Below are 87,312 nucleotides of genomic sequence, written 5' to 3' on the forward strand. Positions count from 1 at the left end.
AATGAAGTCCTTGCCCAGGATAAAGGCTTGCGCCAGGCCATCTGGTGAAGGTTGCACTGCATAATTGATATTGATGCCCCATTGGTTGCCGTTGCCAAGCAACTGCTCAAAGCGGGGGATATCCTGTGGGGTGGAGATAAGAAGAATGTCATGAATACCTGCCAGCATCAGTGTGGATAGCGGGTAATAAATCATTGGCTTGTCATAGACAGGCAATAATTGCTTGGAAACTGCCTGTGTCACTGGATATAGGCGGGTGCCAGACCCTCCGGCAAGGATAATGCCTTTTCTCATTCGGCTTTCTCACTATAGTGCTGGTTGACCCAATGACGGTATTCACCACTGGTGACATGATGGACCCAGTCCTGATGATGCAGATACCACATGACCGTCTTGCGGATTCCGCTTTCAAATGTTTCAGCAGGCTTCCATCCAAGTTCACGTTCAAGTTTCGACGCGTCAATGGCATAGCGGCGGTCGTGGCCGGGCCGGTCAGTGACAAAGGTGATTTGTTCCTGATAGCTTTTTCCATCGGTGCGAGGTTTTAGCTCATCAAGAATACGGCACAAGGTTTGTACCACTTCCAGATTAGTTTTCTCATTCCAACCGCCGATGTTATAGGTTTCACCGATTCTGCCAGCTTCCAGGACACGCTGTATCGCGTTGCAATGATCAAGCACAAACAGCCAGTCGCGAACCTGCTGGCCATCTCCGTAAATGGGTAGCGGCTTGCCTGCCAGAGCATTGAGCAGGCAAAGCGGGATCAGTTTCTCTGGAAAGTGGTAAGGGCCGTAATTGTTTGAACAGTTGGTCGTTAATACTGGTAGCCCGTAGGTATGGTGATAGGCGCGCACCAGATGGTCGGAAGCTGCTTTTGACGCAGAGTATGGGCTGTTGGGCGCATAAGGAGTTGATTCTGTAAAGGCTGGATCACTGGCGCTCAAGGTGCCGTATACCTCATCTGTGGACACATGAAGGAAGCGGAAGCAGGGGTTTTCCTTTTCTGCAGGATTCGCCTTGATCCGTGCGTTCCAATATGCCCTGGTTTCTTCCAGCAGGTGGAATGTGCCCACCACATTGGTTTGTATGAAGTCTTCGGGGCCATGGATGGAGCGATCTACATGGCTTTCCGCTGCGAAATTGATCACGGCATCGGGCTGATATTTATGCAGCAGGCGGGACACAAGATCACGATCCCCAATATCTCCATGCACAAAGGTATGGTGGGCATGGCCCTCAATGGCGGCCAGGTTCTCAAGATTGCCGGCATAAGTCAGTTTGTCGAGATTGATGACATTGGCTGTACCGGATTGAACCCAGTTGACCACACAATTACTGCCGATAAACCCGGCACCGCCAGTCACAAGGATGATTTTTTGTTGTTGCATTTGTCGAGGTTGCGCCTTGAAATCTTGAATAAGGAAAGAACAAACATTGTTGTGATTCTAAATGATTGTGTCCCAGTTGGAGTTGAAATCATAGCGGTCCTGTGGCAATCGTGTCATATGACTGCATGACATTGCTGCCCAGGCTGTCTGTTGCTATTGCCACGGCATGGTTGTGGTTTAACTCACCTCTATGCGATAATTCCTGACTAATTTCGTGTATTTTGTCGTAAAAAGCCGTCATGCGGCTTTTGTTGTTTATTGGATAGGGATATATGCCAGTTATTCGTTTGCCAGACGGTTCCGAACGCAAGTTTGATGGGCCGGTGACTGTTGCCGATGTCGCCATGAATATTGGTGCTGGCCTTGCTCGTGCTGCCTTGGGTGGCAAGGTCAATGGCAAGGCTGTGGATACTTCGTATGAAATTACCGCAGATGCAGACCTGGCGATTATCACGGACAAGGATGCTGATGGTCTGGAAATCATCCGTCATTCAACTGCTCACTTGTTGGCACAGGCCGTGAAACAGCTGTTCCCGGATGCGCAAGTAACTATCGGGCCTGTCATAGAAAATGGCTTTTTCTATGACTTTTCCTATAAGCGACCTTTTACGCCTGAAGACCTGGAAAAAATAGAAGCGAGGATGCAGGAGCTTGCCAAGCGCGATATTCCTGTCGTGCGTAGCGTGATGGAGCGTGATGAGGCAGTCGCCTATTTCAAGTCCATTGGAGAGCAGTACAAGGCTGAGATCATTGAGTCGATTCCCGTCGACCAGGAAATCTCGCTCTATACCCAGGATGATTTTACTGACCTTTGTCGCGGCACCCATGTGCCATCTACCGGGAAGCTCAAGGCTTTCAAGCTCATGAAGGTAGCGGGGGCCTACTGGCGTGGCGATTCCAATAACGAAATGCTGCAACGTATCTACGGCACAGCCTGGGCCAAGAAAGATGATCTGGAAGCCTATCTGCATATGCTGGAAGAGGCAGAAAAGCGCGACCATCGCAAGCTGGGTCGTCAGCTTGACTTCTTCCATATGCAGGATGAGGCACCAGGCATGGTGTTCTGGCATCCTCGTGGCTGGACTATCTGGCAGGAAGTTGAGCAATACATGCGCAATATGTTCCGGGAGTTCAACTACCAGGAAGTGCGCACCCCCACGATCATGGACCGTACCCTGTGGGAAAAATCAGGGCACTGGCAGAATTACCATGACAATATGTTTACCACGGCTTCAGAAAATCGTGATTACGCGGTCAAGCCCATGAACTGTCCTGGCCATGTGCAGATTTTCAATAACAGTCTGCATAGCTATCGTGACCTGCCATTGCGCTTGGCAGAATTCGGCTCATGCCATCGTAACGAACCTTCTGGTGCATTGCATGGCCTGATGCGCGTACGTGGCTTTACCCAGGATGATGCACATATTTTCTGTACGGAAGACCAGGTCAAGGCTGAAGTCGCCGATTTTATTGTCATGTTGTACAAAGCGTATCAGGACTTTGGGTTTACTGATGTGCTGGTCAAGCTTTCCACTCGCCCCGAAAAGCGCGTTGGCTCTGACGAAAGCTGGGACAAGGCAGAAACATCATTGGCGGCAGCCCTGCGTGAGAACAACCTTGAATTCGAGTTGCAACCAGGTGAGGGAGCATTCTATGGTCCGAAGATCGAGTTCACCTTGAAGGACAGCCTGGGGCGTTTGTGGCAGTGCGGTACCATACAGCTTGATTTCAACCTGCCTGAGCGCCTGGGTGCTGAATATGTGGACGAAGATAATACCCGCAAGCATCCCGTCATGCTGCATCGTGCCATTGTCGGCTCCATGGAACGTTTCATTGGTATCCTGATCGAGAACTTTGCAGGCGCAATGCCAGTCTGGCTGGCGCCATTGCAGGCGATGGTGCTGAATATCAGTGATGGTCAGGCCGAATATGTGGCTTCCGTAGTGGATGAACTGAAGAAAAATGGCTTCCGTGTCGAGTCGGACTTGAGAAATGAGAAGATAACCTATAAAATCCGCGAACATAGCTTGCAGAAGCTCCCATATCTCTTGGTTGCAGGTGAGCGTGAAATGCAGGCAGGTCAAGTGGCCGTGCGTACCCGCAAAGGCGAAGACTTGGGGTCAATGCCAGTCAGTGCTTTTATTGAGCGCTTGAAAAATGACATTGCCAGTAAAGTCTGAAGTGCTTTGTGAGTAGCGCGGTCTATTATTTTGACCGTCAATATAAATAACGGGAGATTTGAGATAGCTCAGGAAAAGGAATTACGGATCAATGGCGATATTACTGCGTCACAGATTCGTTTGGTTGGGGTGGATAACGAGCCATTAGGGATCGTCAGTCTGAATGAGGCATTTGCCAAGGCCGAGGAAGCGGACACTGACTTGGTCGAGATTGCGCCACAGGCAAGTCCGCCTGTGTGTCGCTTGATGGATTACGGCAAATATAAATATGCCGAAAGCAAGCGTCAGCATGAAGCGCGACTCAAGCAGAAGCAGGTACAGATCAAGGAAGTCAAGTTCCGACCAGGTACTGACGAGGGCGATTACCAGGTGAAGTTGCGCAACCTGATCCGCTTCTTGCAGGAAGGCGACAAGGCCAAGGTGACCTTGCGTTTCCGTGGACGTGAAATTACCCATCAGGAGATTGGCCTGGCCTTATTGAAAAGGGTAGAAGCCGATCTGACAGAACATGCAGTGGTGGAGCAGTTTCCCAAGATGGAAGGCCGCCAGATGGTGATGGTGTTGTCACCGCAAAAGAAAGCAAAACCTTAATATCTCCGGATTTTCTGGTTTGTGAGTAGTAGGTAGTAAAGAGGTAGCGACGCGGCTTAAAGGCATGCCCGATCGCTCTTTAATTCAATATCCTTTAGGAGAAAAAAATGCCAAAGATGAAGACCAAGAGCAGCGCCAAAAAGCGCTTCAAGTTCTTGGGAAATGGCAAGGTGAAGCGTACTCATTCTCACCTGCGTCATATCCTGACCAAGAAGACCACCAAGCAGAAGCGTAACCTGCGCGGCACGGCTATTATTTCCGCAACTGACATCAAGCGCGTACGCGCCATGATGCCAACTCAATAAGGAGATAAGAGATGCCTAGAGTAAAACGTGGTGTTATTGCCCGTGCACGTCACAAGAAGGTTCTGAACGCTGCCAAGGGTTATCGTGGTCGTCGCAAGAACGTATACCGCATTGCAAAACAGGCGGTGATGAAGGCTGGTCAATATGCTTACCGTGACCGTCGTCAGAGAAAGCGTCAGTTCCGCGCATTGTGGATTGCACGTATCAATGCTGGCGCCCGCGAGTATGGTTTGACCTACAGCCGTTTCATCAACGGTCTGAAGAAGTCTGCGGTTGAAGTTGACCGCAAGGTGCTGGCCGATCTGGCAGTATTCGACAAACAGGCTTTTGCCAAGTTTGCCGAACTTGCTAAATCCGGTCTCGCCGCTGCTTAAGCAACAGCAATAAGAAAAGGAGGCCTCGTGCCTCCTTTTTTTTCCGGGTTTTTCCACAAGCGGCCATAAGTATTTATCATATATACGCAGGCATGGTCATTTGTGAAAGCATCCGTGAGGGCAAAACCATAACATGCAAAATCTAGAACATATTATCAGCGCTGCGCAGCAGGATTTTTCGACCTGTGGCACGGTCGCTGACCTGGAACAGGCCAAGGCGCGCTATCTTGGCAAGAGCGGCAGCCTGACAGAGGCATTAAAGGGCTTGGGCAAGCTGTCTGCGGAAGAGCGACCTGCAGCGGGCGCAGCCATCAATGTCATCAAGCAACAGGTCGAGTCTGCACTCAAGCAGCGTCGGAATGCGATTCTGCAGGCTGAGCAGGATCGCCAACTGGCCAACGAAACGATTGACGTTACGCTGCCAGGTCGCAACGCCGGAACGGGGGGATTGCATCCCGTGTCATTGACCTTGAGACGGGTTGAGGAGCTGTTTCGTTCCATTGGCTTTGAAGTGGCGGAAGGACCTGAAATCGAGTCCGATTTCTACAACTTCACTGCGCTCAATATTCCGGAAGACCATCCTGCGCGTGCGATGCATGACACATTCTATGTCGATGACAAACATGTGCTGCGCACGCATACTTCGCCAGTGCAGGTGCACTATATGCAGGATAAGGCGCCACCGCTCAAGATCATTGCTCCCGGACGTGTATATCGTGTCGATTCCGATGCGACACACTCTCCCATGTTTCACCAGGTGGAGGGCTTGTGGGTGGATGAACATATCAGTTTTGCCAACCTCAAAGGTATTGTGCAGGATTTCCTGCAGCGGTTTTTCGAGCGCGATGACTTGCAGGTGCGTTTCCGCCCGTCCTTCTTTCCATTTACCGAGCCTTCGGCGGAAATGGACATGAGTTGGAATGGCGGTTGGTTGGAAATAGGGGGCTGTGGCATGGTGCACCCTGAAGTATTCCGTCATGTTGGTATTGATAGCGAAAAATATCGTGGTTTTGCTTTTGGGCTTGGTGTGGAACGACTGACCATGTTGCGCTATGGCGTGAATGACTTGCGTCTGTTTTTTGAAAACGATTTACGTTTTCTCAAGCAATTCTCCTAGCCTTTACTTCTGGACAGATCAACAAAATGCAATTTTCTGAAAACTGGCTGCGCCAATATGTAAACCCTGACCTGGATAGCCAGGAATTGAGCCATGTACTGACCATGGCTGGGCTGGAAGTGGAGGAGCTGCTTCCAGCAGCCGCTGCTTTTACCAAGGTAGTAGTCGCTGAAATTATTAGTACTGAAAAACACCCGGACGCAGACCGTCTGCAAGTATGTAAAGTGGATGTTGGCAGTGGCGAGCCATTGCAGATCGTATGTGGAGCGCCCAATGCGCGCGCCGGGCTAAAAGCGCCTTGTGCGCTGGTCGGTGCCGAACTGCCGGGCTTCAAGATCAAACAGGCCAAGGTACGTGGTGTGGAATCTTTCGGCATGATGTGTTCTGCCAAGGAACTGGGCCTGACCGAAGCGCATGAAGGTATCTTGGAACTGGCGGCTGATGCGCTGGTGGGCCAGGATATCCGCGAGTTGTTTGACCTGGATGACCAACTGTTCACCCTCAAGCTGACGCCCAACCGTACTGATTGCCTGAGCATTACCGGCATTGCGCGGGATGTGACTGCGTTGACCGGGGCACCATTGTCCTTGCCGCAGATTGCACCAGTGGCGGTGACGGCTACCCAACAGCAGAGCGTCAAGGTGAACGATCCAGCAGCCTGTCCACGTTACGCAGGTCGCCTGATTCACGGAGTGAATGCCAAGGCCAGTACCCCAGACTGGATGGTGCGCCGCCTGGAACGCAGCGGTATTCGCAGCATCAGTGCGATTGTGGATATCACTAATTATGTGTTGCTGGAGCAAGGGCAGCCATTGCATGCGTTTGATGCTGATAAGCTCAAGGGCAATATCGAAGTGCGCTATGCCCGCAATGGGGAAACTTTGCGCCTGCTCAACAATACCGATATCACCCTGTCTCAGGATATGTTGCTGATCGCGGATGACAGTGCTCCTCTCGCCTTGGCGGGCATCATGGGCGGGGAAGGCAGCGCAGTTGGTGATGAGACAGCCAACATCTTCCTTGAAAGTGCTTTTTTTGCCCCGGATGTCATTGTCGGCAAGGCACGCCGCCTGAATTTCTCAACAGACTCCTCTTACCGTTTCGAGCGTGGCGTCGATTTTGGCAATACCGTGCAGGCTTTGGAGCGTGCCAGCCAATTGGTGCTGGATATCTGTGGTGGTCAGGCAGGGCCGATTACCGAGGTTCTGCAGCAGTTGCCCCAGCGTAAGCCCGTGCGTTTGCGCCTGGAACGCCTGAATTCCGTGCTGGGGATTGCCCTGGATACTGCATTGGTCAGCACCTTGCTGGAGCGCCTGAATTTCGGGTTCACAGGGGTCGAAGGTGGTTTTGAAGTGACACCACCCAGTTATCGTTTTGATATCGAAATTGAAGAGGACCTGATCGAGGAAATCGCCAGGCTGCATGGATATGACCATATCCCGGCATTGGCGCCGCATGATGAACAGCGCATGCTGCCATCACCAGAAGCCAGCCGGAACAGTAACTGGCTAAGGGATACCCTGGCTGCCAGCGGCTATCAGGAAGTGATCAGCTACAGCTTTGTGGATGAAAGCTGGGAGCGTGATTTCCTGGGTAACGCCAATCCTGTCGTGCTGAAAAACCCGATTGCCAGCCACCTGAGCGTCATGCGTACCAGCCTCTGGGCCGGTCTGATCGAAACCTTGGTTTATAACCTCAACCGCAAGCAGGATCGTGTACGCTTGTTTGAAATCGGTTCAGCGTATCATGCCGGGGAGAATGGTTATGAGGAAGCAGGCCGTATTTCCGGTCTGGTGTATGGTAATGCCGCACCAGAACAATGGGCTACAGACGATCGCGAAGTGGACTTCTTTGATGTCAAGGCAGAAGTGGACCGCTTGACTGCAGGGCGTGCGCAATATGTCGCGGCACAACATCCTGCCTTGCACCCCGGACAGACTGCCAGCATCATCTTGGATGGACAACCGGTAGGCTGGATAGGCAAACTGCATCCAAAATGGCAACAACAGCATCAATTGCCGCGTAGTGCCATGTTATTCGAGCTGGCGCTGGAACCATTATTGCAAGGTAAAGTAGCTGCTTACAAGCAAGTGGGGAAATTCCCTCCCGTACGTCGTGACATTGCAATTGTTGTGGATGAAACCATCACGGTTCAAATGGTGCTGGATACCATGCGATCCAATAAAAATGCATTGATCAGCGACATTGCATTGTTTGACATTTACCAGGGGAAAGGCATTGCAGAGGGGAAGAAAAGCCTTGCATTTCTGGTGCTTATGCAAGATACTCAAAAGACTTTAACCGATGCAGAAGCCGATGCAGTCATGGCCGAGCTACTGGATTTATTGGTTCAGCAGCACGGTGCAGCATTAAGAAATTAGAAAAAGTAGTAGGGAAGGGTTTTGCATGACATTAACAAAAGCTGATTTGGCTGATTTACTGTTTGAACAGGTAGGGTTAAACAAGCGCGAGGCCAAAGATATGGTGGAGGCATTCTTCGAAGAGATTCGTACCGCGTTGGAAGCTGGGGATAGCGTGAAACTCTCGGGGTTTGGCAATTTCGAATTGCGCCAGAAATCAGAGCGTCCAGGCCGCAACCCCAAGACTGGCGAGGAAATTCCGATTACTGCCCGCCGTGTTGTCACTTTTCATGCCAGCCAGAAACTCAAAAGCAAGGTAGAGGAGGCTTATGCTGGAGCAAACACCTAAGGTTCAGCTCCCCCCCATTCCAGCCAAGCGTTATTTTACAATTGGCGAAGTGAGTGATTTGTGCGGAGTGAAACCTCATGTATTGCGGTACTGGGAACAGGAGTTTACCCAGTTGAAACCAGTCAAGCGCAGGGGGAATCGCAGATATTACCAGCACCATGAGGTTCTGCTGATCAGGCGCATACGTGAGCTGTTGTATGAACAAGGGTTCACTATCAGTGGTGCACGCAACCGGTTGGATGAGCATGCTGGAGCTGCTTTCCACGATGAGAATTCCTCAGTGGAAACAGCAACAGTTGAAGCGCAACCGACATCACCAGTAATCGACCTTGTTCAACTACGCTCAGATCTCAGCGAAGTGTTGAATTTATTGACTCCGGGATGAATGCGACTGTGTTTTTTCCTGTTCTAATGTCAGGAATTTCGATATAATCGCTTTCTTGCTTCAACCCCGGTTGAAGCATAGGTTCGGGGCGTAGCGCAGCCTGGTAGCGTACTTGCATGGGGTGCAAGGGGTCGTGTGTTCGAATCACACCGTCCCGACCAATAGAAACAAAGGCTTACAGGATTTTAACTGTAGGCCTTTTTTGTTGGCTCTTACCTACTACATACTTTATGTCGGATATTATGCACTGCGCGAATGTTTCAGTTTTGCGCAGGTGCTACATGTTTGAAGCCAGATTTCCAGGATTGATTGCTCGATAAGGACAGGCTGCGGCGACTATTACAGCCATATATCTGGGGTATAACACCAGTCCAAAGTGTTCTGATCTGTATTTACAAGAATTCTTCTTGTACTCAATGCCTAACTTAATGAATATTAAGAGATGGTATTTCCCTTGATAGTGATTGGTAGATAGCAGGCAGCAGCGAAAACTATAATGTCGCCGCGCTGCGGCAAGCAGTACAAAACTTATACTAGAGAGTATATGATAGAACTATGTAGGGGCGACGTTGTTTGTTTCTATATTCAAAAGTTGCGTTGCAGCACGTTCATTCTGATAACTCTTGGAGGAGTGTAGTAATGAGTCTTGATAGTTTGCAGGGTCTTGGCATTAAGGTTCCATATAAAAGCAAGTATGAAAACTACATTGGTGGGCAATGGGTCGCTCCAGTAGATGGTCAGTATTTTGATAATATCAGTCCGGTGACTGGCAAGGTGTTCTGCCAGGTGCCGCGCTCCAATGAGAAGGATATCAACCTGGCGCTGGATGCCGCGCATGCCGCCAAGGATGCCTGGGGCAAGGCATCGGGCACAGAGCGTGCCAATATCCTGCTCAAGATTGCCGATGTGATGGAGGCCAATCTGGAAACGATTGCCACTGCCGAAACCATAGACAATGGCAAGCCGATTCGTGAAACCATGGCGGCGGATATTCCGCTGGCAATTGACCATTTCCGTTATTTCGCGGGCTGTATTCGTGCGCAGGAAGGTGGTATCAGCGAGATTGACCACAATACCGTCGCTTACCATTTCCATGAGCCGCTGGGTGTCGTCGGTCAGATCATTCCATGGAATTTCCCTATCCTGATGGCGGCATGGAAGCTGGCGCCTGCATTGGCTGCCGGCAACTGTATCGTCATGAAGCCTGCCGAGCAGACCCCGGCCTCCATCCTGGTAGTGATGGAGCTGGTAGGCCACCTGTTGCCGCCCGGTGTCTTGAATATCGTGAATGGTCATGGCGTCGAGGCGGGCAAGGCATTGGCCACCAGCCCGCGCATTGCCAAAATCGCTTTCACTGGTTCCACCTCTGTTGGCCGCCTGATCATGCAATATGCCAGCCAGAGCCTGATTCCCGTCACGCTGGAACTTGGCGGCAAGTCGCCCAATATCTTCTTTGAAGATGTGATGGATAAGGATGACGCTTATTTTGACAAGGCGCTGGAAGGTTTTGCCCTGTTCGCGCTGAACCAGGGCGAGGTCTGTACCTGCCCAAGCCGTGCGCTGATCCAGGAATCCATCTATGAGAAATTTATGGAGCGCGCCGTGAAACGGGTGCAGGCCATCAAGCAGGGCAGTCCGCTGGATTCCACTACCATGATAGGTGCGCAGGCTTCCAGTGAGCAGGTCGAGATCATCATGTCCTACATCAAGCTGGGCCAGGAAGAGGGTGCGCAACTGCTCACTGGCGGCAAGCAGACCAAGCTGGCAGGCGAGTTGGGCGATGGTTATTACATTGAGCCCACCATCTTCAAGGGCCACAACAAGATGCGTATCTTCCAGGAAGAGATTTTCGGCCCGGTATTGGCCGTGACGACCTTCAAGGATGAAAAGGAAGCGCTGGAAATTGCCAATGACACCATGTATGGCCTGGGCGCTGGCGTCTGGTCGCGCGACGGCAGCCGCGCCTATCGCGTGGGCCGTGGTATCCAGGCAGGCCGTGTCTGGACCAATTGCTACCATCTCTACCCTGCGCACGCAGCGTTCGGTGGTTACAAGCAGTCCGGCATTGGTCGCGAGAATCATCGCATGATGCTGGATCACTATCAGCAGACCAAGAACCTGCTGGTCAGCTATAGCCCTGATGCGTTGGGTTTTTTCTAAGCGCCTCTCACCACACTTCTGGCGTTGTGGCTCAACCACTTCGCCGGCTTAGTCCAGCGCCTGGGTTTGCAAGGTCAAATCCAGGCGTTGTTGTTTCAGAACCTCGTTGATAGTAGGAGGGATTATGACTACGAGTCGAATTGATGCGACACCATCAGCCAAGGTATTGATTGACGAATTGCGGGCTAGGCATGGCAACCTGATGTTCCATCAATCGGGTGGATGCTGCGAAGGCAGTGCCCCCATGTGCCTGCAGGAAGGTGAATTCCTGCTGGGCACTTCCGATGTCAAGGTTGGGGTGGTGCATGGAGTGCCGTTTTACATGAACAAGACCCAGTTCGAATACTGGGAGCATACGCATCTGACGCTGGATGCCATTCCCGGACATGGCGGCATGTTCTCGCTGGAGCAGGCCACAGGCAAGCATTTTCTCATCCGTTCGCGCTTGTTCACGGATGCGGAGCTGCAGGACCTGGAGCCTGTGGAGCAGTGTGGGTGATTGGGTGTGCTTGCTGAGCATCAAGCAACTTGTGTGGTGGTAAATACTTGATGAATGAAGTATGCAATATGCTGGAAAGCCGGGTGCGGTGCCAATCAATTCTTTTCCTTAGAGCCTGCACAATGTTTTTGCATCAGGTAGGTTCTTAGCACCGCATGAATGATTCTCTACTGTTGGGTTTCCTGCATGCGAACATGCTGGAGATCATTTCCTTCTCACTGGCTATCGCCATGGTATTGCTCAATATCCGGCAGTCGCCCTGGGCATGGCTGTTCGCGATGGCTTCCGCCGGGTTATACGCCATTGTCTTTTTCCGCACAGGCATTTATGGCGATATGGCGCTGCAGTTTGTTTTCATTGCCGTATCCCTATGGGGGCTTTACCAATGGCTGTTCGGCGGGCCTGGTCATCAGGGCGTCGCTGTCATGCGCCTGTCAGGTCAAGGCTGGGTCATTGTGGCTGCTGCATGGGGCGCTATCTATGCCTTGGTTGCCTGGCTGTTGCATGCTTTCACGGATAGCAATGTGACGCACATCGATGCTTTCCTCACCGCTGGCAGCCTGGTTGCCCAGTTCCTGCTCACGCGCAAGATACTGGAAAACTGGCATATGTGGATGCTGATCGATAGCCTCTATATCGGGCTTTACCTGTATAAGGATCTGCACCTGACGGCCTTGCTCTATGGCCTATTTGTATTGCTTGCCATATCAGGCTTGCGCGTCTGGAAACGATCTTTAGCAGAAAAGATGGCTGCGGCATGAACCACTCTGTATTGCGTATCGCCATTCTCGGTGCGGAATCCACGGGAAAATCCGTGCTGGCCGCTGCGCTTGCCGTGCATTACCAGACGATCTGGGTACCGGAATACCTGCGCGAATTTGTCGAAACACACCAACGCACACCCTATGCCAATGAGCAATACCGGATTGCCTTCACGCAACGCGAGCGCGAGGCAGCAGGCGCATTACGCGCTCATCGCTTATTGTTCTGCGATACTTCGCCGCTGATGACGGCCATCTACAGCGAGCACTACTTCGGGCATGTCGATGACCAGCTTGTGACGCTGGCAGCACGGCATGACTATGCTGCTACTATCGTGACGGCACCCACTATGCCATGGGTGGCGGATGGCTTGCAGCGTGAATCCGATGCAGTGCGGCAGTGTGTCCATGCCCGGTTGATCAGGGCATTACAGGATGCTGGCATTGCCTATCTGCTGGTGGACGGCAATGTACAGCAGCGTGTGGCGGAAGTTGCCCGTTATTTGTCGGTTTGTCTGCCGGATAATGACACATGAAAAAGCCGCAACAAGTGCGGCTTTTGCAACAAGTGCGGCTTTTCTCTGTATTGATCAGAAATCGACTTGTGCCGATAAGCGGAATACGCGTGGCGCGCCCGGAATTAGGTAGCCGCCGAATGCGCTGGATGTGTCGCCCCAATAAAACTTGTTGAACACATTGTCCACGCCGAAACGGAAGGTGGTAGCCGTGTTGCCGAGCTGAGCCAGGTAGCTCGCACCCAGGTTCAACACGTGGTAACCCTCCACTTTTTTATTCAATGCTGCAATCTCGTTGCTTGGGGCGAATATCTTGCTGCTGGAGTAAATCCAGGTGGCGTTCAGCTTCAGGGTCGGCAGGCCCGGCCATATGTATTCGCTATACACCGCAGACTTGAATTTCGGCACGTTACCCACGCGCTTGCCCTCGATGCGTTCATCGCCTGTACCTTCTGCTTTGGCCTGCAAGGTCGTGAAACTGGCACCCAGCATCCAGTCACGCGTGACCCGTCCCCGGGCGGCGAATTCCAGCCCGCGGTTGATTTGCGTGCCATTGACCAGGTACGTCTGCGTGGAGTCTGCATTGTCGTTGACATATTCATTCCTGCGCTTGATCTGGAAGATCGCGGCAGAGAGGTTGATATCCGGGGTGATATCGGCTTTCACACCAAGCTCGATCTGCCTGGATTTGCTGGGGTCCATGATGACCTCGGCATTGGTGGTGCCGGTTGGTGCTTCGCCGCCTGGCTCCAGCCCTTCTGAATATGCACCATACACCGCCAGCGCAGGCTGCAGGTTGTAAAGCAAGGCAATGTTCGGCAGGACAAAATCATCATCCGTGTGACGCGTCATCATTCCAGAGGAGTTGAACTGGTCGCGTTTGAGCTGTACATAGCGGATGCCTGCATGCAGTTTGAGCTGCTCGGTCAGTCTCATGACATCCTGCACGAATATTGCACGTTCCTCATCCTTGCGACGCAAATGCACCGGATTGACGCCAGTGAGTGCGAAGTTGTCGTAGTAGACCGAATCATAGATATTGCTTTCGCCAACATAGTTGAACACGTAGTCGGCAAAATGGTCACGGCGGTTGAGTGTGGAAACGCCAGTCGTCAGGTCGTGGGCAATATCCCCTGTTGTGAAACTGCCTTGCAGCAGCGCCTGGGTAGTGGTGATGGAGCGCTTGTCATTCTTGCGGCGCAAGTCGTACATTGAATAACCACCGTCACTGCAATAACCGACGATCAGGCCCTGCGCCTGGCAGCCGGAAGGCAGGGTCACGGCATCGTCACGGTGCAGGGTGGAGTTGTTGGCCTGCAAGGTGGTGCGCCAATGCTCGTTCAGCTTGTAGTTGAATTTCAGACCGAGGTTGTAACTGTCATCGACGACAGGGCGGCTCCAGGATTGATCGTTGAGCATCTGCTTGGCGCGGATGCCGGTCGGGATGCGCTGTTCCGGCCCGAGTAGCTGGAAGCCAGGCACGGTCAGTTGCGATTTGTGCTGGTAATCGAGATCCACCTGCAACAGTGCGCGTGGGCTCAGTTGGAAATCAAACGCACCTGAAATGAAATTGCGATTACCCGTTGAGCCATCGATATAGGACTTGATGTCTTCCGCTGCGGCATTGATCCGATAACCAAATACGCCATCCTCGGAGCGTCCGCCAACATCCACCGCGCCGTACACGGTACCGCGTTCACGGACTTCGAAAGTCGCGGATCGCACCGGCGTATCGGTGGGGCGCTTGGTCACGTAATTGATCACGCCGCCTGACGAGGCAATCCCTGCCTGCAGGCCCGCCAGGCCTTTCAATACCTCGATGCGCTCCTTGTTTTCCATCGGTACCATGGCCTGGGCCAGGATCACCAGGCCATCCTTGCGATAGTTGGCGCCCTGGTCGAGCACGAATCCGCGGATCGCAAACCAGTCCGCCAGACCTACCGCGTTGTAGGAGTTCTGCACGCTGGCGTCCCACTTCACGGCATCCGTTGCGGAGCGCACGCTGCGATCCTGCATCTGCTCCTGCGTCACTACCGAGATCGAAGCTGGTGTTTCCAGCAGGGAGGTTTCGGAAAAGCCACCGATACTGGCGCTACGCGCAACGCTACTGGTCGGTGCGGAGGTGATGATGAGTTCCGGTAATGCGGTATCGTCAGTATCGGCAAACGCAGCAGGCGTCAATGCACAGGCGGTGGCCAATACGCTGAATTTTTGACGGAAAGAAAAAGCAGACATTGTGAGTTCACTCGCGTTGGGGACAAGCAAACGCGGGAACGGACAAAGAATCTCGAATGGACCTTGAGTGGCTTTGCGCTTTCCTACGCTGGCATTATCCAGGTCAGGTTCAAGGGTATATCTCACCCGAAGATTCGCTCTTCAGGACCCCTAGCGTGGGGCGTATATTAACAAACAATACGTGGAAAAAGCGGAATTCTCTCAAACTTTGTTATCGTGGCCCCGGGTCAGAACCTAGTGGTGATGCAGAAATGTCACCAGATGCAGGGCCGAGTCCGGCCTGGTAAAGGAGAGGGAGCACCAATTTACGGTATGTTTATCTTCTATCCCGGCTCCTGAACCGATACTTCGTGGTAATGCGGGAATATTGCCAGATGTTTGGCATCGCATGACAGCCATTTTTTCTGTGGTATGACACGTCTAACTTCATAGCGAATTGATAAACGCCAATAACGCTTCGCGATCATCGGGCGACATGGCCTGCACGGTTTTTTTTGCCTCTTCAGCTTCACCGCCATGCCAGAGAATGGCTTCCAGGATGGTTCTGGCGCGACCATCATGCAAAAATCCTGTGTTTGGTTCCACTTGTTTTGCCAGGCCGATTCCCCACAAGGCTGGCGTACGCCACTCGCTGCCGCTTGCGGCAAAATCAGGGCGATGGTCGGCAAGGTCCGGCCCCATATCGTGCAGCAGCAGGTCTGTATATGGTGCAATGGTTTGCCGGCTAAGCGCAGGCAATCTGGGAAAATCCCCGGTCCTGAGCTGGGGTTGATGGCACACTGCGCATTGCGCCTGTCGGAATAGTCTTGCGCCCTGCCTGATGTGCGGGTAATCCTGTAATCGCGGGGCCGGCACGGCCAGTGCCAGCTGGTACAGCTCCATTTGATCCAGTTGTTCAGGCCTGATTTCCGGAGCGCCGGAAACAGGCGCCATATGACAGCTTGTTTGCTGATCAGCGCAATTGCCCGCAGGAAACATGGCAGAGTTTAACCCCATGTCATTGGCCAGGGCGCTGGCAGTTTGTTCACGCACGCTATCAACGTTGGCCTTCCAGCCAAAACGGCCAATGACGTGGCGCTGTTGTTCCGCGCTCCATACCATGTTGACCCGACCGCGTATGCTGCCGGGTTTGGCCTGATCCTGTAGTGCCAGTAAAGTCTGGTCGGGAATGGCAGCCAGCAGGCCCATACCGTAAATCGCGGGAGCGATGCGGGCTGAAGTCATGATGTCATCTGGCAGTGGGCCATAAGCCAGTTGGCTGAAGTTCAGGTGAGGTTTTCGCAGGCTGACCTTTTCACCACCGTTCAGTGTGATTGTCTGCTCAGTGTATCCAATCTGGGCACGACCTTCCGCGATGACGCCTGGCGCGCCGAACTCCTGAAGCTGGTCACCATAATAAGGGTGGGGCATGGGTGCCCCGGTCAGGGTGTGACCGGGGACACTCAGGCGTACCAGCATGGCGCGCATGGATTCTTCCGATCCATCCGGCGCAAAACCGCGTCCATTCTTGGCATGGCAGGCAATGCAGGCATTGCGATTATATAAAGGTCCCAACCCGGCAATCTCACGATCCGCCGCTGGGGAGATAATCCAACTTTGTCGCACCAACCCCCTGCCTTGTAGAAATAGCTGTTTGTCTTGAGGGGATAGGGGCGCAATCGCCTGGGAATATGCCTCACGACTCGCAAGCGATGTCGTGACTTGTGCCGTCATTACCGTGTCTGCCCTGGTGGGCACGGCAGACAGCATGCCAATGACGATGAGTAGGAACCGCATAATCAAGGTTGCGATGCGATGTGTGCAGCCTCTTCATAATGTTTCTGCATGAGTTGTTGCCAGTGTGCCAGCGTGGCCTCATCCGGTGCGATAGCGGCCTCGGCAGTGGCTTCATCCACAGGCACAGTGTGCAATGCTTCCAGGGCTTTCAATACTTGTGGAGCCTGGGGTCCGAGTTTCAAGCGTGCTGCCTGGATCTGCTGCGCAGCATATTGCAAGGACTTCAGGTTGAGAGTGATCATGGCATCAAACAAGGCATTGGTCACTTCCTGGCGCGCCAGGCCGCGCTGTGCATCATACGTGAGCGCCGTGTTGTTCTTGAAAGGATCAAAATATCCCGCTGGCTTGGCCTCATATGCTGAAGGACGCACTGGCAGTTTGCGGATATCCGGGTGGAACAGCAGGCGTTGGCCCTGTTCTGATAATACAAACTCGCTGAATGCCCTTGCTCCTTCCGGATTGGCAGCCTGTTTCATGATGCCAAGATGGGCGGGGGAGTAGCCCGTGATAACAGGATAGATAAACTGCAATGCCGCACCATTGGCAATGGCGGAGGCTGTGAAGAAATCAATGGTCAGCCCAGCCAGCAAACGGCCATTTGCCACATCATCACTGACAAAAGTGGCGCCAGAAGTGACGAGTTCGGCGTTGGCGGCAATGTTCTGCAATAAACTCCACCCGGCTTGCCAGCCATATCCCTGCAACAGGATGTCAATCAATGGCGGAGCGTAGCCAACCTTGGATGGCACAGGGAGTGCAACTTTTCCTCGCATATCCGGCTGGGCCAGATCCTCCCAGCTGACAGGCAGGGGCAGGTTGGCAGCTTGCAGGGCGGATGGGTTGATGACAATACCAAACCCGGCAATTTCAGTGGCAATGTGATTGCCTGCACGCAGCGGGAAGCCATTGATATGGGCGGGCAGACCATCGAGATCCAGAGTGAGAGGCTGGAACGCCTGCATTTTTTCAAGCTGGGAAAAATTACGCTGGGCGGGAGTCCAGTAAACGTCCACTGGTTGTCCGGAATCCTTGAGGTAACTCATGGCATCGCGGGATTGACGCCACAAGACTTCCAACTTGTATTGTGGATATTGTTTTTCAAATGCTGCCTCGATTGGCGAGACAACCTCTTGCGGATAACTGGTCATGACAATGACTTTTGTCGTGTCAGCCAGAGACACCTGGCTGACGAGCACCAGCCAGATGATGAGAATTCGGAGTGGCCAGCTCAATGCTGCCTTGATAGTAAGAGAGCGGGCCATTGGGTTCCTATCTAAGATTTAGAACTTGCGGGTGACATTAACAAACATATTGCGGCCTTCCATGTAGAAGCCTTCAGTATATGCATAGTTCTTGTCAAGAATGTTATTGATGCCTGCCTCGGCAAACCAATCTTCATTGACTGCGTACATGGCCTTGATATTACCTGTGGCATAACCCTTGGCGGATAACCAGTAAGAGACGGTTGAATCTTGACGTGAATAACGGGAAGATGCAGCCTCTACACTTGCCAATACCTGCAAGGCACTGTTCACCTGCCATTTGCTGTAGGCGAAAAGCTTCTGGCGCGGGACGTCTGTCAAACGTTGGTCATTACTCAAGTTATCACGGTTGATAAAGGTATAGTTGGCACCAATTTCAAGATTATCTCCGGCAAACCAAGTTGTACCTAATTCTATGCCCTGACTTTGGACCTTGCCAATATTACGAAACTGGAAACATTGGCCACCGCCGGCTGAGCAGGCGGAATTAGGCAGGCTGACAGATTGGATCATATCCCTGGTATCAATGAAGAATACTGAGCCTTGTAATTTCAGCTCCGGCATGACGAATGCAGAAGCGCCAAGCTCGTAATGAGTGGCAATTTCTGTATCCAGATCCGGATTGGCAACAGCGCGGCCGAAACGACCTGAGAAGCGATCTTTCATTGTGGCAAAGCGACTTTTCCTTGCTACTGTGAAGTGGATATCGCTGTCTTCTGTTGGTTTATAGAACAGGCCAGCCTGAGGGTTTAGTGCATGAGCACTACCTTTGGGGAAATCATAGATTTGACCCAGGTTATTCAGGCCTTCTGCTTTCAATGTGTCGCGCACGTCATAACTCACACCGGTGACCAGGCTTAATTTATCTGTGAAGTGATGGGTGTCTTCAATGCCAAAGGAAACTGTACGATCCTCGAATGTCTGTACCGGATCACCCTGGTTATGCTCTTCATGTTTGTCGTGTTTGTAGTGCGCGGCAAACTTCAGGGTATTATGCTGGGCAATATCGAAACCCAGTTCAGCACTTACGCCATAGGTGTTGTCATTGTAAATACTGGTGAACGAGCTGCCTTTGGCCATAGTGGCATAACGGGCATCGTCATAGCTTTCCAGTACATTCTTGAACTTATCATAGAAAGCCCGGACTTTCAGGTAAGCAGTATCGCCGAACGTAGTGCGTGAAATGAAATACAGGCTTTCCTTATCCCACTTCGGCCAATCCCAGTAGTTCGCGTTTCTTCCGCTGTCACTACCAGCATATACAGGACTGCCTTTTGCACCTTGCTGATTGATGTAGTTCAGGCTGTATTCATTGCCTTCGCTTGGGGTAATACCAATTTTCAGGTTGATCTTGCCATCCCTGTTGTATGCACGTTCTCTATCACCGCCATTCTCATATGCATTAGGCTTGTAATCGCTGGACATACGGGAGCGATCATTGTCGATATATGAAGTGTTGGCTTGCCAGTACCACATGTCATATTTACCCCCCATGTTGATATCAGTGGCATAGCCATTGAACTTGAGGTTGCGGTCAGTCTTGATGCCGGCAGTAATGCTGCCTTCAAACTCTTTTGTCGGCTTGCGGCTGACCAAGTTGATTGCACCACCCAGGGTATTTGGGCCATACAAAACGGAGCTGAAGCCCTTGGAAATCTGGATTTTGGACAAATCGAAAGTATTGAAACGGCCCAAGTCTACGTATCCATCATAAGTGACATATACCGGGACTCCATCAACAAACACAGGAACCTGACGTAAATCAAAACCACGCAATTGCACCAGCTGCTCATTGCGCTGGCCGCCTTGTGTCATGCTAACGCCAGGCAGCGTGTTCAGCGCTGTGCCAACAGTCTCGCGATTGAAAAGGCGCAGATCCTCTTGAGTGATCGTGCCATCAGACAGCCTGGTACTTTCCTCCTGCTGGGTAGTCGTGACATTGATCTCGCCCAAGGTGAAAGGAGCGACTTCAGCCCAGGAAGCCTGGGCATTGACAGCCAACGCCGCAATAACTGCGAGCCTTAGTGGTTTATGGTAATTTGACATGTGTCTCCCCGAGTGAGTAAGTGACTGAAATACAAAGGCAGAATTAGATAGGAACGCGCTATATTTGTAAATATACTACGAAGGTAGTAAGGAGGGATTGGGTATGATTCTTTAAATGTTTCAGAATGGTGGGAAATTGGATAAATATATAAAAATCATTTGCTTATGATTTTCCCCCTCAATGCTTATCTGCGTGGGCAGGAGCGCGGGGACTGGTAAAGAAGATAATATGAGGGTGAGATTGTGTTGCGAAATTGCAACAAAAATTAAGGCTGAAGGCAGGGAGAAAGAAAGGGAAGCAGTTGCAGAAAAAACAAAAGGCTTGCAATTTTGCAAGCCTTTTTTGACTGGTGGGGCATGTAGGGGTCGAACCTACGACAAACGGATTAAGAGTCCGCTGCTCTACCAACTGAGCTAATGCCCCAATCGAGAAACGAGATTATGATGTAACTGGAAAAGTGTGTCAACATTGAATTTGATAAATTTATCGAGTAGTTTAACTGACTTTCTCAAAGCCTCTCCGAAGGGCAATTTTATGACAGTGCAATTGATTGCAACCCAGCCTTTTAATGACCAGAAACCGGGAACTTCCGGGCTACGCAAGCGTGTTTCTGTATTTCAGTCACCGCATTATCTTGAAAATTTCGTCCAGAGTATTTTTGACGCAATCACTGCGCCCAACGGCGCAACTCTGGTATTGGGAGGGGATGGGCGCTTCCATAATCAGGAGGCGATCCAGATCATTCTCAAAATGGCAGCAGCCAATGGGTTTGGGAAGGTGTTGGTGGGGCAGCGAGGCATATTGTCTACTCCAGCCGCATCTTGTGTGATTCGCAAGTACCAGACTTACGGCGGCATTATCTTGTCTGCCAGTCATAATCCCGGTGGCCCGCAAGGCGATTTTGGCATCAAGTACAACATGGCGAATGGCGGCCCGGCCCCGGAAAAGGTGACAGAAGATATTTTTGCGCGCAGTAAGGAGATTACGCAATACAGGATCGTGGATGCTCCCGATATCGCGCTGGATGTGCTGGGGGAAACAGACCTGCATGGCATGAAGGTGGAGGTGATAGATTCCGTGGCGGATTACGCCGAGCTGATGGGTTCCTTGTTTGATTTTGCTGCGATCCGGCAGTTGCTGGCGGATGGTTTCCGGATCAAGTTTGATGCCATGCATGCAGTGACCGGCCCTTATGCGCGGGCTATTCTGGTGGATGCGCTGGGCGCCCCGGCTGATGCCATCATGAATGCAGAGCCGCTGCCCGATTTTGGTGGCGGGCATCCTGACCCCAACCTGACCTATGCCCATGACCTGGTTGAGATCATGTATGGCGAGGATGCGCCAGATTTTGGCGCAGCATCGGATGGTGATGGTGATCGCAACATGATTCTGGGTAAACACTTTTTTGTCACACCGTCCGACAGCCTGGCCTTAATTGCTGCGGATGCCCGCCTGGCACCGGGCTATGCACAGGGGATTGCTGGCGTGGCGCGTTCAATGCCAACCAGTGCGGCGGTGGACCGGGTGGCTCAGGAACTGGATATTCCGTGTTTTGAAACACCAACCGGGTGGAAGTTTTTTGGCAATCTGATGGACGCGGGCAAGGTAACTCTGTGTGGTGAGGAAAGTTTTGGCACTGGCTCTAACCATGTTCGTGAAAAAGATGGTTTGTGGGCAGTATTGTTCTGGCTCAATATCCTCGCCATCAAGCGCCAATCTGTGGAAACCATTGTCAAGCGGCACTGGGCAAGGTTTGGGCGCAATGTCTATTCGCGTCATGATTACGAAGAGCTGCCCAGTGATGTTGCCAATGGCTTGATTGATCATGTGCGTGCCAGCTTCGCCAGCCTGACAGGGAAAACGTTCGGTGCGTATACAGTCAAGACCTGCGATGATTTCAGTTATACCGACCCGGTGGATGGCAGTGTCAGTCAGAAGCAGGGTATACGCATATTGTTTGAGGATGGTTCGCGTATCGTATTCCGCTTGTCGGGAACAGGGACAGAAGGGGCAACATTGCGTATCTATTTGGAGGCATTCGAGCCGGACAGGAGTAAGCATGACCTGGATGCCCAGGATGCTCTGGCCGAGATGATTACCATTGCAGATGACATTGCCGGGCTGAAGCAACGCACCGGACGTGAGCAGCCTACGGTCATTACCTGAAATATTTGGCTGTGCCTGTTGCCTGTAGTGTAGGCAACAGGCGTTACTCTTCCTGTACCTGTGTGATGGTCATCTTGCCCTGGAATAGGCGCACATCCATGCGGCCGAGGAAAGACATGCCCAGCAGCACATCTCCATCCAGCCCCGGAGCAATCACTGCAGCGACGTTCCGGGCTTTGACTCCCCCTAGTTGCACAGACTCCAGCCTTGCCATGTAGGCCACGGTATTGCCGTTGGCTGTAGAGGTGCGGATGGCATGGTTGCTGGTGAGCTGCAGGCGGTCTGCCACTTTCTGGGAAATGGCAACTCCTGTGGCACCGGTATCTACCAGTACATTGACTTTCGTGCCATTGATCAATGCTTCGGCCCGGTAATGGCCATCCTGTCCACGTTGCAAGGTCACGCTGGGCGCATCGCCCAGAATACTGAGCTTGTTCGGGTTGATGGCACGGTCAGCCAGATAATAAAGCCCGCCGGCCAATGCCAGCCAGACTATCCACCATAATAAACGCGAGCTGTTCATGCCTGGAACGGCAACCTGATGCCAGGTGCGAATGTGTGGAGGATGTGCCTGAATTCTGCCTGGATACGCTGAAGTGCCTCAAGGTTGTCCGCCTCAAAGCGCAATACAATCACTGGTGTGGTATTGGATGGACGCATGAGGCCAAAACCGTCGCGGTATTCCACACGTAGACCGTCTATAGTCGAGATTTCTTCTGCATCCGTAAATGTTGCATGGGCTTGCAGTGTGCTGATGAGCTGATGCGGCTCACCTTCCTGCATGTGGATATGCAGCTCCGGGGTGCTGATACTGTCTGGCAGATTGTTCAATACAGCAGACGGATCGTCGGCCCGGCTCAGGATTTCCAGCAGGCGCGCGCCTGCATACAGGCCATCGTCAAAACCATACCAGCGCTCCTTGAAGAATATATGACCGCTCATTTCACCGGCGAGGGCTGCGCTGGTTTCCTGCATCTTGGTTTTCATCAGGGAGTGGCCTGTTTTCCACATCAGGGGTTTGCCGCCGTGTTGCTTGATCCATGGCGCAAGATTGCGCGTGGACTTGACATCGTAAATGATGGTGGCATCAGGCGTGCGCTCGAGTACATCTGCAGCAAACAGCAATAGCTGCCGATCCGGATGAATGATGCTGCCATCCTTGGTGATGACACCAAGCCGGTCACCATCGCCATCAAATGCCAGGCCGATTTCCGACTCGCCTGCAGCCAGGTTGTGGATCAGGTCCTGCAGGTTATCTGCAATGGATGGATCGGGGTGGTGGTGGGGGAAATGCCCATCCACTTCGCAGAATAACTCCGTGACCTTGCATCCCAGCGCGCGGAACAGGGTGCCCGCATATGCACCGGCGACACCATTGCCACAATCAAGTGTCAGGCTAAGGGGGCGCTGGAGGTGAATGCCGGAAACAATGCGCTCAAGGTAGGCTGGTGCGATGTCGTGATGACTTTCCGTGCCGTGGCCGTGAGTGAAATCACTACTGCTGATGCGGGTGTAGAGGTGCTGGATGGCTGTGCCGGATAACGTTTCCCCGGCCACGACTATCTTCAGGCCGTTATATTCAGGTGGGTTATGACTGCCTGTCACGACAACGGCTGAATGTGTGCCAAGGTGATGGGCGGCAAAATATCCCATGGGGGTGGTCACCATGCCGAGATTGATGACATTGATGCCACTCTTGCGAATACCTTGTGATAAGGCGCGTGCAAACACAGGGCCTGACAAACGGCCATCGTAGCCAATGCAGATGGCATGCTGCCCACGCTGGCTGGCTTCGCTGCCAATTGCGTGACCAATGGTTTCTACAATTTCCGGCGTCAGTGTCTTATCAACAATGCCGCGGATATCATAGGCCTTGAAAATTTCCCTGGGTACCATCATCCGGGTGTATGCACCGCGTTATTCAGCTTCTGCTATCCAGGCAAGCTGAATTGCTTCCAGAATGCGTTCGCCACATTTATCCGGGGTGTCATCGAAATCCTCCAGCTCCAGAATCCAGTTGTAGAGATCGGTGAAGCGGATGGTTTTGGGGTCGACTTCGGGATGGCGGTCAAAAAGTTCTTCGGCAATATGTTGGCTATCAGTCCATTTCATGATGTATTCCTTTTTGTATGGCGCCGGTTGGACGCAGTAAGATCACTTAAATATTCTTGGCACGTACATATTGGTCGGGCCAGGGCACATCCGTACGTAACTCTCGGGCAGCATGCAGGGGCCAATGTGGGTCGCTCAGCAGCTTGCGCGCCATCATGATGACATCGGCCTGGCCGCTTACCAGGATGTGCTCCGCTTGCAGGGCAGACGTGATCAGACCGACTGCAGCGCTGGCAATGCCGGCTTCGCTGCGGATACGCTGGGCGAATGTTGTCTGGTAGCCGGGACCGGCAGGAATTTTAGCATCCAGTGTCAGCCCGCCGCTTGAGCAATCTATCAGGTCGATCCCGATTTCCTTGAGCCATGTGGAAAACTGGATAGATTGTTCAATATCCCATCCACCTTCAACCCAGTCCGTCGCTGAAATACGTACGAATACAGGTTTTTCCTGCGGCCACAGGGCGCGTAGTTCGCGTGCAATTTGCAAGGGAAGGCGGCAGCGGTTCTCCAGGCTGCCACCATATTCATCGCCCCGGTGGTTGGACAGGGGCGAAAGGAATTCATGCAGCAGGTAACCATGGGCACAATGCAGTTCCAGCACTTCAAACCCTGCCTGTAATGCGCGCAGGGCAGCAGTGCGGAATTGCGCAATGGTGTGCTGGATATCCTCATGGCTCAGTGCTTGAGGTGTGCCATGCGCGTCAGTGAGTGGAATGGCAGATGGTGCCACTGTTTGCCATCCCCCCTGATCTGGTGGGAGGAATTTTCCCTCGCGCCATGGCGCGTCACAAGAGGCCTTGCGGCCTGCATGTGCAAGCTGGATGGCCGGTACGGCATTCTGCTGCCTGATGAAATCAACTATCGGCCTGAGCGCCTGGACGTGCTCGTCTGACCATATTCCCAGGCAGAACGGGGTGATGCGGCCCTCGGGCGCCACTGCGGTGGCTTCCACCATGACCAGTCCTGCACCGCCGACCGCCAGCCCGCCAAGGTGAACCAGGTGCCAGTGATTGGCCAGGCCTTGCTCGGCAGAATATTGACACATGGGGGATACAAAAATACGGTTCTTGATTTCAGTATCGCGGAAGCGGATAGGGGTAAAAAGTCTGGCCATAAGTTCCTGTCTGGATCGGGATGTTATGCGCTGAAAACCGGGATGTTGGCGATAAGGGGACGCCATTCCACTGGGCCTGATTCGTGGACGGAATGGCCATGGCTGTCTACGGCAACGGTCACAGGCATGTCTTCAACCGTGAATTCATAGATGGCTTCCATGCCCAGGTCGGGAAATGCAACCACGCGAGAGGCCTTGATGGCCTGTGAGATCAGGTAGGCTGCGCCGCCAATTGCAATCAGGTAGACAGATTGATGTTGCCTGATGGAATGCACGGTCGCTTCCCCACGCTCAGCTTTTCCTATCATGCCAAGGAGCCCGGTCTTGGTGAGCATGGTGTCGGTAAATCTATCCATGCGTGTGGCAGTCGTCGGGCCGGCGGGACCAATGATTTCATCCCCTACTGGATCGACAGGGCCCACGTAGTAGATGAAGCGGTTGGTGAAGTCCAGGCCATCTGGCATGGGTTCATTACGCGCGATCAAGTCCACAATGCGTTTATGTGCTGCATCACGGCCTGTCAGCAATTTTCCGGACAGCAGGAGTTTTTCACCTGGTTGCCAGCTTTTAACATCATCATGCGTGACCTGATCCAGGTTGACACGGCGCAATGGCGCGCTTGCATCCAGTGTAACCTGGGGCCAGTCTGCAAGCACTGGGACTGGCAAATGTGCGGGGCCACTGCCATCCAGCGTTAAATGCACGTGGCGTGTCGCTGCGCAGTTCGGGATGATGGCAACCGGCAATGAGGTAGCATGGGTGGGAGCTTCCAGGATTTTGACATCCAGTACCGTGGTCAGGCCTCCCAATCCTTGTGCTCCAATGCCCAGGCGGTTCACTTTTTCATAGATTTCCAGGCGTAATTCCTCGGCCCGGTTCGCCGGGCCGCGATCACGCAATTGCTGGATGTCGATCGGGGCGAACAAGGATTGCTTGGCCAGGAGCATGGCTTTTTCCGCAGTGCCGCCGATGCCGATGCCCAGGACTCCGGGGGGGCACCAGCCAGCTCCCATTTCCGGAACGGTTTTGAGTACCCATTCAACGATGTCGTCAGAAGGTTCCAGCATGGCCAGTTTGGATTTGTTCTCTGAACCTCCGCCCTTGGCAGCAATGTGGATTTCCACAGTATTGCCGGGAACCATGTCGACGTGCACGATGGAGGGGGTGTTGTCGCGCGTATTCAGGCGCTTGCCTGCCGGGTCGCGCACAATGGAGGCACGCAGGCGATTGTCGGGGTCCAGGTAGGCGCGGCGCACACCTTCATCCACCATTTCCTGCAGGCTCAACTCCGTCTGCCATTGCACATTCATGCCCACGGAAATGAACGCAACGACAATGCCGGTATCCTGGCACAAAGGGCGTTGGCCCTGGGCGCAGAGATAGGAGTTGATCAGTATCTGTCCAATCGCATCGCGTGCGGCGGGCGACGGTTCACGTTGCCAGGCATCATGCATGGCAGCAAGAAAGTCGGGCGAGTGATAGCAGGCAATATACTGCAATGCCTGGTGGATACTGGTGATGAAGTCTTCTTGGCGTATCAATGCCATATCGCAAAATGACCGGTGGTGTAATGGGAAGAGATTATACTCGCACCACATGGAAAAGACTTCCGACAATCCATGGTGGTGGATGGACGGCATGGATTGCTACAGGTGATGAATCATTTTCACTTGCTTTGAATCTGTTTCAAAGCTATGGCGCAGTGAACATGGTAAAATCCTGCCTATTAATTTTTTACCCGAGATTAAAGAATATGTTTAGCACTGCCAAAAACCTGAGTGTGGTTGATCCTGATCTGTGGAAATACGTGGAAGGTGAGCGCAACCGCCAGGATGAGCATATCGAACTGATTGCCTCTGAAAACTATACCAGCCCGGCAGTGATGCAAGCACAGGGTTCCCAGCTGACCAACAAATATGCCGAAGGTTATCCGGGCAAGCGTTTCTATGGTGGCTGTGAATTCGTTGATGAGATTGAACAGCTGGCGATTGACCGCCTGAAAAAGCTGTTCGGCGCCGAGTATGCCAATGTGCAGCCACACTCCGGTTCACAGGCCAACCAGGCCGTGTATTTCTCCATCCTCAAGCCCGGCGATACCGTCATGGGCATGAACCTGGGCCACGGTGGCCATTTGACGCATGGTTCCCCGGCCAACCTGTCTGGCAAGTTGTTCAATATCGTGCCTTACGGCCTGAACGACAAGGAAGAGATTGATTACGACGAGATGGAGCGTATTGCACTGGAGTGCAAGCCCAAGTTGCTGATCGGTGGTGCTTCTGCCTATGCCCTGCGTTTTGACTGGGCGCGCATGGCCGAAATTGCCAAGAAGGTGGGTGCTTATTTCATGGTGGATATGGCGCATTATGCGGGCTTGATTGCTGCTGGCGTATATCCCAATCCGGTGCCACATGCAGACTTTGTCACCTCCACTACCCACAAGACTTTGCGTGGCCCGCGGGGTGGCTTGATCCTGGCGAAGGCCGAATTTGAGAAGTCTCTCAATTCCAGCGTGTTCCCGAGCCTGCAGGGTGGTCCGCTCATGCATGTGATCGCAGGCAAGGCAGTGGCCTTCCTCGAGGCAGCCCAACCTGAATTCAAGGCATATCAGGAACAAGTGCTCAAGAATGCTGATACCATGGCCAAGACTCTGGCGGCACGTGGTTTGCGCATTATTTCCGGCGGCACTCAGTCTCACGTATTTCTGGTGGATCTCCGCCCCAAGGGGCTGACCGGCAAGGCTGCGGATGCTTTCCTCGGCCAGGCACATATCACGGTGAACAAGAATGCGATCCCGAACGATCCGGAAAGCCCGTTTGTCACTTCCGGCATCCGTATTGGCTCACCTGCCATTACTACTCGCGGTTTCAAGGAAGCAGAAGCGGCAGAGGTTGCCAACCTGATCGCTGATATCCTGGATAATCCGACCGATGAGTCCGTGATTGCGGCGACCAAGGCTAAAGTACACGCCTTGACTGCGCGCTTCCCGGTCTACGGCGCTTAATCCGGGAATATGGGGGAGGTGTGAATTTCCCCCTCTCCATGAAAGCTGAAAAATGAAATGTCCGTTTTGTGGCGACGCAGACACCCAGGTCATTGATTCCCGAGTGAATGATGAGGGCGATTCCATACGGCGCCGCCGTCGTTGCGTTTCCTGTGATAAGCGGTTTACCACCTATGAAACGGCAGAGCTGCATTTGCCGCAGGTCGTCAAGCAAAACGGCAATCGTGCTGAATTCAGCCGAGACAAGCTGCGAGTTTCATTTACTCGTGCTTTGCATAAACGTCCTGTGCCAACGGAATATGTGGATCATGCGCTGGAGCGCATCATGCAGAAAATTCTTGCCAAGGGTGAGCGGGAAATCATTGCCCGTGACCTGGGCGAAATGGTGATGCAGGAGCTCAAGGCCATGGATAAAGTGGCTTATATCCGCTTTGCCTCGGTATATCGCAGTTTCCAGGATGCTGGGGATTTCAGTGATGTAATCCGTGACCTGGATTGAGCGGCCTGGCGTTACCTCTTTGATTTTCTTCTCTGGCAAGGTGAAGTGACCGGGATTCCTTGTCCTGCCTTTCTGCGCAATTCCTGAACATCCTTGTATCTTTCTCCTGCCTGACTTTATCATGGCAGCATCATGAGTAATTCTTCAATTTTTTCTGCAGAAGACCAGTTGTACATGAGTCTTGCATTGCGTGAAGCTGCACGCGGCCTGTATGGCACTATGCCCAATCCTCGGGTTGGGTGTGTCATTGTCAAGAATGGACAGATAGTAGGGCGAGGCGCCCATCTCAAGGCGGGTGAGCCACATGCGGAGGTGCATGCCTTGCGTATGGCTGGCGAGTTGGCGCAGGGGGCGGATGTCTATGTGACGCTGGAGCCTTGTAGCCATTTTGGTCGTACGCCTCCTTGTGCTGATGCATTGCTCAAGGCTGGAGTCAGGCGCGTTGTTGCAGCTATGCAGGACCCTAACCCTCTGGTGGCTGGCAATGGCCTGCAACGATTGGCACAGCATGGCATCAGCGTTGCATCCGGGTTGATGGAGGCAGAAGCCAGAGCACTGAACCAGGGGTTTATCTCACGCATGAGCAGGCAGCGCCCGTGGTTGCGCAGCAAAATCGCCGCCAGTCTGGATGGCAGGACAGGCCTGCATAATGGTGAAAGCAAATGGATCACCGGTTCGCCTGCCCGCCAGCATGTGCAGCAGTGGCGGGCGCAGTCCTGCGCCATTCTGACGGGAGTGGGAACGGTACTGGCCGATGATCCGCTGTTGACAGTGCGCGATGAGCAGTTGCTGACGGCGCGACATGGTGTGCAGCCATACCGCGTGATAGTGGACAGCCGCTTACGTACTCCATGCTCTGCTGCCATACTGCAGACCGAGCGTGTGTTGATTGCACATGCACAGCAACTGCCGCAACAGGAAGCGGCATTGCGTGCTAGCGGGGCCGAATTACTGCATTTGCCAGACCAGGCAGGCACAGTGGATATGGCCGCTTTGCTGCAGGCACTGGCTGAACGTCAGGTCAACGAGGTGCTGGTGGAAGCCGGGGCAGCGTTGAATGGTAGCCTCTTGAGCGCAGGCCTGGTCGACGAATTGCTCCTTTACTACGCTCCAGTGCTGCTGGGGAGTGCAGCGCGCGGAATGTTTGCCATACCTGCTCTGGAAAGCATGCAGCAGAAGCTGCATTTGCAGGTGCTGGAAACACGCCAGGTTGGCAGCGATTGGTTTGTACATGCAAAACCCGTGGTGTAGGCATTATTGCCCATGCTGATTGATACCCATTGCCATCTTGATGCGCCCGAGTTCGATGCAGACAGGGCAGAGATAGCCGAAGCAGCCCGGCAGGCTGGTGTGGGGATGATCGTGGTGCCTGCTGTGGCACGCAGTAATTTTGCCGCCGTGCAGGAGCTGGCCGCGCATTATCCCGGTTGTGCCATGGCATTGGGCATACATCCCTTATTTGTGGATCAGTCTGTGCCAGCAGACCTTGAGGTGTTGGCCAGGGAAATCGAGCAGCACCGCGCAGATGTGGTGGCTATAGGTGAAATTGGCCTGGATTTCTTCATTGAGCACTATGACCGTGAGCGGCAGGAATATTACTTTACTGAACAACTCAAGCTGGCACGTGAATATGATCTGCCGGTGTTAGTGCATGTCAGGCGCTCGGTTGACCAAGTACTGAAATACGTCAGGCGCTTCAAAGTGCGCGGAATTGCCCATGCATTCAATGGCAGCCTGCAGCAGGCCGAGGCATTCATCAAGCTGGGTTTCAAGTTAGGGTTCGGGGGAGCGATGACTTATGAGCGCGCCCTTAAAATCCGACACCTGGCAAAAGTGCTGCCATTGGAGGCCATAGTGCTGGAAACGGATGCCCCGGATATTCCGCCGGCATGGCTGGGACATCATGGACGTAACCGCCCGGATCAACTGGTCAGCATCGCCCGAGTACTAGCTGAAATACGAACAGAAGACGTGGTATCTATAGCGCGAATGACGACTGAGAATGCGCTTGACATTCTGCCTGGACTGAAAACTTATACACATCACCTCAAGTAATACTTTAAATAATGTTAGAAAATGTTAATAATCCAATGACTTAAAATAAGTTATTGATTTTAATTAATTTTTTAATTAATGAATTGTAAAGTACATTTTTTGGGCGATTTAAAAAAGCATTATAAATTGGGAGGTTACATTTTTAAGTCACAGATATTCACAAAGTTATCCACAGAATTTGTGGATAGGAATATTTCTTATTTGAGACAGGTAACATGAAAATCGGCAAGCAATCATGGCGCACGATCTGGGCAGGGCAACCTGCTTCCGGTTCAATGCTTCCGCAACAAGTTTGTATCATTGACCAGACAGGGTTGCCGCATCAATTCAGAGTTGTAGAAATTGATTCCGTACGACAGATGGCAGAAGCAATCCGCAACATGCAGGTACGCGGTGCTCCCTTGATCGGGGCTGCCGCGGCATATGGGATGGCCCTGGCCAGCCTGGAGTCTGACGATGAAAAACATTTGCAGGAATCAGCCAGACTATTGTTGGCCAGCCGCCCTACAGCAGTGAATTTGCGCTGGGCGTTAGAGCGCATGCTGGAGCGTCTCCTGCCGGTGTCGCCACACCTGCGGTGCGAATATGCCTGGCGGGAGGCCGGGTGTATTGCAGATGAGGATGTTGTAATCAACCATGCCATTGGGCAACAGGGGCTGAACCTGCTCCGCGAACTGGCACGTGGAAAATCCAGACGCCTGAATATCCTGACACACTGCAATGCAGGTTGGCTGGCAACGGTGGATTGGGGCACGGCACTTGCGCCTGTGTATGCAGCGTTTGATGCCGGCATGGATGTGCATGTGTGGGTGGATGAGACACGTCCACGCAACCAGGGAGCGAGCCTGACAGCCTGGGAGCTGGCGCAGCACGGAATTCCATTCACCGTGATCTGTGATAATGCCGGCGGCCACCTGATGCAGCATGGACAAGTCGACTGTGTCATTGTTGGTGCGGACCGGGTGACAAGAACAGGGGATGTTTGCAACAAGATTGGCACTTATCTCAAGGCACTGGCTGCTTTTGATAACCAGATACCTTTTTACGTGGCTGTGCCGACACCTACCATAGACTGGCGTATTGAAAGCGGCGTGCGCGACATTCCCATAGAGGAGCGTGATCCGCGGGAGGTGACTACCATCAGCGGCCTGGCAGATGATGGCACAGTCAGGACGCTGAGCCTGACACCTGCAGGTAGCATGGCAGCGAATCCGGCATTTGATGTCACTCCTGCCAGATTGGTCACTGGCATCATTACTGAACATGGGTGTGTTACCCCTAATGACCTGATACGCATACATCAGGAGATGAAGGAATGAAACCTTTGTATGCCCAGTCCCAGTTGCGTGCGATGGAGCAGGCGCACGCACATGATGGCTTGATGGAAAAAGCCGGGGCGGCCGCTGCCCGTCTGGCATCCAGCCTGTTGTTGACAGTGTCCGGTGCCCGCATACTGGTACTTGCCGGGCCGGGGAATAATGGCGGCGATGCCCTGGTGGCGGCACGCTATCTCAGGCAGCAGGGGTATCAGGTAGATGTGGTGTTTACCGGGACGTATGCCAGCTTGCCGCCTGATGCCAGGGCTGCTTATGAAGCCTGGCTTGCCGATGGCGGTGAAATAGCATCTGGGCTGCCCCAAGGCAGGGAGTGGCAACTGATAGTGGATGGATTGTTCGGTATCGGCCTGACACGCGAGCTGGATGCTTTGCATCGTGATCTTGTGCAGCAGGTTAATGCTATGGGAGTGCCGGTGCTGTCACTGGATATTCCTACTGGTATCTGCATGCATACTGGGCGTGTGCTGGGAGCTGCTGTTTGTGCTGCGCATACATTGACTTTCCTCGGACTTAAGCCGGGTCTGTATACGCAGGATGGTCCGGATCACGCTGGGCAGGTGTACCTGGATAATCTTGGACTCAATGCTGCGCCGCCTGCTGCCGGGTTTCTGGTGGATGTGCCTCCGGCCTTGCCTGCCAGGCGCAGGCTGAACAGCCATAAAGGCAGTCATGGTAGTGTGGGAGTGATTGGTGGCGCAGAGCATATGGTTGGGGCTGTCTTGCTGGCGGGTCGTGCTGCATTACGGGCTGGGGCCGGGAGAGTCTATTGTGGATTGCTGGCAGGCTCTGCCCCTGCATTGGATCAAGGGCAGGCGGAGCTCATGCTGCGAGATGCTGCCAGTGTGCCTCAGTTTGCAACTGTCATGGTGGCAGGGCCGGGCATGGGGCAGTCCGACACGGCGGTGTCGCTGCTACATTCCTTGCTTGAACTGTCGCAACTGCTGATATTAGACGCGGATGCCTTGAACTTGCTGGCTGCTCACCCTGAACTGCAGGCGATCCTTCATCAGCGCAAGCCAGGCACCCTCGCAATTACTCCTCATCCAGGTGAAGCCGCGACTTTGCTGCATATCACTACTGCAGAAGTGCAGGCTGACAGGGTCGCGAGTGCGCTCAGGATGGCGCGGGAGTTCGGGGCGATTGTAGTGCTCAAGGGGTGTGGCAGTGTGGTTGCATTGCCGGATGGGCGCTGGTTTATCAATCATAGTGGTAATCCGGGCATGGCAAGTGCAGGTATGGGCGATACGCTGTGTGGCATCATTGCCGCGCTCGCAGCCCAGGAAATGTCGCTGGAAGAGGCTGTATTGCTTGCCGTTTATCTGCATGGAGCTGCTGCAGACAGCCTGGTGGCAAAGGGCGTGGGGCCGGTGGGGATGACGGCTTCTGAGGTTGCAAGCGAAGCGCGTGCGCTACTCAATCAATGGCGATACAGGTGAATGGGGCGAGATTACTTTGTATTGATCAGGCGCACGCCCTGTGCTTGCTGCTTGAATCCTGATTAAAACGTAATGATCAAGATGAGATTACTCCATTTCTCATTTGTCCCCGATAGGCGTTTGCAGTAAAATCTAGTCCCGTCCGCAATGTCCCAAAGTTTTTATTCCATGACCAAATTCGTATTCGTTACCGGCGGGGTTGTTTCCTCTTTAGGTAAAGGCATTGCAGCTGCCAGCTTGGGCGCAATTCTTGAGTCACGTGGCATCAAGGTGACCATGCTCAAGCTTGATCCCTATATCAATGTTGACCCCGGTACCATGAGCCCATTCCAGCATGGTGAGGTATTCGTGACCGATGACGGTGCCGAAACCGATCTTGACCTGGGTCACTACGAGCGCTTCATCAGTGCACGCATGGGCAAGCGCAATAATTTCACTACTGGCCAGATTTATGAAACCGTGATCAAGAAAGAGCGTCGCGGTGAATACCTGGGCAAAACCGTACAAGTCATTCCACACATCACCGACGAGATCAAGGCGCATGTCAAGCGTGGTGCTGAGGGTGCCGATGTTGCCATCGTCGAGGTGGGGGGCACAGTGGGTGACATCGAGTCCCTGCCTTTCCTGGAAGCCATCCGCCAGATGGGTATCGAGGAAGGTCGCAACAACACCTGTTTCATGCATCTGACGCTGTTACCGTGGATTCCCACTGCTGGTGAACTCAAGACCAAGCCTACACAGCATTCCGTCAAGGAACTACGCGAGATCGGTATCCAGCCGGATATCCTGCTCTGCCGTGCGGACCGTGCCATTCCTGAGGATGAAAAGCGCAAGATTGCCTTGTTTACCAATGTGCCGCACGAGGCAGTGATTTCGGTGATAGATGCCGACAGTATCTACAGCATTCCGCGCATGTTGCACGAGCAGATGCTAGACGAGATCGTCTGTCACAAGCTCAATCTGCTTGCGCGCGCGGCAGACCTGTCGAGCTGGAACCGTATTGTCCATACGCTCAAGAACCCAAAACACGAGGTGAATATTGCCTTCGTCGGCAAGTATGTAGACCTGACCGAATCCTATAAGTCCTTGACGGAAGCCCTGATTCACGCGGGCATCCATAATGAATCCAAGGTCAATATCCATTACATTGATTCTGAGGACGTGGAAAAACAGGGCACTGGCGAGCTGGAAAAAATGGATGCCATCCTGGTGCCTGGAGGCTTCGGCAAGCGGGGTACCGAGGGCAAGATCGCCGCTATCCGCTATGCGCGTGAAAGCAGGACGCCATACCTGGGCATCTGCCTGGGCATGCAGTTGGCCGTGATTGAGTTTGCACGCAATGTTGCCAAGCTCAAGGACGCCAACAGTACGGAATTTGATGCCAAGACCCCGCATCCTCTGGTCGGCCTGATTACTGAGTGGAAGGGTGCTGACGGCAAGATGGAACAGCGCAGCGAAGATTCCGATCTCGGCGGCACCATGCGCCTGGGCGCGCAGAAGTGTCCTATTGTGCCGGATACCAAGGCTTTTGCCATTTATGGCGCAGAAGTCAATGAGCGCCACCGTCACCGCTATGAGGTGAATAACAATTATGTTGACCAGTTGGAAAAGGCCGGCCTGGTGATTTCCGCACGCACGCCGACTGAGCAGTTGTGTGAAATGGTGGAATTGCCTGAAACCGTGCATCCATGGTTCCTTGCATGCCAGTTCCACCCTGAGTTCACCTCCAATCCGCGTAGTGGGCATCCATTGTTCAATGCCTATATCGCAGCGGCCCTGGCTAAGAGAAAGGCGTAACCAAATATGCAGCTTTGCGGTTTTGAGGTTGGCATAGACCAGCCCTTGTTCCTGATTGCCGGCACATGCGTGATCGAATCGCAGGAGATGGCAATCGAGACGGCAGGCCAGTTGAAAGAACTCACGACTGCCCTGGGTATCAATTTCATCTATAAATCCTCCTACGACAAAGCCAACCGCAGTTCCAACAAAACGTTCCGTGGTTTCGGCATGGACGAGGGGCTGAAGATACTGGACGAAGTGCGCCGCCAGATTGGTGTACCCATTCTCACCGACGTGCATACTGAAGAACAGGTACTGCACGTGGCAGCCGTGGTGGATGTGTTGCAGACACCGGCTTTCCTTTGCCGCCAGACCGACTTTATTACTGCCTGCGCCAGGTCCGGCAAGCCAGTGAATATCAAGAAGGGTCAGTTCCTGGCGCCTGGTGATATGAGGCAGGTCGTGCAGAAGGCGAAAGAGGCCAATGGCGGTGCAGATACCATCATGGTGTGCGAGCGCGGTGCTTCTTTTGGTTACAATACCTTGGTCTCTGATATGCGCGGGCTTGCCATTATGCGCGAGACGAATTGCCCGGTGGTGTTCGATGCCACGCATTCGGTACAGCAGCCTGGCGGCCAGGGAGACAAGAGTGGCGGCCAGCGCGAATTCGTGCCTGTACTTGCCCGTGCGGCAGTCGCAAGCGGCGTGGCGGGGGTGTTCATGGAAACGCATCCCGATCCTGTCAAGGCTTTGTCTGATGGTCCAAATGCCTGGCCACTGCCCAAAATGAGGGATTTGCTGGAAGTATTGGTCGACCTTGACCGTGTGGTGAAAAAAGCCGGCTTCATCGAACATACAGTGTAGGCTGGAACAAAAAATCCAAATCTAAATTGAGGAAATAAAGCATGAGTGCAATTGTTGATATTATTGCCCGCGAGATCATTGATTCCCGCGGTAATCCTACTGTCGAGGTTGATGTCCTGCTCGAGTCCGGCGTGATCGGCCGCGCAGCTGTACCTTCTGGTGCTTCCACTGGTACCAAAGAAGCGGTTGAGTTGCGTGATGGCGATGCTGCGCGTTACCTTGGGAAAGGTGTATTGCAGGCTGTTGAGAACGTCAACACTGAAATTACCGAAGCCATTATCGGCCTGGACGTGGAAGAGCAGAGCTTCATCGACCAGACCCTGATCGACCTTGATGGTACTGAGAACAAGAGCCGCCTGGGCGCTAACGCGATTCTGGCTGTTTCCATGGCCTGTGCACGTGCTGCTGCTGAAGAGTCCGGCCTGCCGCTGTACCGTTATCTAGGCGGTTCCGGTTTCATGCAATTGCCTACCCCGATGATGAATATCATCAACGGTGGCGCGCACGCCGAGAACAGCGTGGATATGCAGGAATTCATGATTATTCCCGCTGGTTTGCCCACATTCCGTGAAGCGTTGCGTGCTGGTGCCGAAGTATTCCATGCATTGAAGAAAATCCTGCATAACGAAGGCTTGGCGACTACCGTAGGTGATGAAGGCGGCTTTGCCCCTGATCTGCCATCCAACGAAGCTGCGATCCAGTACATCCTGCAGGCGATCACTGCCGCAGGTTACGAGCCGGGTCGCGATATTCTGCTGGGCCTGGATTGCGCCAGCTCCGAATTCTATAAGGATGGCCTCTACCACCTTGAGTCCGAAGGTGTGCAACTGACTTCGGAACAGTTCACCGATTACCTGGCGAACTGGGTGGAGAAGTATCCTATCGTCAGTATCGAGGACGGTATGTCCGAACATGACTGGGATGGCTGGAAACTATTGACTGACCGTATTGGTCAGCAGGTTCAGCTGGTAGGTGATGACCTGTTTGTGACCAATGCCAAGATCCTGCGTGAAGGTATCCAGAAGGGCGTAGGTAACTCAGTGTTGATCAAGGTCAACCAGATCGGCACTTTGACCGAGACTTTCACAACAATCGAAACTGCCAAGCGCGCTGGTTACACTGCTGTGATTTCCCATCGCTCCGGTGAAACTGAAGATACCACGATTGCCGATATCTCCGTAGCGACCAATGCCTTGCAGATCAAGACTGGCTCCCTCTCACGTTCTGAGCGTATTGCCAAGTACAACCAGCTGCTACGCATCGAGGAAGAGCTTGGCGATGCAACCAGTTATGCAGGTAAAGACGCGTTCTATAACCTGAAGTGAAATTCCTGACTCTCATTTTTGTTGCCGTGATTGCCTTGCTGCAGTATCCACTGTGGCTGGGCAAAGGTAGCTGGCTGAGAGTCTGGGACCTTAACCAGAAAATCGTTGCGCAGAAAGATGCCAATATGGCGCTCAAGCAGCGCAACGATACGCTGGATGCAGAAGTGGACGATCTCAAGCAGGGCAATACTGCGATCGAAGAGCGTGCACGCAGTGAGCTGGGCATGGTCAAGCATGACGAAGTGTTTTATCAGGTGATAGATCAAGCACCCATGGCGGCACCAGCGCCAGTGCCTCAAGCACCAGCCGCAAAAAAATAAGGCCTGCCTATTTATCCAGTGGATATGGCAATGGCTGGATAGTCAGCGTTTTCCCCTGCCAGTTTAAGCTGCCAGTTTCCACACTTTCCAATCGTAGTTCAGCCAGGATACTCTGGCCTCCATCCGGATGAGGGGCGCTACGCACTACTTGTCCGGCGGCTGTGCCATTGCTATCGAGAATCTCGTCGCCTGCGGCTGGTGCAATATCACTGGCAATATGGGCCAGGTGCGTACGGCGCTTGACCTTGCCCAGATAGTGCGTGCGTGCCACGATTTCCTGCCCGGTATAGCAGCCTTTCTTGAAGTTGATGCCATCGATCAGGTCGAGATTGACCATCTGTGGCACAAATGCTTCCTGTGTGGCTTTGGCAACTGCCGGAATGCCGGCCTGGATTTCGCGCCAATTCCAGTCTTCATGGTTGGCTGGGGTCAGATGCTGGCTGAGGCTGAGCCAGAGTGCCTCAGCTTGTGCCAACGGGCTGATGATTTCATAGCGCGGCAAAGTGCCGGGCAAGCGGATCAGGCTGATTTCACCTGACTGGGTCATGGCATACTCGGCTTCTGGCACGTTGTCGAAATGGACATTCAATATTGTTTGAGCTTGCTCCCCGGCAACACCAATACGAACATAGAGGTCGCTGACATCGTTGATAACGACTTTGGAGCGTAATACATACATGCGTAAACGCTTGGCAATGGCTTCCAGTAGCTCGCGCTCGAATTGCAGGTACAGTGTATTATCACGAGAAAAAGCAAAAAACAGGGCAAGTAGGCGGCCCTTGGGCGAGCAATAGCCACTGTAATGACTACTGCCTTCCAGTTTTTTCACATCATTGGTGACCTGGCCCTGCAGGAAAGTGACTGCATCTTCTCCTTCCAGGGACAACAGGCCATAGTGTGACAGGTCAGTGATGATGCTGTCTTCCGTCTGTGCAGCATGGGGAAAGCGGATATTGCCATCCTGTATGTTGGCGCCTTGTGTGGAAAGGAATTGATACCACTGACTCATGGGTGATCCTCTGAATGAACGAGATGCAAAAAACCAGCCGTCATTATACAGTGAAGCCAGTTATCCTGATTCTGAGTGTTTCACATTGGTTGGCGGCACTGTTTGTCTGCATGGGGTTGATGGCGGGCCTGGCCGTGGTGATATTGCCCTGGAACTGGTGGGTCAAGGTCTTGTTACTGTGCGTGATCATGATGGCGACTGCCTACCATTTATGGCGGGATGTCTGGCACCGACACCCTCACTCGCCCGTGATACTGGAATTGAATCATGTGGGAGAACTTTGGCTGACGCTGCGCAATGGTACGCGTCAACAGGCCAGCGTACATGGCAGTAGCCTGGTCACAGCCAATTTCACCGTGCTCAACCTGCAGCTGGATAAACGTGTGCCTTGCCTGATTCTGCCGGATGCAGTGGACGCACAGGCATTCAGGCGTTTACGTATTTGGTTGCGCTGGGGAAAGCACACATAAAAAGACCAGGCTTGGCAGGAGCTTGCAAGCACGACTATCTTAAACTGGAGCAACGACGATCCCAATAGGAGCCGAACTGATCCTTTTTGAAATCCTCGACCTCGGACGCTGCATCACCTGGCTCTATCCATACCAACTCGAAACGCTCGGTGCCCTTGTCGAAAACCTTGATGAAGCGCGTCCATTCCGGCTCGTCTGATTTGTTCATCTCGCCACAGAGGTTCAGGCTATCGTCGAACTCCGTCACAATCAGTCCGCGAAACTGGAAATGGTCACGGCTGGATTGCTCTTTCAGAATACCCTGCCTGGCATCCTCCTCGAATACTTGCTTGTCAGCGTAGGGGCTGGCAGATGCCACAGAGGCAAATACCAATAGCCATGTCGACAAAGCCATTGCAAACCACTTCATACTATTTCCTGACCAATGCACAGAAGCTGGATTGTAATGCATTGAAGAGATGAGCTACAGGTGGATCAGTCTGTAGTACACAAACTCGCTAAGTCTCAGAGAGAAGACACTCATGAAAATAATTGAATTACCAGCCACTGCAGCACGATCAATAGTGCAATAAGCAAAAAAGTAAAGACGAGCAATTGAATAAAGACGCGTATGCCTTGTGATTCTTCGTGCTGAAAAGATGGCATGTATAACAGTTGCTTACCTATTATTCTGCAGTCTTATACATGATCCGTACACCTGATGACTGTGGCTCAGCCATGGAAATCCGTGCATTTGGATGATGTATCACTACCAGGCTTTCAGGGTCAAGCCATTGGATACTGACAGAGGGCCCTCCGCCAATACCTGATGGTGCCGCGCCATGATTTGTATCAGCAACAAAGATGTTGCCGGATTCATTGCCCAGTTGGTGCTGCGACGGCATTAACGAGAGCTGTGTGCTGAAACCTGTGGTAGCGCCGCAGTCGCGCTGGAAGACAACGACTTTATATTTTCCATCAGGTGACCATACTTCGGTGAGCAGGTTATTTCCGCACGTAGAGTCCAGCATATACCATGCGAGCACGGAACAAGCCACAGCAGCGACAAGAAAATACTGGAGGAGTTTGAACAATTTGTGTACTGGATAGCGGTTAAATTAAGCAGAATCCTGAAATGTTTCGCTATGGATAAAATTTACTTCAGGATACCCGACTGAACTAACTCATGATGATGACCATTGATTTTCATCGCTAATTCATGCCCTAGGTATCAGAATAACTAGAGTGAGCAGGATCAACCAAAGATAGGCAGCTCATGATTTACCGCCCAGGTCTTTAACTTCAGAGGGGTTCCCGGCAAGAATTTCTTGTTCCATTTTTATTACTTTCTTGTTGTTGGCTGAGGGGTATGGACAATATCAAGGAGTCTGAATCGTATTGGATGCTGGAGCGCTAAGTCAATAAGCTGCTTAATGGCTCAATCTCATCATGCTGCATATGATGATCCACTGCCTGAATTCTGAAGAAAGGATTAGGAAGCACTCAGTCGTGTATGGGCAGTCCAAAGGTAAGCTTGGCTGCAGAATTTCTGGTATCGGGTGAAACCAAATACCTGGTCTAATAGCAGGTAGGGGATAGCTAGTGAATCATTTTGCGATGCAGTATCCGCTTGAGCAGTTTTTTCAGCCGTTGCGGCGTATAGGAGGCAAGCAGTAGGCCGCCTGCGATCAGGGCCAGTATCCAGTCTATGTCCATGGGGGCAAAGTCGCGGCGGCTGGGTTTCATGTGGTTCATGGCAGATTTGACGGCTTCGGGATTATCGCCGTTGACGTAGTTGGCACTGATTTCTTCGCTGAGTTTGATCAGGTACTCTTCATCCATGATGGACAGGTAGCGGTCATTTTCCGTGGTGGCGGTTCCCTTGTCCCGCGTGCCCAGGTTCTGCTGTGAAATCTGAGCGATACCAGGTTGCAGCACAAAATTTTCTGCTGACCAATAGCCCAGCAGTTTGTTGTTTTCATCAAACTTGGGAATCGGCTGGGGTTGTTTGCTGCCTATGCCGACCAGCAGCCACTCGCTGCCAGTCTGGAGATTGGCAAGGTTGAGTGTATTGAATGCGTGCAGGTGGGGCGCTTCTTCACCATCAGTGAAAAATATGGCTTGGGTTGGCTCTGGCATGGTGCGCAGCAAGCGGCTCAGGGAGTCCATGCCTTCGCGCAGGCGGCTGTTGCCTGCCCAGGCCTGACGCCATTCGACATGGGCAATGGTGTCCTGGATGGCAGCATAGTTCTCGCAGACTTCAATCGGGGTATATAAGGTTGCGACACTGAGACCAGCGAAAAAGGCCAGGCTGACCCGGCTGCCACAGGGCATGCTGGCAACCAGGTCATGTGCCAGGTGCTTGGTGTATTCCAGACGCGAGATATCTTCTCCGCGCCAGATCATGCCCTTGGTGTTCATGCTCTGGCTGATGTCGATGACCAGCATGGTGCTGTAAATATTGCGGGGCACTGGAATGGTGGGCTTGAATGCGGCAATACCAAGTAAAAGCAGGGCAATGGCCGGAAGCAGCACATCACGATGCAGGTAGGGTTTGAGTCTGGACAGGAAAGGCATGATGTACTTTATGGCAAGCCGACCGGGATGTTGCCCATGATGAGGCCTGGGGAATCTGACTCCCCTGAACCTGGAGTGGGTGTTGATGGCAGCATGCTCAGGACACGATCGAGGTTGTGCCGGGCATCCCAGAAATGGTAGTCCAGGCGCAGGGATTGTTCATAAGCTGTTCGGGCCTGGGTCAGGAGGTATTCCGTCTCGTCGCGTACTGTCATGTCGCGGCCATTGATTTCCAGGCCCCGCAGGAAAAAGATATTGCCGGTGTTGTATTGCACTGCAGATTTCTGGGCGTTATTGCCTTTGTCCTGCAATTGCCCAAAAAGCTGGGTGGCCTCCTGATAGCGTCCATTCCTGGCCTGCCAATATGCCACGGCAAATTTGGCTTCATAGCTGTCCTGTCGCGTTGATGGGCTCTTGCCAGTGGCAATGGCCTGGTTGAATGCATGAATGCCCTGTATCTGGTAAGCCTGCCATGCTGCTATCCCTGCAGCAGCAAGTGCCAGCAGACTGAATGCCCAGGTAAGTTTCTTGGCGCTTAATGCCATGTTCTGACCTCGATGAATTTTGCCAATAATAGTAATGACAACAGCAATGCCGCTATCGTGTAGCAATAAGGTGAAAAATCACGGCCCGGAATTTCCTCATGATAACGGATGGGCTTTTTTTCCTTGCGGTTGATATCTTCCATGGCCATTGCCAGGGATTGCGGATCCGAAGCTTCATACGCTTGGTAGCCGGTATGCAGCGTCTTGAAAAAATCATTGAGTTCCAGTGCCGGGGGCAGCGGCTTGTCTTCAGGAGGAACGTAGGTAGTATCAAAGATACTGGTGGCACCTGGCTGGCGCAATACAATCCAGTATAGCGTGACATTCATACGGTCCAGCCAGTCCCGGATTTTCTGCTGTGTATTCGCTCCCATGCGCCCGCCGCCATCAGACAGCAGGATGATGGCACGTGAGCCGGAATCCGGTGTCTTGTCGAACTGTGCGAGACCGGTGGTCAGGCCGCTGCCGATATTGGTCTGGAACAGGGCGGCTCCGCCTGCAGCGCGGATGGCGGCGAGGATGGCTTCCCGGTTTTCCGTCAGTGGTAATGCATGCATTGCGGAGTTGCTGAATGTCACCATGCCGAACATGTCATTGCTGCGCTCCTGTACAAAGCGGGTGATCAGGCGCTCCGCGGCTGCTGCTTTTGATTCGCCGGCAATGCCGCTGGATTCTGCACCTTCGAAAGCTTCATCCATGCTGGCACTGCGGTCGATGACCAATACCAGTTGTGCCCCCTGGCCTATGCGCTCTATATATTGTGCATCCGTGGCCGGGCCAGATGCACCCAGCAGCATCATGAGTAATGCCAGCGCTGCGAGTATTTTCAGCAAAATGCCCAGCAGGTCTGACCAGCGGTCACGCGGCAACAGGCCCAGCCATGAATAGCTGCGGCTATGCTGGCGATCCAGCAGCAGGGGAACAAGGCTGAGCGGCAACAATATGAGTAGCCAGGCGTGGGCGAAATTCACTTACTTCATTCCTCGCTCGATATCGCGGCAGCGGCGGCTGAACTGCTTCAGCCATGCATGCGGGTCAGCAGGAATATTCTGCGCCGAACTGTCGAAAAACACACAGCGTGACAACAGGAAAAACCGTGACAGTTCATCAGCAAGCGGCGTGAATGCGGGCTTGACCTGCATGATCTCGTCTGCAGAGAACACACTTCGGCCACAGCTTTTCTTGAATGCTTCATGCAGATTGCTGATCGCGGTTTTCAGGCCGGTATCGTCACGGGTTAATTTCCTGATAGCGCGATAGTTTCTGGCAAATGGACCGCCCATGCGCGGCAACCAGGCATGGGTGCCCAGTATGTATAACAGTCCCAGCAGGCTCAGGCCAAGAATGGCCAGCGCCGTGTTCATGATGATACGGGGGCGCTGATCGCTGATTAGTAGCGGACCGCGCAGAGGACTCATGTCCTTGCTGATATTGACTGAGCCGTAGACCGCGAGCGGGGAGATGCGGAAATTCCAGCTGGGAACGCGAACCTGGAATAACTTGCCATTGCCGGAAAACTTGATGAATTCAGGCGGTAATGCCGCCGGCTTGGCAACAATGCTGGATGTGAATACCTGGTAGCTCAGGTCCAGTGTATAGATATTCTGGCCGTTCTCGTGGGATTCACTGATCTTGCTGGCATATAACTCAATGCCTTGCTCTTTGTTGCGGTAGCGTTTCTGGTTACCGGGAATCGGTAGGGACGTAGGCAATATCCGGTACTGATCCGCGACCTTGAGCGTGATGGTGCGCGAGAGAATCTCTCCCACGTGGTAGCCCACTTCACGCGCCGGATTGCTGACAGTGATGTCGACCGGCGGGTTCTTTTCGGGCGGGGATACGTTATTTGCGCCCCATGCGGATGGAGATACCAGCCCGATGACCAGTAGCAGGAGGAAATGCAATGTGGGATGGGTCATCATGTTCATGCCGTGACAAACTGGTAGAAGTATTCGGTCAAGGCATCTGCATCAAAACCTTGTTCGATAAAAAACGGGGGCAGGTCATAGCGCATGAATAGTGCGTCAAGCGCGGCATGGCGTTCTGCAAATGCAGACTGGATACGGGAATGGGTGGCTTTTCGCAACAGCAGAGTACGTTTCTCGCCAGTTTCGCTATCCGTGACATGCGTTAGTCCAAACTTGGGAATGGCCTTATATTCAGCTGCATCCCATAACACGATGGGGACAACGTGATGGCGTTGTAAAGCAGCCAGGGCCTCTTCCACGATTTCCAGTGGCATATGGAAATCCGAGATGAGTAATACCAGCGAGCGTTCTCGTGGCAGGTGATTGACCAGCTTGAGGATGCCCATACTGCCGATATGCGGAGGACGATAATGCTGCAATTTTTCTGCCAGCATATAAGCCGGCTGTACCCTGTTGCTGGCAGGAGTCAGCCATTCATCAAGGATGTTGTCATCAAAACCGATGAAGCCGAACGGGTCATTGACGCGCGAGGCTGACTGCGCCGCGGATGCTGTGATCTCGGCTGCAGTCCTGAGTTTATTCAGGTGGCCGGAGAACCCCATGGAACCGGACAAATCACATGCAATGAACACCGGCACTGAGCTGCGTTGATTATAGATACGCACATAGACCTGTTCCATTGGGTCGCGCAGGCTGAGGCGCAAATCGATACGGCGCGGATCTGGGTAGGCTATCAGGGGCGCATGGCCGACAAAGTCCATACCCAGGCCGCGTTGCGCACTGGCATGGCGGCCTGGATGCCGGCCTCGCGAGCGCCAGCTGATCTGATAGGAAAACTCCCTGGCAAGTTCATGCATGATATCAGGCGACACTCACTACATGGACGATCTGATCCAGCAGTTCGCGTGCAAGTGCAGTACGCCGCATTTCATAGATGGGGTTGAATACCAGCCGGTGCGCAATGGTTTCCTGGAATACCGCGTGGATATCCTCCGGCAGGACTGCTTCGCGTCCGTTGAGCCATGCGTTGACACGGGCTGCACGCATCATCATGGCGATACCACGCGGACTGGCTCCTGCAATTACCAGGCGCCTAATATCAACGCCTTCGATCTGGATGCCAAACTGGGCGGGATCGCGGGTCGCCAGCCAGAGGTCCAGCGCGTATTTGCGCAGGGCGGGGGTAGCCTGGACACTGTTTTGTATCAAGGCTGCAATCTGGTTGAGTTCATCGAATTGTAGAATGCCCGGTGATACCTGATCCACCAGGCTATCAACATCATGGTAGCGTGTATCAAAAATCAATGACTCCATGATGTCGGCACTGGAAGGCACCACAATCGGGATTTCCATCATGAAGCGGTCACGTGCTGCGGATGGAATCTCGAATGTTTCTTCTTTCTCTACCTGGTTACGGTCGGCGAAGACCAGCATGTGCGGGAAAGTATGCTCGCGGTTGAAGGCGGATAATGTGCGCTCTGCCATGACTCGCAACAACAGCGAGTGCACTTGCGGGCGAGCGCGATTGATTTCATTGAAGAAAAATACTGCCAGGTCGGTACCATGCGACAGCAGTGGGCCGGGACTGACATGCGGACGGCCATCGTCCCCCAGATAAGTATGATAGACCAAGTCATTCGGCATCAGGTCTATCGTGCCTTCTATGCGCTGATAGCCTCCGCCAATGCCTCGCGTGACAGCACGTAACAGTGTAGTCTTGCCTACACCTACATCTCCTTCCAGCAGTACGTGCCCCCGTGCGAAGATGGCAGTGGTAATCAGACGGACTGCGTTGTCCTGGCCGACAACAACTTGATTGACTTCGTTTTCCAGCTGTAATGCATGCGTACGCCAGTCTTCGAGTAGACGATCACTCATGTGGTGGATTCCAGTATCAGGTCAATGGTGAGATTAAGGAAAATTTCCCGTATGGTATTGGTTTTAATTCATAGTGTAAACAGATCGGTATAGTTGCTTCAACAAAGGCAGGTTAATGCTTCATGCGGCATTCCGCCAGGGAAAGGGAGGGAATAAGTTGATATTTATTAATACTTTTAGCGCATAGGGCTTTTGTTAAATGGCATTTCAGGCGAAAATAACGCGATTGATAAGTACAGAATAATTAAATGCAAAAACAGAATAGTTTTACCTTTGAAGAATTGCTTTCCTGTGGTCGTGGTGAAATGTTTGGTGCAGGCAATGCGCAATTGCCCTTGCCGCCGATGCTGATGTTCGACCGGATCATTTCTATCACGGAGGAAGGTGGCCGGTATGGGCATGGAGAAATTGTGGCTGAACTGGATGTAAAACCGGATCTCTGGTTTTTCAATTGCCATTTTGAGGGAGACCCCGTAATGCCAGGCTGTCTGGGCCTGGATGCCATGTGGCAACTGGTCGGTTTCTATCTTGGTTGGATGGGAGGCCAGGGGCGGGGGCGTGCACTGGGTGCCGGCGAAGTTAAATTCACGGGTCAGGTACTACCTAGTGGTAAACTGATTACTTACCGCATCGATCTGAAGCGAGTAATCATGCGTAAACTGGTGATGGGTATTGCAGATGCCCGTATGGAAATTGATGGGCGTGAAATCTATGCCGCCAACGATTTGCGGGTTGGCCTGTTTACGCGTACGGATAATTTCTAGCAGGAATACGCTGCCAGCAGACAACAGCTGGTATTGATGAATTAATGTGGGAGAACACGCAATGCGTCGTGTCGTCGTCACCGGAATGGGCATTGTGTCCAGTCTTGGTAACAACAAATCTGAAGTTCTGGATAGTTTGAAAACAGGCCGTTCCGGCATACGCTTGCAACAAGAGTATGTGGAGCAGGGACTGCGTTCACATGTGGCCGGATCCATTGAAAACCTTGACCTGGAAGCCTTGATTGATCGCAAGTTGCTGCGGTTCATGGGCAAGGGGCATGCTTATGCCTGGCTGGCCATGCAGGAAGCCATTGCAGATGCCGCATTGCCACCTGAACTGGTCTCTAATGTGCGTACCGGTCTGATCGTGGGTCAGGGAGGGGCTTCACATGAGAATATTCTCTCAGGTGTGGATACCCTGCGCGCCAAGGGTGTGCGCCGCGTTGGCCCTTACATGGTGACCAAGGCCATGGCCAGTGGCGTTTCAGCCTGTCTTGCCACTGGTGCGCAGATCAAGGGTATCAATTACGGCATCAGTTCTGCCTGTGCCACCAGTGCGCATTGCATTGGCGCAGCTGTAGAGCAGATCCAGCTCGGCAAGCAGGATATTGTGTTTGCTGGGGGTGGTGAAGAGGAACACTGGACCTTGTCCTTCATGTTCGATGCCATGGGAGCATTGTCAAGCAAGTACAACGATACTCCTGAAAAAGCTTCGCGCACTTACGACGTGGATCGCGACGGTTTCGTGATTTCCGGCGGTGGTGGCATCCTGGTGGTGGAAGAGTACGAACATGCCAAGGCGCGCGGTGCGAAGATTTATGCCGAGATCGTTGGTTATGGTGCAACTTCCGATGGCTATGACATGGTGGCTCCAAGCGGCGAGGGCGCAGAGCGTTGCATGCGGCTGGCTTTGCAGGATGTCGAAGGGCCTGTTGATTACATCAATACGCATGGCACCAGTACGCCAGTGGGCGATGTGAAAGAGCTGGAGGCAATCCGTGCCGTATTTGGCGGTACTGACGTTGCCATCGCTTCTACCAAGTCATTGTCAGGGCATGCGTTGGGTGCGGCAGGTGTCAATGAGGCGATTTATACGCTGTTGATGATGGAGCATAACTTCATTGCTGCCTCGGCCAATATCGACAATCTCGATCCGGCAGCCGAAGGTCTGAACATTGTGCGCAAGCGCATCGATAATGCCAACATCCAGACCGCTGTTTCCAACAGTTTTGGTTTCGGTGGCACCAATGCCACCCTGACGTTCTCGCGCAGGCAGCTTGCGTGATGATCTGATGAACGGGGCCATGTGCCCCGTTGTCGTTTCTGGAAATACATCATGGCAGCCGGTATGAAACGCTATGAAAAACTAGTGCATGATATTGCCACTGCCATTCGCTCCGGGGTGCTTGCCCCGGGCGAAAAGCTTCCTTCTGTACGTCAGGCCTGCCTCAATCACAAGCTGAGCCCTGCTACTGTGTTCAGGGCGTATTACGAACTGGAAAACCTCGGCCTGATCCGTGCCCAGCCCAAATCGGGTTATTACGTCAGTAGTCATGCCATCAAGCAGCTGTCAGCCGGGAATATACCGCCACCCGGGCAGGAAAGTACCACGGTTACTATTTCTGACCTGGTGTTTTCCATTCTGGGGTCGATCAAGGATCAGGATACGGTGCCCCTGGGCTCAGCTTTCCCCTGGCCGGCTTTGTTCCCGTTGCAGCGCCTGTCGCGCTCCTTGGCACATGCCACACGCGATATGGGGCCAGCTGCCATTGTTGAATCTCTGCCTCCTGGTAATCATGATCTGCGCCGGCAGATTGCCAGGCGTTATCTGATGCAAGGGATAGAGGCAGATGTCGATAGTATCGTGATTACCAATGGCGCATTCGAAGCGTTGAACCTGTGCCTGGAGGCAGTCACCCGGCCTGGCGACCTGGTCGCCATTGAGTCGCCCGCATTTTATGGATGTTTACAGGCACTGGAGCGGCTGCAACTCCAGGCGGTAGAAATTCCGGTTGATCCTGTGCACGGAATGGACCTGGACTATCTGCAGAGTATGTTAGAGAAACGCCCGATACGTGCCTGTTGGAGCATGACCAGCTTCCAGAATCCCATGGGGGTTTCCATGTCGGCGGAGCGTAAACAGGCGTTGGTCGAATTGTTGACGCACCACCAGGTGCCGTTGATCGAGGATGATGTATACGGCGAGCTTTACTTTGGCATGCAGGAGCACCAGCCTGCCAAGGCTTATGACAAGGGAGGTTATGTCATGCATTGCAGTTCGTTCTCGAAGACGCTGGCTCCCGGCTACCGCATTGGCTGGACATTGCTGCCACCACGCTACAAACGTGAAGTGGAGCGGCTCAAGGTGATCACATCATTGTCGACCAGCACGATCTCGCAGGCGGCTATTGCAGATTTCCTCAAGCATGGCGGTTATGACCGCCACTTACGTAAATTGAGATCATGTTTTGAGTTGCAGCAGCACCAGTACCTGCACCTGGTAGCCCGGAATTTTCCTGTGGAAACGCAGGTGACCCGGCCAAGTGGCGGCTATTTTCTCTGGGTGGCATTGCCGGAGAGAGTGGATGCGTTGCTCCTGTTTCAGCAGGCATTGGCAGAAGGTGTCAGTATTGCGCCCGGGCCGATTTTCTCTGCCCGCCATGAATGCCGTCATTCTATCCGCATCAATTACAGCAAACCGGTTGATGCCAGCGTGGAACAGGCATTTGTCACGCTGGGCCGGTTGATGGCTGTCATGCAGCCCTGAGGGCTTATTCCTTGATGGTCACTGCCTCAATCGTGATGTTCTGATAGGGCACATCGCCACCATCGGTCGGCATCAGGGAAATGCGTTGCACAACGTCCATGCCCTGGATCACCCGGCCAAATACCGTATAGCCCCAGCCAGTTTCCGAGCGCTCACTGAAATTGAGAGGCGTGTTGTTGGCAACATTGATAAAGAATTGGTCAGATGCGGAATGCGGGTCACCCGTGCGTGCCATGGCAATCGTACCGGTGGCGTTGGTGAGGCCGTTGTCGGCTTCATTTCTGATCGGTTCGTGTGTAGGCTTGGGTTCCAGGTTGCTGTCGAGTCCGCCTCCCTGGATCATGAATCCGGCAATGACACGATGGAAAATAGTGCCTGCGTAATGCCCTTCCTTGGCATAACGAACGAAGTTGGCGACAGTGTTGGGCGCCTTTTCGCTATTGAGGTCTACGACAATCAATCCCTGGTTGGTCTGAATTTCGGCAAGCGGCTGGGCTATGGCAGAAGAGGCGCCTAGTAGTACGATTAACAGGGCAGGCAAGCGTAACAATCTGGACAACATGAGCAGTTCCTTAATGGCAAGTTGAGGATGAGTGTGCGGATAATGGTGTGAACAAGTACACCAGTCCTTCAAGGTCGACATGGTTGAGGGCATAGCTGGCCTGCTGCTGGACGACTGGCTTTGCATGGTAGGCAACCCCGCATCCAGCAGCCGCCATCATCTTCAGGTCATTGGCACCATCGCCAATCGCGACCACCTGGTCCTGGCTGAGGCCCAGCTCCTGGCGATAGCGCTCCAGGTAATCAGCTTTGGCTTGTGCATCCACGATATCGCCAAGCACGCGTCCGGTAAGTTTGCCGTCTACAATTTCCAGTGTATTGGCTTTGGCAACATCCAGGCCCAGCATCGCCTTGACCCGGTCAGCAAAGAAGTCAAATCCGCCTGAAACCAGCATGGTCTTGATGTTATGCTGCTTGCATGCAGCAATCCAGGCTTCGGCCCCCGGTGTCAGTCGCAGGCGCTCCTCAATGACACGCTGCAATGCGGATGCATCCAGCCCTTGCAACAAGGCAACCCGGCGGCGCAGGCTCTCGGCAAATTCAATTTCGCCACGCATCGCGCTTTCCGTAATGGCAGCCACTTGCGGTTTCAAACCCTGCATGTCGGCAATTTCATCAATGCACTCAATGGTGATCAGGGTGGAGTCCATATCCATGACTGCCAATCCCAAGTGCCTGAGTGTGTGATTGTCATCCACCAGGCTGATGTCAATTTGCTGCTCCAGACAGAAGGCCAGCAACTCACGGGGAATTTCCTGTTGATTGGGCAGAGTGTAGGCATGCTCCCCAATCTGGATGAATTGCTGGTGATGGTTGGCACTGGTGAGCTGGTGGATATGACCTAACTGTTGGAAGCTGATAGTTGAACCCTGGATGACGAGGCGCATATGCAAATATTGTCGGACTGAGAAAATTGGCGTTAATTATACATGCACGGATTGATTGCCGGGCTTGATCCTTGTCTGGGCAAAAATTATCCATCGGCCTTACTGTTCTCCGGTTGCCAAGCTGGCGCAATAAGGGGATTTGCGCGAAAATACGCCATTAGCTTATTACAAAAGTAAAAACATGAATCTGCACGAGTATCAGGCCAAAGCCCTGTTGCAGCGTTACGGTGTTACTGTGCCGCGCAGCCAGGTGGCGGAAACGGCACAGGCAGCGGTAGAAGCTGCAAGAGCCCTGGAAGGAGATGCCTGGGTAGTCAAGGCCCAAGTGCACGCTGGCGGACGCGGCAAGGCCGGCGGTGTCAAGCTGGTGCGCAATCTGGATGAAGTCCAGGATGTGGCTGTCAGTTTGCTGGGCAAACGCCTGGTGACTTATCAGAATGCACCGGACGGGCAGCCTGTGGAGAAAGTGCTGGTCGAGGAAACCCTGCCGATTGCACGGGAATTGTATGTATCCATGCTGGTCGATCGCTCACTGGAGCGTGTAGTGCTGGTGGCTTCTGCTGCTGGTGGCATGGAAATCGAGGAAATTGCCAAGGTCAGCCCGGAGAAAATACTGCAGGAAGTTTGTGATCCCTTGAATGGTTTGGTGGATTACCAGGCACGCAATATTGCATTCGCACTCGGCCTGGCTGGCGATCAGATTGCGGCATTCACGCGCCTGACCAAGGGCTTGTATCGCCTGTTCAAGGAAAACGACCTGGCCTTACTGGAAATCAATCCATTAATCGTGACAGCAGAGGGTGCCTTGGTGGCGCTGGATTGCAAGATGAGCGTGGATGACAATGCACTATATCGCCGTCGTGAACTGGCCGAACAGCGTGATTGGAGCCAGGATGATGCCAAGGAGGCCGAAGCACACAATGCCGGCCTCAATTACATTGCACTGAACGGAAACATCGGCTGTATGGTGAACGGTGCTGGCCTGGCTATGGCTACCATGGACCTGATCAAGCTGCATGGTGGTGCACCGGCCAACTTCCTCGATGTTGGTGGCGGCGCAACAGCAACGACTGTGGCACGTGCATTCAAGATCATTCTTGCCGATCCCAATGTCAAGGCTATCCTGGTGAATATCTTTGGCGGCATCATGCGCTGTGACATTATCGCCGAGGGCATTATTACAGCAGTGAAGGAAGTGGGAATCCAGATTCCTGTTGTCGTGCGCCTGGAAGGTACCAATGTTGAACTTGGACGCAAGATGCTGAGTGAGAGCGGATTATCGATTATTTCTGCTGCCGGGCTGACTGATGCCGCCCAGCAGGCAGTTGCAGCAGTAAAGGCGTAAATAATGGCAATACTGGTTAACAAGAATACCAAAGTGCTGTGCCAGGGGTTCACGGGCAAGCAGGGCACATTCCATTCTGAACAGGCATTGGCCTATGGCACCAAGATGGTCGGGGGCGTGACGCCTGGCAAGGGTGGTCAGCGACATCTTGAACTGCCGGTCTTCAATACAATGCGTGCCGCGGTGGCAGACACGGGAGCCAATGCTTCCGTGATCTACGTACCTCCTGCATTTGCAGCAGACTCCATCCTGGAGGCATGTGATGCGGGTATTGAACTGATCGTCTGTATTACCGAGGGCATTCCGGTGCTGGACATGCTGAATGTGAAAGCGGCACTCAAGGCGAACGGTACCCGCTTGGTCGGGCCAAACTGCCCGGGCGTCATCACGCCGGATGAGTGCAAGATCGGCATCATGCCCGGCAGTATCCATCTGCGCGGCAAGGTCGGCATCGTGTCGCGTTCCGGCACCCTGACGTATGAAGCTGTGCATCAGACAACAGCACTTGGCCTGGGTCAGTCAACTTGTGTCGGAATAGGTGGTGACCCGATTCGTGGCATGAATTTCATTGATTGCCTGGAGTTGTTCCAGGCTGATCCCGAAACAGAGGCCATTATCATGGTGGGTGAGATTGGTGGTAGCGACGAAGAAGCGGCCGCAGAATACATCAAGCAATATGTCACCAAGCCAGTTGCTGGTTATATTGCTGGCCAGACTGCGCCTGCAGGTAAGCGCATGGGCCATGCCGGCGCCATCATTTCTGGCGGCAGTGGTAAGGCGGAAGACAAGATCAGTGCGCTGGAGCGGGCAGGGGTTGTGGTGGCAAGCTCACCTGCTGGACTCGGTGAGGCTATGCTGGCAGCGATTAAGGCCAAGCAGTAAGCCATTTCATTCCGGTTGAAATATCAATTCATGGAAATATTATGTTGCGTCATTTAACTGCGGTATTGCTCTGTGGCACATTGCTGGGTCTTGCTGGTATGCCGGCCCATGCTGAGGATCAGGTGTCTTATCTGCTGACTGTGTCATCCAAGGGCGACCTGGCTACTGTCAAATCCTTGCTTGATAGTGGAGTAAATCCCAATACCAAGGATGCGGATGGTATTACCGCCCTGATGTATGCAACTCGCAAAGACAAGGCAGATGTTGCGCTTGCCTTGCTGCAGAAGGGAGCTGATGTCAACGCCAAGGACGCAGGTGGCTGGACGGCCCTGATGCTGGCTGCCAAGAAGAATTTTGTGGCTACTGCCAAAGTACTGCTTGACCATGGGGCAGATGCCAAGGTCCGGGATGAGTCTGGCTGGAGCGCACTGGGAATGGCGGCAACCTCGGGTTATCACGAGATGGTGGCGTTGCTGGTGCAGCACGGTATCGACCCGAGCAGCAAAAGTGATGATGGCAGGAGTATTCTCATGTACGCCGCCCGGAACGGCGATATCGAAACAATCAAGACTTTGCTGGCACAGGGAGCAGATATTGCTGCGCGTGACCGCTTCGGCTTGACGGCCCTGATTTATGCCGCACGGGAAGGTAATGTCGATGCTGTTACCTTGTTGCTGGGCAGTGGTGCCAAGATTGATGATCAGGACAAGACCAAATGGACGGCGCTGTCCTGGGCCGTGAAGAAATCCCAGACTGAGGTTGCCAGGGCGTTGATCGAAAAAGGCGCTGATGTGAACCATCGTGATTCTGAAGGCACGCCTATCCTGCAATATGCAGTCAGCGATGGCAATGTGGATATGGTGAAGCTGCTACTTGCCAGCGGTGCCGATGTCAAGGTTCGTGACCAATATGGGTTGACTGCACTGGTCTATGCCTTGAAGGGTAAAAAGCCCGAGATTGTGCAATTGATCAAGGATGCCGGTGGCAGTTATTAAGCCCCTCTTGTTTTCATTATTTCCTTTATCAATACTGGCGTGACATGAAAATCGCGATTGCACAAATTAATGCAACAGCTGGTGATCTGAAGGGTAATTGCGCCAGGATACTGGATTGTGCCCAGCGTGCTGTCGCTGAAGGGGCCTCTTTGTTGCTGAGTCCAGAGCTTGTCTTGTCTGGATATTCACCAGAGGACTTGCTGCTGCGCAGCGATTTTCACCAGGCGTGCGAACATGCCCTGCAGGAGCTGGCACTGGCATTGCCACTACAGCTGACCGTCATTGTCGGGCACCCCCACAGGCATCTGGGAATTTGCTATAACGCAGCATCGGTATTGCAGGATGGCAGGATTTGCCATACATACCACAAGGAGTTGCTGCCTAATCATAGTGTCTTTGATGAAATGCGTTATTTTGGCGAAGGTCATGAAGCACTGGTATTTGAGCACCAGGGGCACAAGATCGGTATCGTTATCTGCGCTGATATCTGGGGGCCGGAGCCGGCGCGTCGTGCGCGCGCTGCCGGGGCAGAATTACTGCTGGTACTGAATGCATCGCCATACCACCTCAACAAGCAGGAAGAGCGTTACGAGGTCGTACAGGATCGTATCAAGGAAACCGGGTTGCCTGTGATCTATGCCAACCTGGTTGGCGGGCAGGATGAACTGGTGTTTGATGGTGCATCTTTCGTCATGAATGACGAAGGGGCACTGGTTCAGCAGCTGCCTTGTTTCGAGGAAGCGCTTGGCATGGTTACGTTCAGTAATGGCGTGCCAGAGTTTGGTGACATCGTGGCAGTGCCTGAGATTGAAGCCACTGTGTATCAGGCTTTGAGCCTGGGGTTGCGCGATTATGTACTGAAGAATAATTTCCCGGGCGTCCTGCTGGGGTTGTCAGGTGGTATTGACTCAGCGCTGACGCTTGCCATTGCCGTGGATGCATTAGGCGCAGAGCGGGTACAGGCAGTGATGATGCCATCTGAGTTTACTGCATCCATCAGCCTTGAAGACGCGCGCGCCATGGCAAATGGCCTGCATGTACGATATAGCGAGATGGCGATTGCGCCATTGTTTGAGGAATTCTGCGCGACATTGGCGCCTGAATTCCAGGGCAGGGCGTTTGATACTACGGAAGAAAACCTGCAAGCCAGGATTCGTGGTACTTTGCTGATGGCATTGTCCAATAAGTTCGGCAGCATTCTGCTGACCACTGGTAACAAGAGCGAAACCGCAGTTGGCTATTCAACCTTGTACGGAGATATGGCGGGCGGATTTGCCTTGCTCAAGGATGTATCGAAGACGCTGGTGTATCAACTGGCCAATTACCGTAATACTATCAGTGAGGTGATTCCACAGCGCATCATTACGCGACCGCCTTCCGCCGAGCTGAGGCATGAACAGACCGATCAGGACAGCCTGCCGGATTACGCTGTGCTGGATGCCATTATGGAAGCGTATGTGGAACATGATTACAGTCATGCAGAAATCATCGAGCTTGGCTATGATGAGCTGGATGTGATGCGTGTGACCACCCTGATCGACAGGAATGAGTATAAGAGACGCCAGGCACCAGTTGGGGTAAGGGTTACCTCGCGTGGTTTTGGCAAGGACAGGCGCTATCCATTGACGAACAAATTCGTGCGCAATGTTGAATAATGCAGCAGGTTAATGATAGGAGAGGATTGAATTATGAAAAAAATTGAAGCAGTCATCAAACCGTTTAAGCTGGATGAAGTACGCGAGGCGTTGTCTGAAATTGGCGCAAATGGCCTGACGGTGACAGAAGTGAAAGGTTTTGGCCGCCAGAAAGGGCATACCGAGCTTTATCGCGGTGCGGAATATGTGGTGGACTTCCTGCCCAAGATCAAGGTCGAGCTGGTGGTGACTGATGATATTGTCGACTCTGCTGTCGAATCTATCATCAAGGCTGCGCGTACTGGAAAAATCGGGGATGGCAAGATTTTTGTGACTCCTGTGGAACAGATCATTCGTATCCGCACTGGTGAAACAGACGAAGCAGCCATCTAATTCGGCCCGGGAACATGCTGCATGCCAGTGTTGTTGAAGACAATATTGTTGCTGGGTTTGTCCAATGTCTTCATGACATTTGCCTGGTATGCACATCTGAAAAACCTCAATGACAAACCTTGGTATATTGCGGCGTTCCTGAGCTGGGGAGTGGCACTGGCCGAGTATATGTTCCAGGTGCCGGCCAACCGGATTGGTTATACGGCGCTATCCCTGGCGCAGCTCAAGATATTGCAGGAAGTGATTTCACTGGTGGTGTTTCTGCCATTTGCCGTATTTTATATGCAGCAACCCGTGAAGCTGGATTTTCTCTGGGCAGGATTGTGTCTTGTCGGGGCAGTCTATTTCATGTTCCGTGCAGCTTAATTGATTGGAGATTAATGTGGTCAAAATTAACCGTATGTTGCATACCGGCATCATCGTGGCAGATATCAAGCGCTCGCGGGATTTTTATGAAGGCCTGCTTGGATTGGTGCCGAGTGATAAGCGGCCTCCGCTGAGTTTTGAAGGCGTCTGGTATGACATTGGCATCAACCAGCTGCATCTCATGGTCGTCCCTGATCCCTATGCGGATGCGGTGCTCCCTGCCCACGGCGGGCGCGATTATCATGTGGCCTTTTCCGTGGATGATGTCATGGAAATCAAGGCTGCATTTGATGGCGCAGGTGTGGAATACACCATGAGCATGTCAGGGCGGGCAGCCTTGTTCTGCCGGGACCCGGATGGTAATGCGCTGGAATTTTCTGCGGTCAAGATGGATTGATGGTAGTAACCGTCATGCGCGGCACTTGATGCCCGCGATGGATTGTCGTTAAAAAAGCCCGATTGATATCGGGCTTTTTGTTTGTGTCATGCGCCTGCAGATTGTTAGTGGTTTTCCTGCTTCCGGCTCACCAACATGCACGCCAGAATCAGGGCAATGGTAATGCCTTGCGCCGTCAGCGTTTGCACCGTAGGGTGAATGCCCAGTAACGGGACGCTGATGAAATGGATGCGGTCGGCGGCAATGACGCCCGCCTCTTGCAATGCAGCAATGCCGTTGCCAGCGAAGATGACAGCCAGCAATGCCAGCAGGCCTGCTGTGGATGCAAAGAACTTGCCCAGAGGCAGGCGCACACTGTACTTGAGGATAGCCCAGGTCAGGATGGCAAGCAGTACGATAGCTGCCAGGATACCGGCAATCACTGCGCCTTGGCCTTCTTCACCTGCCTGTACCCACAGGGCCTGATAGAAAAGAATGACTTCAAACAGTTCCCGATAGACCGCCAGGAATGAAACACCGGCAATTGCCCACCAGGTGCGCTTGTTCAGGGCTGTTGTCACATGTTCGCTGATGAATTGCTGCCAGGCATGTGCGTGAGATTTGCTGTGCAGCCAATATCCTACATACAGCAGCATGGCGGCTGCAATTAGTGCGGTAATGCCTTCGGTCATTTCCCGTCCAGCGCCGGAAATGGTCAGCAGGTAGCTTGCCACAAACCAGGTCGCGCCGCCGAGCACAACGGCAAAGAGCCAGCCCAGGTGGAAATAGGGCAGGGCATCACGCCTGCCGGTTTTATGAATGAAGGCGCTCAATGCAGCAAGAATGAGGATGGCTTCCAGGCCTTCGCGCAATAGAATCAGGAGGGAGCTGATGAACGCCGTGGCACCTGTCAGGCTGCCTGAATTGAGTTTCTCATCTGCTTCGTCCAGCAAGTCATTGATGTTGGCAATGTGCGCGGCAATATCTTCTGTACTGGCCTGCTTGGCAATGGCACTGCGCAGGTCCATCATCTGCCGCTCGACGTCCAGACGCAGCGTCTTGTCGACATTATTGAGACTGTTTTCTACCAGCTCAAATCCTTCAAGATAGGCGCTGATTGCATGCTGGCGAGCACTGGCGTAATCACCCTGGCGATAGGATTCCAGTGTGGCAGCAAGTTTGCTGCGCGAAGTATCAAGTGGGTTGTTTGCTACCGACTTCAATGCTTGCGGTTGCGCCGTGAGGTAGGTTTGCACATCGGCAAGGCCTGCCTGCTCTGCTTCTGCCGGTGCCTGCATGACCAATTGCTTGAGGCTGCCAAGTGCTGCCTTGCCTTTGCCTTGTTGCCATAACTGTTCACCAGCCGATTTCTGTGCATCAGTAGCGCGCAGGGTGCTGACATAGAACGCCAGGCTCCAGCGGTCAGTCTCGGGTAGCGCAGCATAGGATTGCATCGGGGTGCCATTCACGCCCAGCGTGATGGTGTTGTAGAGCCCGTAGATGCTGCGCATGCGCATGCGATCCTGGTCATGGAAATTGCTGGGTTCCGGCTCCAGGCCCTTGGCGAGAGGGCCATCGCCATGGCCTGTTGCGCCATGGCAGGCAGCACAGGTTTCACCAAACAGGCGGGCACCACGGTTGAGGTCGGGAATATCCTTGGGAGCCACCGTCAGGTTGTATGCCTGAATCACGGCCAGGCGCAAATCATTGGCAGTGGCAGACACTGCATTGCCATCTGCCTTGGAGATAATCTGCTGCCGCAGCTGCTCTGCTTGGGCCAGTAGTGTGTCATGTTTGGGGCCGGCCGGCAGTTCCGCAAGCAGGGTGGCGGACTGTGTCGCAAATTCAAGCTGCTCCTCGTATTCCTCAGGGTTGAGGACTTCACCATTCTGTACAAATTCAGGGTAGTCGACACTGACATAATCCAGCATGTGTACGGCAGTTTGTGCTTTTTCTTCATCCGTAACAGCAAAAGCAGGCTGGAAACTGCATAACCATATAAAACTACCCAGCGCAATCAAGCGCGCGGGATTAAGCAGCGTGGTGAGTGTCATGAGTGTCAAACCCTAATGAAATGCAAATGCAATTGGTCATTCTATCAATTTGTAGCAAGCCAGTCCTGCCGTAATGTGCGTTGCTCCGGTTTTTGTTTCTCACTGATGGCAAGGCGGTAATGTGCCAGCGCATGCTTCCTGGGGAAAATATCTGTGCTCAACAGTTCATCACGCCGGAAGAAATGCAGGTGCAGTTGCTTGCGGTGGCGTTTCAGCTGCTGTTTCAGGCTTTTTGCGCTGGCCTTCAGGTGGTCGTGGGCAATGATGACATCCCCTGCAGCCAGTCCAGCCTGTTCCGCTGCGCCATTGCTGAAAACATGCGTGATACGGGTCTCGTCATTTGCCAGCTGCAATCCAAGGTGTTCGCGCAATAAGTCGGCATCATTGATTTTATCGGCTGTGAAGATGATACCGAACCTGGACAGGAGTTTCTCAAGTGGCGGGTCTTCACAACCCTGCACACAATCGCGGAACAGGCTGGCCAGTTTCTCGCCACATACTTCTGCAATCAATGCCTGCATGCTGCCCTCGTTGACCAGTTGCTCATGGTTACGATAGCGTTGCCACAAGGTGCGCATGACGTCATCCAGCGAGCGCTGCTTGAGGCGCAGGCTGAGATCCATAGCCAATGCCACCAGGGAACCTTTGAGGTAATAGCTGATCTGGCTGTTGGGCGTGTTTTCGTCTGGTTTGTACAGCTTGACCCAGGCATCAAAACTGGATTCCTCCAGGGCCTGTATCCTGCGGCCAGGCGTGCGCAGGAAGCGGTTGATATCCTTGCTCAATGCAGCAAGATATTCCGACTCTGTCATCAAGCCACTGCGTACAAGCGCCAGCGTATCGTAATAGGCAGTAAAGCCTTCGAAAACCCAGAGCAGGCGGGTATACGCCTCACGGCTCAGGTCAGGCTTGGCGAATGCAACAGGGCGGATGCGCTTGACATGCCAGGCATGGAAATATTCATGGCTGCACAGGCCGAGGAAATCCTGGTACAGCGATGGATCGTGTTCTTCGTGCTTGACGGGCAACCAGCTGCGCGGACAGATCAGGCTGGTTGAATCGCAATGCTCCAGGCCACCATATTGGTTGTCCGCAGCAGCATACAGCAGGAAATCGTAGCGTTGGAACGGAGCATCACCAAAAAAGCGGATGTGATGCTCGCAGATTTTCTTGAGATCGCGGCTGATGGCCTTGAGGTCAGCCTGGTGCTTGCCGGAAATGACCAGGCGATGGGGAATGCCCATGGCCTTGAACTCGGCGATGGCCAGTGTGCCGATTTCCACCGGATAATCAATCAGGGCCTGATAATGTGCTGCTTCGTACAGCCCGAAGCCTTGTTTATCAGTCTTGCGTCCGGGCAATGTCGTGGCAACCTGCCAGTCGGCATATGTTTTGCCGGCTGGATGATGAATCGTCACACTGCAGGAAGACTCCTCCTGCCCGGTCACCTGCAGGAAGACACTGCTGCCATTGAAATAGGCGCGTGCATGGTCAAGATAGGCTGTGCGTACCGACAGATCGTAGGCATATACCTGATAATGAATGGTAAGCGGCGACGTGCATGGTCCAGCCTGCCAGCTACTCTTGTCGATCTTTTCCAGCTTGATGGCCTTGCCATTGCTGGTGGCGCGGATACTGACGATATGGCGGGCAAAATCCCGCACCAGGTAGCTGCCGGGAAGCCAGGCTGGCAATGACACTCGCTGTCCTTCGACAGCAGGGTGGGCAATGTGGCATTCCAGCTCGAACAAGTGTGTTTCAGGTGTGTTGAAACGTACATCATAGTGGATGTTATGTGGCTTCATTGGCAGCTCAGGTGTTTGTGTCTATCAGTCTCAATATGAAAAAAGCCCGCCATCGTACATAGGGCGGGCTGTATATCCATCAGGATTATTTGGCGCCGGTAGCGCCAGGAGTCTCGATCTTGGCCTTGCTGCGCAGGTCAGTCAGGAGTTTTTCCAGGTTGCGCTGCTGCACTTGCTTCTGCAGGCCATCCTTGACTTCTTCATAAGATGGAGGCTGGCTTGTGCGGGTATCTTCCAGTTTGATGACATGCCATCCGAACTGGGTTTGCACCGGGGCGGCAGTGTACTTGCCTTTTTGCAGTTTGACTGCCGCATCACTGAAAGGCTTGACCATGCCAGCAGGAGAGAACCAGCCCAGCTCGCCGCCTTTTTCCTGGGAGCCCGGATCCTTGGATTTTTCCTTGGCCAACTTGGCAAAATCTGCACCCTTGTTCAACTGCGCAATGATGTCCTTGGCTTCAGCTTCTGTCGCCACCAGGATATGACGGGCACTGTATTCCTTGTCACCCAGCTCCTGTTTGTACGCCTCATAGGCCAGTTTGGTATCAGCTTCGCTGGCAGGGTGCTTCTTCATGTAATCCTGCAGGAAGGCATTGACCAGCAGTTCACGACGGGACAATTCCTCACGTGCAATGAAATCAGGCTGTTTGTCCAGGCCGATACGTTGTGCTTCCTGGAAAACCAGTTCGCTATCAATCAGCTTGTTTACAATCACGCTTTTGACATTGTCATCAATAGGCTGGCCGCGGTTTGAGGCTTCCTTGGCAATCAGGTCGTAGAGGGATTGCTTGATGGGCTTGCCATTGACAGTGGCAACGCCGTTATTGCTGCCAGCAGCAAACGCTGGTTGCAGAACACCAAAGGCAACCGTGGCAATCAGGGCGCTGGTGGTAAGTTTCATGAGGATTCCTTAGTAGTTTTGTTGAAATGGATATGCATAAAACATGCACCGGGCGACTCAGCCAATGGTGGCAGAGCGACGTTCATCTGCGGCAAAAGCCTGGATGCTCAGTGCGTGTATCCTCCCCGGGATAAGATCGCCCAGCAGGGCGTATACCTGACGATGGCGTATGATCTGCGACTTACCTTCAAACTGCGCACTGGTGATGGTCAGGAAGAAATGACCGCCCCCGTTATTGCCTGCGTGCCCCTGGTGCTGTGCACTGTCATCGCGGATCAGCACTTCGGTGGGGTTCAGAGTGGCAAGTCTTTGGCGGATTTCCTCGGTCAGCGTCATATTATTCAAATGGTCAGGCTGGTAATGATTTGCGAAAAGGTTTGACTGTGACAGCAGAATACACGCCGGCGTTCACAAATGGATCATCATTGGCCCATATCCGGGCATTTTCCAGGCTGTCAAATTCGACGATGATCAGGCTGCCGGTAAACCCTGCAGCGCCGGGATCATTGCTGTCTATGGCCGGGAACGGGCCTGCAAGCAGCAGACGGCCTTCATTCTGCAGGGCCTGCAGGCGTTCCAGGTGTGCCGGCCGGGCTGCCAGGCGCTTTTCCAGGCTGTCTGGATTCTCTTCGGCAATGATGGCGTACCACATTATTGTTTATCCTGTTCGATGATATGTTTGTTCAGCAGCAGGCTTTGCCCAATCACGAAGACCAGCATCAGCCCCATGGTGCCGAACAGTTTGAAATCCACCCAGATCTCGGTGGAATAATTGAATGCAACATATAGATTAAGAAATCCCAGCATCAGGAAAAATACGGCCCAGGCCAGGTTGAGACGGGTCCAGACCGGGTCAGGCATGGCAATCTGTTTTTCCATCAACTTGCGGATCAGGTTGCGGCCAAACAGCCATTGGCTGCCAAGCAGGCCGGCCGTAAACAACCAGTAAAGGATCGTGGGTTTCCACTTGATGAAGCTTTCATCATGCAGCCAGAGTGTAGCGCCACCAAAGACCACGATAATGGCCCCGCTCATGATCAGTGTGGCTTCCACCTTGCCAGTCCTGAGCTTGGCCCAGATGATCTGGATAATGGTGGCAGCAATGGCAACCGCAGTGGCAACATAGATGCCAAAGAGCTTGAAGGCAATGAAAAACAGGATAACGGGAAATAAGTCGTAGAGAAACTTCATGTGTTATTTGCAGGATGATGCATGCCGGGCTGCATCTATCATAATTTTAAGTTGATGCAGTATTTTGCTATGATTCGACAAGACTAACAAGCCGTACCGCCAAACCCTTCTTTATGCCCTCCCTTATTGACCTGCATTGTCACTCCACTGTCTCCGATGGATTGCTGACACCAGAAGCACTGGTACAGCATGCGGCTGCGCACGGTGTGAAGATGCTGGCACTGACGGATCATGATGATACAGCGGGTCTGGATGTGGCCCGGAAAGTGGCTGCGGCACATGATATGCAGTTCATCAATGGTGTGGAGGTTTCAGTCACCTGGCGCCGACGTACCATCCATGTCGTGGGTTTGCATGTGAATCCGGAATACCTTCCCTTACGCAATGGGCTTGAAACTATCCGCGCTGGACGCCATATGCGCGCCGAGAGCATTGCTGCCAGCCTTGATAAATTCGGTATCACCGGCAGCCTGGAAGGTGCGTATGCACATGCAAAACAAGGCATTATCAGCCGTGCACATTTTGCTCGCTACCTGATCGAGCAAGGTTATGCTTCTAATATGAAAAGTATATTCAAGCGTTTTCTGGTCAAGGGCAAGCCGGGTTATTTTGAACATCACTGGGCCACACTGGAAGAAGTCGTCAGTTGGATCAATGGTAGTGGCGGGGTGGCGGTGCTCGCGCATCCCGGACGGTATGACATCGGGCGCACCAATATGCTGTTGCTGCTGGAGGAATTCCGCCAGCTGGGCGGAGCTGCTATTGAGGTGGTAACAGGCAGTCATACGCCAGATCAGTATCAGGAATATGCACGCCTGGCGCATATGTTTGGCCTGAAGGCATCCATGGGGTCTGATTATCACGGCCCTGGTCATGGCTATATGGAAATGGGCCGGCTCCCAGATTTGCCGCGCGGTTGTGAGCCGGTGTGGCTGGATTGGCCGGAATTAGAGTTACTCAATAATTAAGGTAGAGTCAATTTGGCGCAATATTTTGTTATTCATCCTGAAAATCCTCAAACGCGTCTTGTCAGTCAGGCTGCTGCTATTCTGCGTGATGGTGGTGTCATTGCCTATCCAACGGACTCCAGCTATGCCTTGGGATGCATGCTGGGCAATAAGGACGCACAAGACAGAATCCGCGATATTCGTCGGGTGGGTGAAGATCATCACTTCACGCTGGTATGCCGCAATCTGGCAGAGCTTGCAACCTACGCCCAGGTGGACAACAGCCAGTTTCGCTTGCTGAAAGCCAATACACCAGGGCAATATACATTTATCCTCAAGGCCACGCGGGAAGTGCCGCGCCGCCTGCAACACCCGAAACGCAACACCATAGGCCTGCGTGTGCCGCAGCATGCGACAACACTGGCATTGCTGGAGGAGTTGAATGAGCCGATGTTGAGCATGACGCTGCAGTTGCCTGGAGATGAAATGCCGCTGAACGAGGGCTGGGAAATTCGCGATCAGCTTGAACACCAGCTGGACCTGGTTATTGATGCCGGGGCATGCTCCGCTGAGCCTACCACCGTGATAGACCTGACTGCAGAGAGTCCCAGCCTGATCCGGTTGGGAGCTGGCGATCCTGCGCCATTTGGATTGGAGGCATGATGGAGCTGACCCTGATCCAGAAGATTGTCATTTATGCACTGCCTGTGATTTTTGCCATTACCGTGCATGAAGCAGCCCATGGCTATATCGCCCGTTATTTTGGTGATACCACGGCAGAAAGTCTGGGGCGGATTACCCTTAACCCGATCAAACATATTGATCCCATAGGAACCATCTTGGTTCCAGCTTTGCTGGTACTGTCGGGTACTGGATTCCTGTTTGGATGGGCCAAACCTGTGCCTGTCGATTACTCGCGCCTACGCAATCCCAAACAGGATATGCGTTGGGTGGCTGCTGCCGGGCCGGCATCCAACTTTCTGATGGCGATATTCTGGGCATTGGTATACAAGTTTGCCTCTGGTATGACCGGTGATTTTGCAGTGCCACTGAGCCTGATGGGACAGGCAGGTATCCTGGTCAATATTGTGCTGATGGTGCTGAACCTGCTGCCGCTGCCTCCGCTGGATGGGGGCAGGATTGCGGTGAGCCTGATGCCTAACCAGATGGCATACAAATTTGCCCAGATTGAGCGTTATGGATTTATTATCCTGCTGGTATTGATGTTCACCGGCATCCTGTCCAAGATCATGATGCCGTTCATCATGCTACTGCTGGGGATGTTTGCCGGCATTTTTGGCTGATTGGCTCAAAACATATGCAAACAATGGATGCGGGAAAGAACGTAATCGGGATGTTGCAGCCGGGTGAGTGGATCTGACCTATGGCTGTCCAGCTTGCATTCGACGTCCGCATCTATGGGGAACAGCTGGATAGCATTCCCCAGGATTTGTATATCCCTCCAGATGCGCTGGCTGTCTACCTTGAGGCGTTTGAAGGCCCACTCGACCTGTTGCTGTACCTGATCCGCAAGCACAATCTGGATATCCTGGATATTCCCATGGCGCAGCTCACCAGCCAATATATGGAGTATGTCGAGAAAATGCGCGAAAGTCGGCTGGAGCTGGCCGCCGAGTATTTGCTGATGTCAGCGATGCTGATAGAAATCAAATCGCGCATGTTATTGCCCAAGCCCGAAACACTGGAGCAGGAAGAGGACCCACGTGCCGAGCTGGTGCGCCGCCTCATGGAGTATGAAGCCATCAAGCTGGCTGCCGAGCGCCTGGATGCCTTGCCGCAGGCTGGCCGTGAAATCCAGGTGGCGCGTGCTTATTATGAGCATATCGCCGAGGCCAGCTGGCCTGAAGTCAGTTTTGATGAGCTGATGGTGGCCTGGCAATCCGTCCTCAAGCGGGCGAGCCATTTCCAACATCACAGGGTAGGGCGCGCCGAACTCTCGGTGCGTGAACACATGAGCCTGGTATTGCGCAGGTTGCAGCAGGAATCCCTGGTCGAATTCACCCAGTTGTTTGATGTGGTCAATGACGGCATGCCGAAGCTGGTAGTTTATTTTCTCGCCATTCTTGAACTGGCGAGGGAAGGGTTGGTGCGGATTACCCAGCAAGTAGCTTTCAGCCCAATCTACCTGCAGGCGGCCGACACTCCGGCGACGCTTCAGGGGACATAAGCAGCCATGAGTGAACCCCAAACCATTGCTGAAATGAAACAGGTGCTGGAAGCAGTCTTGCTGACAGCAGGGGAGCCTTTATCCCTGGAAATGTTGTTGCGGCCATTTGCCGGAGGCATGGAACGTGCCACGTTGCGCATGCTGTTGGACGAATTGCGTCAGGAGTGGCAGGGCCGGAGCATGGAGTTGGTGCAGGTCAACAGCGGCTGGCGCTTCCAGGCGCGTGCCGACTTGGCCCCGTTCATTGTCCGCCTCAATCCTGAGCGGCCAGCCCGTTACTCACGTGCTGCGCTGGAAACGCTGGCCATCATTGCCTACCGCCAACCGGTCACGCGAGGGGATATTGAGGAAATTCGCGGCGTGGTGGTCAATCCCAACATCATGCGCCAGTTCATGGAGCGTAACTGGATTGATATTGTCGGGCAGAAGGAAGTGCCCGGCCGCCCCTCGCTCTATGCAACCACCAAGACTTTTCTCGATGATTTCGGCCTGCGCTCCTTGTCAGAGCTGCCGCCCATGCAGCAATTCACCGAGCAGGAAATCCAGCCCGATCTCTTGTAACATCAACTAGCCAGGTGCAACAGGTCGCTCTGGCTTATAATAGCGGCAATATTCTCAAGGTTGACCTTATGGCACGTCCGTTCAAGCAGCAAATCAATCCACGTAATCCCCATCCCAATAAGCCGGTCGCGGTAGATCCTGATGCCGTACCACAGCGCCTGCACAAGCTGCTGGCATTGGCAGGCCTGGGCTCACGCCGGGAAATGGAAACGCTGGTTGCCAGCGGACGCATCACCATCAATGGCAAGACTGCCGAAGTAGGTGCGGCAGTGGTGCCCAGTGATGTGGTCAGGCTGGATAGCCGCCCACTGCGACTGCCTTTCGAGCCCGAGTTGCCGCAGGTGCTTATTTACCACAAGCCAGAAGGCGAGATCGTCAGTCAGGACGATCCGGAAAATCGTGCCACGGTTTTTGAGAAACTGCCGCGCATCCGCAACGGCAAATGGATTGCGATTGGCCGCCTGGATATGAACACCTCTGGCCTGCTGATCTTCACCACTTCAGGTGAACTCGCCAATCGTTTCATGCACCCGCGCTATGAAGTAGAGCGTGAATATGCCGTACGCATTTTTGGTGAACTGACCGAAGGCGAAATGGCACAGCTGACCTATGGCATTGAACTGGATGATGGCCCGGCCAATTTCGACAGCATCCGCCCTCAGGGTGGCGAGGGCGCCAATCACTGGTACGAAGTCATCCTGCGCGAAGGCCGCAACCGCGAAGTGCGCCGCCTGTTCGAGGCTTTCCAGAAACCCGTGAGCCGCCTGATCCGTGTGCGCTTTGGCCCTGTCAACTTGCCACCACGCCTCAAGCGTGGCCAGATGTTGCATCTGGCCGCCAAGGAAGTCACTGGCCTGATGGAATGGGCAGAGCTTGAAGTTCCCAAAGGCCCGCCGCGACAACTGTCTGCGCGGGAAAAGGAAAAACTCGGCACAGTCTTCACACCCAAAGCCAGGAAATCCCGCTTTGACCCCGAAGCCAGGCTGGAAACCCGAGGCCCGCACCGTGTCACCAAGACGCGTGAGGAAGGTATGCGGCAGGAACTCGAGCAACAGCAACAGGGACGTCGTTCCCGTTCCCGCCCTGATAGCACTACAGTTGAAGACACTCGCCACGCCACCAGAGTACCAGGAAAGCCTGCGCGTAAGCCAGTAGCGAAGCGGCGCGTGCGACAGACGAGTGATATTGCGACTACTGCACCCAAGCGGAGAAAATAGAGTGCGTTTCCGGCACTGACAAGATAAAGAAAGCGGATCGTGGGCTCGATTTGGAAAGGGCTGTATCGTTGTCCGCTTTTCTCATCTACACGCAATCATGATATGCGTGGTATCAGTGATAGACACATACTCCGCCAGCATCGCGCAGCATTCCAGCATATCTACGAGATCTGGGTTCAGGGACCGGGGCGACAGTAATGCGTGAAGAGTCGTGAACGGATGCTAAGAGAATCGCCGGAATCTTCACCCGCTAAAACAACATCAAATCCACCGCCAGCACAATACCTGCAAAGGCAACGGTAAAGGCCAGCAAGGTGGTCAGCCAGGGAGCTGCGAGCTGGGGAACATCTTCCGCTGGCAGGCTGCGGACATAGCGGTGGTGATTGTATTGTGCGCAGAGGATGACAATGGCGCCGGTGAGTACCAGGACGATGCCGAGCAAATCGGACAGCCATTGGCGTGACAGCAAGTGTGAGACGGCGCCCGGCGCCAGCAGGGTCAGGAACAGGCCGAAGCGTGCGACGACAAATCCCAGTGCCATCAAGGTAATACCGGAACGCAGCCATGCGAGCATGGTGCGTTCGGCAGCAAAAAATACTCTAGGGTCTGACATGGAGTTCTCGCCTTAAGGTAATTGTTCCTTGCGGAGCAGGAAGACAAATTCGTTGCCGGAATCCACTTCCAGCCAGGTAAACGGCAAGTGTGGATAGGCTGCCAGCAATGCATCACGGTTATGACCGATTTCCACGACCAGCAGGCCGTTGTCGTTCAGGTGATGCTTGGCTTCATGCAGCAGGGTGTGGGTATGGTCCAGGCCAGCAACGCCACTGCCCAGTGCAATCTGCGGTTCATTGCGGTATTCCTCCGGCAGGTTCGCCATGGAAGGTGCATCGACATAAGGCGGGTTGCTGATGATGAGGTCGTAAGTCTTGCCTGCCAGGTTGCTGAACATGTCGGATTCGATGGCATGAACCTGGTTTTCCAGCCCGTAGTTGCTGATATTGATATTGGCAACGGCGAGTGCATCCGGGGAGATATCCACGATATCAACCTGCGCATTGGGGAAGGCATTGGCAAGCAGCACGCCCAGACAGCCGCTGCCAGTGCAGATGTCAGCAGCGCTTTCTACCATTTCCGGATACTCTACCCAGGGGCTCAAGCCGTCTTCCAGCAGTTCTGCGATGAAGGAGCGCGGCACGATTACCCGCTCATCCACATAGAACTTGAATCCCTTGAGCCAGGCTTCATTCACCAGATAGGCCGTGGGTGTGCGGTCAGTGACACGGCGGCGAATCAGCTCCTGCAGGCGATGGCGTTCGGGTGCAAGCAGCCGCGCATCAAGGAAATTTTCCAGGGTGTCATGAGGCAGGTGCAGGGCAGACAGAATCAGCCAGACTGCTTCATCATAGGCATTGTCGGTACCGTGACCGAAGAAGATATTGGCTTCCTCGAACCGGCTGACGGCAAAACGCAGCCAGTCGCGTATGGTGTGGAGGTCTTCGGTAAGGTTGGGAAATCTCGTCATTTCAGCAGTGCTTCCAGGGTAAGTTTGTATGCATGTTGCAGGGGTTCGATGTCTGCCACGGCAACGCATTCATTGAGTTTATGGATCGTGGCGTTCAGCGGGCCGAATTCAACAATCTGGTCAGCAATATCGGCGATAAAGCGACCATCGGAAGTGCCGCCGCTGGTGGATAGCTCTGGTGTCACGCCAAATGCCTGCTCGATAGCCGCTGAAATAGCCGTGACCAGTGAGCCCTTGGGCGTGAGGAAAGGGTTGCCGGACAACTCCCAGGTCAGCGTGTAATCCAGCTCATGTTTGTCCAGGATTGCATGCACACGTTGCTTGAGGCTGTCAGCAGTACTGGCGGTGGAGAAACGGAAGTTGAACAGGATTTCCACCTCGCCCGGCACGACATTGGTGGCACCGGTGCCGCCATGCATATTGGAAATCTGCCATGAGGTCGGCGGGAAGTATGCATTGCCTTCATCCCAGACAGTTTCCACCATATCCTTGATCGCAGGCGCCGCCAGGTGAATCGGGTTCTTGACCAGATGCGGATAGGCGATATGGCCCTGAATACCCTTGACGGTCAAGCGGCCTGAAAGCGAGCCGCGGCGGCCATTCTTGATCATGTCACCGACGACCTTGCTGGACGTGGGTTCACCGACAATACAGAAATCAATCAGCTCATTGCGTGCCTTGAGTATTTCCACCACCTTGACTGTGCCGTTAACGGCAATGCCTTCTTCGTCAGAGGTAATAATGAGGCCGATGGAGCCGGGATGCTCGGGATGGTCTGCCACGAATGCCTCGATGGCGGTGATGAAGGCGGCCAGCGAGGTTTTCATGTCAGCGGCGCCGCGTCCGTACAACATGCCATCCTTGATCGTGGGCTCGAACGGTGGCGTATGCCATTGTTCAACCGGCCCCGTGGGCACGACATCCGTATGTCCGGCGAATACGAGCAAGGGCCCGCTGGTGCCGCGCCGCGCGTAGAAATTGTCCACATCGCCGAAACGCATGCGCTCTATCTTGAAACCCAGCGGCTCAAGCCGGGAAATCAGCAGCTCCTGACATCCCTGGTCATCAGGCGTGACGGAGCGGCGGGCAATCAGGTCTTTTGCCAGTTCCAGTGTCTTGCTCATGCGGCAAACAGCTTTTCATAAGCTGCCTCGGTAAAACCAAGATTCAGGATAGTGTCATCCTTGACCAGCACAGGCCGCTTGATGACTGAGGTTTTTTCCTGCATCAAGCTGGAGGCAGAAGCATTGTCTGTTACTGCCGCTTTTTCTGCGTCACTGAGGCCGCGCCAGGTCATGCCGGCACGATTGACCAGCTTCTCCCATTCCACCTGGGTCAGCCATTGCTGCAGCGTCTCTGCGCTGATACCGGATTTCTTGAAATCGTGGAATTCGTATTGCACACCGTGTTGATCCAGCCATTGGCGTGCTTTTTTCACAGTGTTGCAGTTGGGGATACCGTAAAGCTTCATGGATATCGGTCTTGTATGGTTGAACAGCAGCTATTCTACATCAGCCATCCGGTCTCCCGGACATTTGCCCCGGCGGCGGGGAGAGTCAGTGCTGCTATGGGCAATGAAAAACCCGGGGTTGGCCCGGGTTTTCAGGGGTGCAGGCTCAGCCTGCAATGCAGCTTCTCTCAAGTGTTTTTGGCTCCGACACGACTGATGCCTTAACTTGGGCATCAACCCAAGTTAGTCTTCACCGAAAAACACTTGGTATTGCGACTGTTGTAGTGGTGCTTAAATACCGCGTAACAGCTCGTTGATACCCACTTTACCCAAGGTCTTTTCATCGACTTTCTTGACGATGACGGCGCAGTAGAGGCTGTAACTGCCATCCTTGGAAGGCAGGTTGCCAGCTACCACGACGGAACCTGCAGGAACGCGGCCATAGTGGATTTCGCCGGTTTCGCGGTCATAGATCTTGGTGCTTTGGCCAATATAGACGCCCATGGAAATTACGCAGTTATCTTCCACGATCACGCCTTCAACCACTTCGGAACGTGCGCCGATGAAGCAGTTGTCGCCAATGATGGTAGGGCCAGCCTGTACAGGCTCCAGCACGCCGCCGATGCCGACACCGCCGGACAAGTGTACATTCTTGCCGATCTGGGCGCAGGAACCGACGGTAGCCCATGTATCGACCATGGTGCCTTCACCGACATAAGCGCCGATGTTGACGTAGGACGGCATCAGCACAGCATTTTTTGCAATGAATGAACCACGGCGCACGATGGCATTGGGCACAACGCGGAAACCGCCAGCCTTGAAATCTTCTTCAGTGTAATTGGCAAACTTGGGCGGCACTTTATCGAAGTATTTGGTGACACCGTCATCCAGCAATACATTGTCTTCCAGGCGGAATGAAAGCAGCACAGCCTTCTTGATCCACTGGTGAGTCACCCAGTTCTGGCCATCAGTACGTTCTGCGACACGCAGCTTGCCGCTGTCCAGGTCGGCAAGCACGCTGAATACAGCATCCTTGACTTCAGCACTGGCAGTGGCGGGAGTAATTTCGGCGCGACGCTCAAATGCGTCTTCAATAATGGATTGCAATTGACTCATGACAAATTCCGGATAGTGGTAGCTAAAAAAGCGCTATTTTACCTGAAAGCAGGATAGATTGACTGCGGATATATAACTGACTGTTTTTACAGGAGGGAAGGAGAGGGCAAGCCGCCTGGCTTGCCCCGGATAAACTTATTTTTTGGCTTGCTGGTAAAGCGGCATGACATTTGGTATCAGGCTGCGCAGGTCGCTGATACGGTTTTCATTGGATGGGTGAGTGCTGAGGAACTCAGCCGGGGCACCCTCACTCTGGGCGCTCATTTTCTGCCAGAGAGTGACAGCTGCATTGGGGTTGTACCCGGCCCGCGCAGCGAGTTCCAGGCCAATACGGTCAGCTTCGCGCTCCTGCTCACGGCTGTTGGGCAGGGAGAACAGCAGGTTGGCGCCCAATGCTGCGGCACCCACACCAGCAGTGGCGACAGTGCCGTTCTTGGAAGTCGCGGCCACAATGCCCAGGCCTGTCAGCAGGCCGTTCTGCACGGCGGCAATCGACATGCGCTCACGTCCATGTTCACGCAGGGCGTGGGCGATTTCGTGGCCAATCACAGCGGCAAGTTCATCATCGGTAGCCTTGAGCTTATCAATCAGGCCGGTATACACCATGATTTTCCCGCCCGGCATGCAATAGGCATTGATCTGGTCGCTTTCCTCAACATTGACCTCCCATTTCCAGCTGTTGGTATCGTTGCGGAAAACAGCCGTCTGCGCGATCAGGCGGTTGGAAATGTTACGGACGCGTGTGACTTCCTTGCTGTCGGTGTTGAGGGCTTTTTTCGAGCTGGCCTCTTTCAGGGCGGATAAATAACTCTCGCTGGACATGCTTTCCACCTCTGCTTCAGACAGCATGAGGAATTGTTTGCGCTCCACGCCAGACATGCTGGAATTGGTGGTGGTCGCGCAGGCTGTCAGCAGGGCGCTACAGACTAACGGTAACAGGATAATGTTTTTTTTCATGGTGTTCCCCTGATGCTATGTTATTGAGGCTGGCTTATGGGCCGCCTGCTGTTGTGCAACTGATGCAGAAACAGGATGATAGTGGGGAAAAGTGTACCGTATTTGGAGCCTATTGCATAAAATTGTGAACTAAGTTCATCGAATGAGGTGTGCAGGACAGGAGAGCAGGCGTCTCACATGTTCAATACCCTGAGCAGTATCAGCGCCTCATCCAGCGATTGCAAAGGAGGAATAAGGCAATGAGCCTGGCAATCAAGCGTGTGTACGATCCAGCGTCTCCCAGCGACGGATTCCGCGTCCTGGTTGACCGTTTATGGCCTCGTGGCCTGACAAAAGAGCGGGCTGCCGTGGATTTATGGTGCAAGGCATTGGCGCCCAGCCCGGACTTGAGGAGGTGGTTTGGGCACGACCCGGCAAGATGGGAAGAATTTCGGGCGCAATACAATGCAGAGCTGGAGAGTCGCGTTGAGGATGCCAGGGAGGTACTGGAAGTCGCCAGGAAGCAGAAAGTCACATTGGTCTATGGCGCGCGTGATCCCGTGCACAACCATGCCATTGTGCTGCTGGCTTATTTACGCAGGATTTCCACTCACTGAGCCTGCCTTCAGGGGAGGGGCTTGCTGATTTCTGCTTCCGCGCTGCCCTGTCCAAATTTGAGCCTGACCATATCCCCAGCTGCCAGTTGCCCGCTGTGGTGAACCAGTTCGCCATTCGCTTTCTCCACCAGGGCATAACCGCGTTGCAGGACAGCATGCGGGTTGAGGTGGGCAAGACTTTGTTGCAGGCCCAACCAGCGCTGCTGTTGTCGTTGTAATCGTTGCTCCATGGCACGCATGAGGCGTAACTGGAGTTGCTGCAGGTGCTGGCGCCTGTGTTCTGCCTGTTGCAGGGGCGAAACAAGCCGCCGACTCAGGTAGTCGAGCTTCTGGTTGCGCTGATCGATGTGGTTCTGCATGGTGCGCGCCAGGCGGTCGCGATGGAGTTGCAGGCTACGTAACAATGACTGGCGGTCTGGTGTGGTCAGCTCGGCGGCGGCAGTGGGCGTTGCCGCACGATGGTCTGCTACGAAATCAGCAATCGTGAAATCCGTCTCGTGGCCCACAGCACTGATCACGGGCAGGTGGCAGGCATGAATGGCGCGCGCCACGATTTCCTCGTTGAACTGCCACAAATCCTCGATGCTGCCACCACCGCGGCAGACAATCAGCACATCGCATTCCGCACGCTGGTCAGCGGTGCGTATGGCCTGGGCAATCAGCGCGGCAGCGCCTTTTCCCTGCACTGGCGCAGGGTAAATGATGACATTGACCGATGGCATGCGGCGCCTGAGAGTGGACAGCACATCCCGCAAGGCCGCCGCATCTGGTGATGTCACAATGCCGATCTGGCGCGGATGAGGCGGGATGGCCTGCTTGTGCTCGGCGGCAAACAGCCCCTCGGCCGCAAGTTGGGCCTTGAGTTTTTCATACGCCTCGAACAAATTGCCCAACCCTGCCCGTTGCAGGAATTCAACTGTGAGCTGAAAATCGCCTCGTGCCTCGTACAGGGTAACTACCGCCCGTGCTTCAACCTTGTCGCCTTCGCGCGGTATCCAGTCCAGCGCGCTGTTGCGGCCGCGGAACATCACGCAGCGAACCTGCGCTCCCTGATCCTTGAGGGAAAAATACCAGTGGCCGGATGCGGCACGGGTCAGGTTGGAAATTTCACCACTGATCCAGAACAGGGGAAAGCTCTGCTCCAGGATGCTGCGTGCCATGCGGTTGAGCTCGGTCACGCTGAGAATGCGCTGAGGGTCTGTCATATTGCGTCTGTTTTCGGGGAAAGCATGCCGGGGTTGGTGCTAACCGGGGAGTATCCGTTACAATTGCCGGACTTTCATTATAAGTGCTGGGGTTGTATTTATGTGCAATAAACTGTTTGGTGGACGCCGCGGATATTTCCTTGGCTTTATCGCAAGCTTCGGCCTGGTGGGCCTGGCCTTGTTCCTGCAACAGAAATACAATCTGGAGCCTTGTCCCCTGTGTATTTCCCAGCGTATTGCATTCATGGCGCTGGGCGTACTGTTCCTGCTGGCCGCATTACACAATCCCTGCAATCTTGGCCGCAAGGTGTATGGCCTGTTGCAATTGCTGGTTGCCGCGACAGGGGTTGGTATTGCCGCACGCCATGTCTGGATTCAGGCAAACCCGGACAAAGTGATGGCGGAGTGTGGCGCAGGGTTTGATTACATCATGGAAAGCTTCCCATTGAAAAAGGCGCTGGACCTGATTTTCAAGGGAACAGGCGAATGTTCCGCCATAGACTGGACCCTGTTTGGCCTGACCATTCCCCAGCTGTCACTCATCGCATTTGCCGGTTTGGGCGTGTTCGCCATCCTGCTGGCCTTCCACAAGAAAGCCTGATTTCGAATTCCGGGCATGTCCCGTCACTGATTGAACAACCATGTATAAAACTCTGGATGATTTTGTAGGCAATACCCCGCTAGTCAAACTGCAACGCATGGCAGGCAAGACCAGCAACACAATACTGCTCAAGCTGGAAGGTAATAATCCAGCAGGCTCGGTCAAGGATAGACCGGCGCTTTCCATGATCAGGCGTGCGGAAGCCCGTGGCGATATCAAGCCGGGCGATACCCTGATTGAAGCCACCTCTGGCAATACCGGCATTGCCCTCGCCATGGCAGCTGCCATGCGCGGTTATAAAATGGTGCTGGTGATGCCCGATAACCAAACAATGGAACGCCGCCAGGCCATGAAAGCCTATGGCGCTGAGTTGGTGCTGACTCCCAGGGATGGCAGCATGGAGCTGGCCCGCGATGTCGCACTCAAGATGCAGGCTGAAGGCGAGGGCATCGTGCTCGACCAGTTCGGCAACCAGGACAACCCGCTGGCGCATTATGAAGGCACCGGCCCGGAAATCTGGCGCGATACCGAAGGCAAGGTGACGCACTTCGTTTCCAGCATGGGCACCACCGGCACCATCATGGGCACCTCGCGCTACCTCAAGGAACAGAACCCCGATATTCAGGTAATCGGCGTGCAGCCGGAAGAAGGCGCGCAAATTCCCGGCATCCGTAAATGGCCGGAAGAATACCTGCCTACCATCTACGACCCAAGCCGGGTAGACAGCCTGATCTATGTCAACCAGCAGAACGCTGAAAAAACCACGCGCAGACTGGCGCAGGAAGAAGGCATTTTTGCCGGTATTTCCTCTGGTGGCGCGCTTTATGCCGCACTGCAACTCTCCAGACAGGTGGAAAATGCCGTGATCGTTTCCATCGTCTGTGACCGCGGCGACCGTTACCTTTCCACCGGGGTGTTCCCGGCATAAATAGCACTGCATCGTGCACAGGCGGCTAGTGCCGCAGGATTGAAGAAGGATTGTTCATGAGTCAGCAGCAAATCCGTATCGGCATCGCCGGTTACGGTAACCTGGGTCGCGGCGTTGAAGCTGCCATCGCCAGGAATCCCGACATGGCACTGGTCGGCGTGTTTACCCGCCGGGCGCCGGAGTCCGTACAAACACTGTCTGCGCAGACAGCCGTGCATCCCATTGCCAGCCTGCCAGATTACCGCGATGCGATTGATGTCCTGATCCTGTGCGGCGGCTCCAAGGACGATCTGCCGCACCAGGGGCCGGAAATGGCGGCGATGTTCAATACCGTCGATAGCTTTGATACTCACGCACGCATCCCGGAATATTTTGCTTCCGTCGATGCGCCCGCAAAGGCAAATGGCAAGACAGCGCTGATCGCCATCGGCTGGGATCCAGGCATGTTCTCCCTCAACCGTCTGTACGGCGAAGCCCTGCTGCCCGATGGCGCAACCTACACCTTCTGGGGCAAGGGACTCAGCCAGGGACATTCCGATGCCATCCGCCGTGTGCCTGGCGTCAAGGCAGGCGTGCAATATACGCTGCCTTCGCCGGAAGCCATCAAGCAAGTGCGCAGCGGCACACGTCCTGAACTGACAACCCGGCAGAAGCATACGCGGGAATGCCATGTCGTGCTGGAAGAGGGTGCTGACGCAGCCGCAGTCGAACAGGCCATCGTCACCATGCCCGATTATTTTGCCGATTACGACACCAGCGTGAACTTCATCAGCGAAGAAACCCTGCGCACCGAACACAACCGCATGCCGCACGGCGGTTTTGTCATCCGCAGCGGCAACACCAGCGAAGCCCACACGCAGGTCATCGAATACGCGCTGCAACTCGACAGCAACCCGGAATTCACCGCCAGCGTCCTCGTCGCCTATGCCCGCGCCGCTTGCCGCCTGAACGCACAAGGCCAGTACGGTGCCAAAACCGCATTCGACATCGCCCCCGGCCTGCTATCCATCAAATCCCCCGCACAACTGCGCGAAGAACTGCTCTGAACCTGGCCTGATGGCAGTATAGCCACCTTCAATCCATGGAGGTGTGCGCCATGCGGCAGGGCGCCCGACAATGGATTTGCAGGTGATGGCGTGCGCGCGTGAACTGCGAGCCGACTTGCCGCAGGGGCAGTTCATGGTAAACGATATTGATGCAGCCAAGCGCAGAGGGCGTGAATGATTGTCGTGGACAGTAATGTCCTGGCGTACTTGTATTTGCCTGGCGAATTTACTGAGGCCGCTGAGCGCCTGCTGCAGCGGGAACAGGAGTGGGCAGCTCCACTCCTGTGGAGAAGCGAATTCAGGAATATCCTGGCTGGGTATCTCCGCCGGGGAATGTTAACTTTTGAGCAAGTCAGTAGCTTGCGGACCGAAGCTGAATCGCTCATGAGGGGATTCGAATTCCAGATACATTCACATGACGTGCTGGAATTGGTGCGTGACAGCGAATGCTCTGCCTATGACTGCGAGTTCGTTGCGCTGGCGCAACGCCTGGATACAAAGCTTGTCACAATGGACAAGAAAGTACTCAAGGCGTTTCCGGAAGTGGCTACTGCTCTGGTGAGTTAGCAACAAGCACAAGCTCTACTGCAAAAGACTAAAGCTACGCCAGGCTGATCTCCACGCAATCGGTACCACAGCTTCCCGGCTGTTTGTCAGGCGAGGAAGAGGCGCGTGGGCGGTGCAGCACGGCACGTGTCAGGGTGATATGCAACGATGCATCCACCACCGCAGCCTCTCCATCGGCAATCAATGAGTAATCCGTTTCAGATTGCGGCGGCCAGACCAGGCTCACCACAGGCCGCGCCAGCGCATTGTGGCGTGTGCGCTTGCCGGTATTCTCGACCATCAATACATTGCCTTGCAGGCTCGCCGCCACCTGCACCGCATGCGGTGAACCCTGGTCACTGACCGTCATCAGATAGGCAAAACGATAACGTGACATAACGTCCGCCAGGTTTTCCAGTTCAACCGGGATACTCATCATTGGCTCCTGTGTATTGGTTTTCCTTGCAACACCTAGTTTGCAGTTTCCTGCAGATACCTGCCTGGTGATGCTGACATATCCAGATTGTAAGACTAACGGGATCGAGAGATAAGCGAAAGGGTATCCACCTGATTGACGCTGGCGGTGATCAGATAAACCTCAGTGCCATGGGGAATCTGTATTTCTGAAAAACTGGACGGCAGAACAATGCATTGTCTGATGATGGCTCATGTCCGTAGTGCTGCATCTCAACACTGGTAACCTGAGTGTCATGGAATATAGTAATGTACCAACAGTTAATATATATTGGTAAAACGACAGGAGAACATCATGAGCAAAAATACATCAGTGGCCCTTGGGCCGCACTTCACCAATTTTATTGATACCCAGGTCCAAGGCGGGCGCTATGGCTCTGCCAGCGATGTAGTCAGGGCTGGATTGCGACTGCTGGAGGAACACGAAGCCAAGGTGAAGGCACTGCAAGATGCGCTGCATGCTGGCCGCGAATCCGGCGAGCCGCGCCCGTTCGACAGCGAGGCGTTCTTGAACCGTATGCACGCGCGGCATGGTTAAGACCTACCGTCTTTCGCCGCTGGCCGAAGCCGACCTTGAAGAAATCTGGCTCTACACGTTCAGGCATTGGTCGATAGAGCAGGCAGACAGCTATTATCGCGATCTTGTGGCAACATTCGAGGGGCTAGTGGCAGGCACGAAGCAGGGGCGGCCCTCGGTGTTGCCGGGCTACCAGAAGTACCTATGTGGCTCGCATGTGGTGTATTTCCTGGACTATGCCGACCATCTGGACGTTATCCGGATACTGCACCAGCGGCAGGATGCTGAGCGACACCTATAGTCGTCCTAGAGTGTCAATGCGCAGACTGTCCGGCGTGACTAGGCGGATTGGCGTTCCTGCCCGGATTGAGGAAAAGTCAGGATGACTGGGAATGCCTGGAGCGAGCACAGGACCTGCCCGACCCGGCAGCGTGAAAACTGCTGTTACTGTGAAAAGCAGGATATCCGGCATGGTAGCAAATAGGGCTGGATAGGGTAGTTAGCCGCCTTGCCTGGAAAATCAACGGCAAGGCGGCTGGCGTGTCTTATTTTATTCTTTTGTGGCGATGATCTTGTAGGCAACGGCACCAAGTATCGCACCCACGATAGGAGCCAGCCAGAACAGCCAGAGCTGGTCAATGGCCCAATCACCCACAAACAATGCAACACCAGTGCTACGTGCCGGGTTCACGGAAGTATTGGTGACAGGAATGCTGATCAAGTGAATCAGTGTCAACGCAAAACCAATCGCCAACGGTGCAAAACCGGCAGGCGCGCGCTTATCCGTAGCACCAAGAATCACCAACAGGAAGAACATGGTCATCACAACTTCACTCACTGCTGCTGCCAGCAGAGAATAGTGGCCGGGAGAATGGTCGCCATATCCGTTGGAAGCAAAACCCTGGCTTACATCAAAGCCCGGAGCACCACTGGCGATCACATAAAGCACCGCAGCGGCAGCAATGGCACCCAATACCTGGAAAACAATGTACGGAAGCAACTCACTTGCCGGGAACCACCCTCGGCCAGCAAAGCCGAGCTCCTTTAACCGGTTTTCTGTAATCCGCCGCTCAGCGAGTGGGGTTTGCCCGTCCTCTTCACAACAATATGACGCATCCATCACCATGCGCTGCCCATTCTGGATTCAACACTGCGAACCTTGCAACCCCCCCGGAAAAATACAACGCCATCAAAGCGCAGCACCCTCAGCACTCAACATCGCCTGCTCCCCCTGATATCTGGCTGTCGCGCCCATCTGTTTACATATATTTACAAAGGTGGGATTCGCTGCCTAGGCAAGCCATTTCCGGATCTAACCGTATGAAAGTTCAGAGAAATTAACAATAGTTTGCAATTTGGATGTCTGGATATATGGCTAAATCCCTCTCAATTCATTTTGAATATGGACAAAGGGAGGATGTATGGGTAGGGATAGGAATGCTTTTGAAGCTGGACGCAAGGTCTTCAATAAAGGACTGCGTCGTCGTATCATGTCTGCCTTGCGCCGCGCCACGCGCGTACTGGGCATGAATCGTGATAATCTCGCACTAGGTATCAACCTTGGCGCAGGCAGCGGTGTGGTACCCGCCGTGGCAGCTGGCAGCGCAAGTACAAAAAGCAGCGGCATATGCTGTGGCCTGACTGCTGTTGGCATGGTACTGGCCGGGCTTTCTGCACCAGCGCAAGCGGATGTGGTCATTGATGGCTTTATGTCGGTGATCAGTCCGACTGGCATCAGTTGCGCCCGTCCTGGCTCAACAGGCCCCTGGACCTGCCAGATTCCCAAGGGTAACGGGGGTTTCGCCACCCTGGGCAATATCACAGGCGCTACAGGTGCAGATGCAGTTGCTTACGCCAGTAGCTGGGCTTCGAGCAATCTGGGTCAGAACTCAATTGCCTTTGGATTTGGTGATCTGCAGGCTAGTGGTGACAACGCCATTGCGATCGGCAATGATGCCAGCGCCGAGCCCGAACGCAGCATCGCCATTGGCTACGGCGCTTGGGTTGCCAACGACCCGGACTCGATCGCCATTGGCACCAACTCGGAGGTCTATGTTGAGTCCAGCATCGCCCTGGGCAACGAAGCCAAAACGCGCAACGACTACTCGGGCACGATCGGCACGAACAGTGTGGTCAACGGCACGCAAAGCTACGCGATCGGCAACGACAACCAGCTCGGCGCCTTCTACTACTCGGGCCTGAGCGACGCCTTCGTGCTGGGCAACCGGGTGAGCCTGAGCGCCGAATACGACGACCCCCTCGTCCACGGCGCGGTCGCCCTGGGCAGCGATACCCGTGTGACGGTGCCCGGCGGCGTGGCCCTGGGCCGCTATGCCGTGGCGAGCACGGCCGAAGGGGTGGCCGGCTACGTCCCGCCGGGCGCCACGGCCGCGCAGGCCGCCGCCATCACCGCCACGACCGGCACCCTGGCGGCCGTGAGCGTGGGCGACGCGGCCAACGGCCAGTACCGCCAGATCACGGGCGTGGCAGCGGGCGCCGCCGACAGCGACGCGGTGAACGTGGCGCAACTGCGGGCCGTCTCCAGTTCGGCGGCGGCGGGTGCGGTGCACTACTACAGCGTCAACGACAACGGCGTCGTCGGCGGCAACTACGACAACGACGGCGCCACAGGTCCCAACAGCCTGGCTGCAGGCGTTAGCGCCAAGGCGGCGGGCATCGGCAGCATTGCCATGGGCTACGAAGCCAATGCATACGCCGGCGGCGTGTCCATCGGCTATGGCGCGGGCAAGAACTCCACCCCCACGGCTACGAATCAACAGGCCAACGTCTGGATCGGCGACAACGCTGGGGCGAACAGCAGCGGATCCAACAATCTCGCCATAGGCACCGCCAACTCGGGCACCGTGGTCCTCGGAAACTCCAACACCGCTGTCGGCCAGACCGCCGGTACCCGTGTCACTGGCGACTCGAATACAGCATTGGGCGGAAGCGCGGGCGGCAATGTCTATGGCTTCTCGAATACCGCGCTCGGCAGCATGGCCGGCCAGTTCGTGGGCTCGGCCGCGATCAACAGTTCTCGCAACACGGCCGTGGGCCTGCAGTCCGGCGCCTATGTGAACGGCGACTCGAACGTGGCCATGGGCGATACGTCGGGATGGGGCACCAAGGGCAGCCGGAACGTGGCCATCGGCCGCTGGGCAGGCAACGGCGCGGTCTACGAAGGCGGTTTCCCCGACGAAACCAAGGGCACGGTGACCAACCGCACTATCGCGATCGGCGACTCGGCCTGGACGTACGCAAGCCAAGCCGTGGCGATCGGCTACGGCGCCAAATCGAAAGCGGTCAACGCCATCGCCATTGGCACGGGGGCACAGGCCACGGGCGTCAGCAGCATCAGCATCGGCACAGGCAACGTGGTGACGGGTGACCGCTCAGGCGCTATTGGCGACCCAACCACCATCAACGGCTCCGGCACTTACTCACTGGGTAACGACAACGGCACTATTGATGCCAACAACAGCGGTGTAGTTGGTAACGACAACACCATCACCGGCGCGCTAGAAGGCGTGCGCGTCGTCGGCAACAGCAATACCGTAAGCGCTGGTGGCGCCATGGTACTGGGTAATAACGCCACAGTCAGTGAAGCTGACGGCGTGGCACTGGGTAGCGACACAACTGTCAGCCATGCTGGCAGCGTAGCTTTGGGTGCCAACAGCGTTGCCGACGGCAGTACCTTGGGCAACGATGCCTACAGCCCGACAGGTGACTTGGCCGACATCGAAGGTACGGCACCAGTGGGTGAAGTATCGGTAGGCAGCAGTGGCAACGAACGTCGTGTCACCAACGTCGCTGCTGGTGCAGAAGACACCGACGCGGTGAACGTCAGCCAATTGAAGGCTGCGCAGGACGAGGCCACGACACATTATTATGATGTGAACTCCACTGCCACCGGCACTGGAAGCAACTATGACAATGATGGCGCGTTGGGTGCCAACTCCATGGCGGCGGGTGCCAATGCCTCGACCACGGCAGCGGCTTCCAATGGTACGGCCATTGGTACTTCAAGCCTTGCCTCTGCTTCAGGGGCGACAGCGCTGGGCTACAGCAGCCTTGCCAGTGGCGCAAACAGCATTTCGCTGGGCGACAGCACAGCCGCTGCGGCTGATTCCATCGCGGCAGGTCGCGGTGCGAATGTCGCTGCTGCTGCTGCCAACGGTACAGCGATCGGCTATAACACGTCTGTAACGGGAGCTCGCGGTGTTGCTATCGGCACGCAGGTTTCCGCCGCCGTCACGACCGCTGGTTCGCAGTCTGTCGGTATCGGTGCAGGTGCGCGCGCAACCGGAACCAACGCAATCGCCCTCGGCACCTATTCGCTCGCTGGCAACAACAGCGTGGCTTTGGGTAGCAATGCAGACGCCACACAGGTCGGCACCATCGCCATCGGTGAGACTGCCTATGCAGGTGTCGATGCTATCCACATCGGCCACTCAACAGTCACTGGCAACCGTAGCGGACATACTGGTGCTTTCCGCCGTGGTACAACGCTTATCGGTGACAACGCCAACTCGCAGGGCCTGTATTCCACGGTGATCGGTAACAGCAACAACCTGCTGGTTAACCAGAACATCCAGGCTACTGGCCTGCTTGGAGCGCAGTTCGTCGCGCAGGGTGCTTTCTCTAACATTACAGGGGCCTACAACACCGTGGGCACACGTGGCACTTCCGCCACGGATACCACGACCAACAACAAGACGTTCAGCGGCGTTGCCGTCACCGTGACTGGCTCAGCCAACAACGTGCAGGACAGCAATGGCGCATTGGTCGCTGGTTATGGCAACACCATCACCAATTCCTACGATGATCAGATTAATGTTAGTGGCATTCATGAGTCGATCAACCCCAACGCCATTTCTGACTTGATCCGTAACAACGATACCAAGCTCGGTCAAGTGGGCGTGATCGGTGCGGGCAACACGCTGGATAACGGCAACAACGTGCTGGTGACAGGCATGCACAGCAATGTGTCCAACGCCAAGATGTCCTCAGTGCAGGGTTTTGAAAATGAAGCCTCCGATATCGAGAATGTTTCCATCGCCGGTGCAGGGAACAAGGTCACTGGCGCTACAGACAGCTTCATCGCGGGCAACGACAACACCATCAACGATGTCAGCAACGTCATGGCCGTGGGTAGCGGCCAGGAGCTCGACGGCACCAGCCAGAGCGTGCTGCTGGGTGATCGCATTGCCTTCGATGGCACACAGGCGGTCGCCATTGGTGACGACACCAAGGTGGCTGATCAGGCAGTTGCTGTTGGCGTAACAGCGCAGGCACTGGGTGAGAAGAGTATTGCTATAGGTTACGATGCGATTGCAACAGGTTCTGTTGCAACAGGCGCCTCTGCACGTGCCGGTAACGGCGGTGCGGCATTCGGTGATGGTGCAGTAGCAACATACCTGGGCGGCGCAACGACAGCCGGTACAGTGGCTGGCGCAGCACTTGGCCAAAATGCCTCGGCTGATGTTTCCGGCGCAGTTGCGCTGGGTACTGGTGCTACAGTTACTGCCGAAAACAGTGTTGCATTGGGTGCAGGCAGCGTGGCAGATGGTGCTACGCTGGGTGATAGTCCTTATCAACCGCTGGATGCCAATGGTGATCCTATTCCTGTCGCAGGTACTTCACCGGTGGGTGAAGTCAGCGTAGGGACGGCAGGTAGCGAACGTCGTATTACCAATGTGGCCGCTGGTTCGGCGGACACGGATGCCGTGAACGTAAGTCAGTTGGCTGCAACTGCTGCTGCTGCAACTTCCAAGGTAGCAGCAGGCACCAACGTCAACGACGTTGCTCAAACAGTGAACGCTGACGGCAGCACCACCTACACCGTGAATGCGGATGGTGCAACTGCCTCTGCTGGTTCCAGCTATGTCACCGTGGCAGCGGGCGCGAAAGATGCCAACAACGTCACCGACTACGAAGTGGATGTAGCCCAGAACGTCAAGGACGCCGTTGATGCAGTTGAGAACGACGGCCTGACCTTCACCGGCGACAGCGGTACTACTGGCACCAAGAAACTGGGTGACACCGTAGCTGTCAATGGTGATGACAACATCACCACCACAGCGGATGCTGACGGCGTGAAAGTTGCTCTGAACCAGGACCTCAACGTCACTAGCGTCACTACTGGTAACACCATGATCAACAATGATGGTCTGACCATTATTGGTGGCCCAAGCATTACCAACGTGGGTATCAACGCCGGTGGCACTACCATCACCAACGTAGCAGCCGGTGTGAACAACACCGACGCTGTCAACGTAAGCCAATTGACCGAAGCCGCTGCTGCAGCGACCTCCAAGGTTGAAGCAGGCACCAACGTCAATGACGTCGCTCAAACAGTGAACGCTGACGGTAGCACCACCTACACCGTCAACGCAGATGGCACCAGTGCCTCTGCTGGCTCCAGCTACGTCACCGTGGCTGCTGGTACCAAAGACGCTAACAACGTTACCGACTACGAAGTTGATGTAGCACAGAACGTCAAGGACGCAGTTGATGCAGTTGAGAACGACGGCCTGACCTTCACCGGCGACAGCGGTACTACTGGCACCAAGAAACTGGGTGACACCGTAGCTGTCAATGGTGATGACAACATCACCACCACAGCAGACGCTGACGGCGTGAAGGTGGCATTGAATCCAAACCTCAACGTCACTAGCGTTACCACCGGCAACACCATGATCAACAATGATGGTCTGACCATTATTGGTGGCCCAAGCATTACCAACGTGGGTATCAACGCCGGTGGTACTACTATCACTAATGTGGCTGCTGGTGTAAATGATACTGATGCGGTGAACGTGAGCCAGCTCAACGACGTGTCCACAGCAGCTAATGCTGGCTGGAACGTCAGTGCGCAAGGTGCTAATTCGACCAATGTTGGCCCTGAGAGCACGACTGGCACCGATGTTGATCTGAACAACGCCGATGGCAACATCGTGGTGAGCAAGGCAGCGGATAGCAACGACGTTACCTTTGATCTGGCAAACGACCTGACAGTGAACAACAGCATCACTGTCAACGGTGGCACCACGATCACTGGCGACACCGTGACTACGACCAACGTCAATACCACTAACCTGACTGCTGGCGACAACTTCTATGTTGACAACAGCGGTGCGCACTATGATGGCCCGATCACTGAAGGCGACCACGTCGTTAACAAGAACTATGTGGACAACTCAGTGACCGAATTGGCAGATACCCCACTGGCCTTTGCTGGTGACACTGGTACCAACGTCGAGCGCAAACTGGGCGAGACCTTGAATGTGAAGGGCGGCGCAACCGGCAACCTGACCGAAGGCAACATCGGTGTGGATGCAGATGGCAGCGATACCCTGAACATTAAACTGGCTGAGAATGTTGACCTGGGAAGCAGCGGTAGCGTTACGACTGGCAACACTGTCATCAACAATGACGGCCTGACTATCAATGGTGGCCCTAGCGTCACTACAGGTGGTATCAACGTCAACAACACCAAGATCACCAATGTGGCAGCGGGTACTGACGCTACTGATGCGGTGAACGTGAGCCAGTTGAATGACGCTGCCGCAGCAGCGACCACCAAGGTTGCAGCAGGCACCAACGTCAATGACGTGGCAGAAAGCACCAACGCTGACGGCAGCAAGACCTACACCGTCAACGCTAACGGCACTACTGCTTCGGCAGGTTCTACTGCAGTGACAGTGACAGCGGGCGCGAAGGATGCGAACAACGTTACTGATTACCAAGTTGACCTGGCGCAACAGACCAAGGACGACATTGCCCAAGGTGTGGAAGCTAATGACACTGTGAACAATAA

The 87,312-nt window shown here is 54.0% G+C and carries 85 protein-coding genes, 2 tRNA genes and 1 riboswitch (1 of these 88 cut by a window edge); of the genes, 49 read left to right on the forward strand and 38 right to left on the reverse strand.

Going from position 1 to position 87,312, the window contains the following annotated elements:
* Together rfbA and rfbB are read right to left on the reverse strand one after the other, a co-directional pair.
* On the reverse strand, positions 1-294 hold the beginning of the coding sequence (rfbA, locus tag CHB59_RS09905; RefSeq protein ID WP_089376087.1) for a glucose-1-phosphate thymidylyltransferase RfbA. Its footprint begins 585 nt before the window's first position; the window shows 294 of its 879 coding nt (coding positions 1-294); its start codon is at positions 292-294; its stop codon lies beyond the left edge, outside the window.
* Positions 291-1,388: a dTDP-glucose 4,6-dehydratase gene (gene rfbB, locus CHB59_RS09910; protein ID WP_089376088.1), complete on the reverse strand. Its 1,098-nt coding sequence runs from the start codon at positions 1,386-1,388 to the stop codon at positions 291-293. The genes rfbA and rfbB overlap by 4 nt, the downstream gene beginning before the upstream one ends.
* 272 nt (positions 1,389-1,660) lie before the next feature.
* Here rfbB and thrS point away from each other — a divergent pair, with 272 nt between their 5' ends.
* The 13 genes from thrS (at position 1,661) to CHB59_RS09975 (ending at position 13,005) form a co-directional block, all read left to right on the forward strand.
* Entirely contained in the window at positions 1,661-3,568 is a 1,908-nt protein-coding gene (gene thrS / locus CHB59_RS09915) for a threonine--tRNA ligase (RefSeq protein ID WP_089376089.1), read from the forward strand.
* Between the two features lie 30 nt (positions 3,569-3,598).
* Positions 3,599-4,159, forward strand: coding sequence for a translation initiation factor IF-3 (gene infC, locus CHB59_RS09920; RefSeq protein ID WP_425435875.1), 561 nt, complete (start codon positions 3,599-3,601; stop codon positions 4,157-4,159).
* A gap of 107 nt (positions 4,160-4,266) precedes the next feature.
* Positions 4,267-4,464, forward strand: a complete 198-nt coding sequence (gene rpmI / locus CHB59_RS09925; protein WP_089376090.1) for a 50S ribosomal protein L35 — start codon at positions 4,267-4,269, stop codon at positions 4,462-4,464.
* An 11-nt stretch (positions 4,465-4,475) separates the two neighbouring features.
* Positions 4,476-4,838 (forward strand): 50S ribosomal protein L20, encoded by a 363-nt coding sequence (gene rplT / locus CHB59_RS09930; protein WP_011480221.1) that lies wholly within the window; start codon positions 4,476-4,478, stop codon positions 4,836-4,838.
* Between the two features lie 133 nt (positions 4,839-4,971).
* A complete protein-coding gene (gene pheS, locus CHB59_RS09935) occupies positions 4,972-5,955 on the forward strand; it encodes a phenylalanine--tRNA ligase subunit alpha (protein ID WP_089376091.1) in 984 nt (327 codons plus the stop codon).
* Positions 5,956-5,981: 26 nt separating this feature from the next.
* Positions 5,982-8,336, forward strand: coding sequence for a phenylalanine--tRNA ligase subunit beta (gene pheT, locus CHB59_RS09940; protein WP_089376092.1), 2,355 nt, complete (start codon positions 5,982-5,984; stop codon positions 8,334-8,336).
* Positions 8,337-8,361: 25 nt separating this feature from the next.
* The gene (locus tag CHB59_RS09945; RefSeq protein WP_089376093.1) at positions 8,362-8,664 is read left to right on the forward strand and encodes an integration host factor subunit alpha; all 303 of its coding nucleotides are present in this window, start codon (positions 8,362-8,364) and stop codon (positions 8,662-8,664) included.
* Complete coding sequence (locus tag CHB59_RS09950) at positions 8,645-9,049, forward strand: MerR family transcriptional regulator (RefSeq protein WP_089376094.1); 405 nt, start codon at positions 8,645-8,647, stop codon at positions 9,047-9,049. The genes CHB59_RS09945 and CHB59_RS09950 overlap by 20 nt, the downstream gene beginning before the upstream one ends.
* Positions 9,050-9,133: 84 nt before the next feature.
* Positions 9,134-9,210: transfer RNA gene (locus CHB59_RS09955), tRNA-Pro, on the forward strand.
* A gap of 478 nt (positions 9,211-9,688) precedes the next feature.
* Complete coding sequence (gene adh, locus CHB59_RS09960; protein ID WP_089376095.1) at positions 9,689-11,209, forward strand: aldehyde dehydrogenase; 1,521 nt, start codon at positions 9,689-9,691, stop codon at positions 11,207-11,209.
* Between the two features lie 124 nt (positions 11,210-11,333).
* Positions 11,334-11,708 (forward strand): DUF779 domain-containing protein, encoded by a 375-nt coding sequence (locus CHB59_RS09965; RefSeq protein ID WP_089376096.1) that lies wholly within the window; start codon positions 11,334-11,336, stop codon positions 11,706-11,708.
* Positions 11,709-11,863: 155 nt separating this feature from the next.
* The gene (gene pnuC, locus CHB59_RS09970) at positions 11,864-12,469 is read left to right on the forward strand and encodes a nicotinamide riboside transporter PnuC (RefSeq protein WP_089376097.1); all 606 of its coding nucleotides are present in this window, start codon (positions 11,864-11,866) and stop codon (positions 12,467-12,469) included.
* On the forward strand, positions 12,466-13,005 hold the full coding sequence (locus CHB59_RS09975; protein WP_089376098.1) for an AAA family ATPase: 540 nt from the start codon (positions 12,466-12,468) through the stop codon (positions 13,003-13,005). Before pnuC ends, CHB59_RS09975 begins: the two co-directional genes overlap by 4 nt.
* A 54-nt stretch (positions 13,006-13,059) precedes the next feature.
* On the opposite strand, the gene CHB59_RS09980 is transcribed toward CHB59_RS09975, so the two are convergent.
* The 5 genes from CHB59_RS09980 to CHB59_RS10000 all read right to left on the reverse strand — a co-directional run bounded on the left by CHB59_RS09980 (position 13,060) and on the right by CHB59_RS10000 (position 20,727).
* Entirely contained in the window at positions 13,060-15,219 is a 2,160-nt protein-coding gene (locus CHB59_RS09980) for a TonB-dependent siderophore receptor (RefSeq protein ID WP_089376165.1), read from the reverse strand.
* Positions 15,220-15,282: 63 nt separating this feature from the next.
* Positions 15,283-15,381: riboswitch (TPP riboswitch) on the reverse strand.
* 264 nt (positions 15,382-15,645) lie between these two features.
* Entirely contained in the window at positions 15,646-16,995 is a 1,350-nt protein-coding gene (locus CHB59_RS09985) for a di-heme oxidoreductase family protein (RefSeq protein ID WP_089376099.1), read from the reverse strand.
* Between the two features lie 2 nt (positions 16,996-16,997).
* Positions 16,998-18,257 carry an ABC transporter substrate-binding protein gene (locus CHB59_RS09990; RefSeq protein ID WP_089376100.1) on the reverse strand — a complete coding sequence of 420 codons (1,260 nt, stop codon included), beginning with the start codon at positions 18,255-18,257 and terminating at the stop codon, positions 16,998-17,000.
* 18 nt (positions 18,258-18,275) lie between these two features.
* On the reverse strand, positions 18,276-20,303 hold the full coding sequence (locus CHB59_RS09995; protein WP_089376101.1) for a TonB-dependent receptor plug domain-containing protein: 2,028 nt from the start codon (positions 20,301-20,303) through the stop codon (positions 18,276-18,278).
* A 348-nt stretch (positions 20,304-20,651) separates the two neighbouring features.
* Positions 20,652-20,727, reverse strand: a tRNA-Lys gene (locus tag CHB59_RS10000).
* Positions 20,728-20,838: 111 nt separating this feature from the next.
* Between CHB59_RS10000 and CHB59_RS10005 the strand changes: the two genes are divergently transcribed.
* Complete coding sequence (locus CHB59_RS10005; protein ID WP_089376102.1) at positions 20,839-22,470, forward strand: alpha-D-glucose phosphate-specific phosphoglucomutase; 1,632 nt, start codon at positions 20,839-20,841, stop codon at positions 22,468-22,470.
* 43 nt (positions 22,471-22,513) lie between these two features.
* Here CHB59_RS10005 and CHB59_RS10010 read toward each other — a convergent pair whose 3' ends face one another.
* The 5 genes from CHB59_RS10010 to CHB59_RS10030 are packed head-to-tail and all read right to left on the reverse strand — an operon-like array spanning position 22,514 to position 27,243.
* Positions 22,514-22,993 (reverse strand): retropepsin-like aspartic protease family protein, encoded by a 480-nt coding sequence (locus tag CHB59_RS10010; protein ID WP_089376103.1) that lies wholly within the window; start codon positions 22,991-22,993, stop codon positions 22,514-22,516.
* Complete coding sequence (locus tag CHB59_RS10015; RefSeq protein ID WP_089376104.1) at positions 22,990-24,369, reverse strand: phosphomannomutase/phosphoglucomutase; 1,380 nt, start codon at positions 24,367-24,369, stop codon at positions 22,990-22,992. Before CHB59_RS10015 ends, CHB59_RS10010 begins: the two co-directional genes overlap by 4 nt.
* Before the next feature lie 18 nt (positions 24,370-24,387).
* Positions 24,388-24,582 (reverse strand): Fe-S cluster assembly protein IscX, encoded by a 195-nt coding sequence (gene iscX / locus CHB59_RS10020; protein WP_089376105.1) that lies wholly within the window; start codon positions 24,580-24,582, stop codon positions 24,388-24,390.
* Between the two features lie 46 nt (positions 24,583-24,628).
* Positions 24,629-25,696: an NADH:flavin oxidoreductase/NADH oxidase gene (locus CHB59_RS10025; RefSeq protein ID WP_089376106.1), complete on the reverse strand. Its 1,068-nt coding sequence runs from the start codon at positions 25,694-25,696 to the stop codon at positions 24,629-24,631.
* 23 nt (positions 25,697-25,719) lie between these two features.
* Positions 25,720-27,243, reverse strand: coding sequence for a fumarate hydratase (locus tag CHB59_RS10030; protein ID WP_089376107.1), 1,524 nt, complete (start codon positions 27,241-27,243; stop codon positions 25,720-25,722).
* A gap of 206 nt (positions 27,244-27,449) precedes the next feature.
* Here CHB59_RS10030 and glyA point away from each other — a divergent pair, with 206 nt between their 5' ends.
* From glyA to ftsB, 10 genes are all read left to right on the forward strand, one after another.
* Positions 27,450-28,697, forward strand: a complete 1,248-nt coding sequence (gene glyA, locus CHB59_RS10035; protein ID WP_089376108.1) for a serine hydroxymethyltransferase — start codon at positions 27,450-27,452, stop codon at positions 28,695-28,697.
* Between the two features lie 52 nt (positions 28,698-28,749).
* Entirely contained in the window at positions 28,750-29,196 is a 447-nt protein-coding gene (gene nrdR, locus CHB59_RS10040; protein ID WP_089376109.1) for a transcriptional regulator NrdR, read from the forward strand.
* A 132-nt stretch (positions 29,197-29,328) separates the two neighbouring features.
* Positions 29,329-30,447: a bifunctional diaminohydroxyphosphoribosylaminopyrimidine deaminase/5-amino-6-(5-phosphoribosylamino)uracil reductase RibD gene (gene ribD / locus CHB59_RS10045; protein ID WP_089376110.1), complete on the forward strand. Its 1,119-nt coding sequence runs from the start codon at positions 29,329-29,331 to the stop codon at positions 30,445-30,447.
* Positions 30,448-30,459: 12 nt separating this feature from the next.
* A complete protein-coding gene (locus CHB59_RS10050) occupies positions 30,460-31,251 on the forward strand; it encodes a TatD family hydrolase (RefSeq protein WP_089376111.1) in 792 nt (263 codons plus the stop codon).
* Positions 31,252-31,466: 215 nt separating this feature from the next.
* Positions 31,467-32,570 carry an S-methyl-5-thioribose-1-phosphate isomerase gene (gene mtnA, locus CHB59_RS10055; RefSeq protein ID WP_089376112.1) on the forward strand — a complete coding sequence of 368 codons (1,104 nt, stop codon included), beginning with the start codon at positions 31,467-31,469 and terminating at the stop codon, positions 32,568-32,570.
* Positions 32,567-34,024 (forward strand): NAD(P)H-hydrate dehydratase, encoded by a 1,458-nt coding sequence (locus tag CHB59_RS10060; protein ID WP_089376113.1) that lies wholly within the window; start codon positions 32,567-32,569, stop codon positions 34,022-34,024. Before mtnA ends, CHB59_RS10060 begins: the two co-directional genes overlap by 4 nt.
* A gap of 168 nt (positions 34,025-34,192) precedes the next feature.
* Positions 34,193-35,821, forward strand: a complete 1,629-nt coding sequence (locus tag CHB59_RS10065; RefSeq protein WP_089376114.1) for a CTP synthase — start codon at positions 34,193-34,195, stop codon at positions 35,819-35,821.
* Between the two features lie 6 nt (positions 35,822-35,827).
* Entirely contained in the window at positions 35,828-36,667 is an 840-nt protein-coding gene (gene kdsA / locus CHB59_RS10070; protein WP_089376115.1) for a 3-deoxy-8-phosphooctulonate synthase, read from the forward strand.
* A 41-nt stretch (positions 36,668-36,708) separates the two neighbouring features.
* Positions 36,709-37,992: a phosphopyruvate hydratase gene (gene eno, locus CHB59_RS10075; RefSeq protein ID WP_089376116.1), complete on the forward strand. Its 1,284-nt coding sequence runs from the start codon at positions 36,709-36,711 to the stop codon at positions 37,990-37,992.
* A complete protein-coding gene (gene ftsB / locus CHB59_RS10080; protein WP_089376117.1) occupies positions 37,989-38,312 on the forward strand; it encodes a cell division protein FtsB in 324 nt (107 codons plus the stop codon). The genes eno and ftsB overlap by 4 nt, the downstream gene beginning before the upstream one ends.
* 7 nt (positions 38,313-38,319) lie before the next feature.
* Here ftsB and ygfZ read toward each other — a convergent pair whose 3' ends face one another.
* Entirely contained in the window at positions 38,320-39,321 is a 1,002-nt protein-coding gene (gene ygfZ / locus CHB59_RS10085; RefSeq protein ID WP_089376118.1) for a CAF17-like 4Fe-4S cluster assembly/insertion protein YgfZ, read from the reverse strand.
* A 14-nt stretch (positions 39,322-39,335) separates the two neighbouring features.
* Here ygfZ and CHB59_RS10090 point away from each other — a divergent pair, with 14 nt between their 5' ends.
* Positions 39,336-39,791, forward strand: coding sequence for a protein YgfX (locus CHB59_RS10090; protein ID WP_089376119.1), 456 nt, complete (start codon positions 39,336-39,338; stop codon positions 39,789-39,791).
* Between the two features lie 34 nt (positions 39,792-39,825).
* On the opposite strand, the gene CHB59_RS10095 is transcribed toward CHB59_RS10090, so the two are convergent.
* The 8 genes from CHB59_RS10095 to CHB59_RS10130 form a co-directional block, all read right to left on the reverse strand.
* Positions 39,826-40,200: a hypothetical protein gene (locus CHB59_RS10095; RefSeq protein ID WP_089376120.1), complete on the reverse strand. Its 375-nt coding sequence runs from the start codon at positions 40,198-40,200 to the stop codon at positions 39,826-39,828.
* A gap of 256 nt (positions 40,201-40,456) precedes the next feature.
* Entirely contained in the window at positions 40,457-40,828 is a 372-nt protein-coding gene (locus CHB59_RS10100) for a DUF5412 family protein (protein WP_281252030.1), read from the reverse strand.
* 541 nt (positions 40,829-41,369) lie between these two features.
* Positions 41,370-42,347 (reverse strand): vWA domain-containing protein, encoded by a 978-nt coding sequence (locus CHB59_RS10105; protein ID WP_089376122.1) that lies wholly within the window; start codon positions 42,345-42,347, stop codon positions 41,370-41,372.
* Positions 42,348-42,355: 8 nt separating this feature from the next.
* Entirely contained in the window at positions 42,356-42,892 is a 537-nt protein-coding gene (locus tag CHB59_RS10110) for a hypothetical protein (protein WP_089376123.1), read from the reverse strand.
* Complete coding sequence (locus CHB59_RS10115; RefSeq protein WP_089376124.1) at positions 42,883-43,863, reverse strand: vWA domain-containing protein; 981 nt, start codon at positions 43,861-43,863, stop codon at positions 42,883-42,885. Before CHB59_RS10115 ends, CHB59_RS10110 begins: the two co-directional genes overlap by 10 nt.
* Positions 43,864-44,814 carry a hypothetical protein gene (locus tag CHB59_RS10120; RefSeq protein ID WP_245835113.1) on the reverse strand — a complete coding sequence of 317 codons (951 nt, stop codon included), beginning with the start codon at positions 44,812-44,814 and terminating at the stop codon, positions 43,864-43,866. It lies immediately after the preceding gene.
* Between the two features lie 2 nt (positions 44,815-44,816).
* Positions 44,817-45,677, reverse strand: a complete 861-nt coding sequence (locus tag CHB59_RS10125) for a DUF58 domain-containing protein (protein WP_179212133.1) — start codon at positions 45,675-45,677, stop codon at positions 44,817-44,819.
* A 4-nt stretch (positions 45,678-45,681) separates the two neighbouring features.
* Positions 45,682-46,698, reverse strand: coding sequence for an AAA family ATPase (locus CHB59_RS10130; RefSeq protein ID WP_089376126.1), 1,017 nt, complete (start codon positions 46,696-46,698; stop codon positions 45,682-45,684).
* 248 nt (positions 46,699-46,946) lie between these two features.
* Between CHB59_RS10130 and fabA the strand changes: the two genes are divergently transcribed.
* The 3 genes from fabA (at position 46,947) to CHB59_RS10145 (ending at position 50,229) form a co-directional block, all read left to right on the forward strand.
* Positions 46,947-47,462, forward strand: coding sequence for a 3-hydroxyacyl-[acyl-carrier-protein] dehydratase FabA (gene fabA / locus CHB59_RS10135; protein ID WP_089376127.1), 516 nt, complete (start codon positions 46,947-46,949; stop codon positions 47,460-47,462).
* A gap of 61 nt (positions 47,463-47,523) precedes the next feature.
* Complete coding sequence (gene fabB / locus CHB59_RS10140; protein ID WP_089376128.1) at positions 47,524-48,747, forward strand: beta-ketoacyl-ACP synthase I; 1,224 nt, start codon at positions 47,524-47,526, stop codon at positions 48,745-48,747.
* A 51-nt stretch (positions 48,748-48,798) separates the two neighbouring features.
* Complete coding sequence (locus CHB59_RS10145) at positions 48,799-50,229, forward strand: aminotransferase-like domain-containing protein (RefSeq protein WP_342743078.1); 1,431 nt, start codon at positions 48,799-48,801, stop codon at positions 50,227-50,229.
* Positions 50,230-50,233: 4 nt separating this feature from the next.
* On the opposite strand, the gene CHB59_RS10150 is transcribed toward CHB59_RS10145, so the two are convergent.
* Together CHB59_RS10150 and serB are read right to left on the reverse strand one after the other, a co-directional pair.
* Positions 50,234-50,791, reverse strand: coding sequence for a peptidylprolyl isomerase (locus tag CHB59_RS10150; protein WP_089376129.1), 558 nt, complete (start codon positions 50,789-50,791; stop codon positions 50,234-50,236).
* Positions 50,792-50,801: 10 nt separating this feature from the next.
* A complete protein-coding gene (gene serB, locus CHB59_RS10155; protein ID WP_089376130.1) occupies positions 50,802-51,677 on the reverse strand; it encodes a phosphoserine phosphatase SerB in 876 nt (291 codons plus the stop codon).
* Between the two features lie 181 nt (positions 51,678-51,858).
* Between serB and sucC the strand changes: the two genes are divergently transcribed.
* Genes sucC through CHB59_RS10190 form a run of 7 tightly spaced genes read left to right on the forward strand, consistent with a single transcriptional unit; the run spans position 51,859 to position 57,689 of the window.
* Entirely contained in the window at positions 51,859-53,022 is a 1,164-nt protein-coding gene (sucC, locus tag CHB59_RS10160; RefSeq protein ID WP_089376131.1) for an ADP-forming succinate--CoA ligase subunit beta, read from the forward strand.
* A 3-nt stretch (positions 53,023-53,025) separates the two neighbouring features.
* Positions 53,026-53,904 (forward strand): succinate--CoA ligase subunit alpha, encoded by an 879-nt coding sequence (gene sucD, locus CHB59_RS10165; RefSeq protein ID WP_089376132.1) that lies wholly within the window; start codon positions 53,026-53,028, stop codon positions 53,902-53,904.
* Between the two features lie 41 nt (positions 53,905-53,945).
* Positions 53,946-54,899, forward strand: coding sequence for an ankyrin repeat domain-containing protein (locus tag CHB59_RS10170; RefSeq protein WP_089376133.1), 954 nt, complete (start codon positions 53,946-53,948; stop codon positions 54,897-54,899).
* A gap of 44 nt (positions 54,900-54,943) precedes the next feature.
* Complete coding sequence (locus CHB59_RS10175) at positions 54,944-56,554, forward strand: NAD+ synthase (RefSeq protein WP_089376134.1); 1,611 nt, start codon at positions 54,944-54,946, stop codon at positions 56,552-56,554.
* Between the two features lie 33 nt (positions 56,555-56,587).
* Positions 56,588-56,926 carry a P-II family nitrogen regulator gene (locus tag CHB59_RS10180; protein ID WP_089376135.1) on the forward strand — a complete coding sequence of 113 codons (339 nt, stop codon included), beginning with the start codon at positions 56,588-56,590 and terminating at the stop codon, positions 56,924-56,926.
* Positions 56,927-56,947: 21 nt separating this feature from the next.
* Complete coding sequence (locus CHB59_RS10185; RefSeq protein ID WP_089376136.1) at positions 56,948-57,292, forward strand: DMT family protein; 345 nt, start codon at positions 56,948-56,950, stop codon at positions 57,290-57,292.
* Positions 57,293-57,308: 16 nt separating this feature from the next.
* Entirely contained in the window at positions 57,309-57,689 is a 381-nt protein-coding gene (locus tag CHB59_RS10190) for a VOC family protein (protein WP_089376137.1), read from the forward strand.
* A 104-nt stretch (positions 57,690-57,793) separates the two neighbouring features.
* On the opposite strand, the gene CHB59_RS10195 is transcribed toward CHB59_RS10190, so the two are convergent.
* The 6 genes from CHB59_RS10195 to CHB59_RS10220 all read right to left on the reverse strand — a co-directional run bounded on the left by CHB59_RS10195 (position 57,794) and on the right by CHB59_RS10220 (position 63,619).
* The gene (locus tag CHB59_RS10195) at positions 57,794-59,722 is read right to left on the reverse strand and encodes a cytochrome c/FTR1 family iron permease (RefSeq protein WP_179212134.1); all 1,929 of its coding nucleotides are present in this window, start codon (positions 59,720-59,722) and stop codon (positions 57,794-57,796) included.
* Between the two features lie 44 nt (positions 59,723-59,766).
* Positions 59,767-61,527: a M61 family metallopeptidase gene (locus tag CHB59_RS10200; protein WP_089376139.1), complete on the reverse strand. Its 1,761-nt coding sequence runs from the start codon at positions 61,525-61,527 to the stop codon at positions 59,767-59,769.
* An 85-nt stretch (positions 61,528-61,612) separates the two neighbouring features.
* Entirely contained in the window at positions 61,613-62,428 is an 816-nt protein-coding gene (locus CHB59_RS10205) for a peptidylprolyl isomerase (protein WP_089376140.1), read from the reverse strand.
* A 57-nt stretch (positions 62,429-62,485) separates the two neighbouring features.
* Complete coding sequence (locus tag CHB59_RS10210) at positions 62,486-62,764, reverse strand: BolA family protein (RefSeq protein WP_089376141.1); 279 nt, start codon at positions 62,762-62,764, stop codon at positions 62,486-62,488.
* 13 nt (positions 62,765-62,777) lie between these two features.
* A complete protein-coding gene (locus CHB59_RS10215) occupies positions 62,778-63,080 on the reverse strand; it encodes a YciI family protein (protein ID WP_089376142.1) in 303 nt (100 codons plus the stop codon).
* Positions 63,080-63,619: a septation protein A gene (locus CHB59_RS10220; protein ID WP_089376143.1), complete on the reverse strand. Its 540-nt coding sequence runs from the start codon at positions 63,617-63,619 to the stop codon at positions 63,080-63,082. Before CHB59_RS10220 ends, CHB59_RS10215 begins: the two co-directional genes overlap by 1 nt.
* Positions 63,620-63,732: 113 nt before the next feature.
* On the opposite strand from CHB59_RS10220, the gene CHB59_RS10225 reads away from it, so the two are divergent.
* The 6 genes from CHB59_RS10225 (at position 63,733) to CHB59_RS10250 (ending at position 68,532) form a co-directional block, all read left to right on the forward strand.
* Complete coding sequence (locus tag CHB59_RS10225) at positions 63,733-64,587, forward strand: 3',5'-nucleoside bisphosphate phosphatase (RefSeq protein ID WP_089376144.1); 855 nt, start codon at positions 63,733-63,735, stop codon at positions 64,585-64,587.
* A 12-nt stretch (positions 64,588-64,599) separates the two neighbouring features.
* Positions 64,600-65,229: an L-threonylcarbamoyladenylate synthase gene (locus CHB59_RS10230; protein WP_089376145.1), complete on the forward strand. Its 630-nt coding sequence runs from the start codon at positions 64,600-64,602 to the stop codon at positions 65,227-65,229.
* A complete protein-coding gene (locus CHB59_RS10235) occupies positions 65,229-65,870 on the forward strand; it encodes a site-2 protease family protein (RefSeq protein ID WP_089376168.1) in 642 nt (213 codons plus the stop codon). Before CHB59_RS10230 ends, CHB59_RS10235 begins: the two co-directional genes overlap by 1 nt.
* Positions 65,871-65,950: 80 nt before the next feature.
* Entirely contained in the window at positions 65,951-66,754 is an 804-nt protein-coding gene (locus CHB59_RS10240) for a segregation and condensation protein A (protein ID WP_089376146.1), read from the forward strand.
* Positions 66,755-66,760: 6 nt separating this feature from the next.
* The gene (gene scpB / locus CHB59_RS10245; RefSeq protein WP_089376147.1) at positions 66,761-67,315 is read left to right on the forward strand and encodes an SMC-Scp complex subunit ScpB; all 555 of its coding nucleotides are present in this window, start codon (positions 66,761-66,763) and stop codon (positions 67,313-67,315) included.
* A 68-nt stretch (positions 67,316-67,383) separates the two neighbouring features.
* A complete protein-coding gene (locus tag CHB59_RS10250; RefSeq protein ID WP_089376169.1) occupies positions 67,384-68,532 on the forward strand; it encodes a pseudouridine synthase in 1,149 nt (382 codons plus the stop codon).
* A gap of 250 nt (positions 68,533-68,782) precedes the next feature.
* Here CHB59_RS10250 and CHB59_RS10255 read toward each other — a convergent pair whose 3' ends face one another.
* The 6 genes from CHB59_RS10255 to CHB59_RS10280 all read right to left on the reverse strand — a co-directional run bounded on the left by CHB59_RS10255 (position 68,783) and on the right by CHB59_RS10280 (position 73,580).
* Positions 68,783-69,145, reverse strand: a complete 363-nt coding sequence (locus CHB59_RS10255) for a YidH family protein (protein ID WP_089376148.1) — start codon at positions 69,143-69,145, stop codon at positions 68,783-68,785.
* A gap of 12 nt (positions 69,146-69,157) precedes the next feature.
* Positions 69,158-70,057 carry a 50S ribosomal protein L3 N(5)-glutamine methyltransferase gene (gene prmB / locus CHB59_RS10260; RefSeq protein WP_089376149.1) on the reverse strand — a complete coding sequence of 300 codons (900 nt, stop codon included), beginning with the start codon at positions 70,055-70,057 and terminating at the stop codon, positions 69,158-69,160.
* Positions 70,054-71,181 (reverse strand): succinyl-diaminopimelate desuccinylase, encoded by a 1,128-nt coding sequence (gene dapE, locus CHB59_RS10265; protein WP_089376150.1) that lies wholly within the window; start codon positions 71,179-71,181, stop codon positions 70,054-70,056. The genes prmB and dapE overlap by 4 nt, the downstream gene beginning before the upstream one ends.
* Complete coding sequence (locus tag CHB59_RS10270; RefSeq protein WP_089376151.1) at positions 71,178-71,528, reverse strand: ArsC family reductase; 351 nt, start codon at positions 71,526-71,528, stop codon at positions 71,178-71,180. The genes dapE and CHB59_RS10270 overlap by 4 nt, the downstream gene beginning before the upstream one ends.
* Before the next feature lie 270 nt (positions 71,529-71,798).
* Entirely contained in the window at positions 71,799-72,623 is an 825-nt protein-coding gene (gene dapD, locus CHB59_RS10275; protein ID WP_089376152.1) for a 2,3,4,5-tetrahydropyridine-2,6-dicarboxylate N-succinyltransferase, read from the reverse strand.
* Between the two features lie 135 nt (positions 72,624-72,758).
* Positions 72,759-73,580, reverse strand: a complete 822-nt coding sequence (locus CHB59_RS10280; RefSeq protein ID WP_089376153.1) for a M48 family metallopeptidase — start codon at positions 73,578-73,580, stop codon at positions 72,759-72,761.
* A 239-nt stretch (positions 73,581-73,819) separates the two neighbouring features.
* Between CHB59_RS10280 and CHB59_RS10285 the strand changes: the two genes are divergently transcribed.
* Positions 73,820-74,176 (forward strand): DUF488 domain-containing protein, encoded by a 357-nt coding sequence (locus tag CHB59_RS10285; RefSeq protein WP_089376154.1) that lies wholly within the window; start codon positions 73,820-73,822, stop codon positions 74,174-74,176.
* Positions 74,177-74,184: 8 nt separating this feature from the next.
* On the opposite strand, the gene xseA is transcribed toward CHB59_RS10285, so the two are convergent.
* Positions 74,185-75,381, reverse strand: a complete 1,197-nt coding sequence (xseA, locus tag CHB59_RS10290) for an exodeoxyribonuclease VII large subunit (RefSeq protein ID WP_089376155.1) — start codon at positions 75,379-75,381, stop codon at positions 74,185-74,187.
* 100 nt (positions 75,382-75,481) lie between these two features.
* On the opposite strand from xseA, the gene CHB59_RS10295 reads away from it, so the two are divergent.
* The 4 genes from CHB59_RS10295 (at position 75,482) to CHB59_RS10310 (ending at position 78,523) form a co-directional block, all read left to right on the forward strand.
* Positions 75,482-75,982 carry a disulfide bond formation protein B gene (locus CHB59_RS10295; protein ID WP_089376156.1) on the forward strand — a complete coding sequence of 167 codons (501 nt, stop codon included), beginning with the start codon at positions 75,482-75,484 and terminating at the stop codon, positions 75,980-75,982.
* Positions 75,983-76,022: 40 nt separating this feature from the next.
* Entirely contained in the window at positions 76,023-76,910 is an 888-nt protein-coding gene (cysM, locus tag CHB59_RS10300) for a cysteine synthase CysM (protein WP_089376157.1), read from the forward strand.
* A 56-nt stretch (positions 76,911-76,966) separates the two neighbouring features.
* Positions 76,967-77,956, forward strand: a complete 990-nt coding sequence (locus CHB59_RS10305) for a diaminopimelate dehydrogenase (protein WP_089376158.1) — start codon at positions 76,967-76,969, stop codon at positions 77,954-77,956.
* Between the two features lie 174 nt (positions 77,957-78,130).
* A complete protein-coding gene (locus CHB59_RS10310; protein ID WP_089376159.1) occupies positions 78,131-78,523 on the forward strand; it encodes a type II toxin-antitoxin system VapC family toxin in 393 nt (130 codons plus the stop codon).
* 34 nt (positions 78,524-78,557) lie between these two features.
* On the opposite strand, the gene CHB59_RS10315 is transcribed toward CHB59_RS10310, so the two are convergent.
* On the reverse strand, positions 78,558-78,941 hold the full coding sequence (locus CHB59_RS10315) for a pyridoxamine 5'-phosphate oxidase family protein (protein WP_218816226.1): 384 nt from the start codon (positions 78,939-78,941) through the stop codon (positions 78,558-78,560).
* A gap of 330 nt (positions 78,942-79,271) precedes the next feature.
* On the opposite strand from CHB59_RS10315, the gene CHB59_RS10320 reads away from it, so the two are divergent.
* On the forward strand, positions 79,272-79,514 hold the full coding sequence (locus CHB59_RS10320; protein WP_089376161.1) for a type II toxin-antitoxin system ParD family antitoxin: 243 nt from the start codon (positions 79,272-79,274) through the stop codon (positions 79,512-79,514).
* Positions 79,507-79,794 carry a type II toxin-antitoxin system RelE/ParE family toxin gene (locus CHB59_RS10325; RefSeq protein WP_089376162.1) on the forward strand — a complete coding sequence of 96 codons (288 nt, stop codon included), beginning with the start codon at positions 79,507-79,509 and terminating at the stop codon, positions 79,792-79,794. Before CHB59_RS10320 ends, CHB59_RS10325 begins: the two co-directional genes overlap by 8 nt.
* 249 nt (positions 79,795-80,043) lie before the next feature.
* On the opposite strand, the gene aqpZ is transcribed toward CHB59_RS10325, so the two are convergent.
* Complete coding sequence (aqpZ, locus tag CHB59_RS10330) at positions 80,044-80,613, reverse strand: aquaporin Z (protein WP_245835114.1); 570 nt, start codon at positions 80,611-80,613, stop codon at positions 80,044-80,046.
* A 301-nt stretch (positions 80,614-80,914) separates the two neighbouring features.
* Between aqpZ and CHB59_RS10335 the strand changes: the two genes are divergently transcribed.
* Positions 80,915-87,312 (forward strand): hypothetical protein (locus CHB59_RS10335; protein WP_143738717.1); only part of this gene is annotated, 6,398 nt, incomplete at its 3' end.

This window comes from Methylobacillus rhizosphaerae, assembly GCF_900187985.1.
Taxonomy (GTDB): domain Bacteria; phylum Pseudomonadota; class Gammaproteobacteria; order Burkholderiales; family Methylophilaceae; genus Methylobacillus; species Methylobacillus rhizosphaerae.

Excerpts from the sequence above, each read along its gene's own strand:
- pnuC (WP_089376097.1), top strand. The coding sequence starts at position 11,864 with ATGAATGATTCTCTACTGTTGGGTTTCCTGCATGCGAACATGCTGGAG.
- CHB59_RS10170 (WP_089376133.1), top strand. The coding sequence starts at position 53,946 with ATGTTGCGTCATTTAACTGCGGTATTGCTCTGTGGCACATTGCTGGGT.
- CHB59_RS10295 (WP_089376156.1), top strand. The coding sequence starts at position 75,482 with ATGTGCAATAAACTGTTTGGTGGACGCCGCGGATATTTCCTTGGCTTT.
- CHB59_RS10285 (WP_089376154.1), top strand. The coding sequence starts at position 73,820 with ATGAGCCTGGCAATCAAGCGTGTGTACGATCCAGCGTCTCCCAGCGAC.
- CHB59_RS10215 (WP_089376142.1), bottom strand. The coding sequence starts at position 63,080 with ATGTGGTACGCCATCATTGCCGAAGAGAATCCAGACAGCCTGGAAAAG.
- CHB59_RS10205 (WP_089376140.1), bottom strand. The coding sequence starts at position 62,428 with ATGAAACTTACCACCAGCGCCCTGATTGCCACGGTTGCCTTTGGTGTT.
- CHB59_RS10220 (WP_089376143.1), bottom strand. The coding sequence starts at position 63,619 with ATGAAGTTTCTCTACGACTTATTTCCCGTTATCCTGTTTTTCATTGCC.
- mtnA (WP_089376112.1), top strand. The coding sequence starts at position 31,467 with ATGAAAATCGGCAAGCAATCATGGCGCACGATCTGGGCAGGGCAACCT.
- CHB59_RS10310 (WP_089376159.1), top strand. The coding sequence starts at position 78,131 with ATGATTGTCGTGGACAGTAATGTCCTGGCGTACTTGTATTTGCCTGGC.
- CHB59_RS10105 (WP_089376122.1), bottom strand. The coding sequence starts at position 42,347 with ATGCCTTTCCTGTCCAGACTCAAACCCTACCTGCATCGTGATGTGCTG.
- rplT (WP_011480221.1), top strand. The coding sequence starts at position 4,476 with ATGCCTAGAGTAAAACGTGGTGTTATTGCCCGTGCACGTCACAAGAAG.
- fabB (WP_089376128.1), top strand. The coding sequence starts at position 47,524 with ATGCGTCGTGTCGTCGTCACCGGAATGGGCATTGTGTCCAGTCTTGGT.
- CHB59_RS10250 (WP_089376169.1), top strand. The coding sequence starts at position 67,384 with ATGGCACGTCCGTTCAAGCAGCAAATCAATCCACGTAATCCCCATCCC.
- CHB59_RS10030 (WP_089376107.1), bottom strand. The coding sequence starts at position 27,243 with ATGGCATTGATACGCCAAGAAGACTTCATCACCAGTATCCACCAGGCA.
- ribD (WP_089376110.1), top strand. The coding sequence starts at position 29,329 with ATGAGTAATTCTTCAATTTTTTCTGCAGAAGACCAGTTGTACATGAGT.
- CHB59_RS09985 (WP_089376099.1), bottom strand. The coding sequence starts at position 16,995 with ATGCGGTTCCTACTCATCGTCATTGGCATGCTGTCTGCCGTGCCCACC.
- iscX (WP_089376105.1), bottom strand. The coding sequence starts at position 24,582 with ATGAAATGGACTGATAGCCAACATATTGCCGAAGAACTTTTTGACCGC.
- CHB59_RS10050 (WP_089376111.1), top strand. The coding sequence starts at position 30,460 with ATGCTGATTGATACCCATTGCCATCTTGATGCGCCCGAGTTCGATGCA.
- CHB59_RS10200 (WP_089376139.1), bottom strand. The coding sequence starts at position 61,527 with ATGAAGCCACATAACATCCACTATGATGTACGTTTCAACACACCTGAA.
- CHB59_RS10240 (WP_089376146.1), top strand. The coding sequence starts at position 65,951 with ATGGCTGTCCAGCTTGCATTCGACGTCCGCATCTATGGGGAACAGCTG.
- nrdR (WP_089376109.1), top strand. The coding sequence starts at position 28,750 with ATGAAATGTCCGTTTTGTGGCGACGCAGACACCCAGGTCATTGATTCC.
- scpB (WP_089376147.1), top strand. The coding sequence starts at position 66,761 with ATGAGTGAACCCCAAACCATTGCTGAAATGAAACAGGTGCTGGAAGCA.
- CHB59_RS10090 (WP_089376119.1), top strand. The coding sequence starts at position 39,336 with ATGAACGAGATGCAAAAAACCAGCCGTCATTATACAGTGAAGCCAGTT.
- CHB59_RS10305 (WP_089376158.1), top strand. The coding sequence starts at position 76,967 with ATGAGTCAGCAGCAAATCCGTATCGGCATCGCCGGTTACGGTAACCTG.
- CHB59_RS10015 (WP_089376104.1), bottom strand. The coding sequence starts at position 24,369 with ATGATGGTACCCAGGGAAATTTTCAAGGCCTATGATATCCGCGGCATT.
- CHB59_RS10065 (WP_089376114.1), top strand. The coding sequence starts at position 34,193 with ATGACCAAATTCGTATTCGTTACCGGCGGGGTTGTTTCCTCTTTAGGT.
- CHB59_RS10125 (WP_179212133.1), bottom strand. The coding sequence starts at position 45,677 with ATGCATGAACTTGCCAGGGAGTTTTCCTATCAGATCAGCTGGCGCTCG.
- fabA (WP_089376127.1), top strand. The coding sequence starts at position 46,947 with ATGCAAAAACAGAATAGTTTTACCTTTGAAGAATTGCTTTCCTGTGGT.
- CHB59_RS10060 (WP_089376113.1), top strand. The coding sequence starts at position 32,567 with ATGAAACCTTTGTATGCCCAGTCCCAGTTGCGTGCGATGGAGCAGGCG.
- CHB59_RS10145 (WP_342743078.1), top strand. The coding sequence starts at position 48,799 with ATGGCAGCCGGTATGAAACGCTATGAAAAACTAGTGCATGATATTGCC.
- thrS (WP_089376089.1), top strand. The coding sequence starts at position 1,661 with ATGCCAGTTATTCGTTTGCCAGACGGTTCCGAACGCAAGTTTGATGGG.
- dapD (WP_089376152.1), bottom strand. The coding sequence starts at position 72,623 with ATGAGTCAATTGCAATCCATTATTGAAGACGCATTTGAGCGTCGCGCC.
- eno (WP_089376116.1), top strand. The coding sequence starts at position 36,709 with ATGAGTGCAATTGTTGATATTATTGCCCGCGAGATCATTGATTCCCGC.
- CHB59_RS10195 (WP_179212134.1), bottom strand. The coding sequence starts at position 59,722 with ATGACACTCACCACGCTGCTTAATCCCGCGCGCTTGATTGCGCTGGGT.
- CHB59_RS10120 (WP_245835113.1), bottom strand. The coding sequence starts at position 44,814 with ATGATGACCCATCCCACATTGCATTTCCTCCTGCTACTGGTCATCGGG.
- CHB59_RS10225 (WP_089376144.1), top strand. The coding sequence starts at position 63,733 with ATGCCCTCCCTTATTGACCTGCATTGTCACTCCACTGTCTCCGATGGA.
- CHB59_RS10150 (WP_089376129.1), bottom strand. The coding sequence starts at position 50,791 with ATGTTGTCCAGATTGTTACGCTTGCCTGCCCTGTTAATCGTACTACTA.
- CHB59_RS10180 (WP_089376135.1), top strand. The coding sequence starts at position 56,588 with ATGAAAAAAATTGAAGCAGTCATCAAACCGTTTAAGCTGGATGAAGTA.
- CHB59_RS10010 (WP_089376103.1), bottom strand. The coding sequence starts at position 22,993 with ATGAACAGCTCGCGTTTATTATGGTGGATAGTCTGGCTGGCATTGGCC.
- CHB59_RS10175 (WP_089376134.1), top strand. The coding sequence starts at position 54,944 with ATGAAAATCGCGATTGCACAAATTAATGCAACAGCTGGTGATCTGAAG.
- cysM (WP_089376157.1), top strand. The coding sequence starts at position 76,023 with ATGTATAAAACTCTGGATGATTTTGTAGGCAATACCCCGCTAGTCAAA.
- CHB59_RS09945 (WP_089376093.1), top strand. The coding sequence starts at position 8,362 with ATGACATTAACAAAAGCTGATTTGGCTGATTTACTGTTTGAACAGGTA.
- rfbB (WP_089376088.1), bottom strand. The coding sequence starts at position 1,388 with ATGCAACAACAAAAAATCATCCTTGTGACTGGCGGTGCCGGGTTTATC.
- pheS (WP_089376091.1), top strand. The coding sequence starts at position 4,972 with ATGCAAAATCTAGAACATATTATCAGCGCTGCGCAGCAGGATTTTTCG.
- CHB59_RS10185 (WP_089376136.1), top strand. The coding sequence starts at position 56,948 with ATGCCAGTGTTGTTGAAGACAATATTGTTGCTGGGTTTGTCCAATGTC.
- dapE (WP_089376150.1), bottom strand. The coding sequence starts at position 71,181 with ATGAGCAAGACACTGGAACTGGCAAAAGACCTGATTGCCCGCCGCTCC.
- CHB59_RS10235 (WP_089376168.1), top strand. The coding sequence starts at position 65,229 with ATGGAGCTGACCCTGATCCAGAAGATTGTCATTTATGCACTGCCTGTG.
- CHB59_RS10280 (WP_089376153.1), bottom strand. The coding sequence starts at position 73,580 with ATGAAAAAAAACATTATCCTGTTACCGTTAGTCTGTAGCGCCCTGCTG.
- pheT (WP_089376092.1), top strand. The coding sequence starts at position 5,982 with ATGCAATTTTCTGAAAACTGGCTGCGCCAATATGTAAACCCTGACCTG.
- CHB59_RS10325 (WP_089376162.1), top strand. The coding sequence starts at position 79,507 with ATGGTTAAGACCTACCGTCTTTCGCCGCTGGCCGAAGCCGACCTTGAA.
- CHB59_RS10025 (WP_089376106.1), bottom strand. The coding sequence starts at position 25,696 with ATGGCCAGACTTTTTACCCCTATCCGCTTCCGCGATACTGAAATCAAG.
- CHB59_RS09950 (WP_089376094.1), top strand. The coding sequence starts at position 8,645 with ATGCTGGAGCAAACACCTAAGGTTCAGCTCCCCCCCATTCCAGCCAAG.
- CHB59_RS09975 (WP_089376098.1), top strand. The coding sequence starts at position 12,466 with ATGAACCACTCTGTATTGCGTATCGCCATTCTCGGTGCGGAATCCACG.
- CHB59_RS10130 (WP_089376126.1), bottom strand. The coding sequence starts at position 46,698 with ATGAGTGATCGTCTACTCGAAGACTGGCGTACGCATGCATTACAGCTG.
- prmB (WP_089376149.1), bottom strand. The coding sequence starts at position 70,057 with ATGACGAGATTTCCCAACCTTACCGAAGACCTCCACACCATACGCGAC.
- CHB59_RS09980 (WP_089376165.1), bottom strand. The coding sequence starts at position 15,219 with ATGTCTGCTTTTTCTTTCCGTCAAAAATTCAGCGTATTGGCCACCGCC.
- CHB59_RS10315 (WP_218816226.1), bottom strand. The coding sequence starts at position 78,941 with ATGATGAGTATCCCGGTTGAACTGGAAAACCTGGCGGACGTTATGTCA.
- CHB59_RS10320 (WP_089376161.1), top strand. The coding sequence starts at position 79,272 with ATGAGCAAAAATACATCAGTGGCCCTTGGGCCGCACTTCACCAATTTT.
- serB (WP_089376130.1), bottom strand. The coding sequence starts at position 51,677 with ATGCGCCTCGTCATCCAGGGTTCAACTATCAGCTTCCAACAGTTAGGT.
- rpmI (WP_089376090.1), top strand. The coding sequence starts at position 4,267 with ATGCCAAAGATGAAGACCAAGAGCAGCGCCAAAAAGCGCTTCAAGTTC.
- CHB59_RS10255 (WP_089376148.1), bottom strand. The coding sequence starts at position 69,145 with ATGTCAGACCCTAGAGTATTTTTTGCTGCCGAACGCACCATGCTCGCA.
- CHB59_RS10095 (WP_089376120.1), bottom strand. The coding sequence starts at position 40,200 with ATGAAGTGGTTTGCAATGGCTTTGTCGACATGGCTATTGGTATTTGCC.
- CHB59_RS10005 (WP_089376102.1), top strand. The coding sequence starts at position 20,839 with ATGACAGTGCAATTGATTGCAACCCAGCCTTTTAATGACCAGAAACCG.
- CHB59_RS09965 (WP_089376096.1), top strand. The coding sequence starts at position 11,334 with ATGACTACGAGTCGAATTGATGCGACACCATCAGCCAAGGTATTGATT.
- CHB59_RS10110 (WP_089376123.1), bottom strand. The coding sequence starts at position 42,892 with ATGGCATTAAGCGCCAAGAAACTTACCTGGGCATTCAGTCTGCTGGCA.
- CHB59_RS10270 (WP_089376151.1), bottom strand. The coding sequence starts at position 71,528 with ATGAAGCTTTACGGTATCCCCAACTGCAACACTGTGAAAAAAGCACGC.
- xseA (WP_089376155.1), bottom strand. The coding sequence starts at position 75,381 with ATGACAGACCCTCAGCGCATTCTCAGCGTGACCGAGCTCAACCGCATG.
- CHB59_RS09995 (WP_089376101.1), bottom strand. The coding sequence starts at position 20,303 with ATGTCAAATTACCATAAACCACTAAGGCTCGCAGTTATTGCGGCGTTG.
- sucD (WP_089376132.1), top strand. The coding sequence starts at position 53,026 with ATGGCAATACTGGTTAACAAGAATACCAAAGTGCTGTGCCAGGGGTTC.
- aqpZ (WP_245835114.1), bottom strand. The coding sequence starts at position 80,613 with ATGGATGCGTCATATTGTTGTGAAGAGGACGGGCAAACCCCACTCGCT.
- ygfZ (WP_089376118.1), bottom strand. The coding sequence starts at position 39,321 with ATGAGTCAGTGGTATCAATTCCTTTCCACACAAGGCGCCAACATACAG.
- sucC (WP_089376131.1), top strand. The coding sequence starts at position 51,859 with ATGAATCTGCACGAGTATCAGGCCAAAGCCCTGTTGCAGCGTTACGGT.
- glyA (WP_089376108.1), top strand. The coding sequence starts at position 27,450 with ATGTTTAGCACTGCCAAAAACCTGAGTGTGGTTGATCCTGATCTGTGG.
- CHB59_RS10210 (WP_089376141.1), bottom strand. The coding sequence starts at position 62,764 with ATGACGCTGACCGAGGAAATCCGCCAAAGACTTGCCACTCTGAACCCC.
- adh (WP_089376095.1), top strand. The coding sequence starts at position 9,689 with ATGAGTCTTGATAGTTTGCAGGGTCTTGGCATTAAGGTTCCATATAAA.
- kdsA (WP_089376115.1), top strand. The coding sequence starts at position 35,828 with ATGCAGCTTTGCGGTTTTGAGGTTGGCATAGACCAGCCCTTGTTCCTG.
- CHB59_RS09990 (WP_089376100.1), bottom strand. The coding sequence starts at position 18,257 with ATGGCCCGCTCTCTTACTATCAAGGCAGCATTGAGCTGGCCACTCCGA.